This is a genomic window from Paraburkholderia caffeinitolerans, from assembly GCF_902859945.1.
Classification (GTDB): domain Bacteria; phylum Pseudomonadota; class Gammaproteobacteria; order Burkholderiales; family Burkholderiaceae; genus Paraburkholderia; species Paraburkholderia caffeinitolerans.
Genome location: NZ_CADIKL010000016.1, coordinates 1 through 114,325, shown reverse-complemented (window position 1 = coordinate 114,325; position 114,325 = coordinate 1). Strand labels below are relative to the sequence as shown.

Genomic DNA, 114,325 nt, shown 5'->3' with positions numbered 1-114,325 from the left:
GAGACCACGAGCTGCAGGCCGTTGGTCTGGCCCGCCACTACTTCGAGCGCGCCCGGCGTGGACGGACCATAGGTCGTAGTCCATGCGTTGTCGCTCATCGCGAACTTCTGTGCGTAGTTCCACAGCGCCGTGACCGTGTTGCCGTCGAAGTAGCCCATCACCTGGCCCTTCGTGCCGAACGCGCCCGCGCCGCCGCTCGTGGCGTGACCGGTGTACTTCGGGAACAGGTCGAGTGCGCCGTTGTTGCCGGCTTGCTGCTCGGCCGTGTAGGCGTGGTTCTGGTCGGCGGTGGCCGCCTGGGTGCGGTCGAGGCGGAACGGATTCGCGGCGTCCGCGCCGTTGGCGGTGTTCGTGAAGTTGGGGTTCGCCGTGAGCAGCGCGCCCGTGAGGCCATTGACGACCGGCGTGCCTGCGGCAGCCGTGAAGGCCGGCTCGCCCGCAGGGTTCGTGGCGCCCGGATAGGTCGCGAAATAATGGTCGAACGAAACGTTCTCGCCGTAGATCACCACGAGGTGCTTGATCGGCGTGGCGGTCGCGAGCGCGTCCTGAGCGGAGACGGCCGGGGGGTTCGACGAATTGCTGCTGCCGCAGGCGAACAAGGTGGCGGCAAGTCCGGCGCACGGCACGGCGAGTAAGGCCCGGCGGTACATGCGATCCATGTTGTGGGGCTCCATCGATTCTTAGAGTGGGTTTGGAATGCTGTCGACGCGTCCATTAGCGTGTGCGCTTGCTGCCGCGCCATTCGAGTCACGCGCCGGATAGCTGGGCGTGCGCATTACACCACCTCAACATGACCCCAAAACGACCATCTCATTTCCTTAAGCTTTCGCTTCATTTCAGCGCCGAAAGCCACCCCGTTGCCGTTGCACTCTCTCGCGCGCGACCTATAACAGGAAGTGCAGCGCGGACGTTCTCTGCGCGCCCGCCACCTCCTCCTTGTTGCGCCGCGCCACGCTGCGCCGCCTCCCGAGTCCGCGGAGGCTTGCCTGCCGTGTAAGGCAGTCGGGACCTGCTCTCGTCGATGACAGGTTCGATAACACGTTCGGCAGCCCGGCCCCAGCGCCGGCATCCCGGCTTGCGCTCGAGCGCGCATGGCGCAGCGCCATGCGCGCGCCGGGCCGTCCTGGCCCCGCGTTCAGGAAGGAGTGTGAATATGAAGATCCGTTTGGCGTTGATCACCGCCTGCTTGACGGCCCTTGCGGCCCTCGCGGCTGGCGCGCCTGCTACGGCTCAGACGAACGACGAGCCCGTCTCGCAGCAGCGCGCGCATCAAATGATGACCCGTGACGCGGATGCGTCGGCTCAGGCCGCCACCGATATGTCGTACGGCGGCACGGCCGACACGCACAGCGCCGCCGGCCATCGCACCGGCAAGATGTGCTGGCCTCGTTCGGAGTGCGATATATTTACGGGCCATTGAGCCGCGCTGATGCGCGGCCGGCGCACGCGCCTCCCGGCGGCTGCGCCATCGAATATCGACTCGCGATACCGCTGTTGGGGCGCCGGCTTTTCAGGCCCGCGCCCGAACGGCGCGCCTCACTGCACCGTGGCCCGCAGCAGTTCCGCCACGCGCTGCAACGGCACGAGCAAATCGGGCGCGATGCCGTAGAGCGGCCCGAGTGTTTGCGCGACGTCGCGATAGTCGACCTGCACGCGCCCTTCCTCGTCCTCCCATACCACGAGCCGCAGCGGCAATTCGAGCGCCGCGTGCGGATTGGCCGCCATGACCGGCGTGCCCGCCTTCGGGTTGCCGAACATGAGGAGCCGCGTGCGCCGCAACTCGAGACCCGCGAGCGCCGCGGCGTCGCGCTGATCGACATCGGCGAACACCACGGCGCCCGCGCGCTCGAGCACCGCCTTCAGCCGCGCGATCGTGGTGTCGAAATCGTGCGTGCTCGTGTAGGTCAGAACAGATGGGGGATGCTGCGGGTGTTCGGTCATGGAAAGGCTCCGGGGGACGAAACCGCCTGTTAGCCTGGACTCGGCTTGAACTCAGCTTGAATTCGCACTGTAGCCCATAAAATGCCCGCCCCGAGCCCAACATGGACGCGGCCCGCAAGGGCCGCGCCGGGGCGCTCACAGCATCGGCGTGAGCTGCTGGACCTGCTGCGCGAAGTGCGCCATGTCTTCGCCGTTCAAGGCCGTGCGAGTCGGCAGATCGACCGTGAGCGGGTCTTGCGGCACGTTATCGACGTGGACCTCGTAGTGCAGATGCGGCCCGGTCGCCCAGCCCGTCCGGCCCACGTACCCGATCACCTGGCCCTGGCGAATCTCGCTGCCCACGCGCAGCGCTTTCGCAAAGCGCGAGAGATGCGCGAAGGTCGTCGAAAAGTCGCCGAAATTCTTGATCTGGATAACGCGGCCATAGCCGGTCTGCCAGCCCACGAACGTCACTGTGCCCTGCGCGGTCGCGTGCACGGGCGTGCCCACGGGCGCGGCGAAATCGACGCCTTCGTGCGGCGCCCAGCGGTGCGTAATAGGGTCGAGCCGCTCCGGCGCAAAGTCCGACGAGATACGCGTGTACTCGACGGGATAGCGCAGGAAGGTCGGCGACGCCGGCTGGCCATCGGCGCTGTAGTAGAACGCCTTGCCATCGAGCTTGCGGTAGAGGAACACATCGTGCGCGTCGTGGCCCGTGGAAATGCGTACCGCAACGGGCGGCTCGTCCTGCGCGGCAGCGTCGGCCGCCACGCCCGGGATCGCGGGGCTGGAGGCCGGTGCGGTTCCGGCGGCCGGCGTTCCGGTGAATATGCGAGCGGCGTTCGCCACGCCGTTGCGGAACACAAGGCGCATCTCGCTGCCCGGCTTCAGATCGTGCTCGACATCGAGCTGCCCCGAGAGCGCGCGTGCGAGCCGCGCGGCCGTGGCGGCGCCGACGCCCAACTGGTCCGCGGTCGCCGCAAAATTCTGCGTGACCTCGGCGGACGCGACACGGAAAGCAGGAACCGGCGGGCCAACGAAAACCGGCGCGGCGGCGAGCGGGGCCGGATCGCGCGCATCGCGATCGGGGATTTCGTCGGAAGCGTGCAACGACATCTCGGCGTCCGGCCGGGGCATCTGATGCGACAGCCACGCCGTGCACGCGGTGCTGAGCGCGGCAATGAGAATCGCTTTGCCCGCGACTCCCTGCGGCGTCGTCGATACGAATTTGGACATCTACGGAAACAAACTGGGTACAGATGGCTGGCGGAAAGCCGCGCGCAGCACGCCGCTTTCTCAACGACACCAACGCCATTGCGGCACTGATGGGCGGAATGGGCGAGCGTATGACAGATTTCTTAAGCGAATCTTAAAAATGGTAAATGACGTTAATTCCCTATTTTTACCGGATCGTTCAAAGCAGTTCGGTAGTAATTACGCGCCGTAGCCGACGCCTGCCTTTGCAGCGGCAATGAACCAGGTCTATATTTAAAAGTACGGGGTGGCCTTTCCATTTTGACGGGGTAACACACCTGAAGGAGAGCGCAGCTCAGGGCATTAGAACAATGCGAACGGTCAGGGGTGACTGCGAACAAGGAGGACGGCATGAGCACACCCTCAAGCCTGACCCTCGAAGGCAAACTCCGGCGCGACGCCGGAATCGTAGGGCTACTGTTTGCCAGCACGACCAGCATGATCGGCTCGGGCTGGCTGTTCGGCGCCTATCACGCCTCGCGCATCGCGGGGCCGTACAGCATTGGCAGCTGGGTACTGGGCGCCATCATCATCATGTTGATTGCGCTGTGCTTCGCCGAGCTGGCCGCGCTCTTTCCACGCAGCGGCGCGCTGGTCCACATGAGCCACGCCAGCCACGGCGAAGGGCTCGGCCGCATCTGGTGCTGGCTGCTCTTTCTCGCCTATGTGCCGGTGCCGGCAGTCGAAGCGGAGGCGATCGTCACCTACGCGAACAACTATCTGCCGTGGTTCCTGCGCCCAGGCAGCTCCGGGCTGCTGACGCTGCCCGGGTTCGTCGCCTGTGCCGTGCTGCTCGGCGTCATGGCGCTGCTGAATCTGATGGTGGTGCGCTGGTTGCTCAACGTGAACTCCACCATCACATGGTGGAAGATCCTCGTGCCGCTCGCCACCATCGCCGGGCTGATCGCGGCGAGCACCCATTGGGACGTCCTGCAGGCGGCGCCCGGCACGTACAAGCTTTCCGGCATGTTCACGGCGCTGCCGGCCGCCGGCATCGTCTTCAGCTATCTCGGCTTCCGCACGGCCATCGACCTCGGCGGCGAGACCGCCAATCCGCACCGCGACATTCCTCTTGCCGTGATAGGCGCCGTGGTGCTGGCCGCGATCATCTACATCCTGCTTCAGGTCGCGTTCATCATGGCGCTCGCGCCCGGCGACCTCGCGCACGGCTGGGCGAATCTGAGCTTCAAGGGCGAAATGGGGCCGTTCGCCGGACTCGCGGCCACGCTCGGGCTCGGCTGGATGGCGACGCTGCTCTATATCGACGCCTATGTCTCGCCTGGCGGCACCGGCCTCATGTACATGACGGGCGGCTCGCGCATCTTGTTCGCCAGCGGTGAAATGCAGGCCGGCCCGCGCGCGCTCACGCGCCTGAACGGCAACAAGATTCCGTGGTTCGGCGTGCTCGTGATGTGGGTCGTGGGCGTGCTGTTCCTGCTGCCCTTCCCCGCGTGGCAGCAGATGGTCAATTACATCACGTCCGTTACCGTGCTGACCTATGGGCTCGGCCCCGTCGCACTCATGGTGCTGCGGCGCAATCTGCCGGATCTCCAGCGGCCGTTCCGCATGAGCGGCGCTGGGATCGTCGCCCCGCTCGCCTTTATTTGCAGCAACCTCATCATCTACTGGACGGGCTTCAAGACCAATAACTTCCTGTTTTCGCTGGTGGCGATCGGCTTCGTGCTTTACGCGCTGCACTATCACTTCATCGCGCGGCGCAACGTGCATGACTTCGGCTGGCGCCACATCGCCTGGCTGCTGCCGTGGTTCGGCGGCCTGTGGGCGCTGTCGTGGCTCGGCGGGATCGGCGGCGGGCGCGGGGTGATCGGCTTCGGCTGGGACATTTTGATCGTCACGCTGTGGAGCATCGTGGTGCTCGTGCTCGCGCTGCGCAGTTCGCTCGATGCGAGCGAGACTTCGCGGATGATGGCCAACATGAACAAAACCAGTTAGGGATGCTTGACAGATGATCCGCGTGGCGGCCAACGATGCCGCGTGCCGCCACCCGGACGCACGAGATCGAGCGCCGTTGAGCGTGCCGGGTTGATCGCATGGCGCGAGCGCTCGATCCGGCCGCCCCGCCTTCGCTGCGCCGGAACCCCGGTCAAGGTAGGATGAGGGCCATGAACAAGCATGCCCAATTTCCAGCGGACAACCGGCGGACGCGACCGTGGCGAATAGTCGTGATGACGGTGGTGTTCTGCTTCATGTGCCAGAGCGCCTTCGCCCAGGCGGACGGACGGGCCGCGAGCCTGCGCGGCAAATATCAGAGTCTGACGCAACAACTCGCACACAACCCGTTCCAGCGGCCGTTGTACCTCGAATCCAAAGAGTTGCCGTCAGCACTCAACGGCGAGATTTACGGCGTGGTCGATTACCCTTTCGCGACGGTCGACGGTACGCTCAACGACCCGGCTCAAGGCCCCGCCAACTGGTGCGACGTATTGATCCTGCACTTGAACACCAAGTACTGCCACGCTTCGACCGGCGCCGGCAGTACGGTTCTCGCCGTGAATATCGGCAAGAAAACCGAGGAATCGCTTGCCTCGTCCTACCGGGTGCAATTCGACTACCGCCCAGCAGTAAGCATGCCTGATTATTTTCGCGTGGAACTCACCGCCGCCGCGGGGCCATTTGGCACGAAAGACTACCGGATCGTGCTCGAGGCGATACCCGTGGACAATCGCCGTACCTTTATCCATCTGACCTACGCCTACGGTTACGGCACGGCAGGACGGCTCGCGATGAAAACCTATCTGGCGACAATCGGGAGCGACAAGGTTGGCTTCTCCTCCACCAGCGATCCATCGACGAACGAGCCTCGATACATCGGGGGTATGCGCGGTCTGGTGGAGCGCAACACCATGCGCTATTACCTCGCCATCGAGGCTTATCTTGGCGCGCTCTCCAGTCCCGCCAATGCCCGGCTCGACAAACGGCTCGCTGACTGGTTCGATGCGACGGAGCAATATCCGCGGCAATTGCATGAAGTCAGCCGCGCCGACTACATGCAAATGAAGCACGACGAGTACCAGCGTCAGCAAACCGCTCAGTAGTCCGCCAGTCGATCCGCCCGACGGACGGCGTCATGGGCCCATGCCGGTTCCCCTTCGCGAGCCAGACGCCGGCGAGGCTCAGACAAATTGCGCCGACCCCAGCATCCGGTAGTTGGGGTTCGTGCTGGTAGTCGGGTTTCGGTGACCATGTCCGAACCAGCCTTTGGGAGCGTAGACGGGGCGGTCATATTCGCAGCCGCCGTAGGTCGCCCAGAAAAACTCCCAGTTTGCCCCGTTCACGTGGCCGAACACGATCGTGCCGCCGGTGAACTCCACGTTCGTGCGCGCCTGTCCGATCTTGCGGTTCACTTCGGCCCGGGCGCCCGCATTGTAGGCTGGCTTGTCCACGTTGCCCGCCTGTATCAAGTTCAGGTTGTACGGGGCCGCCATGAGGTTGGCCTGCGCAAGGTTGTATAGCCGGGCCAACTCGTTGGTGCAGGCTGGCAGTTGCAGCGCCGGCTGCTGGCCGCTAAGGCGTCCGCCCGGCGCGTTGGCCTGGCTGTTGGCGTGGTAGACGACGACGGATCCGGGCACGCCTTGCACGCGGTCGACATAGACCATGCAGCCAGAAAGATTCGTGGTCAGGAACGACTGCTGCACGCCGGCCCCACCCGGCGCCGGCAGCACGATGGACGTGATCTCGTCGGTCGAGAAAGGAAGGAAGTAAGTGTCGCCACCGGGATTCGCCTGCGGGTCCAGACTCGTGACGCCGGCGATGCCGACGCCATGATTCATCACTGGATTCAGAGCGACGAGACAGTTCGCCGCCGTGTAGTGGCGGTGCGAGCCCATCACCCTCGGGATGAAATTCGTGCCGTTGAAATTGCCGAGCGACACCGTGGTGGGTTGGGCGCGACAGTTCTGGACATTGATGGGCATGGCGGAGGCTCCCTCACTCGTTGTGGCGGGTACGCTGCCCGACGAAGATACCGGCAACTTCTTTCCGCAGTCAAGAATGTTCTGACGAATTGTCAGCCCCCCCCTTCCGTACCGGTTTCCGTGCAGTCATCTGTACCGGTACTGTACCGACCAGCTTGGCTAAACTGGCTGCCAGTCATTCGCCACGACCGTAAACGGTCGCCGCCCTATCCCTGGAGCCATCGCACCATGCTGCCCGAAATGCTCAGCGCCTTGCCCGCCGGCATGCTCTTCGTGGTGGTCACGACCATCACGCCCGGCCCCAACAACACGATGCTGCTCGCCTCCGGCGTCAACTTCGGCTTCAAACGCACGGTGCCGCACATTCTCGGCATTAGCGCGGGCGTTGTCGTGCTCATGCTCTCGGTGGGATTCGGCCTCGGCGAGCTTTTCCGTCACCTGCCGTGGCTCTACACGGCGCTCGAAGCCGCGAGCGTCGCCTATCTGCTGTGGCTCGCGTGGAAGATCGGCACCTCGGGCATGCTCAAGGAAAAGGGCGGCGAGCGCCGCCCCATGCGCTTTCTCGAAGCCATCGCGTTCCAGTGGATCAATCCGAAGGCGTGGATGATGGTGCTCACCGCGGCCACCACGATCCGCCTCTCGGCGGACTTCGGCATCAACACCGTCGTGATGGCCGCGCTGTTCTACGTGATCGGCCTGCCCTGCATTTGCGTGTGGGCCGCGTTCGGCACCGGCATGCGCCGCTTTCTCGGCGACCCGCGCCGCCTGCGCCTGTTCAATATCGCCATGGCGCTGGCGCTCGTCGCTTCGATGTATCCGCTGTTCGCGCATCTGCTGCAGCGCTGAGGCGGCCTGCGCCGAGACGGTGTGCCGAACACGCCCGGGTTCAGCCGTTGCCGCCCACCGTGCGCAGGCTCTTCCACTGCCCCTGCTGGACTTCGAACAGCGTATAGGGCGGCTTGATCAGATCGCCGTGCGGATCGAACGCAATATTCCCGGTCACGCCCGTCACCGTGACCTTGGGGAAGCTCGCGACGATCTTTGCGCGATCGAGCGAGTCGGCGTCCTTGATCGCCTTGATCATCGCAAGCGCGGCGTCATAGGCAAACGGCGCATACAGTTCGACATCCTGATTGAAGCGCGCCTTGTAGCGCTTCGCGAACGCCTGCGCGGAAGGCAGCTTGTCGAGCGCGGGGCCCGGCTCGAGATCTTGCGCGCCCTCGCCCGCCGGACCGGCAATCTGCAGGAAGGCGTTGCTCTTGAGCGCGCCCGCGCCGAACAGGTGCGCTTGCATGCCGAGCGAGCGCATCTGCTTGATGAGCATCGCGCCCTGCTCGTCCAGCCCGCCAAAGAAAATCATGTCGACGTTCTTCTGCTTGAGCGTCGTGAGAATCGCGCGGAAATCCACCGCCTTGTCGTTGGTGAACTCGCGGTCGACGATATTGCCGTTGGCCTCCTTCGCGCCTTTTTCGAATGCATCGGCAAGCCCCTGGCCGAACGCGGTGCGGTCGTCGATGATGCCGATGCGCTTCGCCTTGAGCTGCTCCACCGCGAAGCGCCCGGCAATCACTCCGCCGATGCCGTCATTGCCCATGGTGCGAAACACGTTCGCAAAGCCCTGCTGGGTAAGCGCCGGATTGGTCGAACCGGGCGTGATCATCGCCACGTTCGCCTTGTGATAGACCGCCGAAGCCGGAATGCTGCATCCGGAGTTGTAATGGCCGATCACGCCGACCACGCCGTCGTCCACGAGCTTTTGCGCGACCTGGATCGCGGTGCGCGGGTCGGCCTGATCGTCCTGCACGTCGAGTTCGAACTTGACTGGCTTGCCGCCGATGGTGGGGTGTTTAGCGTTTTCTTCATCTAGCGCGAGCTGCGCACCGTACTGCAAATCCTTGCCGACGCGCGCGACCGGACCGGTGAGCGGTCCCGCAAAGCCGATCTTGACGACTTCCGGATCGGCTGCGTACGACGAGGCGTGCGCACACATCAGCCCAAGGGCCATCGTGATGATCAAAGTGCGACGGTTCATGATGCTCATCCTCTTCTGAAGACTGTAGCGGTGGTTGAAGAAAATCGTTAGACAAACTGACTAAAAGCGCCGCGGACTATAGGGCGTGAGATCGAGCGGACTCTCTCGGCCCGCAACGAGGTCGGCGACCACGCTGCCGGTGACGCCGCCGAGCGTCACGCCCAAGTGCTGGTGGCCGAACGCATAGATCACGTTGGGCGTTCGACTCGATGGCCCCACGACCGGCAAGCCGTCCGGCAGGCTCGGACGAAAGCCGAGCCAGTCGCTGTCCGGTTCGGGCAAGCCCGGCAGCGCCGCCTGCGCCGACTTCGTGAGCAGCCTGAGCAGATCGGCGTTCTTGCCCGCTTCGTGGCGAGCCAGCTCGACCGTGCCCGCCGCGCGAATGCCGCCCTCCATCGGCGTCATGTAAAAGCCGCGCTCGGCCCAGCCGCACGGCCGCGAAATCAAGTCCGACGTGCCCGGGAAACGCACGTGATAGCCGCGCTCGGTGCCGAGCGGCACGGCGTCGCCGCATTGACGAGCGAAGCGCCCCGAGCGCGAGCCCGCGCAAACAATCGCGCGCTCGACGTCGTGCGCGGCCCCTGCCGTATCCATCAGCCTGACTGCACGCGCTTCGGTAGCAACCGACTCGATTTCCACCTGCCGGTATTCCATGCCGCGCTCGAGCAGCGAGGCATGCAGCATCCGCAGAAAGCCGCGCGGATCGCTCAAGAACCAGCTTCCGCCGAATAGCGTGCCGCGCTCGAAGAGCGGCGCGAGACGCGGTTCGAGCTGGCCGATCCCGTCGCGTTCCAGCGTGTCGAACTGCACGCCGAGCGAGCGGCGCAGCGCGAGCGACGGCTGAGCGGCTTCGAAAGAGGCCGTGCTCGAGTACAGATACAGACATTCGCGTTCGCGCACGAATGCGCCCAGCCCGTTTGCCGAGAGCATCTCGCGATAGCCCTCGAACGCGCGCGAGAGCATGTGCGCGAGCGCCCTCGCGCTCAATTCGTAGCGGCGCGACGTGGCGGCGAGCAAGAAGCGCGCGAGCCAGGGGGCAAGCATCGGCGTATCGCGCCAGCGAATCCGCAGCGGGCTTGTCGAGGAGAACAAAAAGCGCGGCAGATTACGGAACACGTCCGGGTTGTTGACCGGAATGCACGCATAGTTCGCAAACGTGCCTGCATTACCGTACGACGCGCCTTCCCCCGGCCCCTGCGCGTCGAACAGCGTAACGCGGTGCCCATCGCGCATGAGCCACCAGGCGCAGGAGAGTCCCACGAATCCGGCGCCGATGACAGCCACTCGAGCCATGGTTATTTCTTCCAGTTCGTTGCAGGCTCACCAAAGCCGTGCGCGTGAGCGTGGCGCATCTGTGCGCGGCGCTTGCTGCGCGCCACCATGTATGCGAGCGACACCACCGCGAGACTCGCGAGGCTCGCCATCAATTGGCTGGAGAGCGCGTGGTCGAAACCCATCGCAATCAGCACGCCCGCAATCGCGGCAGCCACAGCCCACGACAACCACGGGAACAGCCACATCTTGAGCGTGAGGCGCTCCGGCGCCTGCGCTTCCAGACGGCGGCGCAGCACGATCTGCGAGATCGCGATCGAGAGATAGACGAACAGCATCACCGCACCCGACGCATTCACGAGATAGAGAAATACACCTTGCGGCGAGACGATGGCCGCAACGATGGCCACATAACCCACCACGCTGCTCGCGAGCACCGCGAGGCGCGGCACACGGGTGGGCGAAAGCTTGAGCATCGCGCGCGGGGCATCGCCGCGCTCGGCGAGACGGAACACGATGCGCGAGGACACGTAGAGCCCGGAATTGAGCGCCGAGAGCACGGCGACCAGCACGATCGCGTTCATCATGTCGGCGGCGCCGGGGATATGCATCGTTTCGAGCGCGGCCACGAACGGCGAATAGCCGACCTTGATCTGCGCCCACGGCACGATGCAGGCAATCACGAACAGAGAACCCACATAGAAGGTGATGACGCGCAGGATGACCGAGCGCGTCATCGAGGCCACGTTGCGGCTGGGATCGTCCGACTCGGACGCCGCGATCGTCGCGATTTCCGCGCCGCCCACTGCGAAGATCACTGTGGGCACGCCCGCGAAAATCGACATGGCGCCGAACGGCATGAAGCCGCGGTCGCCGGAAAGATGCACCGCCGTCTGGTGCCACGAGCTGAAGCCGAACAGATAGCTCGCGCCCACCACGATGAAGACGATGATGGCCGCGACCTTGATCGACGCGAACCAGTACTCGAATTCACCATACGATTTGACGGACAGCAGGTTCACCGCCGTCATCACCGAAAGCAGCACGAGCCCGATCACCCAGACCGGCGCTGGAATCCAGCGCTGCAGGATGCCGGCACCCGCCACCGCTTCCACGGCAACCACGATCACCCAGAAGTACCAGTAGAGCCAGCCGTTTGTGAAGCCGGCCCAATCGCCCAGACCCAGCCGCGTGAACTCGGTGAACGAGCCCACGCCCGGATGCGCGAGCGCCATTTCACCGAGCATGCGCATCACGAACAGCACGACGATGCCCGCGAGCAGATAGCTCAGGCATGCCGCCGGCCCCATGGCGCTGATGGTCGCGCTACTGCCGACGAACAGCCCCGCGCCGATGATGCCGCCGAGCGAAATCATGGTCACGTGCCGCTTGCGCAGCGAATGGCCGAGCTGGGTGGATTGTTCGCCGGACGGCGACGTGGATTGCAGAATTGCCACGAGCATCTCCTCATGTACTACAGTGCGTGTTGCACCGCATCCGTGTCCAAACAAAAATGTGAACTCATACTCACACAATAACTTTTTGTGTGCAAATGAAATGTCTTTGTGTGGAGATCGGGAATTTCCCTGGCGCGAATCCGGCTCACCGATCAAGAATCACAAAAATCCTTTTCCACACAGACGGATATTAGATTTAAGATGCAGCAAGGTCGTCGTGGGACGAGCATCGGCAAACAGCTTGCAGTGGCAGGAGGCCGAGTTTTGTATGGAGTTATTACTTGAATGAAAGTGGACGAAAACCAGACAAAATCTGAGAGTGACATCCATACAAAAGGGCGCCAGGCCACTTATCTCGAGGTGTCGCGCAATCTGGAGGAGCAGGTCCGCAGCGGGCACTACCCGCCCGGCAGCCGGCTGCCGCCGCAACGCGATCTGGCGATCGAGCTGGGCATCAACGTATCGACCGTTTCGCGCGCCTACAAGGAGCTCCAGGCGCGCGGCCTGATCGTTGCGAGCAAGCGGCGCGGCTCGATCGTCACGGGCGGGGCGATGCCGGCCGTACCGGCGAGCGCGCAGCGCAATGCGCAAGCCCCGGGCGAAGGCACGAACGGCGTGATCGACCTGACGGTCAACCGCCCTGCGACCGGCGAATTTCTCACGCAACTCGCGCGCACCATGGCCGTCATTGCGCGCGACCCGCGTTTTGCCGAAACCCAGGAATACCAGCCGCCGCAAGGTCCCGAATGGGCGCGCGCGGCCGGCGCCAAGTGGATCGCCGCGCCCGGCTTCACGCCTTCGGCCGAGAATCTCGTGGTCACGAGCGGCGCGCAGCACGGACTCTACGCAGTCCTGAGCAGTCTGATGGGCCACGACGGCGTGATTCTCTCGGACCAGCTCACCTACTACGGTCTGAAAGCGCTTGCGCCGGCGTTCCAGTTCGAACTCGTCGGCATTCCGAGCGACGCCGACGGGCTGCTGCCCGAGCATCTGGAGGACGCGTGCAAGCGCATGCGCGTCAAGGCCATCTTCACCGTGCCGAATCTGCAGAACCCGAGCGTCGTCACGATGAGTCTCGAACGCAGGCTCGCGCTCGCGGAGATCGCGCGGCGGCATCACGTGGCCATCATCGAAGACGACGTCTACGGGCCGCTCCTGCGCAAGCGCCTGCCGACCATCGCGAGCCTGTGCCCCGAGCTGACCTTCCATATCGCGTCCACCTCGAAGATCCTGGCGCCCGGGCTGCGCATCGGCTATCTGCTGACGCCGCCGCACGGCGCCGCGCTGGCCGCCGAGGCCGTGCGCACGACAGCATGGATGCCCGCGCCGCTCTCGACGCTCATCACCACGCGCTGGATCGAGGACGGCACCGCGCAGGTCATTCTGGAGGCACAACGTGTGGAGCTTCAGGCGCGCCAGGCGCTCGCGCGAGAATTGCTGCCGCCTGAACTGCTCAATAGCGACCCCGCGTGCATGTTTGTCTGGCTGCGCGTGCCCGAGCCGTGGCGCTCCGACGATTTCGCCGCCAACGCGCAGGCGCGCGGCGTAAGCACGATGCCTGCATCGGCGTTTGCCGTCGATCGCTCGACCACCGAGCACGGCGTGCGGATCAACCTCGCCTGCGCGAGTTCGCGCGAGCAGTTGGCCCGCGCCTTGCAGATACTCGCGCGCACGTTGCGCGATCGGCCACGCGCGTTATTCGGGACGATCTAGGGTCGGGTGACCGATCTGGCGCGCGACGGGCGTGCTTCATGTCCCCGAACAAATAAGTTTGTACCCAGAATGCCGAAAGTGACCCTGTTCCACAAAACCGTTCCGCTTAAAACTGGAAATTTCCAGCTGAAACCGGGACGGAATTTGGGCTAGCCTTACACACCAGCGGGCAACCAAGGCGATCACGCAGAACGTCGAAATCTCTTTTGAGCGTCGCGCGCGACACCTCGAGCTCGCGCATCAATTCTTCAAGAGTGACTGCTCCTCGCTTACGGATGCGCTGGACAATCTTGTGAATTCGCTCGGTGTTCTCTTTTGACACACGCCAGCTCCCAAAAATTGGCGAGATATATACGTTCGCGTCGACCGGTGAACTCGGCCGTCATGGGCTTGCTACAGAAACACTACGCCGCAGTACGACTCTATGTTGGCTCACGGACGTGTCCACAGTCGCAGCAACATTCATCGTGGCGATTAGGCCTATGCGTCTTTCAGGCCTATTTTGAGGACGCAAACTCATGTTTCTTGGCTAATATTTTGATTGACAGCCTACTGCCCCCGTGGCTGCTGCGTTTGCCTGAAGTAAAAGCCTCCATGCGGTCTCAGCTTCGCCTTACTTGCAAACGCTACGACCACGTTCCTCCTGCGCAGAGGCTCAGACGGCGTTTGCGGCACAGTTAGGGTAGCTAACACAACCTGGACATGAAGCGATGAAACCCAAATCCTGGCGTCATGTCCAGGTTATGTTAGCTGCTCTTAATATTAAAAACCTCTTCTTTTAAGTTTAAAAGTTTCAGTTTCTCAAGAAGTTCACAATATATTAGTTATCGCGTTTGGCGGGAGAACGGTTATTTATGCCGTCCGCCGTCTGTGGGACGGCGGCAGTATGCCTACAGCATAGACTCCCAGCGAGCGCACTCTGGTTCAAGACGCATCCAAAGCCCGACACACGGCGTCAGACAACGCCGATTCACAAGACACTCGACCTGTCCTGCCGGCGACGAATCTCTCACCGCGCCGACACCGCGAGCCACCTCTGAAAGTACGACCGCCAGCCAAGGATAGAGCAGGCAACGATATTTAATGACCGGGTTTGAACTTTGGCTGAACCTTCGTGCCGATTTGCCCTGCCGAAAGTGATCAAACCCATTCAAATCGCATAATTACCACTTTGGCTTATGGTAACGTTTTGCTTTCTGCCCACGCGATTGCCGCAGCCATGTCCGCCTACGTAAAGCCCCGCTGGTTACGGGATTTGTTGCGATTTCTCCCTTTAAAGAGCCAGTTCGTTCTCTCGGGAAATGTCCGAGACCTGCAAGCGTGCGAAATCGCGCCGAACGTGGTGACAGCACAACCGCTTGTGAGCATGTTGAACTTAAACCTGCGCGCAGAGGGGTATCAGCAGATAGTTGTGTGGAACCCTGTCGCCGGCTTTACTGTCCCTGACAGCCATGTGCCGCCCACTGAGTCGGCAGAAGATACCCTGCGACTCCTAGGTCTCACGGCAGTCGAAGGCGCAGCGCCCGGTGGTCTGGATGCATTGACGACTTGTCTTGAGCGCCTCGCCACGCTCTCCGGCGAACCTGTAGCGCTTGTTGTGGATTTTGCCTCGCGATTGGCGGTTCGGACGGAATCGCTGACTGCCGCCGAGCACAACCTTTTCACGCGGGCGCTCGTAATGGCGCACACGGTCGCTCCCCGCCCCGCCGGCCAGCACCGGCGGCCGTTCTTCAACACGGTAGTTTGGGTGGTCGACAAAGAGGGAGACCTTCCCGACTGGATGCTCATCGATAATCCGCGCGTCCGTCACATCCCGGTTGCGAAACCCGATGGCATCGCCCGACGCTCCCTGTCTTCCGCGCTCCTGCGCGGCGTTCCGGGTACGCCGCAAGCATCGCCGGAGATGCTCGCGGATGCCAACAAGGCTTTCGTTGATGGCAGCGAAGGCCTTCTCCTCGCAGACATGAACGCCATTGCGACACTCGCACGGGTCGAAGGTGTCACAGTGGATAAAATCGCCGATGCAGTCCGGCGATACAAGGTTGGCGTAACCGAAGACCCCTGGCTGCAAATTGATCGCGACAAGATACGCAACGCTGAAGTGACTGTCCGCCAGCGCGTCAAAGGCCAGTCGCACGCGGTCACGCACATGCTGGATCTCGTGAAGCGCGCAATGACGGGAGTAGGCTCGCAGCGCAAGGGCAACAGGCCGCGTGGCGTTGCCTTCCTCGCGGGTCCCACCGGGGTTGGCAAAACCGAACTGGCGAAAACGATTACGAGCTTGCTGTTTGGCGACGAAAGCGCATACATCCGCTTTGACATGTCGGAATTCAGCGCCGAGCACGCTGACCAGCGCCTCATTGGCGCGCCGCCTGGTTACGTCGGCTACGACGTCGGCGGCGAACTCACCAACGCCATCCGCGAGCGGCCCTTCAGTGTCGTGCTGTTCGACGAAATCGAGAAGGCGCATCCGCGCATTCTCGACAAGTTCCTCCAGATTCTGGACGACGGCGTGCTGACATCGGGGCGCGGAGACCGCGTTTACTTCTCCGAAGCGCTTATCATCTTCACGTCCAACCTCGGCATCTATCGTCAGGATGAGTTCGGTGCTCGAGTGCCGAACGTGCTGCCCGGCGAGGATTTCAATGAGGTCCAGGAGAAGGTCCTCAGCGAAATCCAGCGGCACTTCAAACTCGTGCTGAACCGCCCGGAAATACTGAACCGCATCGGCGAGAACGTCATCGTCTTCGATTTCATCCGCGAAGACATTGCGCACGAAATCTTCGAGCAGATGGTACGTGCCGTCCTCGATGACATTCACACCCAGGAGGTGGCTGTCGAGTTGAGAAGCGAATCGCTGGACGCTCTGCGACGTCAATGCCTGGCCGATTTGTCCAACGGCGGGCGCGGGATCCGAAACCAGATTGAGGCTCGACTCATCAATCCGCTGGCGCGCGGCCTTTTCGACCACGATGCGAAGCCGGGCGACCGCTTTGCTATCACCGGAATTGATACTGGCTCGTTCCATCTGGAAAAGCTGTAACCCATGAATATCCAGATTTCGCGTCTGCATTTCCCAGTCACGACCCTCGGGCCGGGTAAGCGAATCGGGATCTGGTTCCAGGGTTGCAGCATTCGCTGCCCCGGTTGTATATCTGCGGACACCTGGGCGAACACAGGCGGCGAAACTACCGTCCAGGCGGTAATGGAACAGCTAGAGAGCTGGCTGCCTCATGCCGAGGGCGTCACTATTTCCGGCGGCGAGCCGTTCGAGCAACCGGATGCGCTATCTGCCCTGCTTTCGGCGCTAAGAAGCCGATGGCACGGAGATGTTCTCGTATATAGCGGACACCCGTTTGAAGCGCTGACGGACACGCTCGCTGGAATTGACGGATTGGTCGATGCACTCATCACCGATCCGTTTGAGATACAGACACCGCATACGCGACCACTGCGCGGAAGCGACAACCAGCGCCTTCACCTTCTGACAGAAGCTGGGCGAACTCGATTTGGCGTCTACGAGCGGGGGCTTGTCGAGAGTGACAAGTCGCTGGACGTCATGTTTGACGAAGACGGAAGCGCCTGGTTCGCGGGGATACCGAACCGGAATGACTTTCAGCGGTTGAGAGACCTATTGATTGATCAGGGCCATGAAGTCCGGATCAGCGCCGACAAGGCGAAAATCAGATAAGACAGGAAATGTCAGCAATGATGCGTTTTTGCCCAAACTGCAAGACTGAGCGCTCCGTTCAGGAATTCTATTGTGAAGGCACCGTGTGCGGAGCCCAGTGCAACTGGGACTTGTCCAGCCAGCCGATTCGGGAAAATGGCTGGAGGCCACAAGAAGTCTTGACTGCCGAGTCGGCTACCAGCCTGAACGAAGCGGCAGCCGGGCAGGCGCAGCCTCCACATAGTCAGATCCAGTGCACAAACGGCCACCCTATGAACGATGGGGATCTGATGTGCCTTGAGTGCGGCGCAGACCCCGCACCTCGTTCGACCGCCGTCCAGGATGAGGGATCGGCAGGGAATACCGCCACGCAAGTCGGCGAGCGGACGCCGCCAGCCACTGAGACGCAAATCGAAGGGTGGCGTTTGCTGCGTCAGATTTCCAGCACCGACGGCGTGCGAGAGCGCTACATCGCCCAGCATTGCGATACCAATCGCCAAGCCGTCTTGACGCTCTACCGCCAAGGCGCTGAGCCCGACCCGTCTGTCTACGACGTGGTCAAACGCCTACCGCGCGAGCACGTGCCGGAAATCATTGCCACGGGCCGCTGGGATGGACGCGCGTACGAAGTCGCCGAAGAGCTCAGCGGCGGTACGCTCGCTGACGTGGGCATCGCCGTACGCGACCCAGCGACGATTCGCCATGTGGTCGACGAACTAGGGCAGGCTCTGCATTCGTTCTCGGAGGCAGGCCTGCGCCATCGAGACTTGCGTCCCGGCACCCTGCTCGTTCGCAGCCGCGAACCGCTCGACCTTGTGATCAGCGGATTCGGCTCGGCCCGCTTGTCCGAGTTTGATCTAGACATTGTCTCGCCGCTGGAAACCACGCGATACATGGCTCCCGAAGCCATCGCTGGAGGCGTTGCAGCCGCCTCCGATTGGTGGAGTCTCGGGATGATTCTGCTCGAGCAGTTGACTGAAGGTCGCTGCTTTGAAGGCATCAACCCACATGCGTTCCTGATTCATGTCCTGTCCAACGGCGTCAGCCTGCCGGACGACATCGACCCGTCACTGCATCTGCTGTTACGTGGCCTGTTGGCGCGCGATCGTCACCAGCGCTGGCAATGGGCGCAGGTCAAAGCATGGCTCAACGGAGAACCGGTTGATGCTCCTTCAGCGGCTACGTTGGAATCCGACACGCCTGAAGGCGCGAGCATCGCACTCGGCGCGAAGCAATACCATAAGCCGACTGTCTTTGCTCTCGCCGCCGCCGAACGAGAAAATTGGGAAGAAGCACGTGAGCATCTGAGCCGTGGCGCACTCGTCACCTGGGCCGAACAAGCCGGCGTCAGTGCCAAAACGCTCGCTGGGCTCCGGCAGGCAACGCGACTCGAAGAGGCGGACGAAGACTGCCGTCTTATGATTGCGTTGAAGCTGCTCAATTCCGAGATGCCGCTGATCATCCGGGGCGAAATCGTCACGCCAGGTTGGTTGTTGCAGAACCCACTCGAAGGCTACGACCTGATTACCGGTTCGGTACCGACTTTCCTTGACCGGCTTGAGACGGAGACCTGGCTATCCCGTCTGCGTGCTCGTGCCGAGGAAGTCCGACAGCGTGCCCACAATCACAGCATCGAACTCGACGAAGACACAGCCCGTGTCAGCATGCTGTCGACGTCCCGCGCACGTCTGGCGGCTCAATGGGAGGAAAAGCGCCTGCTCTTCCCGGATTCGACTCATCCGGGGCTGCTTTCGCTGTCGGAAAGGCGCGTGATCAGCGAAGAAGACCTTATCGTTCTTCTCAGCGCCGCCATCAGTCAATTCCGTTCGGTCGAAGAGATTCTCGACCAGGCGTCGAATCTCGCACAACGTGAACAGATTCTTGCCTTTGACCACGAAGCAGCCCGAGCCGAGTTGGCGCTGTCGCGCATCGAGCTTTTCCGCAAGATTGACGAGCGTATCGAAGGCTTCTCGCGCACCGGGAATCAAACGATTGACGAATGGGCCGAACAGTTCCGGCTGGAACGGCGACTGGCGCTGCACGAGGCCATCGTCCTACTGTCGGTGCCGGCGGAACAATGGCTTGAGCCTCAGAAACAGCAGTATGTTTCCCAGATTCTCGACTTCTTCGAGAAGAAGGTGGCAACCGCCGTCATGCGCGGCCCGCTCGTGCGCATGACGATCGGCAAGACGACCGGTCGCGTTGACGTACATGAGCTGCATGGCGAACGCCATTCGAGCACGGCACTCATAGAGCACCTGGTACAGCGCAATGTGCAGGCGGTGTCCATCGACCCGGCAATCTTCGGCGCCAACGTAACGCTCGAAGGCAGGCTCAACGCGCTTTACCGTCAGACCTCCCTCTACAAACGAGATACGGGTATCGACGGCCTCTATCTCGGCTTCCCGTTTCTCGTCTACAAGGACACGCGGAGCAACACGCGACCGCGCATTGCTCCGGTGTTGCTGTGGCCTGTCAAACTGCTGATGGAGCTTGGGACGCGCGGCCAGGTAGCGCTCGCCTTCGATGGGGAGCGGGAAGAAGTCCGCCTGAACCCCGCCCTCGAAGGACTGCTGGGACGCGACGCAATCAAGGCCTGGCGTGCGGTAGCCGATGATGTACTGGGCCGCTCCGCACTCAAGGCCGCTGACGTCATGGACGCGTTCGGCATGCTTGCCAACGCGGAGCGTCGGCAGGTAAGCACCCTGCCTTCGCCTGGTGTGGAGGTGCCTGTGGGTGAGATGCGTCTCGCCTGCTCGGGTGTGCTTTTCCACGTCACGTTCATCGGACAGGCTATTGGCGAGGATTTGCGCCAGCTCAAGGTGTTGTCGCCATCGGGGACCGCTCTTGAGTCGATGCTCCGTCTGAAAGACAAATCGGCCTACGAGCAATCCGAAGTGGCAGGCACGGAACTCGAGCGCTTCCTGACGGTTGCGAGCGACCCCTCGCAGGAATCTGCCGTGCTGCAGGCACGACAGGGACCCGGTCTGCTGGTCGAAGGGCCGCCCGGAACCGGCAAGTCACAGACCATTGTCAACATGGTCTCGGATGCGATTGGACGTGGAAAAAGCCTGCTGATCGTCTGCCAGAAACATGCGGCGCTGGAGGTCGTGCATAAGCGTCTTGTCGCCGAAGGACTGGGCGACCGCATCGTCATGGTCAACGACGTCAACAAGGACCGCGAACCGACAATCCGCGCCGTGCGCGAGCAACTCGACGCAATTTTCCGTGGCTCGAATTTCGACAACGGCTGGGTGCGTCAACGCGAGCGTATGGCGGCGCGGATCGAGACGCTGGAGGGCGAACTGGACCGCCAGCACGAGGCCATCCATCGGGTCGATGAATCGACAGGGCTGAGCTATCGCGTCCTGCTGGGCGAACTGATCAAGCTGGAGGCCGGAGAGCCGCCGGTCAGCGTGCCTCAGTTGCGCACAAAGCTCTCCGCACTCGATATCTCCGCGCTCACCACGCTTGAAGAGCAATGCGCGCCACTCGCCCGCTACTGGCTCCCAGCAAAATTTGAGGGCAGCGCGCTCGCGCAGTTGAAGTCGTTCGCAACCGATCGGGCGACAATCGAAGAATTCAACACCATCTTCGTCGCGCTCTGTGAAGCGGAGCGCCTGCGCATCGAAACGCTGGCAGCACATCCGGCCCGTTTCGACGTCTATGACCCTGCGCCGTATCGCGCGTGGCTCGACGCGAATGCCAGTCGCCTTGTCGCCCTCGACGACACGCAACGCAAACGCCTGGCTAAATGGCTGCCGCTTTTCCGTCCGGCGGACAGTGCCGACGCAGAAGGTCATCGTCATTACACCGGCCTGAAAGAGCTGCATCGCGCGCTACTTGCGGTTGACGGGACAGCCTTCGATAGTCAGCTTTCACCGGCCCTCGCCCGCGCACCGGAAGCCGAACTGCGTGAAATCGAATCGCGCGCCACACTGGCCACGAAAGCACCAACCTTTTTCAGTCGCCTGAACCCTGCCACCTATGTCCGTCGCGGCAAGCTGATGAAGTTCGCGGCTAGTTGCGGCGCACCGGCCACAGACGAAACATTGGTCAAGCTGCTTGCCGCTGCCCGCCTTGAACTCAACTGGCGACCAAAACGCCTGGCGCTGGATGCCATCAGCCGCGCCCTGCACCTGGACACGGTCGATCCGACGTGCGGCCCTGCGCTGTCCGACGAGTGCTTGACGCGCCTTCGCCAACTCGAAGAAGTTCGGGAGCTTGCGCAACACCTCGCCATCGCCCCGCGCGGCGACGAGTTCGATTCGGCGGTACTTACTGGTGATCGCGCACCGGTGGAGCAGTTGCTCGACGGCTTTGAAACGGCGTTCGTGCGCCACCACGCGCGCCAGCACAGCCTTCAAGCGCTCCAGTTACTTGATGAATGGATTTCGGGCGAACTCGCCGATGCCTGCCGGCGCGCCATCGCGGAGAACATCAGCTACCAGGCACCGCTCAATCGCATCCTCGATGCGTTGCCGACGCTAGCTGCCTATCAGCAGTTCAGGACGCGCTCGAAGCACGTCACGCTTGAAGCACTCGAAGTCTTTGCCTTAATGCGCACTCACGAGGCGATGCTCGCCGGCGTTCCGCCTGAGGATCTCGACTGGGAAGTCCGCCGGATGATCAATCGCGAAGCGCGCCTGGGCTGGAAGCGGCGGATGGAGCAGGAAACGCCGGAACTGCTGCTGGACCAGACGGAAATTTCGACCAAGATTACTGCGCTCGCGGCCGCCGATGAAGAGATGCGCCGGCTCAATCGCGAAGTCCTTCGCAATGGCATCGAGCGCAACCGGCTCGGCTCGCATAGAGACTGGGACGACGTGACGCGCCTGACTGGCCGGCGCTCGCGGCGCTTGCGGGAATTCATCGAGATGGGCGCCGGGCTCGGTCTGATGGCTTTACGCCCGGTGTGGCTGATGAATCCCGATGTCGCGAGCCGCGTGCTCCCGCTGAAGTCCAACCTGTTCGATTCCGTTGTCTACGACGAGGCGTCGCAGATGCCCGTCGAGTACGCAATTCCGACGTTGTTCCGAGGCACCCTGTCCGTTGTCAGCGGCGACGAAAAGCAGATGCCGCCCACAGCGTTTTTCTCGGGAAGAACGGACAGCGATGAGGCGGAGGTCTACGACGGCGATCAGCCCGACGAAGACGCAACCGAAGAAGAGCGCGAACTCTTCGAAGACACGTGGAATCGCCGCGAAATCAAAGACTGCCCTGACCTTCTGCAACTGGCGCGCACGGCGTTGCCGGCCTCGACGCTGCAAATCCACTATCGCTCGGCCTATCGCGAGCTCATCGGCTACTCGAATTCCGCGTTCTATGAGAACAATCTCAGCGTGCCTGTTCGTCACCCGGATGCGACCGTGCGCGAGGTCAAGCCGATTGAACTCATTCAGGTCAATGGACTTTACGAGCAGCAAACGAACCCGGATGAAGCAGACCGCGTCGTCGATTACCTCGCCGAAATTTGGCAACTACCGTATGCAGAGCGCCCGTCCATCGGCGTCGTGACATTCAACCGCAAGCAGGCCGACCTTATTGAGGAGCGACTCGAGTTGCGCGCCGAGACTGACGAGACATTCCGCACCGCATACCGTGAGGAAAGCGACCGTTTGGATAGCGGCGAGGACATGTCTGTCTTCGTCAAGAACGTCGAGAATGTCCAAGGTGACGAGCGCGACGTCATTGTGTTCTCGACCACGTTCGGTCGAAATGGACAAGGTGCATTCCGTCGCGCCTTTGGCGTACTCGGGCAGAAAGGCGGTGAACGCCGCCTGAACGTGGCCGTGACTCGAGCACGCAAGAAGGTGGTCCTCGTGACCTCGATGCCGATTCGCGACATCTCCGACATGCTGAACACCCAGCGTAAGCCGGCGATTCCGCGTGACTATCTTCAAGGCTATATGGAATATGCGCGCGCCATGTCGAATGGCGAACTACAGACCGGGCGTGCGTTGCTCGGGCGCATGACGAGCGAGCGGGCGCACGCCAAAATCCAACAGGATGGCGCACCCGACGGGTTCGCGAGCGATGTGCTGGCGTTTCTCCGCAGCCTTGGCCTCTCCCCGGTGCCGGCTCAGGAAGGTGACGCCTTCGGACTGGACTTCGCCATTGCGAATCCGGAAACCGGGCTGTACGCCATCGGCATCGAATGTGATGCGCCGCGCCACCCACTGCTGCGCCATGCCCGAGCTCGGGAAATCTGGCGCCCATCGGTTCTTAGCCGCGCGATTCCCACGCTTCATCGCGTGTCGTCGCAATCCTGGTATCACGACCCGGAAGTCGAACGAGCCCGCCTCAAGGCGGCAGTGGAATCTGCACTGGCCATGGAGGTCACAGCATGAGCGGCCCGAAAGTCGTGCGAATCGTGACTCGCGAGGAAATTCTCGCGATATGCGAAGGCCATCTGCAGCGCCTTGATCAGGCAATTTCGGCGTGGACCAGAGCCGGCAAGCGCATCGGAGAACTTGCGCAATCCGAAATCGATGCGACGCATGCGCGTCGGCAAGCGCTCGCGGCACTGATCGCGACCGAAGCGTATCTCGACCTGCAAAAGCGTGTACCTGAGGAAATCGCGTTCCTTCACGCCGACCTTGAGCGTCGGCGAATGCTCGCGGTCGACAAAGCTGAGCAGGCCCAGAAGCGTCGACGGCAAGGCCGGGACAGTGCGAGCACGCTTCTTCACTCGCTGAAGTCAAAAAATGTGGACGTCCCTGCGGACCTGGAGTCGCAGCTGACGCAAATCGCAAACGGCGGAGAGTTTGCCAATGCAGATGCCCTCCTCACGCGCGCATTCGCCCTGATCCCCACCGGCGGACCTCGTGAAGTCAGTGAAGCACAGCGACAACTCGCAAGCCGCTTACTCGGCGACCAAAAGGTACAAAGCGTTGAGAGCTGGAAAGCCGCGCAGACCGCCATTCCGCCTCAATTGGCTCGCGTCGACAGGCAGATCGCGGAAGCGTATGTATTCCTCGCTGCTGAGGAAACTGCGGCGTTCAGATCGCGTCTGGGCGTCATCGAGGCCGAACCCGTCGAGGCCCGGCGCAATATCCTGCTGGATAGCTTGATTCTGGACCTGTCCGATGCGGTCTCGCGCTCACGCAAACGCCTCGCTGTGCTCGAGGAACTTCAAGAACTGGCTGCGGAGCTCCGCACGCACGATAGCGATGAAGCGAAGGCGGTCCTCGCGAGAATCCAGCATTGTGACGATCTACCGTCTGTCGAGGCAGTCGCCGCGCTACTAGAAGACTGCAAGAATGCAATCGTCGCTGAGCAACAACGTGAAGCCGCACAGGCGCGTCGGGCGGCCATTCTTCAAGGCCTGTCGCGGCTGGGCTATGAAGTCCACGAAGGCATGTCAACCGCTTGGGCCAATGAGGGGCGCGTTGTCGTCAAGAAGCCCTCGCTGCCCGACTACGGAGTCGAAGTCGGCGGACAGGCGCAAGCAAGCAGGCTACAGGTCCGCGCAGTTGCCCTGACTGCGAACCGCGACGCGACTCGCGACAAGGATGTCGAGACTATCTGGTGTGGTGACTTCGGCAAACTTCAAGCCCTCCTCGCAGAACACGGCGACAATCTGCTGATTGAACGCGCAATGGGTGTCGGACAGGTACCGCTGAAGATAGCTGACGATAGCGCGCACGAACAGGCCGATTTGAATCAACGAAATACACGTCAGGGCCTTTAGCCACGGAACTGACGACTTGGCGACCACTCGAACGGCTGGCACCCCACCGATGATAGCCAAGGTAAACGCATGGATAACGTCTCGCGCATTTGCTGCCGAAACGCTGAATTGAGTTGTAAATTCAGCGTTTCGAAGAATTACGACACTGCCTCAACTCATGCTAATTGCATATATAAATATCCATGCATGAGCGAGGACGGAGCCCCGTCCCTTAACGAAAGCTATTTAATTAATAGTTAGCATCGCGAAGTCACTACACAAAACCCACCATCGCGAACACGCACGCGACGATATGCAATTACCATTTAATCTTATCTATGCCGCCGGATGAAGCTGCGGCAAACTGCTAGCGGCAACTCTGTGATGCTGCTGAGTTGCCGAATCAGCTTGAATGAGTCGGCCACCACGATATCCGTCGTGGTTCACTAAACCGTTGGCATCCCAAACTGAAAGGAAAGTGAAATATGACCACCATCAATCCCGGCCCGAAGCCCAAACGAGAGGACGGCAAAGATGATCGCAGGCACCACGTGAATCCTCCTAATAAGCCCAAGCACCCGACTCTGCCTACTCACGATCCCAAGAAAAAGTGAGTGCGTAGGCAGTCAACGTGAGGGCTGGCCGCTCTAGGCCTATCCACCCAGCCACCTTTCGGTGGCTGCTTGATTCAGGTCAAGATAGGCTGGATGCCAGCCAACCGAAGAAGCAGGTCGGTAATGCAGTATCTGCAGAACTGTCAGAGAAAGCCGGACGGTGCCTCTCTACTTCTTTGGACAGTCCATGAAATTGGCGTTGAGGCGCCGTGACAGATCCATTTTCGGGTGCTCAAGTCATCAACCGCACCGAGCCGGAAATTTCCCGCTGAAACCGGGACGGAATTTGGGCTAGCCTCAATTGCCCACCCGCTCGATGAACCGCCACAGCGCGTCGTTGAGCGAATACGGCGCGTTGAAGCGGAACCAGGCGCTGGCCGCGTCATCGGCGCGGAAATAGGAGCCGGGCGCGAGCCAGATGCCGTCGGCCAGCGCCGCCGTGGCGATCGCACCGGCGCGCGCGGCCTCCACCGGCAGGCGCACCCACACGAACAGCCCCGCACGCGGGCGACAGAACGGCTCCAGACCCAGCGCGTCGAGCCGGTCTTCCAGCGTCGCATGCGCGACCTTCAGGCGCTCGTTCACGAGCTCGACGTGATGCGCGTAACGCCCTTCGACCAGCACCTTGTCGACGATGCGCTCGATCGTTTCCGACGACGTGAGCCCCACCGCCATCTTCGCGCGCGCGAGCTCGCGCAGCACATCGCGCTCGGCGACCACGTAGCCGCAGCGCAGCGAAGGCGTCACCGTTTTCGAGAAACCGCCCACGTAGACCACGCGCCGCAGCCCTTCCATCGCGGCCAGCAGCGGCGCGCCGGGTGGCGCGAGTTCGCGGCTCACGTCGTCTTCGACCACCCACATGCGCTCGCGCTCGGCAATCTGCAGCAAGCGGAATGCATTCGCCATCGAGTATGTCGCACCGGTAGGATTTTGCAGCGTGGTGTTCACGAAAATGGCCTTGGGCCGATGCGCGGCCACCTGCTGCTCCAGCACCTCGAGGTCTATCCCGGCCGGCGTGCGCGGCACGCCATGCACCGTGAGCCCGGCAAGCTTGAGGATCTGCAGTAAATTGCAGTAGCCCGGATCCTCCACCAGCACCGTGTCGCCCGCGCGCAGCAAAGTGCGCACGATCAGATCGAGCCCCTGGGTCGCGCCCTGCGTGAGCAGCACGTTGCCGACCTCCACCGGCAGGCCCTGGCGGTCCAGTTGCACAGCAATGCGCTCGCGCAGCGGCGCAAAGCCGTAGGGGTGCCCGTAATCGCCCAGCCGCACTGCGGGCACGCGGCTCGTCGCGCGCAGAGCGTGGTGCAGCCCCGTCTCGTTGATCCACTCGCTCGGCATCCAGCCGCAGCCCGCCTTGATCGGCACGGAATGATCGGCGAACACATCGGAGAGCAGCCAGTTGGCGGTGAGCATGGGCGGCTGCCAGACCGCCGCGCTTGCGCGCGGAACGGCCTCGCGCGGCGCCACGCGATAGCCCGAGCCGCGCCGCGCCACCACGAGCCCCATCGAGACGAGCCGGTTGTACGCCTCGGTCACCGTATAGGTGGACAGCGCATGCGACTGCGCCAATTGCCGAACCGAAGGCAGCAACGCGCCCGAGCGCAGTGCATTCGTTTCGATCGCGCTGGAAAAGCCGTGCACGATCTGCTCGACGAGCGTGGTGGGAGCGGCGCGGCCGCGTTGCAGTTCAAGTTCGATCATCGGAAAAGTGGGTCGCGCGTTGAGTGGCACGCGCCGACCAATACAGTTGCGGCAAATTGTCCAGCACGGTTATCAGCGCAGTATAGAGACTGTATCTGCCGTCGTCCAAATCCGGGGGCTAGAGTTTGTGCAATCACAACCGCAACCCTGTTGCATGGAACCGGAGCATGCGCACACGCGCCAACACCGGTCGACCCTGGAGGAAACAATGACTTCGCGCCCCGTCATCGACGACCTGTCGTCGTTCTGGATGCCGTTCACCGCCAACCGCCAGTACAAGGCCGCGCCGCGCCTGCTCGAATCGGCCAAGGGCATGTACTACCGCACCAGCGACGGCCGCGAGGTGCTCGACGGCAGCGCGGGCCTGTGGTGCGTGAACGCCGGCCATGCGCGCGAGGAAATCGTCGCCGCCATCGCACAGCAAGCCGGCACGCTCGACTACGCGCCCACCTTCCAGATGGGTCACCCGCTCGCCTTCGAAGCCGCGAGCCGGATCGCCGACATCATGCCCGCCGGGCTCGACCGCATCTTCTTCACGAACTCGGGTTCGGAGTCCGTCGACACGGCGCTCAAGATCGCCCTCGCCTACCACCGCTCGCGCGGCGAAGGCCAGCGCACGAAGCTCATCGGCCGCGAGCGCGGCTATCACGGCGTGGGCTTCGGCGGCATTTCGGTGGGCGGCATCGGCGGCAACCGCAAGACCTGGTCGGGCCAGTTGCTGCCCGCCATCGACCACCTGCCGCATACCCACGACCTCGAGCACAACGCGTTCTCGAAGGGCCAGCCCGCATGGGGCGCCCATCTCGCCGACGACCTCGAGCGCATCGTCGCCCTGCACGACGCCTCGACCATCGCGGCCGTCATCGTGGAGCCGCTGGCCGGCTCTACCGGCGTGCTGATCCCGCCGCAAGGCTATCTGCAGCGTCTGCGCGAAATCTGCACGAAGCACGGCATCGTGCTGATCTTCGACGAAGTCATCACGGCATTCGGCCGCCTCGGCAAGGCCACGGCGAGCGAATATTTCGCCGTGACGCCCGACATCATCACGATGGCCAAGGCGATCAACAACGCAGCCGTGCCGATGGGTGGCGTGGCCGTGAGCCGCACGATCCACGACACCGTGGTGAACAGCGGCGCCCCGGGTGCGATCGAGCTGTTCCATGGCTACACGTATTCGGCGCACCCGCTCGCCGCCGCCTCCCTGATCGCGACGCAGGACCTGTATCGCCGCGACGGGCTCTTCGAACGTGCGTACAGCCTCGCGCCGAAGTTCGAAGCGGCAGCCCACGCGCTGCGCGATGCGAAGCATGTGAAGGACATCCGCAACCTCGGCCTCGTTGCGGGCATCGAGCTCGATTCGCGCGACGGCGCGCCGGGCGCGCGTGCCTATGAGGTGTTCGTCAAGTGCTTCGAGGCGGGTGTGCTGATCCGCTACACGGGCGACATTCTCGCGTTCTCGCCGCCGCTCATCATCACCGAGGAAGAGATCGAGCGTCTCTTCGGCACGGTGCGCGAGGTGCTGGCGAAGGTCCAGTAACGAAGGCAACTCGCGCACGCAAACCGTGCGTGCAATACGGCGGCCCGGAGCACGACGCTCGCGGGCCGTTTTTTTCGCCCGACTCTTTCAATTTGCTTTTTACGCACATGCGCACGCGCACGGCGCGCGGCATCGGCGTATCGTTTGCGTATCGACACTGCGATGCTGCTCGCGGGCGGCAGCCGGAGGAAGGGCAATGAAGACACCGATTCGTATGGGCGAGCATATCGAGGGCGTTCACTGGGTGGCGGAATATCTCGCGTCGACGCATGAAATCCGTGTGTTCCGCGATGGCCGCGAAGTCGACACGTTTGCGGCGCCGGCCGCACTGCTGGGCGAAGAGGATGATGCGGGATCGGCGAGCGACGAAGCCAGCCGCGCCGAAGACGCCGCCGTGCTCGCGGTCTTGCGGCGCTATGTGGCCGAGCTCAATGCCGAGGAATGAGTGTGGAGAGCATGGCGCGCGTGCTGCGCGCCACGTGATGCGGGATCAGCCCTGCGCTCCGCCAGAGGGCGCGCCGTCTTCCTCGCGGAAGATGCGATCGGCGAGATGGAAGGCCGAATTGGCGGCAGGCACGCCGCAGTAGATGGCCGTCTGCAACAAGACCTCCTTGATCTCGTCGCGCGTCACGCCATTGTTCTTCGCGGCGCGCAGATGCAGCGCAAGCTCCTCGCTGCGGTTGAGGGCCACCATCATGGCGATCGTGAGCAGACTGCGCGTATGGCGCGGCAAGCCCTCGCGCGTCCAGATCTCGCCCCATGCGTAGCGCGTGATGAGCTTCTGGAACTCCTCGGTCACTTCATTGCGGTTGGCGATGGAACGATCGACGTGCGCGTCGCCCAGCACCGCGCGACGCACCTTCATCCCCGCTTCGTAGCGCTCGTCTTCGTTCATTTCGACTCCAGCAGAAAGCCCAGCACAGTCTGGTTGAACTCGTCCGCCAGTTCGACGTTCGAAATGTGCGACGCATTCAGTTCGACGTAACGCGCACCCGGCACGGACTCCGCGAGTTCGCGGCCTTGCGCGGGCGTGGCGGCCATATCGTGGGTGCCCGAGATCACGAGCGTCGGCGCCTTGATCGACGCGGCCTCGCCGCGCAGATCGGTGGCATTGATCGCTTCGCAGTTCGAAGCATAGCCATCCGGATCGGTATGCACGAACACGTCGCGCGCCTGATCGATCACAAGCGGATTCCGCTCCATGAATTCGGCCGTGTACCAGCGCGGCAACACGGCATCGGCGAGCGCGCGCATACCTTCGTTGCGGGCCTTCGCCGCGCGCGGCACCCACACTTCGGGCGTGCCGATCTTCGCCGCCGTGTTGCACAGCGCGAGGCGATCGATGCGGTTGCCAAAGCGCGCGCCAAGACCCACTCCCGTCAGGCCGCCCATCGAGACGCCGGCGAAATGCGCGCGTTCGATACCGAGGTGATCGAGCAGGCCGATCACGTCGCCGGTCAGTTGCTCGATGGTGTAGGGGCCTGCCGGCGCCGCCGAATGGCCGTGGCCGCGCGTGTCATAGCGCAGCACGCGGAAATGCTTCGAGAATGCAGCAAGCTGGGGCGTCCACATCGACACGTCGCTGCCGAGCGAATTCGACAAAACGAGCCACGGCGCGGTGGTGTTCCACGCACCGTCGATACGGTAGAACAACTGGGTGTCGTTGACGGCTGCATGAGGCATGCGGCTACTCCTGATGGATCTGCGATGGTGAACGGGGAGCGCGCTGCGCGTACGACGCGAGCACCGCGTCGACAAAGGCATGCGCCTGCCCCACATAATTGGCGGGATCGAGCAGCGCCCTCAGGCGCGCTTCGTCCAGATGTCTGGTGACGGCGGGGTCGGCCGCGAGCACATCGTAAAGCGTACGCCCCGTTTGCACCGCCGTTTTCGATGCGTGCTCAACGAGATGATGCGCATCCAGGCGGCCAATGTGGTCGCCGAGCGCGAGCATCACCGCCTCGCCAAGAATCAGTCCGTGCGTGACGCTCAGGTTGGCGGCGAGATGCTCGGGCCGAACTTCCAGGCCGCCTGCGATCTGCTCGATCTGCGCGAGCGCACCGCCCGCAAGACGCGCAAGATCCGGCAGCGCATCCCATTCGGCCTGCCAGCCGCCGAGCGCACGTTCGTGCTCCTGCACCATGCCCGCGAACACCGTGGCGACAAGGCCCGGCGCGCGCACGGCAGCTGTCAGGACTGCTGCACAACCCACCGGATTGCGCTTGTGCGGCATCGTCGAAGAACCGCCCTTGCCCGCCGCCGCGGGCTCGCCCAGTTCACCGACCTCGGTTTGCATCTGCAGCGAGATGTCGCGCGCGATTTTGCCGAGCGTGCCGATCAGCATGCCGAAGAAAGAAGCGGCCTCGGCAATGCGGTCGCGTTGCGTATGCCAGGGCAGCGCGGGCGCGGCAAGCCCGAGCGCTCTCGCGAGTTCCCCGCTCACCTGCGGCGCCGCTTCGCGCAGGCTCGCGAGCGTGCCCGCCGCGCCGCCGAATTGCAGCACGAGCGCGCGTTCGCGCAACGCCGCAAGGCGCTCGCGGTGACGCAGCATCGCATCGAGCCATTGCGCGAACTTCAGGCCGAGCGTGATCGGCAGCGCTTGCTGAAGCCAGGTGCGCCCCACCGCGGGCGTCGCGCGATGCATGCGCGCGAGATCGGCGAGCTTCGCACAGGTCGCGTCGATGCCGGTTTCGATCAGCGCGAGTGCGTCGCGCAATTGCAGCACGGTCGCCGTATCGATGATGTCCTGACTCGTCGCGCCCCAATGCACGTATTTCGCGGCTTCGGGGTCGGCGGCCTTCACGCGGGCGGTCAGTTGCTTGACGAGCGGAATCGCCAGATTGCCGCCCAACGCGGCGTCGCGCGCCAGCGCATCGGCATCGAGCTGGTTCGCCTCGCAAGCCCCGGCGATCGCCGCCACGGCCGTGTGCGGAATCACGCCGTGCGCGGCCGACGCCCGCGCCAGCGCCGCCTCCACGTCGAGCATGCGCTGCAGCGTGGCATCGGGCGACCACACGGCATTCATCGGCTCGGTGCCGCAAATCAGGCTCGTCAGGCGTTCAATCATGGATCGGAATGAATCGATTAAGGATGTGCGCAAACACAGATGGCGCGACGCCCGACGACTATGCAGCCAGACACCGCGCCACGCGGGGCTTCATGCAATAAACTGCGTTGCAGCAGTTTAAGCCGCGCGGCGGTTCTGCGTCGCGTCGATCAACGGCACGCCAGCAAGCTTTTGCAGCGCATCGAAGTCGATGTCCGAATAGATCTCACGTACCGCGAGGCCTTCGGGCGTAACGTCGAACGCGGCGAGATCCGTATAGATGCGGCCCACACAGCCCACGCCCGTCACCGGATACGAGCATTCGCTCACGAGCTTGCTTTCGCCCTGCTTGGTGAGCAGTTCCATCATGACGAACACTTGCTTCGCGCCGAGCGCGAGGTCCATCGCGCCACCGACGGCAGGAATGGCATCGGGAGCACCGGTATGCCAGTTCGCGAGATCGCCCTTCACCGACACCTGGAACGCACCGAGCACGCAGTAGTCGAGATGACCGCCGCGCATCATCGCGAACGAATCCGCGTGATGGAAAAACGCGCCGCCGGTAAGCAGCGTGACGTGCTGCTTGCCCGCGTTGATGAGTTCGTCGTCTTCCTGGCCGGGGACCGGCGCCGGGCCCATGCCGAGCAAACCGTTCTCGCTGTGCAGGAAAATTTCCTTGCTCGGGTCGAGGTGGTTGGCCACCAGCGTCGGCACGCCAATGCCGAGATTCACATAAGCGCCCTCAGGAATGTCCTGAGCCACGCGTTGAGCCATTTCGTCGCGATTCAACCGTTTCATTTCTTGACTCCTCACTCAGGCGGCCTGGCCGGCTTGCAGCGATTGATGCGCCGTCTGCGGCACTTCTACGACGCGCTGCACGAAAATGCCGGGCGTCACGATGTTTTCCGGATCAAGCGCGCCGAGTTCGACGACCTCCGAAACCTGCGCGATGGCGACCTTGGCCGCGCTCGCCATGATCGGGCCGAAGTTGCGCGCGGTCTTGCGATAGACCAGGTTGCCCCAGCGATCGCCCTTATAGGCCTTGATGAGCGCGAAGTCGGCGTGCAGCGGCGACTCCAGCACGTATTGACGGCCGTCGATCAGGCGCGTTTCCTTGCCTTCGGCCAGTTTCGTGCCATAGCCCGTGGGCGTGAAGAAGCCGCCGATGCCCGCGCCCGCCGCGCGGATGCGCTCGGCCAGATTGCCCTGCGGCACGAGTTCGAGCTCGATTTCGCCAGCGCGATAAAGCGCGTCGAACACATACGAGTCGGTCTGGCGCGGGAACGAGCAGATGATCTTGCGCACCCGCTTGGCCTTGAGCAGCGCGGCAAGGCCGGTATCGCCATTGCCCGCATTGTTGTTCACGATCGTGAGCTCGCGCGCACCCTGCGCGATCAGCGCGTCGATCAGTTCCGCGGGCATGCCGGCCGTGCCGAAGCCGCCGATCATCACCGTGGCGCCGTCGTGCACGTCGGCGACGGCGGCTTGAAGCGAATCAAAAATCTTGTTGATCATGCCTGTTCCTGAAAGCGATGCGCACCGCGGAAAACCCACGCCACTTGATCGCGAAAAAGTTCTATATACGAACACTGATTCGTTTAGCGAACGTCCAGCGCATTATCGGAGCCGAAAGATGGACTTGTCAAGGCGGGTCTACCCAAACCGGCAGCCGGGTGCATGTCAGGCGGCCCGAGTATCGCGCAGTCGAATTCATGCACTACTGTTTATGCTGTTTCGATATAGTGCATCTGATTGCCCACGTCCGCCCTCCCCATGAAAGAGCTCGACCTCAATCTGATCCCCTACCTTGTGGCGATGGACGAAACCCGCAACGTGAGCCGCGCCGCCGAGCGGATGGGCGTGAGCCAGCCACGCGTGAGCACGGCCCTCGGCAAGCTGCGTGAATATTTCGGCGACCCGCTATTCGTGCGCACCGCGCACGGCATGGAGCCCACGCCGCGCGCGCTCGGCCTCATCCCGGCCGCGCGCGATGCGCTCATCCGCATCGAGAAAGGCATGCTCGAAGCTCAGGACTTCGACCCGGCCACCAGCACGCATACGTTTTCGATCGCGCTCTCGGACGTGGGCGAGATCGTGTTTCTGCCGCGCCTGCTTCAGATGTTCGCCGAACGGGCGCCCAACGCGAATCTGCGCTCGGTTTCGCTGCCGCACAACCAGGTGGAGCGCGGCCTCGAATCGGGCGACATCGACCTGGCCGTCGGCTACTTCCCCGACCTCGCGGGCAACAACTTTTTCCAGCAGCGTCTTTTCACGCATCGGTTCATCTGCCTGATGCGCAGCAGCCATCCGCTTGCCGGCAAGCCCCTGACGCTAAAGCAGTTTCTTGCACTCGGTCATGCCGTCGTGCGCGCCGAGGGCCGCAGCCAGGAAGTGCTCGAACGTTTTCTTGAGAGGAAGCGCCTGCACCGGCGCGCTGTGCTCGAAACGCCTCACTTCATGAGCCTGCCGTTCATTCTCACGCGCACCGACCTGATCGCCACCGTTCCGCATGCAATCGGCTTCGCCTATGCCTCGGAGCATGCCTCGATCGCGCTGGTGGAGCCGCCGCTGCCCTTGCCCCGCTTCGACCTCAAGCAGCACTGGCATCGCAAGTATCACAACGCGCCGCGCGGCGAATGGCTGCGCCGCGTGGTGACCGAGCTGTTCAATGACGCAATGGACGAATGGCCAAAATGAAGTGCGCGGCAGCGGACGCCGCCATGCACGAGTGCAGGCGAATCATGAAACAATGGTCGTTAGTGGTACGCGTCGCCGCGGCGTGGCCCACATGACAGGAGCCGATGGATGAGCGACGCAAAGAACGCAGAAAAAAACACCCGGAAAAAACCGAAGACCGGCGCGGGCCGGCCATCGCGCGAGCAGGCGGAAGATGCCGTGCGCGTGCTGCTGCGCTGGGCCGGCGACGACCCTGCGCGCGAAGGCCTGATCGATACGCCGGCGCGCGTCGTGCGCGCCTACGAGGAGTTCTTCGCGGGCTACGACCACGATCCGCGCGAGATCCTGTCGCGCACCTTCTCTGAAGTGGACGGCTACGACGAAATGATCGTGCTGAAGGACATCCGCTTCGAGAGCTACTGCGAACACCACATGGTGCCGATCATCGGCCGCGCGCACGTGGCGTATCTGCCCGAGCATCGCGTGGTGGGCATTTCAAAGCTTGCGCGGCTAGTCGACGCCTTCGCCAAGCGCCTGCAGATTCAGGAGAAGATGACCGCGCAGATCGCCGACACGCTCAACGAAGTGCTCCAGCCCAAGGGCGTAGGCGTGATTCTCGAAGCGGCACATCAATGCATGTCGACGCGCGGCGTGCACAAGGCGGGCGTGACGATGGTGACGTCACGCATGCTCGGCACGTTCCGCAGCGACCCGTCCACGCGCCGGGAATTTCTGGCCATCGTCGGCAATCCCGGCGTGATGAGCGTGCCCAATACCTGAAGACGCACGGGCCACGCTCCGGCCGACACCGGCAGTCGTTCAGCGGCGCTTAAGACGCGTCGCTGTCACTGGCGATTTCGCGGATCTTGCCCTGGCGCACGCTGCTGCCCGGCGGCACGCTGTGCGTGAGCCACACATTGCCGCCGATCACCGAGCCTCGCCCGATCGTCACACGGCCCAGAATGGTCGCACCGGCGTAGATCACCACGTCGTCCTCGACGATCGGATGGCGCGCATTGCCCTTCACTAGCGTGCCATCGAAATCGGCCGCGAAACTCTTCGCTCCCAGCGTCACCGCCTGGTACACACGCACGCGCTCGCCGATGATCGCCGTCTCGCCAATCACGACGCCCGTGCCGTGGTCGATGAAGAAGCTCGAACCGATCTGCGCGCCCGGGTGAATGTCGATGCCGGTGGCCGAGTGCGCGATTTCGTTGATGAAGCGCGCAAGCAGCGGCACGCCGAGCCGGTGCAAGGCATGCGCAAGCCGATGATGCGTCATGGCCCAGACACCGGGATAGCAGAGCAGGATTTCGGTGATGTGCTGCGCCGCAGGGTCGCCCGTAAACGCGGCTTGAATGTCGCTCACGAGCAGCGCGCGAATGCCGGGCAGCTGGTGACCAAATTCACGGGCAATTTCGAAAGCTCGCTTGCGCAACACCTCGTCGCCTGCTCCAGCGTTCTCGGGCAGGAAGCGCAGCGCGCGGCGAATCTGCTCGGCAAGCAGGCGCAGCGTGCTTTCGAGCGTATGGCCGACGTAATAGTCGACGCTTTCGTCCGTCAGGTCGGGCGCACCATAGTGCGTGGGGAACAGCGCAGCACGCAGGCCGGCGACAATGTTGATCACGCCATCGCGCGACGGCAGCTCGCGAATGCCGAGCGGGTGGCGGGTGCGATGAAGCTCTTCGCGCGAAGCGCGCAGATCGCTGACGATCTGTTCGAGGCCCCAGTCGGGGTAAGCGGCATTGGACATGATGAAGCTGCGGGACGGCGCCGCCAGGAAGTGTATCGACCCCAGAGATTACCGCTTTTCGCGACAATCCGCCGGGCGTCCCGAGCACCGCCTCAGAAGCCGCCTCAGAGCGTGACGCTGCTCGCGTCGATCCAGCGCACCGCCCAGTCGCGCGCATGGGCAATGGCGGCGGCTTCGTCGGAAAAGCGCATGTCGGCTGGGAAAAAGCGATTGGCAACGAGTTCGCCGTCGCTCGAACGCGAAATCACTACATAAGGCTGATATGTGCCATCGCCGGCGCGCGCCGGCGCACAATTGAGCAAATAACCGCGATGCGTGAATGCAGCGTCGAAGTGCATGTGTCTCGTCCGCCCCTGACTGCCTTGTCCGTTTTTGTGAGCGCATACAGGATCGTGCGGCAAAGCCACAGCCCGGCCATCGCTTCAGCCGTTAATTCTTATGCGCGCCAACTCGTTGAAAGAGGATCATACTCCCAGTAAATACGCCGATCCAACGAAAAAAATCCTGGATCGCTGGAGGCGTTCTCCTGGCGCACAGACTTGCAATTCCGCCGGATTCCGGGTTTGCGCCCGGTGTTTTTGGAGCACCTCGTGATGCAGTTTGGTGCATCCCGTTCTTCATTGGCTTTCCCACGGAGGACACACCATGAACGACTCCGCCCGCAGCAACCACCCCGACGAGGTCACCACCAGCAACGCGTCGCTCGATAACAGCGTGCCGGAGACGCCCGACGGCTTCGCGGGCTTCGACAGCCGCAGCCTAGCGCATCGCATGCCGCTCGCACCCGAGACAGGCTTCGAGGCTGTGGACCTGGGCATGGCCGCGCCCCCGGCATACGACCTCGACCGGCAGTTCGACGACTCGCGCGAGCCGGGCCAGCGCCGCAGCCCGGGGCGCATCCACTTCGCCATCAATCATCTGCGCCCGACGCGCATTGTGGAGCTGCATCGTAAGAACTGACCCACGCGGCACATGCACTAAAACGCCTGGCGGACATGCCTCGCCAGGCAAGCCGCAATGCGCTTACGAGTTCGCCAAATAATGCAATTGGCATACCTCTAATACCGTGCGACGAGACGTGCACCGGCTCAATATTCGCACGCGCAAAAATGTGTTCATACGGATTAACAATCTTTCAAGTTCGCGTGAAGCCTATTGCCTGGCGTATTACTCATTCAGTTCGAGTAATTCATCGAACAAGCAATAAATGCCAAAACCTATTTCACGCCATCTGTGCGCAGGAACTTTATGCCGAAAAATCGGCATTTTTGTTCTGCACTTGTAGAATAAGCACTCTGCCGCACGCGATGTCGAGGTGGAAATTCCTGACACAAGACCTTTGTCGCGGGGAGAAAAAGACGAACTTCGCAGAATTTAGTGATAAATTGTTACATCACAAGAAGCAAGGCGGCAGCCTGCCCCATGCGCCGCTTGCGGTCTGGCCCGCCGCTGATGGAGAGTGTTGACGTGCCTCTACATTACATTGAGCAGATGTCATCCGTGCTCGACGCGCCCGAAGATTCGGCGTGGTTCGAGGCGGTGTCTCGGCTCGCCGCTTCATGGGGTTTCGGCCAGGTGATGCTGGCCATCCTGCCGCGCCCGGGCATGCGGCTCGAAGACGCGTTCATCCGGACCAACTATTCCAACGTCTGGCGACAGGCCTATAACGACCACGGTATGGCGTATTTCGACCCGGTGGTCGCGCATTGCACAACGCGTTCGGCACCGCTTATCTGGTCACCTGAACTATTTGCCACCGAACAGCAGCAATCGATGTATGAGGAGGCCCGCTCGCACGGGCTGCGTGCCGGCATTACGCTGCCGATCCATGGCCCGCGCCAGGAGGCGGGCATGCTGTGCTTCGTCAACGACGCCAATCCATCTGACTCGTTCTGGCAGGACGTGGACCGTGCGTTGCCGAATCTCGTGCTGCTTCGGGATCTCGTGCTCGACACGAGCCAGCGGCATCTGAACGATCACGCCCAGTCGCTGATTCCCAAGCTCACGCCGCGCGAAAAGGAATGCCTCAAGTGGACTGCGCTGGGCAAGTCCACTTGGGAAATTTCGCACATCCTGAATTGCTCCGAAGCCGTGGTGAACTTCCACATGAAGAACATTCGCGGGAAGTTCGGCGTAAATTCACGGCGTGCGGCAGCCGTGATTGCAACCCAGATGGGCCTTATTGACCCGGGCTAAGCGTGGGCGTATCCGTGCGACGAAGCACTCGCTCCGCACGGCCCAGATCGCCATCCGAAATCGTCTTGTTGAAGTACAGACCCAGCAGGATCGATACCGGCGGCGGAATCTCCGCACCCGACTCGAACCGGCTGCCGCGCGACTGCGTCACGCCAAACCGCGCCCAGAAGCGGCGCTGGCTCTCTTTCTTCTTCTTCCGATACGCGATGATCAGGACACGGTCGATTACCGACGACAGGTCCCCTCCAGTGTGAGAGGAGTTCGCGCCTGCCTGCCATTGATGATTGTCCAGAAGTTCCATTTTGACTCTCGCTGTGTCAGAGATATGCCTGATGAGTGACTGCCGCCCAGCCATTCTCCAGAACTGACCCTCCCTGCGCACCTACCTATCTTGATAGGTGTTTTTTTATATTCATAACGCATAGCTTCGATCCATACCGCTGCCTCCACACGTAAACGGGAGAGTTGTCATGCAAGCTGCGATTCGGATCGGACTACGCCAGGAATTCGACAACGAAGACATCAACGAGATGTATCGGCTGCGCGCGCGCGTGTTTCGCGACCGCATGGGCTGGGACATTCCCACCATCGCGGGAATGGAAATCGACGGGTACGACGCGCTCGGGCCCCACTATATGTTGATCCAGGACAATGGGGGCAAGGTGCGCGGCTGCTGGCGCCTGATGCCGACCGAAGGGCCGAACATGCTGCGCGACACCTTCCCGCAGTTGCTGCACGGCCAGGCGGCGCCGGCGGGCCGGCATATCTGGGAGCTCAGCCGTTTTGCCATCGAGTCGGGCAATGATCATGCGTTCGGCTTTGCCGACGTCACCATGCATGCGATCCACTCGCTAGTCTCGTTCGCCGACCGCATGGGCATTTCACGCTATGTGACTGTCACCACCACGCCAATCGAGCGCCTGCTGCGCCGCACCGGCATCGAAGTCTCGCGGCTCGGCGCGCCCGTGCGCATTGGCGTGGAGAATGCTGTCGCGCTGGAAATTGCCGTGGGCGCGCAAACTCGCAACGCCCTTTTCGGTCCGATGGCCGCCGCAGCCTGAGACCCGCAGCCGCCCCCGTCGACCCATTCTTTTGCACTACGGCTTGCAGCATCGCGTCAGGCAATTTTTCATTTTGTCAGACAAATAATACAAAAGGTGGCCTAACGTCACTGGCTGCAGTGAGCGAGCCACGCACGCAATTCCCGGGGTCCAGTCCAGCGACATTGTCACTCCACCGGAGCGGGCGCCGGCGTAGCAGCAACCGCGGCGGCGCGACTGAAACGAATATGCTCGATGCGGCGCACGCACAGCGCCGCCACGAGCGCCGCGAAACCCGTCAGGCCGATCCCTAGATGAATGGCGTCAACCAGCACGTGGCGCACGGCTTCGATGAGAGCCGCACCGTCGAGGCCGGCGTCCTTCATGTGGGTTGTCAGCGCACCGCGCAGTGCCGGGTCGATCAGCACGCGCGGATCCGCGAGTTGCGGCTGCCAGCGCGCGGCGCCGGGCGCCCCCAGTACCGCCAGCGCATCGCCAACGCCCGCCGCATAACGATGGTTCACGATCGTCGCCACGATGCTCGTACCGAGCATGCCGCCCACCATACGAGTGGATTGCAGCAACGCCGTCGTAATGCCAAAGCGCTCGCGCCCGGCAATCTCCTGCGCGAACACATTGAGATTGTTGAGGATGAAACCGAGCCCGATGCCCACCGCCGCCATCGCAAGCTCCAGCCACAGATGCGGTGTCGCGCGCGTGGCGAATGCGAGCCCCACTGATGCACTCACGAGCAGCCCAAAGCCGACTGTCAGAATGGCCGTCGGCTTCTTCAGGTGGATCACGATGCGCGTGTTGACGAGACTGCCGAGCGCGATGCACGCCGCGATCGGCGTTGCCAGCAGGCCGGCCTCCTGTGGCGAGAGGCCGAACCCACCCTGCAGCAACAGCGGCGCGAAGAAGATCAGCGAGAACATCACAAAACCCGAAAGCGTCGAGAGTGTAAACAGCGTGACTAGTTGCGGATCGCGGAAGAGATCGAGCGGAATGATCGGGTGCGTCGCGCGCCGCTCGCAAACCAGCAGGGCCACGGCCCCAACCGCCACGAAAGCGATCAGCGCGAGATTGGTGGGTGTAAGGCCGTCCTTCGGCACAGCCTCGATGACGGTCTGGAACGCGCCCAGCACGAGCGCGACCAACGCCGCGCCGCTCCAGTCGATGCGCACTTCGCCGGTCCGTACATGACGGTATGCGGGCAGATGCGCCCAGATAAAATAAAGTGCCAGTACACCGACCGGCAGGTTCACCAGGAAGGTCGAGCGCCAGCCGAAATGCTCCGAGAGCCAGCCGCCCAGTGAAGGCCCAGCCGCCGTGCCGATGCCGTAGGCCGCCGCCATCACCACCTGCCAGCGCACCCGCGCACGCGGGTCGGGAAAGAGATCGGGAATCGAGGCGAACGCGGTGCCCACCATCATCCCGCCGCCCACGCCTTGCAACGCGCGCGCCGCCGCCAAAAAACGCATGTCGGTAGCGAGCCCACACAGCGCCGAGGCGACAGTAAATACGATCACGGCAGCGATCACGAAACGCTTGCGCCCGAAGTAGTCGCCCAGACGCCCGAACACCGGCACGGTCACGACCGACGCCAGCAAGTAGGCGCTCGCGATCCACGCGTAATACTCGAAGCCGTGCAGTTCGGCGACAATCGACGGCAATGCGGTACTGACAACGGTTTGATCGAGCGCGACCAGCATATTGACGAGGCCGATGCCGAGCATGGCCAACAACGCGTCGCGAAACGGCAAGGGGGTGTGGGCGGAAGTCACTGATTGGAATGCTGCGGCGCGCAGGTGCGAAAGAGAGGCAACGATAGCGGGCCGGCAGGACATGCGCAACCGGGCGGATGGCAGAGCACGCCGCTATCTACTGACAGCGCTGAAGCGATCCAGGACGGACAATACGCCACACTCCGACGCAAATTTTTTGATATTCCTTCTAACGCATTCCATTTTTCATACTGCGGCACTGCAATTTTCTGAGCAATCATTTAAGCTTTTTAGAGTTGACTAAACGCAGCACAAGACCACGGGCGGGCATTACCCCGAATCCAGGCAATTCCACTCTAGCGGAGGCTCCATGTATCAACGCATTCTAGTCGCGGTCGACGGCAGCGAAACGTCGCGCCGCGCATTCGACGCTGCGCTCGAACTGGCGAAGGCAATGGGTTCGACGCTGCAACCGTTCTACGTGATCGAGAACACGCCGATGTATTTCGACGCGCCGGGCTACGATCCGTCCATCCTGCGCAATCAGATGATCGCTCAGGGCAAGGAACTCGCGGACCACATGAACAAGGTGCTGCGCGAGCGCGGCGTGCAAGGCGAGATGCTGACCGGCGAAGCATCCTCGCTCGACGACGTGCCCACCCTCGTACTCAACGCGGCAAAGGCGAACGGCGCCGACTTGATCGTGATGGGCACGCATGGGCGGCGCGGTTTTCAGCGGCTGATTCTCGGCAGCGTGGCCGAACGCTGCGTGCGCCAATCGCCCCTGCCGGTCCTGTTGATTCCCTCTGCCGCAGGTGTATCCGCAACGGATACCGAATAGCCGCGAATTAAAAGATAACGCTCGAATTCCCAACTTTTTGAATCCGCTTGAGCCCGATCACTTGCCGCGAAACCGGCTTCTGACAAGGCGCAAGCGGATCCATCTCATATGCGCGGCGTTTTGCCGCCATTTTAAGATTTAAACGCGGTGTGACAATGCTCCAAAAATCGATTACAGGAGCAAGCCCATGCTGACCCCTACCGTCGTATCGCACACCACTGTGCGCCGTGCCAGCCGTAACTCCCCAACGAGCCCGCGCACTTCCGCGCGTTGTTCAAGTTGCGCCATGCGTCATCTGTGCATGCCCCAAGGGCTTGCACCCGATGATCTGCCGAAGCTCGAAGCGCTGATCTGTAATGCGCGCAGCGTGCGGCGCGGCGAAGCGCTCTATCGCGCCGGCGATCCGTTCGACACACTCTATGCGGTTCGCTCCGGATCGCTGAAAACCGTCATGGCGCACCGCGACGGCCGCGAGCAGGTCACGGGCCTGCGCCTCGCCGGCGACCCGCTGGGCATCGACGGCATCAGCACCGATTTCCATACTTGCAGCGCCGTGGCGCTCGAAGACAGCTCGGTGTGCATCATCCCCTATTCGGCGCTCAAGCACTTGTGCCGCGAAACCGGCGCCATGCAGGACCGCCTGCACCGGCTCATGAGTGAGCAACTCATCCGCGAATCGTCGCAGATGATGGTGCTGGGCTCGCTTTCCGCCGACGAACGCGTGGCGGCCTTCCTGCTCGACGTCTCCGAGCGCAACGGCCAGCGCGGCTACTCGCACGCGGAATTCAATCTGCGCATGACGCGTGAAGACATGGGCAGCTATCTGGGCATGACGCTCGAAACGGTCAGCCGGACCCTGTCAAGATTTCAAAAGCGCGGCCTGATCGACACGCAGGGCAAGCTCATCCGCATCATCGACATCGAAGGCCTGCGGCACCTGTAAGCGAAGTGCTTTAACGCGCGCCGCCGCTGTTGGCGGCGCGCGGCCGTTTACCCCCTCAAACCGTCTATTTACGCGGCCCTGCCCGACGGCGCGTAATAGCGTTGGCACGGCTCCTGCGCAGCGGTAAAGTTCGTTCACCGCCCCAGTCAGGAGACTCGCCGCAATGCAGCTCCCGTCCCCGCCCACGCTCGCCGCACGGCTCGCCCAGGCACGTGCTGCCAGCGACGCGCTGTTTGCCGTCGTCAAGCCCGAATTCCTCTACGAACGCCCGATTCGCGAGCGCCACCGCATCGTGTTTTATATCGGTCACCTCGAGGCGTTCGACCGTAATCTGTTCGACAAACGCCTGTTCGACCTGCCATCCGCCGATCCGCGTCTGGACCAGTTGTTCGCGTTCGGCATCGACCCCGTCGATGGCGCGCTGCCCACCGACACGCCCGCCGATTGGCCCAGCCTTGCCGAAGTGCGCGACTATGCTCGCGACGCCCGCGCGCGCATCGATGCGCAGCTCGCCACGCTCGACTTGCCGCCAGGTGTCTCTCAGCACGATACCGGCGCTCAGTTGCTGAACGTGGCCATCGAGCATCGCCTGATGCACGTCGAAACGCTTGCCTACATGCTTCACCAATTGCCGTTCGCGCAGAAGCTCGCCCCCGCCTCGGCGCGCAAAATCGCAGATCACCTCTACGTTGCGACGCCTTCGATGGTGAGCGTACCGGCCGGCCGCACCGAGCTCGGCATGACGCACGAACGCGGCGTCTTCGGCTGGGACAACGAGTTCGGCGAAGAGCAGGTGGAAGTGGCCGCATTCGAGATCGACCGCTACATGGTGACCAACCGCACCTGGCTCAAATTCATCGCCGATGGCGGCTATCGGCGCAAGGCGTTGTGGGACGACGCCGATTGGGCATGGAAGGAAACCGAACGCATCGAACACCCGGTCTTCTGGATACGCGCCGACGACGGCTGGCGTCTGCGCACGATGTTCGACGATGTTGCGCTGCCGCTCGCATGGCCGGTCTATGTGAGCCACGCGGAAGCCAGCGCCTTCGCGCGCTGGCGCGGCGCACGGCTGCCGACCGAAGCCGAATGGCAGCGCGCGGCGCACGGCGCACTACCGGGCTCCACGGACAACTTCGACTTCCGGAGCTGGAACCCCGTCGCCGTGGACGCGACGCCGGACAGCGCGAGCACGTGGGGCGTGGAAGGGTTATACGGCAACGGCTGGGAATGGACTTCGACGCCATTCGGCCCGCTGCCCGGATTCGAGCCGTTTCCGTTCTACGAAGGCTATTCGGCGAACTTTTTCGACGGCCAGCATTATTCGATGAAAGGCGGTTCCGCGCGCACTGCGGGCTGCATGATGCGTCCTACGTTCCGCAACTGGTTTCAACCGCGTTATCAATACGTTTATGCGGGGTTTCGTTGCGTGCGCAACGTGTAAGCATAAAAAGCACGGGCTGACGCGAAACGCGCACTTCGCGCCCATGCGGGATTGAAGTGCGCGCGGGTAAGCCGTATCCGCATCGCCGGTCAAACCGATACAAGTGCTTTGTCAGCGGGCTTCCAGTGCTCCGCAACGGCCTTGTCCGGTATGCGCACCGTGGCAAGCAGCGGCACGTAGCCGTGCAGCCTGGCCTCGCTCACCGCAAGTCTCTCTGAACGAAGCAGTTCCCCCGAGAGCTTCGTCCCATCCTGGGTTTCAATGCGGTATCCATCAATGGGGCCCCACTGCCCCTTCGGCACGGGTTCTATATAGACATGCAACATCTCGTCTCTCCACAGGTTTAGAAAATTCCGGAACGCGCGAACGTTCGCCATGGATAGAGAGTATCGGGACAAATTTTGCCCGCGGCCTTAAATCGTCAGAAAATAAGAATAAGAAAATTCATAAATTTCAACGACATAGGCGAATCGTTTTGCGATATGAAACGCCATTCGCCGATACGCAATGCGCTTATGTTGCATTGCCGCAGATTTTTCTGGCATACGCGATATCTTTTCGCAATATGAAAAAATAACAATGCCACTGCGCACGAGACGTTTCCTCCCATAATTTAATTCCAAAGCTAATTATTCGATATCCTTATTATCTGCCGAGCCAGATCGCATAAAAAAATTCGTGTGCTTGTAAAGACATCATGCGCTGTCTATGTTCATAGCTGCGTCACCCTATGGAGCGCATCAGCCATGCTCGAAAGAACACGCATTCATGCTGCGCTCTTCGCCGCTGCCATCGCGGTCGTCGCGCCTTCCGTTCAAGCGCAAAACGCCACCGACTGGATCGCCAACACCTATGGCACCCTCGCCGCACACGTGGGCAACACCGCGCGCTCCATGTGGGTCTCGCCCGAAGGCGTCATCTATACGTCGTCCATGTGGGACGAGTACGAGGGCGGCGTCGCGATCTATCAAAACGGCAAGAGCCTCGGCTCGATCGGCTCGCACGGCGAATTTCAGGGCAGCGCGATCACGGGCAATACCACGTCGATCTTCGCGGCGCTGCAATACAGCACGTCGTACGGAAGCGGCGCGGTCGGACGATACAACCGCGCCACCAAGGCTCGCGACCTGCTCATTCAAGTCAGCGCGGCGAACAACCAGCCTCGGGTCGATGTGGTCACCGGGCTCGCCACGGCGGGCTCGCTCCTCTATGCAAGCGACTTCTATGGCAATCGCGTACGGGTCTTCACCACCAACGGGGTCTGGCAGCGGGACATCGGGGTCCAAAGCCCGGGCGCGCTCGCGCTCGATCGCGCCGGCAATGTCTGGGTCGCACAAAAGAGCGAGGGCGCGGTCGTCGGCTTCAGCCCGGCCGGCGCGCTGCTGAACACCATCCGGCTGCCTGGAGGCTCGCGACCGTCGGCGCTCTATTTCGACGCATCGTCGGGGCAGCTCATGGTCGGGGACGAAGGTCCCGACATGAACATCAAGCGCTACACCCTTTCGCGCACGCCCACGCTGGCCGGCACATTTGGCGTGCGGGGCGGCTATCTCGACACCACCAAGGGCATCAAAGGCCAAGTCGGCGCGCAGCGCTTCACCCGCGTCGCGGGCATCGGCAAGGACACCGCGGGCAACCTCTACGTGCTCAATAACCCGTGGGGCGGCAGCTGGGACCTGGGCCGCGACGGCGGCACCGACGTTCAAGCGTACGACCCTGCCGGCGCCCTGCGCTGGACGCTTCAATCCCTGAACTTCGAGGGCGTCGCGGCCCCGGACCCGGCCACCGACGGCACGCTGTTCTATGGCGGCACCAACATTTACTCGGGCAGCGCGGGAGGCACCTTCGTCGCGAACACGGTCGATCCGTTTGCGTACCCATCGGACCCGCGCATCAACATCAACGACACTCAGCGCGACGAGCATTTCGGGCAACTTGTCGCCGTCGGCGCGAACCGGATTCTCGTGGCGTCCGGCCAGAATCCGCCGATCTTCTACTTTTTCCACTTCAACGCGGCAAACGGCTATATCGCCATTCCGGATGCATCGATTCCCGGCCCCGCGTTCCAGACCAGCCTGCGGGTCACGCACGGTTTCAGCATCGACAGCAAAGGAGGCGTGTGGGCAGGCCTGGACAAGACCGGCAATATCTACCACTACCCCTTGACCGGCTTCGACGCCAGCGGCAAGCCCAGTTGGGAAGCCGGCGTCCCCATCCGCATTCCCGCCAGCATCGAGCCGCTGACGCGCATCGTCTACCTCGCCGATAGCGACACCATGCTCCTCGCCCAGGGCATCGCCGGGAGCACGGACTGGACGGCGATCGGCACGCGCATCGAGGTGTATCACGGCTGGCTCGCGGGCAACACCACCGTGCCCAATCCCGTGATCGAGCTGCCCAGCACCGGCGCCAAGGCGATCGATGCGGCCGGCAACTACCTGTTCGTCGGCTACTGGTTCAGCGGCATCAGCGGGCCGGCCAGGCCGAATATCGACGCCTTCAGCCTCACGACCGGCAAGCTCGACGCCACGCTGGTCAACACCCGTCCCGCCACCGTGGACGCCAGCAGCGCCATCGATTCGATGTACGGCATCCGGGCCTATCTTCGCTCGACCGGCGAGTACGTCGTCACGAAGAACAACGTCAAGGGCAACAGCATCACGGTGTATCGCTGGACGCCCTGATGTGTCTATCTATGTAGGAAAACGCTGACAGACATGCTGTTGCGACTACATCAAGTTCGCTGGCCGCTGATTTCATTTACCCCCCGCCAAAGCAATACTTCCGTCACCCGAGCGACACACGATCGCGCCATCGCCAGCCGGATGCCGGGACATATCGAAGTGGCCCTTGAGCGGGAAACATCATGAACAGCGCCGAAACTCTGCAATCCATTCAGGAACTCAATCTGTCCTACCTCGCGCTTGCGCAGCGCCTGCTGCGCGACGACCGCGCAGCGGGCATGTTTCGGCTCGGCCTGTCCGAGCGGGTGGCCGACCTGCTGGCCGGCCTGACGCTGGCCCAAATCGTCAAGCTCGCGGCCTGCAATCAGTTGCTGTGCTTCTTCCGGATCAACGACCATCAGATGCTGTCGGTGCTGGCGACGCCCGCGAAGCACATCGATGTCGCGCGCACGCATGCGGCCGTGCTGCTCGCGGGCCAGCCCGCCGAACAGTTCGCGTGACAGGACCGGAGCGAGCCATGGCCAAAATCAGCATCATTGAAGATGCACGGGAAGTGGTGCGCGCCAGTGCACTGATCGAACTCGGCGCACGGATGCAGGTGCTCGAAAGCGAACTGGCACTGCCGCGCGACCGCCTGATCCGGCTCTACCACGAGATCAAGGGGGAATCGCCGCCGAAGGGGATGTTGCCGTCGTCCGCCGACTGGTACATGACGTGGCAGGCCAACATCCACGCCTCGCTGTTCTACAACACCTATGTGTTTCTCAAGGACTCGGCGGGCTGCTCGCATCTCGACGCGCTCACCAAGGGATTTCGCCTGTATCGGGAACACTGCGCGCACAACGATCTCGAGATGCAGCTCGATCTGACGCGCGCCTGGACGCTGGTGCGCTTCTTCAAGGGCGGGATCCTGCAGTTGACTTCATGCCGCCGCTGCGCGGGCAAGTTCGTGATCCACAAATACGATGCGCCGGCGGGCAAGGTCTGTGCGATTTGCCAGCCGCCTTCACGCGCGGGCAAGCCCGCGAAGGCCAAACCGCCCCGCCCTACGTTGCTTCCTCGCGATTCAGTGCACTCACCGGTAAGCTGACCGACAAGCGAAATCCTTCGCCCGGCGCCGTATCGACCGACACCGCGCCGTTCAATTGCCGGACCCGCTCGCGAATGCCGAGCAAACCGAACGACTGCTCCTTGTGCATCGCGCTGACTGCCGTGCCGCGCCCGTTGTCGGCCACCCCGACCCGGCACGCATCGCCATCCAGCACGACCTCGACCTGCACTTCGGTGGCCTCCGAGTGTTTCGCAATGTTCGTGAGCGCCTCCTGGACGATCCGGTACACGGCGGTGGCAGCAGCCGAATCGAAATTCAGATCGTCGATGTCGATAAGCAGATCCACCACGATCCCATTGCGGCTTTCGAAATCGCCGGCGAGCCACTCTAGCGCCGGCACAAGCCCGAGGTCGTCGAGCACGGTCGGGCGCAGCCCCGCCGCGATATGGCGCACCGACCTCACGGTTTCGTCGATCAGCGTCATCATCGAGCGCGCCCGCCCGCGCAGCACCGGCGCCATCACGCGGTCGTCGAGATCGCTTTCGAGCATCGTCAGGTCGATCTTCAACGCGGTCAGCCTCTGCCCGAGATCGTCATGCAACTCGCGCGCGATGCGCTTTTGCTCCTCCTCGCGCGCCGCCTGAATGCCCGCCGAGAGATGTCCCAGATGCTCGAGTTCTTTCACTCGCATACGCTCGCGCATATCCCTGCGCATATCGCGGCGCGTGAGCGCGACAAGCCGCGCATAGAGCGTGCCGCTCTCGACCAGCAGTACGATCAGCACAAAGCTCGCCGCCAGCAGTCCGTATATCCGCCCTGCATAGAACCCGAGATCGAAGCGCCCATGGTTGAGCATCGCAGCGAGCGCGATGTCGATCATCCACGCCACCATCACGACCATCAGCCACATGTCGAGCGCGGTGCGCTTGCCGTGCCGCCACAGCATGGCGAGCGCGAGCGGGCTCGCCAGCCATACCGCGCCGATCACCCAGCGGTACGCCGAGGTAAAGTGCCCGCTCACGAGGAGATCGGGCAGCAGAGCCTTGCCCACTGTGGCGAAGGCGGTCAGGACGCAGACGAGCGCCGTCACGGCCAGCACGCACCCTGCGATCGATGCGCGCGCGGAACGCCCCGGCATGGCGCGGCGCTCACCGTGAGCGGTCTTGCCGAGCAGCACATATGCCGTGACGAAGCACGGGAAACCCGCGTGCCAGAACATATAGATCCACGCGGTGCTCTGCGGGCCGGCGCCTAGCAGCCCGGCGGGTGCGAACAGGCCCGGGAACGTGAGGCCATGCGCAATGGTCATGCCAGCGGTGAAGAGATAGCCGCTGCCGAGTGCGAGCAGCGCGCGCGAGCGCAACGAATTGAACTGGCCGAACAGCAGCATGGCCGTAATCAGGTCGTTCATCACCAGCGCCGATTCGTAGATCGGGATGAACGCCCCCACCACGGGCAGCGGACGCTGCGCAAACGGCGCAAGCACCGCGAACAGCCCACAGCTCACGAGGATCACCGTGAGCGCGAGCCGCCGCTCGCTGCGCCCTGCGGGCAAGGTCGAAAGAAACATCTGGTTGCCGTCGTCTCGATCGCGACCCATGCGCCTGCCTGGAAAAGAATCGGGAGAATGCATTTGAGCAGAGGATGCACGTCCAAGGCAACTATTGCATACTGCCCCCTGGCAACAGGATTACCAGCAGCGGCCTTTACCCACAACGACTCGCCACAGCCATCGCATGACTTTCCCGCAACCAGCGGCACAGCTGGAGGACATCCACTCATGACCCAAGTTTTGATCGCCGACGACCACGCGCTCGTGCGTGACGGTCTACGCCATATCCTGCAGAACGCCAGCGGATTCGACGTGGCCGGCGAGGCGCGCGACGGCGTGAGCACGATCGCGCTGATCCGCTCGACTCCGGCACAAGTGCTGCTGCTCGATCTGTCGATGCCGGGACGCAACGGCGTCGAGTTGATCAAGCAGATCAAGGAGGAAAAGCCCGAACTGCGCATTCTCGTGCTGACCATGCACGCCGAGCAGCAGTACGCGGTGCGGGCGTTCAAGGCCGGCGCGTCCGGCTATCTGACCAAGGAAAGCGCCGGCGCGGAACTGGTTTCAGCCGTCACCAAGGTAGCAGCGGGCGGCGTGTACGTGAGCCTCGCGATGGCCGAGCAGTTCGCCCAGAGCCTGAACGAGCCGGCCGACGCGCTGCCACACCAGCGTCTCTCCGACCGCGAATTCGACGTGTTCCGCCGCCTGGCCGCCGGCGAGACCATTACGGAAATCGCCCAGGCGCTCTGCGTGAGCGCGAAAACGGTCAGCACTTACAAGACGCGCATCCTCGAAAAAATGCGCGTGCCGCACGAGGCGGCGCTCGTGCGCTATGCGATGCGCCACAAGCTGTTCGACGATAACGACGAGGTCTAGCGCGACCCGGTCTAGCGTGACCCGGTCTGACGCGACCCGGTCTGCGCGCGGATGCCTGCTTCTATGCTGATCGGGTAGGAATCCACCTACACGACTTCCGTTTCACCTACCCGAAGTTCAACCGCCGCCGATTTCATTGCACGACGGCGGAAACGATACTTCGGCACATGAACGCGAACGCCTCACCGAAAGAACTGACCGTCTTCCTCGTCGAAGACTCGGCATCGTTGCGCCGCCGGATCGCGGCGCTGCTCCATACGATCGACGGGGTCCGCGTGGTCGGCGAAGCAGAGGACATCCAGACTGCACTAAGGTGCATCGCGGCGTGCCGCCCCGCTGTCGTGATTACCGACTTGCGCTTGCCGGGCGCAAGCGGGCTCGAGTTGATATCGTCTCTCGCCCGCCGCGGGCCGCCGGTCGTCACCCTGGTGCTGACCAATCAATCGGGCCAACCCTTTCGCGAAGCCTGCCAGGCTGCGGGTGCACATTATTTCTTCGACAAGACCCAAGAGATCGACAAGGCTTGCAGGGCCATCGAGCGCCTGGCCGAAGCGCACCGCCGGCGTGCGGTGCTATAGCCTTGCGCGGCGCATCACTTAGACCAGCAGCGTCGCACCAGCCCACACGATCAGCACCACGCCCAGCGCGTGACCGATGCGTTCGCCGCCGACAAACAGCAGCGCCATCAGTAGCCAGCAGCAGCCGACGCAGTACATCCCGTGGCGCACGCCGAGCAGGAAACCACCCGCAACGCCAGAGCGCCCATACCCGATCAGGAAATTGACCGGCGAGCGGCACTGCTCGAGACAAGCGCGCTTGAACGGCGTGAATTGATAAATTCCGGCCGCCGCGAGAATGATCGCGGAAAGAACGGCACTCTTCGACCAAAGCATCATCGCCGAAATGAGACCGCGCGGTTGCAGGATCATCTGCAGCCACGACGCGCCAATCGAAAACGCGAGCCACGCGCAGAGATAGCCGGCCAGAAGATACAACGAGAGAACGGCGGCATGCGATTCCGGTGAGCCTCGATGCCGGATAACACGCCGATACAGCAGGATCAGCGGCAAAGCGCTGGGCGTCATCATCGCGATCATCATGATCCACCACATGACGATTACCGCGGGCAGTGACATTGCCATGCTGCCGGCGCTCGCGAGCCGATGCGGGAACAGCGTCGCCGCGGTCATGGCCAGCGCCGACATGCCGGTTCCTGCCCCGGTCCACACGTAGTACCACGACGCCGCCACCCCCCCGGCGATGCCGACGACGCCAGCAATGCCGGGCGCCGTCACCACACGGCCACGCCAGCTAACGACGGGGTTCATACGGCGGCGCGATGCCGGATCGGCCCCTGGTTGTTCAGGTGCAGGTGCGCGAACTGGGCATACGTGCCGTCCAGTTGCAGCGCGATATTGCCTTGCGAGCGGCCCGAGCCAGAACCGTTTTCAGCAATTTCGTATTCGAAACCGTGCGGCAAGTCGATGCGCACGCGATGCTCGGCGCCGGTCACCGGATTACGAATCGGCTCGCCGACGATGTCGAAGACCCCTTCGACATGAACCCGGCCACGCCTCGCATCGACATCGGCTTCGAAATCGATCTTCGTGAAGATCGGCTCGAACGCCTGCTCGATCGTCGACGAGTAGACCGCAAACATCGTGGCGAATGGTTCGGTATCCTGACCGGTCATGATCTTCAGGATGGCGTCACGTTGTTCGGGGCTGGTCCGTTCGTCGACGATCGGCTGGCACTTTCCCCGGCCCTCGTGAACGGCGCCCGGCCATTGAAATACCACTGCGATATTGACGCCGTCGAGCCGCACGTCGCCGTAGAAGCCCTGGGCGATCGACATCGCCCCCAAGGCCTCGCACGAGGCAAAGTCAAAGCCGTGGCGCGCGCTTATTTCCCACGCGCCGCACTGTGCTTGTGGTGTGCCTGTTGGTGTGTTTATGGCACGACCCAGCCGCCCTGCCACGCACCGCTGCAGCGGGAAAACTGTGCACGTTTGTGACCGTCTGGAGACAGGTCCAGGTAGTCGATTTTTTGCACGTCCACCGTGATAACGCAAAAATTCTCGAAGCCGGCCATTGAATCACCTGGACTGGCAGAGGCGATATACGCCTCCTGCGGCAAGGCAATGGGCGTCCCGGGTGTGCGAGCGGCGCGATAGACGATCAAGCTGTGAGGTCGGCTGACATTCCAGAGCGCCAGCCGCTCCTCCAGGCTGGCCGCCAGCCGCGCAACGCCCTCCAGCCGGATCTGGATGCCGGCGTTCAGGTCGCAGCCGACCAGGGAGATTCGACTGTCTTTTCTGAGTTCCGCGACCTTCTCCGAGCGCACGTCGGTGTAAAAGGTCAAGGTGCCGCCCTCCATGCTTGCGCCACGCAGCACGATGGTACGCACCTTGGGCGCGCCGTCCAGTCCCACCGTTGCCGCCTGCAGCATGGTGAACGGCGAGCGCGCTGCGCCCCCATGCGCGCCCGCGTTCGCCCCCGAATCCAGCATGAACCAGACGCGATCGACGATTTCACTCATCGCAGACTCAGACCGATTTGGTCACGCCGCCGTCGACGCGAATATTCTGGCCAGTAATGTAGGCCGCGCCATCCGAGGCCAGAAAGGCGATGGTGGCCGCGATTTCTTCGCTCGTTCCATAACGTTGCAGCGGGACGCTTTCGCGACGCTCTTCCAGCGCGGGCAAGCTATCGATCCAGCCGGGCAACACGTTGTTCATGCGAATGTTGTGCTTGGCCTGACTGTCCGCGAAAAGCTTGGTGTACGAGGCGAGACCCGCGCGGAACACGGTCGAGGTGGGGAACATCTCGCTCGGCTCGAAAGCCCACGCGGTGGAGATATTGATCACGACGCCGCTGCGCTGCTTCTGCATGATGGGCGCGACAAGACGAGTCGGGCGAATCACGTTCATCAGGTAGGTGTCCATGCCGCGATGCCAGTCTTCGTCGGAGATATCGAGAAGCGGGCCGCGCGGGCCGTGGCCAGCGCTGTTCACCAGCACGTCGATGCGGCCCCAGCGCGACACGGTCAGATCGACGAGTTTGCGCAGGTCGTCGGTCGATTGATTCGAGCCCGTCACCCCCACGCCGCCGAGTTCCGCCGCTAGCGCCTCGCCTTTGCCCGACGACGAAAGAATGGCAATTTTGAAGCCATCGGCGGCCAGGCGTCGCGCGGCGGCGGCCCCCATGCCACTGCCGCCTGCGGTAATCACTGCCACTTTTTCTACTGTCATGGTGTTAATCTCCGGATATTGGGAAACGCTCTTGAAACGCCACAAAGTACGCCATTTACTGAAAATAGCTTAGCATCGTCGGAGCATCCCGATGCCGTAGTTTCTACCCCATATTGCAGTAGAAAAACTATTGTATGAAAGACCCGAACGAAACGCTGCCGTCGCTCAACGCGCTGCGCGCCTTCGAGGCCGCGAGCCGTCACCTGAGTTTTCGCCGGGCCGCGGAGGAGCTGGGCGTCACGGAAGGCGCCGTTGGTCAGCATATACGCGGGCTCGAAACAGCGCTGGCACTCAAGCTCTTCGAGCGCAAGCCGCGTGCGCTAGCGCTCACCGAGAACGGGCAGAGCTACGCGGTGAGCGTGCGCCGCGCATTCGACCTGCTGGTCGAGGCCACGCAAGCCTTGCGGCCCCAGCCGCTGAAGCTCGCGATGACCGTCACCCCGACGTTTGCCGCCAAGTGGCTGATCCCGCGGCTGCCCGACTTCACCGCGGCGCACCCGGAGATCGACTTGCGCATCGTCGCGACGGAGCGGCTGTCACATTTCCAGACCGATGGCGTCGATCTTGCGGTGCGCTACGGCAGTCCGCCGTTCGGTGCGGGGCTCAATGCCGAGCTCCTGTTCGACGATATCCTGATTGCCGTGGCCGCGCCACGCGCGCTTGCGGGCGCTCGAAAGGCCAACGGCATCGTCGCCCGGCATGCGTTGCTGCACGACGCGCACAATCTGTGGCCGCAATTTCTGGCGCAGATCCATCAGCCCCTGCCGTCGGCCGCCAAAAAGCATATCCGCTTCAATCAGACTTCCCTTGCGATCGATGCGGCGCTGGAGGGGCAAGGCATTGCATTGGCGCATTGGGCGTTCGTCGCGCGAGACGTGGCTGCCGGCCGCCTCACCCGCGTTTTCGAGGACGAGTTGCGCACGGACGCCGGTTTCTATCTCGTGTTTCCGCGCAAGCTTCAACACCCCGAGCCGGTGGCGAAACTGCGCGAATGGCTACATCAGCAAGCGTCAGCACAGTCGCAAGCCGCATCGGCTTGAGCGTCGGGCCGCGCCGCCCACTTCCAGCGAAGCGCCCTTCACAACGCGCTTTCGATCTCCGCAATCAGCGCCTTCAGCACGCCTTCGATCGGCCGTGAAAGCCGCCGTTCGCGCATGGTCATCACGCAGAGGTTGCGCTGGTTGAGCAGCGGTTCGTCGAAGCGCTTCGCGACCAATGAAAGATCGCTTCCGAGTCCCGCCAGCGAAAGCTTGCTGCCCAGTGTGATCGCACCGGCCTGCGAAGCGAACGCATGCAGCGCGCTCGAACTGTTGCTCGTGAGAATAGGTTCGAGCGTAATGCCATGGCGCGCGCAGCATTCGTCGAACAACTGGCGAGCGGTGTTGCCGCGCGCGAGCAACGCGATGGGATAGCCGCGCAGATCTGGGAGTGTGATCGACGCTTGACGCGCCAGCGGATGCCCGGGCGCGACCAGCGCGCAAACCGGCGACTCGGCGCTGTACTCCACCTGGACCTTCGCGGGATCTCCGCTCGAAAACGACAGCCCCAGATCGACCTCGCCGGTGGCCACCCACTGCTCGACCTGCGAAGGCGTGCCCGAACGTAGATTGAAATGCACTTGCGGCGCAACGGCATGATGCTCGGCCAGCACATGCGGCAGAAACGAGCGCGTGAACCCCTCCGTGCAGCCGATACGCACAATGCCGCTCCCGAGCGCTTGCGCCGTGGCGATCTCGGCGAGCACCGCGTCGCCTTCGAGCAGCGCGCGCCGCGCGTGCCCAGCCAGCCGCTCGCCCGACTCGGTCAGCACCATCCCGCGCGGCATGCGCTCGAACAGCGCCGTGCCTACATCCTGCTCCAGCTTGCTGATTTGCCGGCTGATGGCCGAGACGGCCACGTGCAGGTTCTCCGAGGCCGCCGCCAGCGACCCGGTGCGCGCGACCTCGACGAAATAGCGCAAGGCAATTCCATGAAGCATGGGCGTATCCGTTCAGTGCGCATCGAGCGCGTTGCCATTTTGGCAATGCTAACTGCAAATATTGAAATTGTTGCGAATTTTTGATCTTCCTAGACTGGCTTCATTGTCTGCAATTTATTGCAGTTTCCCGCGCGAAAGCCAGAGAGGAGCCCCCTTGACCGAATCCCGACAATCCGCCATCGACCGCGCGCTGCACACCTATGACAGCGGTGCGTTTCTCGCCGACCTCCAGCGCCGCGTCGGCTTTCGCACGGAAAGCCAGAATCCCGCGCAGGCCGACGCCGTGCGCGCCTATCTCACCGACGAAGTCGCGCCCGCACTCGCCCCGCTCGGCTTCACGAGCCGCATCGTCGAGAATCCGGCGGCCGCGCGCGCGCCGATGCTGATCGCGGAACGCATCGAGGACCCGGCCTTGCCGAGCGTGCTGACCTACGGCCACGGCGACGTCGTGCGCGGCTACGACGAACAGTGGCGCGAGGGCCTCGCGCCCTGGACCATCACCGTGGAAGGCGACCGCTGGTACGGACGCGGCACCGCCGACAACAAGGGCCAGCACTCCGTGAACTTCGCCGCGCTTGCCGCCGTGCTCGACGCGCGTGGCGGCAAGCTCGGCTACAACGTGAAGCTGATCTTCGAAACCGGCGAGGAAATCGGCTCGCCGGGCCTCGACGCAGTCTGCGCCGCGCATCAGGACACCCTCGCGGCAGACGTGTTCATCGCCTCGGACGGCCCGCGCGTGCTGGCCGAGCGGCCCACGCTGTTCCTCGGCTCGCGCGGCGGCGTGACTTTCGAGCTGCTCGTCGACCTGCGCAAGGGCGCCCATCACTCGGGCAACTGGGGCGGCGCGCTGCGCAATCCGGCCATCGTGCTCTCGCACGCAATCGCGAGCCTTGTCGACGCACGCGGCGCCATCGCCGTGGACGGCCTGCGCCCGCCGCCGATTCCGCAGAGCGTGCGCGAAGCGCTCGCCGACATCGTGCTCGGCGGCGACGAGGAAGCCCCCGCGATCGACCCGGACTGGGGCGAGCCCGGCCTCACGCCCACCGAGCGCGTGATTGCCTGGAACACGCTCGAAGTGCTCGCGTTCAAGTCCGGCAATCCCGACGCGCCCGTCAACGCAATTCCGCCCACGGCCAAGGCGACCTGCCAGTTGCGCTTTGTGGTGGGTACGGACGCCGAACGCGCGGGCGAGCATCTCGAAGCGCATTTCGCGCGACTCGGCCTCAACGACGTGCAAGTGCGCGTCACGCAGATTTCGGCGGCCACGCGCCTGGACCCCGACGACGCCTGGGTGCAATGGACGCTCGAATCGCTGCGCGCATCCACCGGCAAGAAGCCCGCGCTGCTGCCAAACCTGGGCGGCACCGTGCCCAACGACGTGTTCGCGTACACGCTCGGCCTGCCGACGCTCTGGATCCCGCACTCGTATCCCGCCTGCGCGCAGCACGCGCCGAACGAGCATCTGCTCGGCTCGGTTGCGCGCGAGGCGCTCGCCGTGATGGCCGGACTCTGGTGGGACCTCGGCGACGACGCCGCGCGCCTCGCCGCGGGTATAGCCGAAACAAGCCCGCAAGCAAAAACGAAATCGCAGGCACCGCAATCCTCCGACGCTCTGCTCTGAAAAAAAGGCCGCCACCATGTCCGCCAAACAACCCGTGAGCCTTGTGAGGCTCGTTATCGCCACCTCCGCCGGCAACGCGCTCGAATGGTTCGACATCGCCATTTACGGGTTCTTCGCGGTGTATATCGGCAAGCACTTCTTTCCGGCCATCAACGAAACTGTTTCGATGCTACTCACGTTCGGCACCTTCGGCGCCTCGTATCTCGTGCGGCCGATCGGCGGCGCGGTGCTGGGCGCCTACGCCGACCGGCGCGGACGCAAGGCGGCGATGATGCTCTCGGTGGCCCTCATGATGGTGGGCACGGCGATCATCGCGCTGATTCCCGACTACGCGGCGATCGGCGTGGCCGCGCCGCTCGCGGTGTTCGCCGCGCGGCTCATCCAGGGCTTTTCGGCGGGTGGCGAATTCGGTGCGTCCACCGCCATGCTGATTGAGCACGCCCCGCACCGGCGCGGCTTCTTCGCAAGCTGGCAGTTCGCCACGCAAGGCCTCGCGACGCTGCTCGCGGCCTCATTCGGCTTTGGGCTCGCGCGCCTCCTGACGCCCGCCGATCTCGCGGCATGGGGCTGGCGCCTGCCGTTTTTCTTCGGATTACTGATTGGTCCGGTGGGCCTCTATCTGCGCAGCTACATCGACGACGCCGAGGACTTCAAGCGCGCCGAGCGCACCGAGACACCCGTGCGCGACGTGCTGGCCCGCCAAAAGCGCCTCGTGCTCACGGCTATCGGCCTGCTGACCGTCTCCACCGCGGTCAACTACCTGCTCCAGTACATTCCGACCTTCGCGATCCGCCAGCTCCATCTGCCCGCGGCGACAGGATTCGCGGCGACCATGGTGGGCGGCGTGATTCTCACGGTCGTCACGCCGTTCGCGGGTCATTTGTCCGACCGCATCGGCCGGCGCACGCAAATGACCTGTGTGGCGGCGCTGTTTCTCATCAGCGCCTATCCTGGCTTTTCGTGGGCGACGAGCCATTCGAGCGCGCTGCCGCTGTTCGTGCTGATCGCATGGCTTGCGCTTTTGAAATCGATCTATTTCGGCGCGCTGCCCGCGCTCATGGCCGAGATCTTCCCGGCCGCGACGCGCGCGACAGGCATGTCGATCGGCTACAACATCGGCGTTACCGTATTCGGCGGCTTCACGCCAGCCATCGTCACGTGGATGCTGGCCGCGACCGGCGACAAGAGCGCGCCAGGCTACTGGCTGATCGTGACCGCCATGATCAGCCTCTCCGCGCTGGCCTATGTTAGCCGCGTGAAAGTAACGGGCCCGGTTTCGCAGCAGGCGGCAGCTTAAAGGCGCTTAAGAGCGCTTACTATGCCGGCCCCGCGGGGCCGCGATCGCCCGAACTGCGATAATTGCGGGAAACCCCAGCGCCAGAGCGCCGAATATTCGCCGAACCCCGCGATATCTGGTAGAACATCGGCCTGGGCTTTTTCGATCAATAACCGCGAGAGACGACGCAAATGAACACCCCCCGTCCCCTTGAAATCGCCGTGGAACGGCACCCGAATCCCACGCCGGCCGATGAAATCGCCGCACGGCTGACCAATCCGGTGTTCGGACGCGTTTTCACGGATCACATGGTCACGATCCGCTGGACGGAAGGCACCGGCTGGCATGACGCCAAGGTGGAAGCGCGCCGCCCGTTCCAGATCGACCCGGCCTGCGCCGTGCTGCACTACGCGCAGGAAATTTTCGAGGGCATGAAGGCGTATCGCAGCGAAAACGACCAGATTTCGCTGTTCCGCCCGCAGGAAAACGCCAAGCGCTTCCGCAACTCGGCCGCCCGCATGTCGATGGCGGACCTTCCGGAAGAACTGTTCCTGCGCGCCGTCGAGGCGCTCGTCGACATCGACCGCGCCTGGGTGCCGGGCGGCGACGGCAGCCTCTACCTGCGCCCGTTCATGTTCGCCAACGAGAGCTTCCTCGGCGTGCGCGCCGCGAGCGAATACATCTTCTGCGTGATCGCCTGCCCGGTCGGTCCCTATTTCAAATCGGGCAAGTCGGCGGTCACGGTCTGGGTGTCGGACCAGTACACGCGCGCGGCGCCGGGCGGCACGGGCGCGGCCAAGTGCGGCGGCAACTACGCGGCCAGCCTGATCGCGCAGACCGAGGCGTCGGCGCATGGCTGCGACCAGGTGGTCTTCCTGGACGCCGCGCAGCACCGCTGGATCGAGGAACTCGGCGGCATGAACGTGTTCTTCGCGCTCGACGACGGCTCGCTCGTCACGCCGCCGCTTTCCGGCACGATCCTGCCGGGCATCACGCGCGCGTCGATCATCGAACTCGCGCGCAAGGAAGGTTTGACCGTCAACGAGACGCCCATTTCGTTCGATGACTGGCGCGACGGCGCCGCGTCGGGCCGCATCAAGGAAACGTTCGCGTGCGGCACGGCGGCGGTTGTTACGGCGATCGGCATCGTGCGCCATGCGGGCGGCGAGTTCTCGATCGGTGACGGCGGTGAGGGGGAAGTTACGCGCCGTCTGCGCACGCTGCTTACGGGTATCCAGCGCGGCAAGGTCGCGGATCCGGCAGGTTGGGTTTGGAATGTGAAGGGGTAATACCGCTTCACCTGTAGCGCAGCAAATTTTTCGCCCCGGCACCGATAAGGTGCCGGGGCTTTTTCATGGTTCTTCGCCAAAGACATCAGCTCGACAATCTCCCTGGCGCATGTTCGCAGGCGCACCGACGACCCACCGACGACCATCGTATTTTTGGAGCACAAATTAATTCCGAAGGCTCCGATACGTCGCCTGCACTCCGTTACGTGCCCGGCGAATCAGGCGGCCTATACAAGAATTCATGCTTGAACATGGGGGAAGCAAAATGTCGATGCTCTGCAAGCAACGGGGTGTTTGCTCGACAAGCCTCAAGGGCCGAGTGAATTTGAAGAAGCAAAAAGGCGCGGCGGCCGTCGAGTTCGCGATCGTGATGCCGGTACTGCTGATGATTCTCTTCGGCATCGTGGAACTTGGCATTGCGCTCTATGACAAGGCCGTGATTACCAATGCCGCTCGCGAGGGCGCGCGTGCCGGCATTGTGTTGAAGAATCCGAAGCCGTCCACGACCGATATCACCGCCGTCGTAACGACATACACGTCCAATTACCTGCTGACGTTCGGTAAGCAAGCGCCGCCGACAGTCAACGTCAACCAAAGTACACCGAGTACTTTCGGCACCCCGCTTTCCGTGACGGTCTCGTATCAATACACCGGTTTGGGATTGGGTCACGCCTTGTCGGCCTTGACTGGCCCGATCACGTTGTCCGCGACCACCGTCATGAACAACGAGTAAGGGGGACGCCATGCGCACGAGTAGCAGAAAGAAGCAAAAGGGAACCGTGGCGGTGACCGTCGCGCTCGCCATGGCGTTCCTTCTAGGGATTGGCGCAATGGCCATCGACCTTGGCAATCTGCTGGTCGCACGAAGCGAACTTCAGAATGCCGCGGACGCTGCCGCTCTCGCAGGCGCGGGCTGCTTGTATAGGCGTACTGAATGCAGTAATACCACCGCGCCAGAACCCGACTGGACTGACGCGCAGGCGAAGGCATCCAGTTTTGCGACTTCGCCGGCGCCAGCACCGACAAATCTGGTGCAGCACGCTGTTTTAAAGGTCGTCGCAACGGCATCGGGCTTCTGGAATGTCACTGGCTCGCCGGCCGGCCTGCAAACACCCGGGACGTTCACGCCTGGCACCAACGACATGCCTGCAGTCCAGGTGACCGTCGTTAAGGATAAAGCGAATGCAAATGGCGGAGTCCCGGTATTTTTGGCCGGCATTTTCGGCACCACGTTTCTGAAGGCAGGCGCAGTTGCCACGGCTGTCATTTCCAGGCCCGGCTATGTCGGTGCAGGCGGGCTGTTCCCACTCGCGATTCCTCAGTGCATGTACACCAGTTACTGGAATACGAGCACCAACTCACCGGTGACTTACCAGGGCACGCCTATCCCGGGACAGACCGAGCCGCAGACGACAGGGCAACCGATTGTGTTCGACATGGCGTCAACTTACCACGCGGGCACGTGTAATCAAACGGCCCAGTGGACGTCGTTTAATCTGCAAGGCTCCCAAAGTGCCAATGTGACTAAAGGTTTGATCACCAATGGCAATCCCGCGCCGGTCGCCATCGGAAGTCCGACTTTTATCCAAAGCGGCACTGAAGATGTGTTGTTCCAGATGACCCAGGCATGTAGCGCCAAGCCTAACGGCAACGGGAGTTGCGAGTGGGTGACGGTGGCGGTAGTGGATTCAGTCGCCAATCCGGGTCAAAACCAGACCATCCAGGCGTTTGCCTGCCTGCACATCCTGAACGAAGTTGGCAACGGCAAAAACGCCCACGTCATCGCTCAGATGAGCGCGGATCAAAGCAAGTGCGAAACGGCTAATTCCGGCGGGAACGGGCCGAACTACGGCGCGCTCACGCCGCCACGACTCGTGCAGTAACAAGGAATTTTGATCAGGAATGCTACGGTTGTGTGGGTACCCACCCGCACAACCGCGGCCTCACCCAAACCGCACGCAATAAACCGGCGGCAAATGCGCAGAAACGAGGCGCCAATGCTCTCCCCCATCGTCGGAGGTCCAGAGCGCGCCCGTGGTCGACCCCATCGCAAGACGCGAACCCGTTTCGTCGACGGCGAGCCCGTGCCGGTACACGAGGTCATACGCGGGCGCGGGAGGCAATCCGCTCGAGAAACGCTCGAACGTGTGGCCGCCGTCGCGCGTGCGCGTGACCACGAACCGCCCGTCCACAGGAATCCTGCACGCGTCCTTCACGGCCGGCACGAACCATGCGGTGTCGGGCTCGCGCGGATGCACGGCCACCGCGAAGCCAAAGCTCGACGGCTGCGCTTCGATGCGCCGCCAGCGCGCTGCGCCGTCGGTCGAGCGAAAGATCGCGCAGTGGTGCTGGGTCCATAGCGCATCAGGGGCCGCCGGGCACTGCACGACGCGGTGCGGGTCCTGCACGTTGGCGTCGCCGCGCCGCTCGGGCGGCATGTAGTCGGCCTCCATGCCCTCCGAACTCAGGCGCCACGTTGCTCCGCTATCGAAGGTCTGCCAGACGCCGCCGCACGATATGCCTATCGTCACGTGCCGGCGGTCACGCGGATCGACCATCACCGAATGGATGCCGGGCGCGTCATAGCCGCCGCCGAACCATTGACGGCGCTCCGGCCGGTCCCATAGCGCGCGGTTGAGCGTCCAGGTGCCACCGCCGTCGTCGGAGCGAAACAAGCCGCCCGGGATCGTGCCGGCCCACAACACGCCGGGCTCGTCGGGGCCGCCTGCTTCGAGCGACCAGATCTGCTGCAGCGTCCACGGCGGAGACGGCGGAGCGGGTTCGGCGGCGCTTGCTTCATCCGCTCCGTTTTGTGCGCCCGGGCTCGCCGCGTCGGCAGTGCGCGCCTCATCGGGAGGCTGCGGCGGATAAACGGGGACCGCGCACTCCTCCCAATCGTCCCTGCCCGCGCGCTGCCGATGCAGCTTCACGCCAAAATGGCCGAGATTGAGCGCGACGTAGAGCGTCCCGTCTCGCGGATCGGGCAGCACCATGCTCACCGGCTCGCCCACGAAATGCGGCGCGCCATGCGTCCAGCCACCCGCACCATCGCTTTGCAGGACGAACAGTCCCTTGCGCGTTGCAACAAGCAATCGATCGCTCATGTCGAGTGTCTCCGTTCCCGTGCCAGGCTCGAACGCCTGATACTCCGCTCTTGCGCCCGCTTATCCGCCCGATAGCGCCTGAACGACGTAAACGCGGCTTGCCTTGCCGATCGCGTCGGACAGATGCCGCCGGTCGCGCACCGGCTGGCCGTCGATAAAAACGGAAAGATGCCTGCGCAGCGCGCCTTGATCGTCGAGGATGTACCCGCGCAGACGCGGCAGTTCAGCGAAGACAGCGTCAAGCGCTTCGCCAAGCGTGCGCGCTTCGATCTCGCGCTCGGGTGTCGGGACATGCCGCTGAATCGAAGCTGCGAAAAAAATGTGGGCCATGGCGGGACGGCGGCGCGGAAACGATCCGTCGCCGCCGGTTCTGTAGTGTAGGCGATTTGTCCGGCGATGCCCGCACAACGTCCCGTGCCCAATAAGAAACCGCTACCCGTGCCTGCGGCAGCGGCTCGGTGCGTTCCCCCTCCCCTCAGTGGCCAGCGAGGGCCGGCGAGAGCGAACGGAAGATGTTGATGAACGCAGGGCCCATCAGAACCGTCAGCAGCGTGGGAAAGATGCAGAACATCAAGGGAAACAGCAGCTTCATGGCGATCTTCGCGGCCCGTTCCTCGGCGCGCATGCGCCGGCGCGTGCGCAGCGTGTCGGACAGCACGCGCAGCGACGCGCCAATGCTCGTGCCGAAGCGGTCGGCCTGGATCAGCATCGTGGCGAATCCGTCGATGTCCTCCACGCCCGTGCGCATCGCGAAGTTGCGCAACGCCTGCTCCTTCGAAAAGCCCGAGCGCATTTCGAGCAGCATCAATTCAAGCTCGGTAGCAATCACGGGACTGCGCAGGCGGATTTCCTCGGCGACCTTCATTATTGCCGCATCGAGCCCAAGCCCAGCTTCGACGCAAACCGTCATCAGGTCGATGGCGTCCGGGAAGTCTTCGAAAATAATCTGCTTACGCCGCGCAATGCAGCGCTGGAGCACGAACCCGGGCAGGTAATAGCCGAGGCCCGCGAGTCCGACGAGCATCATCGGCAGCGTCGCGGTATTCACGCGCAGCGCGGCTCCGGTGAACCAGACAGCCGCAGCGAGCGGCAATGCAAGCGCCAGTACAGTGCGCGTGCCAAGAAAGAGTGCCACGGCGCCCGGCGCTCGCCAGCCCGCGTTCATGAGCAGCACGCGCAGCGCCGAGACGTCGCCCCCTTCCTTGGGCGCTGAGAGCTTCGAGAGCGGCGCCGATACCTCAGCCAGTTTCTCGACCCACGCCGGCGTTTCCGGTACCGGCAACGTCGGCGCCGCGTTCGCGCCGCCCGCCTGCTCCACCCGACGCCGCATGCTGCGCGGCATGAACGCGTACATCGCGCCGAAGGTCAGCGCGACCACGCCGCCGAACAGGCAAATCAGCACCAGCCACTGTTTCATGTCGAGCACTTGCATGATGTTTCCCCGTTGCCATGCCGCGTTGATGTTCCACTTCGATCGCGGAGCGCCGTTACGCCTTGATTTTGACGATACGTTGAGTCCAGATAATGCCGAACACCAGCGAGACGACCCCGAAATAGAAAAGCTGTATGCCCACCGGATCCGTCCAGAAAACCGAAAGAAAAGTCGGATTGGTGATGCTGATGAAGCCCGCTGAAACGATCGGCAGCAGCCCGAGCACCCACGCCGAAAGTCTGCCTTCCGCCGAGAGTACGCGGACCTTGTCGAAGAGCTTGAGACGCTCGCGGATGAGCCATGAAGTGCTGTCGAGCAACTCGGCCAGATTGCCGCCGGTTTCGCGCTGGATCAGCACCGCGATCACGAGATAGCGCAGATCGCGCACGGGCATGCGGACCGCGAGCGCGCACAGCGCATCGTTGAGCGACACGCCGTAGGTGATCTCGTCGAATGTGATGCGGAATTCGCCGCCCGCGGGCTCCGCAAACTCGGTGCCGACCATGTCGATCGCGCTCGAGAACGCATGCCCCGCACGCAACGCACGCCCCAGCATGTCGCAAATCTCGGGGAGCTGGCGTTCGAACTGCACCAATCGCTTGGCGCGGCGTCTGTAAATGTACAAAACCGGGAGCATCGCACAGAGCAACGCAGCCGCGAGCCCGCCGACAAGCGGCAAATGAACTAGCGTTGTGCCAGCAAATGCGGCCAACGCGAACGCCGCGCACATCGCGAGCAGCCGCCCCACTGACCACGCCAGACCCGATTGCATCAGCCACACATCGAGCGAGCGCACGCCGGGCGTCGCGAGCAATATCCGCCCGGTCGCCGATGCGTCGCTCAGGCGTTGCGACTTGAGGATCGACATCACCTCCGCGCGCGCCTCACTCCCCTTGGCCAGCGCTTCAAAGCGCGCCTTGAGCCGGCGCGCCGCCGCACCATGACGGCTGCTCCACCATTCGTAGGCCCCCTGGCAGGCCAGCGCCACGGCAACGAACAGGAGCACGCCTGCGGTAATCAATGTCGAATTCATGCTACCTCCCCCGATGCATCATGGCCTGCTCAAGCCGCTTCGAAACGGCGGCCCGGATCGTAGATCGCTTCCGGCAGGTTCACGCCGAACGCCGCGAGCCGGTCGCCGAATTTCGGGCGCACGCCGGTCGCGCAGAAATGGCCCTGCACATTGCCGTTCCCATCCATGCCCGTGCGCCGGAACGTGAAGATCTCCTGCATGTTCACCACCTCGCCCTCCATGCCGGTGATCTCGGAGATGCTGACCATCTTGCGGCGGCCGTCGGTGAGCCGCGCCACCTGCACGACCACCGAAATCGCCGAGGCGATCTGCTGACGCATGTTCCGAGGCGGCAGCGAAAGCCCGCCGAGACTGATCATGTTCTCGAGCCGTGTGAGCGCGTCGCGCGGCGTGTTGGCGTGGATCGTCGCGAGCGAGCCCTCGTGGCCGGTGTTCATCGCGTTGAGCATGTCGAGCGCCTCGGCGCCGCGCACTTCGCCCAGAATGATGCGATCGGGACGCATCCGCAGCGCGTTGCGCACCAGCGAGCGCTGCGTGATCTCGCCACGGCCCTCGATGTTGGGCGGGCGCGTTTCGAGGCGCAACACGTGCGGCTGGCGCAATTGCAGCTCGGCGGCATCCTCGATGGTGACGATGCGCTCGTCGTCGGGAATGAAACCCGAGAGCACGTTCAGCAGTGTGGTTTTGCCGCTGCCCGTGCCGCCCGAGACGAGAATGTTCACCTTCGCGCGCGCCAGCCCGTCGAGCACCTCGGCCATCGGCGGCGTGAGCGTATGCAGGTTCACCAGATCGGAGATCTGCAGCGGCTTCACAGCAAAGCGCCGGATCGAGACGAGCGGGCCGTCCACGGCGAGCGGCGGAATGATCGCGTTGACGCGCGAGCCGTCGGGCAGACGCGCGTCGACCATCGGGCTCGACTCGTCGATGCGGCGGCCCACGCGCGAAACGATCTTCTCGATCACCTTCATCAAATGCGCGTCGTCGTAAAAGGTGACGTCGGTAAGTTCGAGCCGGCCCTTGCGCTCGACGTAGGTCTGGTGCGCGGTGTTCACGAGAATGTCAGACACGCCCGGATCACGCAGCAGCACTTCGAGCGGGCCGAAACCAAACATTTCGTCGTACACATCGATTGCGAGCTGCTTGCGTTCGAGATCGTTCGCGGGCGCCTTCTGCTCTTCGAGCACACGGCCGATCAAGGAGCCGATCTCCAGACGGATCTGCTCTTGTGGCATGCGCGAAAGCCGTTCGAGTTCGACGCGCTCGAGAACCGCCTGATGCATCTCGTACTTGAGCTTCTTGTATGCGTCCGACTTGACCCGCGCCTGCGTGGCCGTCGTTCCCGGCTGCGCGGGCTCCGCCATGGCAGGCTCGAGGCGCTGGGAAAAAATCTGTTCGCGAAGCGACATGATGGGTCTCCCTAGAGGGTGCCGAGCTTGGGCGCCGGTTGCCGGCCAACCAGGCGCGCGAACAGCGATTCGCCTTTCGCGCGCGGCGCAGCGCTGGCGCGCGCGGGTGCCACAATGCCTGCCGCGAGCGTCTGCAAGCTGCGCGTTACCGTACTGCCGCGCGCCGCCTCCGCGACCGGCAAGCCCTGGTTGACGGCATCCGATACGGCGCGCGCGTCGTCGGCGATGACCTGATGCGGCTTCATGCCCAGCACGCTCTGTGCGGCGTCGCGCGCAGCGTCGCCGTGGCGCGTATGGCGGTTCAGCACGAGACGCACGCTTTCGTTCGCATAGCCGAGCGCCTGCAGGATGTCGAGCAGGCGCCGCCCCGCGCGCAGGTGCGGCATGCTCGCCTGCAAGATGACGTGAATTTCGCTGCTGCGGTCGAGCGCGAGCATCGAGACCGGATTGATGGTCGGCCCGAGATCAAGAACCACGAAGTCGTAGCGAGGGGCTGCGAGGCTCAAGATCCACTCGAGGCCGTCCGCGCGAATTTCACCCGCTTTGACCGGGTCGCCGGCGCCCGCCAGGATGTCAAAGTGGCTGCTGACATGCATGACGCTCGCGTCGAAGAACGACGCGTCCATGCGATCGACTTGCGCGCTAAGCTGCTCTAGCGTCGAAGGCGGCTTCTCGCCGGTCACGAGAAACGCAGCGTCGCCGTAGAGCTGGTTCAGGTCGATCAGCAAGACACGCTGCTGATGCGCGCTCGCGATCAGATGCGCGACATTCGCTGCGATGAAGCTCGTGCCAACGCCGCCCTTGCAAGAGGCGAAAGAGATCACCCGAGCAGCACGCGCGCCCGCCGCGCTGCGCTGCTCGCCTGCGCGCAACAGCGCCTCGCCAATGGCGCGGCGCTCCGGCACGCCGGTGAGGACGTCGCGAAAGCCCGCACGCATCGCGGCAATGAGCGCATCGGGCGACGCCTCCGGAATCAGCAGGATGCAGGTGAGCCGCTCGTGCCGGCGCGAGAGCTCAGCGACGGCGGAGAGATCCGCTTCGTGGAGCGTCATCGCGTCGACGATCAGCACGTCGAAGGCATCGAGCGTATCGGCGCGGCCCGTGAGCTGCGACGGACGCGCCGTCGCCCGCGTCGTACGATATGCGCCGCATTCGGCGATCAGCCGGACGAGCCCACCGAGGCGCGCTTCGTCCGCCGAAGTGATGAGGATGTCGATCATGATCGTGTAGCTCCTCTAAGTACTGGTCGAACTGACCGGGGCCTCAATGGCTGGTGCCGCCGCTTATGCCAAGCGTGTAGGCATCGTTGGCTGACGGCGGCTTCTCAAACGAATGGGTGTAATTCGTCATGGCGGCAGCGGCGGCGCTGCCATCGATGCCAGGCGTCGACGCCGTATGCTGCGCGGCGTCCGGATCGATGATCTGCGCATGGATCGCGGTGTGTACGGCCTCGCCGAAATGCGCGTCCCAGATCGGCGTGCTGGTCATGCAACCGCCCAGCGCCGCGACGAGCGGCACGATGGCCAGTGCCCGGCGGATGACTGCAATAAGGTCTTTCATGGCGTTCCCCTGAGTCCGGATCAATGTGAGCGGGCGGCGGTGTCGGCGTTGGCCGATGCGATGCGTGCCGCTTCCTGCTCGATGCGCGCTGCGTTGGCCGCCGACGTGTCGCCCGGTCGAGTGTCCGGGGACGCGAGCGGCGCAGCGGAAACCGGCGGGGCCGCGATGGCTTGCGCCACCACCGTATCCGGCGGCACGCCGTTCGGCTCGTGCTCGCCAACCGTGACGGCACGCGCGGCGGGCGCGGCCGGAACGATGGCTGCCGGTGCGGCTGGCGTGGTCGGCGTGGTCGGCGTGGTCGGCACGGGCTGCGGCGAGCCAGCGGGTTGCGGCAGCGCTGCGGGTTGCCCCGGCTGCGCGACGGGTGCCGGTGCAAAGCGGCCTTGATTGCGCGCGCCACGGCCTTCCATGACGCCGGTTGCATACACATCGGCCTCGTTGACCTGCGTGAAGCTGTCGGTCGGCAACGGCAACTGGGCGAGCGACTTCACCGGCTGCACGAGATGCGGCGTGACGATGAAGATGAGTTCGGTACGGTCCTGCTGGAACGACGTGCTGCGCAGCAGCGCCCCGAGCACCGGAATTTCGCCGAGGCCCGGCACCGCCTTGAGCGAGCCGGTAATGTTATTGCTGATCAGTCCGCCAATCGCGAAGGACTCGCCGTCGGCCATCTGGATGGTCGTCGAGGCGCGCCGCGTCGTGATGAGAGGCAGGATGGTCTGGCCGCTGACGTTCGCCGCAGTCAGCGTCACACCGGTGGGTGAGAGCTCCGACACCTCCGGCGCGACGCGCAAATTGATGTGCCCGTTGCCGAGCACCGTGGGCGTAAACCTGAGCCCCACGCCGAATTCCTCTTCCTGCAGCGTAATCGTCGTGCTGCCATTGCCGCTGCTCTGCGGCACCGGAATGAACACCTTGCCGCCGGCGAGGAAGGTGGCTTCCTGGCCGCTGATCGTCACGAGGTTCGGCTCGGCGAGAATCTTCACGAGCTGGTCCGTCTTTTGCGCGTCGACCGCGAACTTCAGCGGATTATTGTTCGCCTTCGAAAAACCGATCGCGCTGGACACGCCTGCGAGCAGATTGCTCACCAGCGCGCCCGTCCACGAGCCGAATCCGCCCTGGATATTGACGGCCGAGCCGAGCTGATCGATCAGCGTCTTGTTGACTTCGGCAACCTTGACTTCGAGCATCACCTGCTGCGGCGAATCGACGGTCAACATATTGATGACGCCGCCGTTTTTCGCGCCGTTGGCGCCCGGGTTGCTCACGCCGAACACCTTGGCGATCTCCGTTGCCTGTTGCGCCGCCTGGGCGTTCGACACATGGCCCGCGAGCACAAGGTTGTCAGCCGCCGTGGAAACGCGGATGCCGCGCTCCTCGGGCATGAGCTGCGCGAGCGCAGCCTGCAGCCCGCCCGCATCCGCGCTCACGATCACGTCGATCACCTGGCAAGCGCCACTTCTGCCTTGCACGATCATGTTGGTCGTGCCCACGGACTGGCCGACGAGATAGAGCGTCTGCGGCGAGACCATGGTGGCCTGCGCGATCTCAGGATTGCCGAGCGTGCGGTTGCGCACCGGCTCGTCCACGGGCACGAGAATCGACTTGCCGAGCGGCACGACCACGTTGCGCTCGCCGCGAATCTCGCCCACGCAGCTGGGTCCGCGCAGCGGACCCGCCACAGCCTTGGGCGCGCCGGCGTTCGCCTGCGTCGGGCCCATGCTGATGGTCATCTGCATCGGCCCCTTGCCCATCTGCATGGGGGCGGTCGCGGCGCCTTTGGTGAGCGCGGCGCTCTCGGCGAGTTCCTGCGCGCCCCCCGGCGCCGTGACGATCAGCGCCGTGAAGGCCACGCAAGCGGCGGCGATCATCGGATAGTGGTTTCGCCGGTCCAGCGAAAACCCCTTCTTTTTTTGCGTATTCATGGCATCACACCCCGTATCGAATCTCGCAGATTGCCGCCCGTCTGGTCCTCGGGTCACGCGCCTGCTTCAATTGACTGACTTGCGTTCGACCGCAATGTTTTAATTCAGAAGCATTCCTGACTACCTGAGACACCGGACAGCACGCCGATGCAGTCGCGCTTCACTTCCTTGTGCGCTGCGTACTTGACGCGCACCGGCTTCGGCGCCTCGACCACCGGAGCCGACGCCGCAACCGGCTGGTCCAGCAAGGTCTGCTTGGTCGCGCCGCCCGTGCGCAGGATGTCGTGGTCCACCTGATTGCGCAGTACGAGCGACAAGGTGCCGACGCTGCGCGCGAGATCCAGCTTCTCGGCCTGCTCGGGCGTCACCTCCAGCGTCACCGCGTTGACCACCTTCGGCGCCGTGTCGTCGCGGTTCACCTGTTGCGCGACCGCGAGCACGAGAATCTTTTCGAGCACGATCTTCGAAATGCTCTGCTGGTTATCCGTGCGATTCCCGCCTTCCTGGGTGTTGACGATCACGTCGACGTAGTTGCCCGGCAATGCAAAACCGGCCACGCCAACCACATCGTTTACGCGCACCGTGATGGCACGGCGGCCTTCGCCGATCACGGCGGAGAGGCCCCCTTTGGTTCCGATCGGCGCGAGCTTCGACTCGAGCACGGGCTCGCCGTGCGCGAGGTTCGCGCGCACGACCCGTCCGTCGAGCGCCTTGAGGTTGTCGAATGTGCCCGGAGGCACGCTGTCTCTCGGCCAATTGACGGTTCGCACCATCGCTTCGTTCAGCGGCTGACCCAGGTTGATGTCGTCAGCAGCAACGGCAACCGGCACCGTTGCGCCCGACGACGCCTGTACCAGCCAGCGCGACGCGAACACCACGGCGGCAAACCCGGCCAGTATGGCGATCGCCAGCATGGCAAAAGCTCGGCTGTTTCTCATGTCTTCCTCCTCGTCAATGCGCGTCGTCCGGCAAGCGGCCTCGCGGCGCCTCGCTTTTCAGTCCGTCCGGAATGGCTGGACTAAATCGAATTGCACAGCACCACCAGCGTTCCGGCGGCGATCGGAACCGCGTAGGGGATTGTTCCCACCGAACCGCCCGGAATATGTTCAGGTTTGCCTGGCGTGTGCTCGCCGTGCATGAGCGTGTTCAGCAGATACGCCACGCTCTTCCACATGCTGACAAAGCGTCCTCGCACCAAAGCGAGCGCCAATCCCCAGCATCCGCCGAACAGAAACGTCATGAGCGCGACGTACAAGGTGGCATCGGGCCCGATCCAGGCGCCTACCAGCATCAGGAGCTTGACGTCGCCGGCTGCGGTGCCACCCAGTAGATAAACAGGAAACAGAAGCGCAAAGCCTGTCAATGCGCCCTCGATCCACTGAACGAAGCCCGCAAATGGGCCGCTCAGCCAGATTTGCGCCGCGAGCGAGGCAACCAGCCCGCAGGCGATCAGAAGATTCGGTACGCGTCGTGCCGTGAGGTCCGTGCTGGCCGCCACCACGACCGACAAGATCACGCCGAGCGGCATGGGCTGCGGCGGAAGATGCGCGATGATCATGGACTACCCCGTTTCGGTCTTTTTCGTTTAATCGATATCGGCTGCGTGCTCGCGCTACCTGGTCCGTCACGCGAGCACGCTTTTCGCCGTATCGTCCGGCTTGCCGATCGCCGGATTATTCATTCGTAGTTCGAATCAAAGTGAACACCTAGCGGCATTCGCCTCCCTGGTTCGATCTCAGGGTGCGTAGCCAGCGGTGGTGAACGCCGTCACCATGGCTTGGAACGCCTCCTTGACTTGTGTGCCGAGCTGCGAGACGAGGGTCACGATGATTGCCGCGATCAGCGCGATCATCATGCCGTACTCGACTGCGGTAGCGCCGTTTTCGTCGTTGATGAAGCCCTTAGCCGTAGCGATAAGCTTTTGCATGTCTAACTCCATTGAGTTGATTGTGTAACCCCCGGACTGCCTGAGGTCTCCCCGGAGAGGTGGCAAGAATTGCCGGCACTTCGTGTTCAGGCGATTCCTTTTTACGTCGTCCGCAACGCCCTCTGTGTGTGATTGCCCACGTTAAATCGCATTGACACCCCGAATCGGTAATTTTTTCTTCTCCTTGGTTGCGGTACCTCACATAAAACGGCCTTTGAAGACTTTTATGCTCCTGCATAACAATAAAATTAGCTTTCTGGACAATTATTTTTTACTTTCGAAATCATTCGATCTGACATTTTTTGAAGAATTCGACACCGGTGAATCCCCTACTCAAGCAATCATGACAGTTGCCGTTAACCGTTCCCCAGCGCCGATCAACACCGTAGATCGCCCTACAGTACTGGGGTTTATATGTACATACAAATACGAATCACAGACTCACTTATTACCGAACGATCGTAGTAATTAACGGATATTTAAATAGGTTACACACCCATAATTTCGATGAAAATTGTGATACTTTTTTAAAAAAATTTTCGATCATGAATTTGAAACGCGGTAATTTCATAATTTGCATCGTTTAACGTTGCACGTAAGCAGATTCGCACTTTCATTAGGATTCGAGCACAAAATATATATTTAGATCGCGAAATCGGAAATTATTTCCGGAAATAATTACCGAGTCTTGATGTGACACGTGGAGGACGATAAATGCCGTTCCAGTGCACCGCCGATCCGGGCACAATCACGTGCAAAGGACCGACGCGCGAACGGCGCGTCGGTGCAAATTCAAAAACTCCGGAACCACCCCAACCCCAGGACCCTCATGGCCCCACTGGTCGCCACAGTCGCCCTATTAATCGTCGTCTTTGTCCACACGAGCCTTCCTCGCGTTACGCCGCGAGGGCCGAAGCGGCTCATCGCGCACGCGTCGCTGCTGCTCGTGGGTTTGGGGTTCGGTGTGGTCAGCGCGATGCTGACCGGCCCGGCTGCGCCGCCGTGGGCCGTGATCGCGTGCGGCATGGGCATCGTTCACGTGCCGGCGCTATGCCTGCTCGTAATCAGGCGTATGAAGCGATGAAGCAAAGCTGACGGCGAGCGCCGTCAAGCGAGTATCAATCCTGGCTGAAGCCCACGACTTCCTCGGGCTCGCGGGACACCTCCGGCTTCACGCCCTCGTCCCGCGCCGCAGGCGCACTGGCGCGCGCCCGATTAAGCACCGCCAGCACCTCACTCGCCGTATTTTCCGAATGCTCACGCAAAATCCGCGGTAAATCGGTGTGCGCAGGATCTTCGAGCGCAGCCAAAATCGCATCATGCTCATCCATCGATTCCGACCAGCGCAATATGTCGGTATTCGCCGCGCCACGCGCGCGATGCACTTTCGACATCAGCGTCGCGTAGATATTCGAAAGCACCGGATTCCCGGCCGCATCCACAATCATCTGATGGACCTGCTGATTAAGCTGGAAATACTCTAGCCGCTTGCCCGAGTTGTGGCACTCCACCATGCGCCGGTGTTTCGCCCCGATGGCCGCCACCTGCGTGACGCTCACGCGCTGCTGAAGCAACTCCCCCGCCATGGCTTCCAGCCCGTGCAGCATCTCGAAGGTGCTGGCGAGGTCGCCGAGGTCGATCGCCGCCACGCGGTAGCCAATGTATTGCCGGTGCGTCACGCGCCCTTCCGACACCAGCACCTTGAGCGCCTCGCGCAAGGGCGTCTTCGACACGTCGAACGCCATGCACATTTCTTTTTCGTCGATGCGCGCGCCCGGCGGCATCTCGCCTTCATCGATCATGACGCGCAAGCGCGCGGCGACCTCCGCGGCCATGCCGCGGGTGCGCAACAACAGAGGAGGGTTATTAGACTGACTAATCATGGCAAGAGCTTAACACGACCCTGGGACATACCCTATATTTCTTAATGATTTTATATAAATCAAATACTTAGTGCATTTGTAATTATAGATTCTTAATCCTATACTCTGCCAGACGTTGCACAACACCATGAAAACATCCGCATTTCCCAGGAGCTGTTCATGTCAACAACATCCGGTGTGGCCGCCATGGCGGTACAGAAGTCCAGCGTGCGCTGGAAGATTTTTCTGGTCATGCTGAGCCTCATTTCGATCAACTACATCGACCGTGCGTCGTTGTCGGTCGCCATGCCGCTCATCTCGAAGGAGTTCGATGTCGGTCCGGCCATGGAAGGGCTCATCCTCAGCTCGTTCTTCTGGACCTACGCGTTCATGCAGATTCCGGGCGGCATGCTGGCCGACCGTTTCAAGCCGCGCATCGTGATCGCCTGCGCCACGGTCTTCTGGGGCTTTTTCCAGGCCATCGCCGCGCTGTGCACGAACGCTCCGGCCCTGCTGCTCACGCGTTTGGGTCTCGGCGCATCCGAGGCGCCGATCATGCCCGCGGGCGGCAAGCTCAACGCCATCTGGATGACGCAGACCGAACGCGGCCGCGGCGCCACCCTGCTCGACGGCGGCGCGCCGCTTGGCGCGGCGCTCGGCGCGATCCTCATCACCGGGCTCATCGCCATGCTCGGCTCGTGGCGTCTCGCCTTCGCGGTCGCGGGCATCGGCACCGTGCTCGCCGGCATTCTCGCGTGGTACTACGTGCGCAATACGCCGCGCGAGCATCCAGGCGTGAACGAACTGGAAGCCGCCTATATCGAGGAATCGCACGCGCAAGACGCGGCGCTCGAACCGGCTTCGCTCTCGGGCCGCACCAGCGACTTCTTCAAGTACCGCTCGGTGTGGGGCATGTTCTTCGGCTGGATGTGCTTCAACACGGTTTTCTACGGACTCCTGACCTGGATGCCGAACTACCTGCACATGGTGCACGGCTTCGACATCAAGGAGATGGGCGGTTCGAGCTTCATCATCTTTTTCAGCGGCTTCATTGGCGAGTTGATCGGTGGCTGGATCGCCGACAAGTGGAAGGCCGCAGGCGGCCGCCCGAATGTCGTGATGCGCACGCTGTTCGGCATTGCAGCGGTTTTCGCCACCGTGTCGATCTTCTCGGTCGCCTACGTGACCAATGCGGTCGCCGTGGTTGCGCTGCTCTCGACCACGCTGTTTTTCCTGCGCTGGTGCGGTCTTTACTGGTGCATCCCGTCGTCGCTCGGCTCGCGCAGCAAGATCGGCTTCCTCGGCGGCTTCATGAATCTTGGCGGCAATATCGGCGGAATCTCGGTGCCGATTATCGTCGGCGCGATCGTGCAGTTCACGCACTCGTACTTCCTCGCGCTGATGTTCTTCGCGGCGGCCGGCGTCGGCCTGCTGGTGTGCTCGAGCCTGATCGACTACGAAAAGAAGATTCCGGTTTGAATCTCTATTAGCGCGATCCACTGCATTCCGCTTCATTTATTCAGTAATTCATCTTTAGATATCGACATGAACAAGCGCACTCTTCTCGGCATGCTCACGCCGTCGTCCAACACCGCGCTCGAGCCACTCACGAGCGCGATGGTCGCGGGCCTGCCCGATGTCTCCGCGCACTTCGCACGCTTTCCCGTGACGGAGATTTCGCTTTCGGACCAGGCGCTCGGCCAGTTCGACGACACGAAGATCCTGCAAGCCGCCGAGTTGCTCGCCGACGCCAAGGTCGATGTAATCGGATGGAACGGCACGTCCTCGGGCTGGCTCGGTTTCGAAGCCGACGAGCGTCTGTGCCGCCGCATCACCGAGGCCACCGGCATTCCCGCCACGACCTCCGTGCTCGCGCTCAATGAGATCCTCCGCAAGACCGGCGCCGAAGATTTCGGCCTCGTCACGCCCTATCTCGAAGAGGTGCAGGAAAAGATCGTCGCCAACTACCGCAGCGAAGGCCTGAACTGCATCGCCGAGCGTCATCTGGGCCTGAAGGTCAATTTTTCGTTCTCCGAAGTCACGGCCGACCAGATCCGCGAGATGGTGCTTGCCGTGGCCGCCGCCAAGCCGCGTGCGATCACGACCTTCTGCACCAACCTGAAGGCCGCGCATCTCGTGCGGGCGCTCGAGGAAGAGACCGGCATTCCCGTCTACGACACGATCTCCACGGTGGTCTGGAAGTCGCTCCAACTCGCCGGCTACGACACCCGCAGCGTCAAGGGCTGGGGGCGTCTGTTCAGCGAAGTCGCTTAAGCAAGCGGTGCGGTCGAACGATCTCGCGCAGTCAGCAAGACGAGTCAGCAAAACGAACAAGGAGCAATCGATGAGAGTGCCTCAAACGTTGTGCGCAATGGCGGCGGCAGCGATCGTCGCCAGCTCGGCGGCGCACGCCGCCGGCGCGGCATCGCAGGACATGCCCACCGTCGTGCCCGAATCAGTCGGCGTCGATTCGGCGCCGCTCGTGCGCCTGTCGCAATGGCTGCGTAACGACAAGATGGACGTGCGCAGCCTCGTGGTCGTGAAGGACGGCAAGATCGTGTTCGAGCGCTATAGCGACGGCCTCACGCGCGACAACAACTACGAGCTGTACTCGGTCACGAAGACGATTACCGCACTGCTCACCGGCATTCTGGTGGGCGAAGGCAAGCTCAGTCCGTCGACGAAGGTCGCGCCCATGATCGCGCAGGCGCGGCCCGACCTCGCGAGCGAACTCGCCGACAAGCAGAACATCGAACTGCGCCACCTGATGTCGATGTCGAGCGGCCTTAGCTATCAGACGCGCGAAGGCACGGATCCGCTCTACTACGAAGCGCCCGACCGACTGCGCGTCGCGGTCACGAGCCGCGCCACCGGAACGGCGCCCGGCACGCACTTCGACTATATCGACGTGAATCCCGTGCTCACGGGCACCGCTGTCTCGATCGCCGCGCAAGAGCCCGAGGACCAGTTCGCGCGCGAGAAGCTGTTCGGGCCGCTCGGCATGTCGCATTACCGCTGGAGCGGCACGGACAAAACCGGCGCGGTTTCGGGCGGCTGGGGACTGCGCCTGCGCGCCGTGGACATGGCCAAGATCGGCATGCTGCTGCTCGACGGCGGACGCTGGCACGGCAAGCAGGTCGTGCCAGCCGCATGGATCAAGCAGATGGCGACGCCCTCGCCCGCCGCCGCCGACTACGGCTATTACTGCTGGATCCAGCACGTGGTCGAGAAAGGCCAGCCCGAGTACGGCGCGATGGGCTTCAAGGGGCAATTCATCACGGTGCTGCCCGCGCAGCACGCCGTGGTCGTGATGACGAGCCTGCTGCCCACCGAAGGCGGGCTGCGCGACGCGACCTACCTCCAGCAGTATCGGCGCATGGTCAACGACTACATTCTTCCCGCGCTCTCGCCCGCGAGCAAACCGGCGCAGACCGCCGCGAAGACCCAGGCGCTGCACGAGGAACTCGAAAAGAGCCGCCAGGCGCAGGGGATTCCTGGCACGGCCACCGCATTCAACGACGCCCCTGAAACCTGAAGGAAACCGCGACGATGACAACTCAGACGGTCCCGCCGCTCCCCGTGTTTTCGCCGTCCCGTTCGCGGCGCGCATCGCCGGTCGTGCGCGCGCTGCTTGCGCGCGTGGCGCCGCTCGTGTTCGGCGCTAGCGCGCTAGTGCCGTTCGCGGCTTGCGCACAGCAAGCGAGCGCCGCGCCCGCCCCGCTCCACGAAACCGGCATCGAAGCCGGCATCGAATCCACTACGCCCGAGGACGTCGGCGTCGATTCGAGCGAGCTTGTGCGGCTCTCGCAATGGATCCGCGACCAGAAACTCGACGTCTACAGCCTGCTCGTGGTGAAAGACGGCAAGCTGATTTTCGAGCGCTACGGCGCGGGCGCATCGCGCAACGCCAACTACGAGCTGTACTCAGTGACCAAGTCGGTGACGTCGATGGTCGCGGGCATCCTGATCGACCAGGGCAAGATCGGCCTGAACGATTCGGTGGGCGACACGCTGAGCGCATGGCGTCCCGACTTGCGCGCGGACTTCGCCGACAAGCGCAACATCGAACTGCGCCACGTGCTGTCGATGTCGAGCGGCCTGCACTACGACTTCCGGCCCAAGGACGATCCTATCTACTACACGGCGCCCGACCGCCTGAAGCTTGCGGCCGCAACCAAACCGAAGGTCGCGCCCGGCACGGAGTTCGAATACACGGACATCAATCCGATCCTGACTGCGGCCATGTTGCGCGCTGCGGCGCACGAGCCCGTCGAGCGGTATGCGCAGACGCATTTGTTCGAGCCGCTCGGCATGCAGCACGCGGTCTGGGAGCGCGCCGATCAACAGGGTCTGGTCTCGGCGGGCTGGGGCTTGCGGCTGCGCGCGGTGGACATGGCGAAGATCGGCATGCTCGTGCTCGATCATGGCCGCTGGCAGGGCCGCCAGGTGGTGCCGCAGCAGTGGATCGCGCAGATGACCACACCGGCGGTGTCGCCTTACTTCGGCTACTACTGGTGGGTCAACAACATCGTGCAGAACGAACCCGAGTATGACGCGATGGGTTTCAAGGGGCAGTTCATCACGGTGCTACCCAAGCGCAACACGGTGATCGTGATGACGAGCATGCTGCCGATCGAAGGCGGCCTGCGCGACGCGAAGAACGTGCGGGTGTTCCGGCAGATGGTGGGCGGCTATATCGTTCCGGCGCTCAATAATGCGCAGCACGCGAAGCCCAGTGACGCGCGCCGCAAAGCGCTCGCGCAAGAGCTTGAGGTGAGCGCGCGCACGCAAGGCATTCCGGGCACGTCGATGGACCCAACCGACAAGCCGAAGCTATAAGTGGCTGGCGCACCGCCGCGCGAAACGCTCGCGCGGCGACGCCGGAACCCGCGCTCGAGCCCGCGCAAAAGCTGACGCTAAAACCAGCGCCAGATGCCAGCGGCCATGCCGGTAAGCGGCCCATGCGCCCAGGTGGCGACGAGCCAGACGACGAGACCGCCCGCCAGCGCATGCATGCCGAAGCCGCCGAGCCGCGCACGGCCCGCCGCGATGGCCGCGAACGGCAGGTAGCTCGTTTTCGCCTCCCACGCGGGCCATTGCTCCGGCTGCAGGCGTTCCTTCTTGCGGTCCTGCAAGACGGAACCGACGAGCGCGAGCACGATCATCGCCACCGCAACCACGATGTTCTTCCCGACCGGATACACCGCGATATGACACAGCCCCCAGAAGGCAAACGCCCACATCATCGGATGCCGCGTGACCGCGTACACGCCGAGCGCCGCTTCGGGAAACGCGCTGGGCCGGCCGCCCGTGGGCAGCGCGGGATTGCGGATCAGCGAGCCCATCAGCAGGATCGCGGCGATCAGCATCACCACCGTCACCACGGCCCAGAGGCCGTTGCCGACCGCCCAGAGCGGCTCGGTCAGCGGCGCGCGCCGGTAGGCCACGATCATCCAGCCGAGCGTCGCGAACGAGACCAGCGAATAGATGCCCTGGAACGCGACCTCGCCAATCATGCTCACCAGCGGCTTGCGCAATGGATGGGACAAGATGAAGTGACTGCCTACGAAGGCGGCGGCGGCCGCCACGACTGCGGTGATGCTTCCATCAGGGCTTGGCATGAGCGTGGCTCCTCAGGTCATATCGTGAGCAATTCGTCAGGGATGGATGCGCGCGAACGCGAGCGCGTGCGCAGACCCGGCAAGATTAACGCCCTCGCGTGGCGTATCGAAGACTACTCTCAACTTTCGAGGACAACATGAAAAAGATCATCATGAATGCTGGCCCGTACCGTTTCGTCGGCCGGCTGGAAGAAGAGCGCGCACCGCGCACCTGCGAGCGCTTCCTCCAAATGCTGCCGCTCAAGAACAAGGGCATCCATTCGCGCTGGAGCGGCGAAGCCGTGTGGATCCCGTTGGGCGACTTCGACACGGGCCTCACGTTCGAGAACCACACCAGCCACGCGTCGCGCGGCGATATTCTGCTGTACCCCGGCGGCTTCAGCGAAACCGAATTCCTGTTCGTCTATGGCAGCTCGAGCTTTGCGAGCAAGATGGGACAGCTTGCCGGCAACCACTTCTTTACGCTGCTCGAAGGCCACGAGCATCTGGAGGCGTTCGGCAAACTCGTGCTGTGGGAAGGCGCGCAGGACATCGAGTTTACGCTTGCCGACGATTAACGACTCACGACTAGCGTGTCCGGCCTGCCTCGCCCGCGGGCTGCAGCACTTTCATGACTTCCGCGGCCGTGTGCTCGGAATGCTCGCGCAGCAGCTTCGCGAGGCTCGCGCCGTCGCGCTTGCCCAGCGCGTCGAGGATTGCACCGTGTTCGCCGAGCGATTCGGCCCAGCGGAACACATCGGCATTGGCCGCGCCGCGCGCGCGGTGAATCTTGCTCATCAGCGAAGCGTACAAATCGGATAGCACAGGATTGCTCGCGACATCGACGATCTGCTGGTGCACTTTCTGATTGGCTCGGTAGTAAGCCGTGCGCTTGCCGTCGCGGTGAAACGCTTCCATCGCGTGATGGCGCTCCAGCAGCACCTTCATCTGCTTGTCGTCGATGCGCTGCGCGGCGAGTCGTCCGGCAATTTCCTCCAGCCCGTGCAGCACTTCGAAGATCGCAGCGATCTCGTCCTTGTTGATCGGCGCGACCTGAAAGCCCATGTGCTGCCGGTGCGTCACATGTCCCTCGGTCACCAGCGTCTTGAGCGCTTCGCGCAACGGCGTTCTGGAGATGTCGAACTGCTCGCACAGCGCCTTCTCGTCGATATGTTCGCCGGGCGGCAACTCCCCTTCCAGAATCATCTCGCGCAATCGCTCCGCGATTGCCGCGTACATCCCCGTGCCGCGCAGGCTGATGCGCTTGCGCGTGTCCGCCGATAGTGACTTCGTGTCCATGTCGTTTGCTTCCTGCTTGCTTTCGTTCGTATCTTCCGTCTTCGCTTAATTTTCCTACACTCCCCACCGACTAGCCACATAAATTAAAACTCAATAAAATCATAAACTTACACAGCTTGTAATTTATAATTAGAAATCATATACTGCGTTGGCGCAGGCAGCGCACCGGGTCGGAAGCGGCCCGGCCACATACATGGAATCCGAAGGCCGTGACCAGGCGTACGGAGGAGACATCGATGCGAACCGCAAATCCGGCTGTGCAGGCCGAGGCCAAGACCGGCGTACGCTGGCGAATCTTTCTGATCATGTTGATGCTTATTTCGATCAACTATGTGGACCGGGCCTCGCTGTCCGTCGCCATGCCGCTGATCGCCAAGGAATTCAACATCGCCCCTGGCGTGCAGGGGCTGATTCTCAGCTCGTTCTTCTGGACCTATGCGTTGATGCAGATTCCGGGCGGCATGCTCGCTGACCGTTTCAAACCGCGCATCGTGATCGCGTTCGCCACGCTGTTCTGGGGCTTTTTCCAGGGCATCGCCGCGATCTGCACGACGGCCCCCGCGCTGATCCTCACCCGCCTGGGCCTGGGCGCGGCGGAAGCGCCGATCTACCCGGCCGGCGGCAAGCTCAACACCATGTGGATGACGCGGCACGAACGCGGCCGCGGCGCTACGCTGCTCGACGGCGGCGCCCCGCTGGGCGCGGCGCTTGGCGCGGTGATCATTTCCGGCTTGATCAGCGAGTTCGGCTCGTGGCGCACCTCGTTCGTGGTGGCCGGCGTGGGCACCATGCTTGCCGGCCTGTTTGCGTGGTACTACATCCGCAACAACCCGCGCGAGCATCCGGCCGTGAATCAGGCCGAAGCCGACTATCTCGAAGCCGCGCTGCAGGAAGAGCATGCGCAAGAGCCGATCAATGCGAGCGGCCGCAGCCTCGACTTCTTCAAGTACCGCTCGGTGTGGGGCATGTTCTTCGGCTGGATGTGCTTCAATTCGCTGTTCTACGGCTTGCTCACGTGGATGCCGAACTATCTGAACAAGTCGTACGGCTTCAATATCCAGCAGATGGGTGGCGCGAGCTTCGCCATCTTCTTCAGCGGTTTCGTGGGTGAACTCGTGGGCGGATGGATCGCCGACAAGTGGAAAGCGGCGGGCGGTTCGCCCAATCGCGTGATGCGCACGCTGTTCGGCATCGCCGCCGTGTTGGCCACCGCGTCGATCTTCTCGGTCGCCTATGTCCGCGATCCGGTGACGGTGGTGGTGCTGCTCGCCTCCACGCTGTTTTTCCTGCGCTGGTGCGGCCTGTACTGGTGCCTGCCTTCGATTCTCGGCACACGCAACAAGGTCGGCTTTCTGGGCGGCTTCATGAATCTCGGCGGCAATATCGGCGGCGTGCTCGTGCCGATCATCGTCGGCCTGATCGTGCAGATTACCGGCTCCTACTTCTTGGCCCTGATGTTCTTCGCCGCTGCGGGCGCTGGCCTGTTCGTCTGCTCGACTCTCATCGACTACGAACGCAAGCTGCCTGTTTGAGCTTTCCCTAATTGAGTAACTGACTGATTGCAGACTTCATCATGAGCAAACGCGTCCTGCTCGGCATGCTGACCCCGTCGTCCAACACCGCGCTCGAACCCATCACGAGCGCGATGGTGGCCCAACTTCCCGGCGTCAGCGCCCATTTCTCGCGCTTCACTGTGACCGAGATTTCGCTGTCCGAGCAGGCGCTCGGTCAGTTCGACACCACCAACATCATTCAGGCCGCGCGCCTGCTGGCCGACGCCAAGGTCGACGTGATCGCATGGAACGGCACCTCGTCGGGCTGGCTCGGCTTCGAGAGCGACCGCCGCCTGTGCCGCGAAATCGAAGAAGCGACCGGCATTCCCGCGACCACTTCGATTCTGGCGCTCAACGAAATTCTGGTGAAGACCGGCGTGAATAAATTCGGTCTGGTCAGCCCGTACATCGAGGAAGTCCAGAAGAAGATCGTGGCCAATTACCGCGAGAACGGCATCGACTGCTCGTCCGAAAGCCACTTGGGCTTGAAGGTGAATTTCCAGTTCTCCGAAGTAACCGAAGAAACCCTGCTCGCGCAGATTCGCGAAGTCGCGGCCGAGGGCCCCGATGCAATCGTCACCTACTGCACCAACCTGCACGCCGCGCATCTGGCCGACGAAGTGGAACGCCAGCACGGCATCCCGCTCTATGACACGATCTCCACCGTGGTGTGGAAATCGCTGAAGCTCGCGGGCTACGATACGACCCGGCTCGAGGGCTGGGGCCGCCTGTTTACCGAAGTTGCGTGAGGGACTCAACATGACAACCGCCATGACCACCGAATACGACCTCGTCATCCGTAATGCCGACGTGGTGACCGCGTCCGAGCGTTTTAACTGCGATATCGGCGTGAAGAACGGCGTCGTCGTGGCGCTGGCCCGCGAGCTAGGTGCAGGCGCGCGCGAGATCGACGCGACCGGCCTGCTGGCGCTGCCCGGCGGCATCGACGCGCATTGCCATCTCGACCAGCCCATGCCCGAAGGGCTGAAGATGGCCGACGACTTCCTGAGCGGCACGCGCGCCGCTGTGTGCGGCGGCACCACCACGGTGATCCCGTTCGCCGCGCAGGAAAAGGGCCAATCGTTGAAGGCGGCGGTAGCCGACTACCATCGCCGCGCCGATGGCCGCGCGGTCACCGACTACGCGTTCCACCTGATCGTCTCCGATCCCACGCCCGAAGTGCTGGAGCGCGAACTGCCGGAACTGATCAAGGCCGGCTATACGTCGTTCAAGATCTACATGACCTACGACGATCTCAAGCTCAGCGACCGCGAGATCCTCGAAGTGATGGACGTGGCGCGTCGCAACCAGGCACTGGTCATGGTGCACGCCGAGAACTCCGACTGCATCGCGTGGCTGACCGACAAGCTCACCGAGGAAGGCAAGCACGCGCCGAAGTATCACGCGCTCTCGCGCCCCGCCGCCGTCGAACGCGAAGCCACGCATCGCGCGATTGCCTTCTCCGAACTCGTCGACGTGCCGATCCTGATCGTTCACGTGTCGGGCCAGGATGCGATCGAGCAGATCGAATGGGCGCAGCGGCGCGGCCTCCACATCTACGCCGAGACCTGCCCGCAGTATCTGTATCTGACTGCGGAAGACCTCGGCCATGACGACGGCTATCACGGCGCAAAATGCGTTTGCAGCCCGCCGCCGCGCGACTCGTCGAGCCAGAAGGCCGTGTGGGGCGCGCTGAAGCGCGGCACGTTCAGCGTGTTCTCGTCCGACCACGCACCGTTCTCGTTCGACGATCCGCAGGGCAAGAAGCCCGGCGGCGAAGAAGTCTCGTTCGAGCACATCCCGAACGGCATCCCCGGCATCGAGACCCGTCTCGCGCTGCTGTTCGACGGCGTGAGCCACGGCAAGCTGTCGCTGCACAAGTTCGTCGAGCTGACCTCGCTGAATCCCGCGAAGCTGTACGGCCTGTATCCGCGCAAGGGCACCATCGCGGTGGGCGCCGACGCCGACATCGTGCTGTGGGACCCGGCGAAGCAAGTCGCCATCGCGAACGACGCCCTGCATCACAACGTCGACTACACGCCGTACGAGGGCCGCACGGTCCACGGTTGGCCGAAGCACTGTCTGTCGCGCGGCGAACTGCTGGTCGAGGATGGCCGCTATCTCGAGCCTGAAGCGGGCCGCGGCCAGTTTCTCCCGGCCGGCAAGCCGCAGTATCTCGACCTCTGAAATTGGAGCGCACCATGAAGATCCTCGTGATCAACCCCAATATTTCCGAGAGCGTCTCGCAGCTGATCGAAGCCGAAGCGAAGCGCAGCGCCTCGCCCGGCACCGAGATCGAAGTGGCGACCGCGCCGTTCGGCGTGGCGTACATCGAGACGCGCTTCGAGTCGCTGGTGGGCGCGTACGCGACCTCGTGTGTGGCAGCCGAGCGCGCGGGTACTTACGATGGTGTCGTGGTTGCGGCATTCGGCGACCCGGGCCTGCAGGGCATCAAGGAGCTGCTCGACGTGCCGGTGGTCGGGCTGACCGAAGCGTCGCTGATGACCGCCGCCACGCTGGGTCAGCGCTTCTCGATCATCGCGATTTCGCCGCGCATCAAGGCGTGGTATCGCGAGACGGTTGAACGCAGCCATCTGGGAAGCCGGCTCGCGAGCATCCGCGCGCTCGAGGAACCGCTGCGCGACATCGGCAGCGTGCAGCAGGATTACGCGGAACGACTGAAGGCGCTGTGCACCGAAGTGGTCGAGAACGACGGCGCCGATGTCATCATCATCGCGGGCGCGCCGCTCGCAGGGCTCGCGCGCGAGATCCGACACGAACTGCCGGTGCCGGTGGTCGATGGCGTGTCGAGCTCGATTACCCAGCTCGAAGGCCTGATCCGCCTGAACCCGAAAAAGGCGACCAAGGGCAGTTTCGCCCAGCCGCCGGTCAAGCCGAACCGTGGCCTGCCTGAACCGCTGGAGCGGTTGTTGAGCAGCAGGAAGACGGACTAAACGCGCGGACTAACGCGCACAAAAAAGCGGGCCTCGAAAATTTCGAGGCCCGCTTTCTTTTTTTGGCTGGCGCGTACGGCGCCCAAGACATCGTTTAGTGCGCCGGCTCGCGCAGCGCCTTCACATCGGCCGCTGCCACATTGGCGCTCTGCCCGCCCCACGTCGCGCGCAGGTAGTTCGCCAGTTGCGAGAGCTCGTCGTCGCTCAGCGTCGACGCGAACGCCGGCATCGCCTGCATGCTTTCCAGACCCGCGAAGTGCTGCGTATCGATGCCGTCGAGCATCGCCACGAGCAGATTGTGCGGATCGGCCTGGCGCACCGTCGAGTTGCCGTTCATCGGCACGGCCACATGCGGCTTGCCCTCGCCCCCCAGCCCGTGACAGCCCGCGCACACGGCCACGTAGACCGAGCGGCCCGCCGCAAGCTGCGCGGCGTCGGCGGCCACGGCCTTCACCGGCACCGGCTGCGGCGCGGGCGGCGTATCGCCGAGCAGATAGACGGACAGCGCGCGCACGTCGTCCTTGTTCAGGTACTGCGTGCTCAGGTGCACGACCGGATACATCTCGCCGAATGCCGAGCCTTGCGGCGCGATGCCGACGCTAAAGAACGTCTGCAGATCGGCGCCGTTCCAGCCACAGCCCGCGAGGCCCGCGGGCGTGATGTCCGGCGCGACCACGCGGCCCAGTGCTGCGCCCGAGAGCGGCTTCGTATCCACGAGCCGACCAAACACGTCGCGCGGCGTATGGCATTCGGCGCAGTGGCCAAGCGCGTTGGCGAGATAGCGGCCACGCTGCCAGTCCGCCGATTGCCCCGCCGAGGCGTCGGGCAACGTGTCCTTCAGGAACAGCATGTCCCACACCGCCATGCCGAAGCGCACGCTGTACGGGAACTTCAGATCGTTCGCCGGCGCGTCGACCGCAACCGGCTTCACGGTCATCAGCCAGGCGTACATCGCGTCGGCGTCGGCGCGCGACAACTGCCGGTAGGACGTGTACGGCATCGACGGATAGAGCCGCTTGCCGCGGGCGTTGCCGTCGTGCAGCGCGGCGTAGAAGTCGTCGGCGCTCCACTTGCCGATGCCGTGGTCCTTGTCGGGCGTGATGTTCGAGCCGTAGAAGGTGCCGTACGGCGAGGCCAGCGCCGCGCCGCCTGCGAACGGCGCGCCGTCCTTGGCGGTGTGGCATGCGGCGCAGTCGGCGGCCTTCACGAGGTAGCGGCCGCGCGCGACCTGCTCGGGCGTGGGCGTGAACGCCGCGCCCGAAGTGGACGATTCTTCGCGGCCGCAGGCCGCGAGCGTGAGCGCACAGGCGGCGAGCAACACGCCGTGCGCGAGGCGGTTGAGGAGCGCGCGCTTCATGCCGCGTCCTTCACGAGACCGGGCGTGCTCATCACCACGTCCTTGACCGCTTCGTAGTAGCGCACGTAGCCCGTACAGCGGCAAATGTGGCCGTCGAGCGCGGCCATGATCGTGCTCTCCACATCGGCCTTCTTGATGGGCTCGCGCTTGAGGCGCTCGAGCAGCACCGTGGCCGCGTTGACGAAGCCCGGCGTGCAGTAGCCGCACTGGAAGCTGAAGTGATCGAGAAACTTCTGCTGGATGGGCGAGAGCTCGACCACCTCGCCGGCCTCGTTGCGCTTTGCGTGGCCTTCGACCGTGCGGATCGTGCGGCCATTGAAGAAGTGCGCGCCGGTGATGCAGGTGCGCATTTCCTCACTCGAGCCATCGGGCTTGTCGAGGATCACCACGCACGCGTGGCACACGCCCTGCCCGCAGCCGAGGCGCGAGCCGGTCAGGCCCGCGTACTCGTGCAGGAACTCGATCATCATGATGCCCTCGGGCACCTGCATCGGACCGACGGCCTTGCCGTTGATGGTGAGCGAGAGCGCTTTCGGCTTGTACTGCACGAGCGGGCGCTCGACGGGCGCGGGCTGCGAGGCCGGCTGTGCAGCCGGTTGCGAAGCGGGCTGTGAAGCTGGCTGTGAAGCGGACTGTGAAGCAGCCACGGCGGCGCTGGCGCTGACCGCGGATGCAGCGGATTGGGCGAGCGTCATGCGAGCACCTCCAGGATTTTTTGCGGGGTCACCGGCAAGTCGGTGAAGCGATGGCCGATGGCATGCGCGACGCCGTTCACGACCGCGCCCACCACGGGAATCATCACCACTTCGGCGATGCCCTTGGGCGGATCGGTTTCCGAGAGCGCCGGCAGCACTTCGCCGGTCTGCGTCCAGACGGCGACGTCCGAGGCGCGCGGCAAGTGGTAACGGTTGAAGTTCCACGTGCCGTTGCCGGGGCCGTCCTCGTAGAGCGGCAGGTACTCGTGCAGCGCATGGCCGATGCCCATCGCAAGGCCGCCCTGCAACTGGCCCGAGACGAGCTGCGGCGAAATCTGGTTGCCGCACTCCATGATCGAGTGGTGCGTGAGCAGTTCCACCTTGCCCGTGGCTTCATGCACGGCCAGTTCGACCAGCGTGCCGATCGCGCTGTAATAGGTCACCGCCGCGTTGTTGCGGCTCATCGGCGGGATGAACGCGCGCTTGCGGTCCAGCACGCGATAACCGTTCGCGGTGGACGGCAGCGCGGCATGCGCCGCAGGGGTGGCAACCGCAGTGGGCTTGCCGCCCTCGCCCGCGCTAGCTTTCGCATAGCGCAGCGAGAGACCGTCGATCGGCAGACGCTCGACCGTCCCGCCCACATCGAATTCAGCTTCGGCCCATTGCCAGCGATTGAACACGTGCACGACCGCGCCGGTCGCGAGGCCCATCGCATGCGCCTGCTTCGCGAGCCGTTCTAACGGCAGCGCCTCAAGGCCCGCCGCGGTCAGCTTGCCGTCCACCCAGCGCGCGTCTTCGATGCGCACCACGAGCGGCGCAGCCTGCCCGCCGCCCAGACCCTGCGTCCAGATCGACATGGCCGCTGGCCACAGGCCGTAGCGGAACACCGCGCGCGCGGCTTCGCGCGTGCTGTGCGTGAAGTAGAACGCCGAGTTCGTGGCGCTCGACGGCGAGGCGATATTGGGCGTCCAGCGCGGATTGGCGCTGAACTTGTCCTGATCGGCCTGGCTCATGAGGTAGGGGTCGCCGCTCGTGACCATCGGCAGATCGGGCCAGTCGGTCACCGCCACGCGGATATCCGCCGCCGGCTTGCCGAGCCACTTCGCGACGGCCACGGCCTGCGAGGTGGACATGCCCGTGCCGATCTCCGCGCCCGTGTGGTGGAGCGTGATGACACCGTTCTCGTCGATTTCGACCTTCGCGAGCGATGCTTCGGAGCCCGTACCAAAGTCCTTCTGCACGCAGGCGAAGCCCACGCCGTAGCGCTTGCCCGGGTTAGCGGCTTCGTATTCGGCCTTGCGCTTCGCGCGCTGCGTCCACAGCGGATGGACCTTCGCGCGCTCCAGCACCTCGTCCACGCGGATCGCGCCGGCGGGAATCGCGCCCTGGGTATTCTTCATGCCCGAGCGCAGCGCATTCTTCAGACGGAAGTCGATCGGATCGACGCCGAGCTGCGCGGCGATTTCGTCGACGGCCATCTCGGTCGCCGCCATGCTCTGCAGCGTGCCGTAGCCGCGCGCCGAGCCCGCGTCGATCGCGCGCGAGGCGATCGCCACCGAGGCCAGGTCGTTCTTCGGGAAGTAGTAGATCGATTGCGCGGCCGTCGCGCCCACCATCGCCACCGAAGGCGAGAAGTTGCAGCGCCCGCCGCCGTTCGCCTCGAAGTCGCCCTTGAACGATTGCAGCAGCCCCGTCTTGCGGTCGACCGCAATGCGGTAATGCATCTTGAACGCGTGGCGCTTCAGCGAGGTCTGGAACTGCTCGTAGCGGTCGTTCGCGAAGCGCACCGGGCGGCCGTCGCCATAGAGCGCGGCTACGAGCCCGTAGTACGGCACGTTGAAGTGATCCTTCGAGCCATAGCCCACCGTGTAGCACGGGTGCAGGAACAGCTGCTTGACCGGGTAGCGGCCCTTCGAGGCCATTTCCGCGACGGACTGCGCGACTTCGAGCGGCGACTGCGTCGGCACCACGAGGTGCAACGACTGCGTGGCGGCGTCGTACCAGCCGTTCGCGTTGTCGGGTTCGAGCGCGGCCGTGTCGATCGACTGCGTGTTGTACTCGCGGTCGAACACGAGCCAGTCGGCGGAGGCGTGATCGAGTTCACCGGCGATCTGGGCCGCGTAAGCCATGCCCTGCTCGTCGATCTTGCCGTGCGCATTGGCGTCCGGCCACACCGGCTGATGCTTGCGCATCGAGCTCGGGAAGATCGGCGCGTCCTTGAGGCTCGAATAGACGTCGTCGTCGTACGGCGTCTTGCCGCCCACGCGCACGTAGCGGAACGTGCCCCACGGATCGCGTTCGAGCGGCCCGGTCACCGCGCCATAGCGGATCACGTCGTCGCGGAACTTGAGCAGGTTCTTTGCGAAACGGAAGCGCGCGAAATCGTGATAGATGAGGATCGCGACCGCATGCCCCAGATAGGCAGGCGTCTTGCCCGCGGGCAGCAGCATGTCCTCGCCGTAGAAGGCCGGGAACGCGACGCCGTCGCGCGCGAGGTCCTCGGCGGTGACGATGCGATCGGGCTTGAGATCGTCGCCGAGCAGCGTCAGGTCGAAGCCTTCATAGAGGCGATCGGCCTGGGTCGCGCGCAGGATCAGCGCGTGCGCCTGCTGCTGCGGCCAGTGGGGCATGTCCGTCGCGCGAATATCGCGCGCGAAGATTTTCGAGCCCGTGACTTTGGCAATGCCGTCGATGCGGAACTTGGGCGTGCCGTTGGCGGCATCCCATTTGACCGGCGTGAGGAGTTTTTCTTCGAAAAGGGCAGCGAATGCGCGGCTGCCGAAAGGCGCCACATATACCGCCACGCCTGCCAGCATGCTGGCTTTGAGAAAACCTCGCCGTGACAGGCCGTGGTTTTTCATGAGGGGACCTCCAGGTGCGTGCGCGACTCGCGAAGACAACCATCCGTGCCTTGCGGAGCGGCCCGCATTCTGGCATCCGCACCCGCCCGAGCCCATAGCGATCTTCACATGTGGAACTTATTATTGCGCTTATAAGCCCTGAGTCATGGGGGTTTACGCCATGTTCGCCGGGTCCTGCGTGCTGCACCTGGCGCCCCATCCAGCTCAAGTACCCGCCGATTCTATCCGTCTGGGACAGCGGCTGCCCGGACCATGGTCGCCCCGCGCTTTTCTCCGAAATCGTCATCTTGCGATCACGCTGGCGTACCGCCCGTACGCCATATTGGACCCAGCTTCCAGCGAGGAAGCAAGCAGGTTCAACCCGACTTCCCTGTTGCGGAAGTCCAAAGAGAAGGAGATTCAGCATGAACGCGAAGTTTACGATTGCTCTCACCGCCATTGCCATCGCACTCGGCGCTACTTCGGCAGCGGCGCAAGCGCAATCGCAGGCACAGGGCAAAACGCGCGCCGAGGTTCAACAGGAATTGATTCAGGCCCGTCACGACGGCCTCACGCAATCGAGCCCGACGCGGTACCCGCCGAACGCGCAGCAAATCGCGCAAAACAAGGCGCGTCATCAGGCGGGAACGCATCGCGGCGAGCCTTCGGCTTCCGTCGACCAGCACGACCTGATGACGTCGCGCTAACGCTTGCCGATAGTTCAAGCTCAATCGTTCCAGCTCAATCGGCCGCGCCTTCACACCGCGCGGCCGCCAAATCTGGCCATGGCTGGCTAGCTCCGGCGCGCCGGAAAGTGCAGCCAGAACGTCGTGCGGATATTCGGCGCGCTCTCGACACCGCAGGTCCCGCCGTGGCTCTCCATGATGGACCTGACGATGGCGAGCCCCAACCCCGTTCCCGATGCGGAGTTGTTCCTCGACGGATCGACGCGGTAGAAGCGTTCGAAGATCTTCTCGCGGTGCGCGGCGTCGATGCCCGGACCCGTATCCGAAACGCTCACTAGCATTCCAGATCCCGATGATTCGCACTCGATAACAATCTTCGATCCGGTTGGCGCGTGCGCAAGCGCATTGGAAACCAGATTGCTCAGCGCCCGCTGGTAGAGCATGAGATCGGCCTGCACCCTGCCCTCGCCCCTCACCTCCAGATCGACCGAAGCGTCCTCGGCCATCGGCTCGTAATAGCCCGCCACCCGCTGCGCTTCCTGCGCGGCGTCGAGATCGCGCAACCCCGGGGGATGCTGCGCGCTCTCGGAGCGCGCGAGAAACAGCATGTCTTCGATCATGCGCGAGAGCCGCTGGTACTCATCGATGCTCGATTCGACGATGCTCCTGTATTCCTCGGCCGTTCTGGGCTGCGCGAGCGCCACCTGGGCGCCCGCCACGAGGTTCGTCAAGGGCGTGCGCATGTCGTGCGCGAGATTCGACGAAAACTGGCTCAGCCGGACAAACGACTCGTTCAGCCTCGCCAGCATTCCATTGAACGCGCGCCCCAGTTCGCGCAATTCGCCGGCCGTGTCGAGTTCCGGCATGGGCTGCGCGAGACGCGCCGTGGACATTTCCTCCGCGCGCTTCACGAGCTGCCGCAGCGGGCTCAAGCCAAGCATCGCGATGCCGTACGCGAGCGCCGCCGCGAGCAGCACCCCGAGCACCTCGATCGCGACGACCGTATAGGCGTATCCGCGCAGCAGCGCGTAGTCGCCCGATTCGTCCAGTTGAATCACGACACGCACCGTTTCATGGTCCTTGCCCCGCAGCGTCACGAGCGAAGCAACGTAGCGGCGTTTCGAATCCTTGTCGGCCTGCAAGATCATGTTGCCCGGCAGGGGTTCCGCGACGGCTGGCGCATAATCCACGAAGTCCTGCGTTTCGAGAATCCGCTTGCCCGCCCCATCGAACAAGGCGAGATCGAGCCGTTGATGGCCGTGAAGCTGGTCGATCCAGACCTCCGATTGCCGCATGATTTCATCGGTGTCCTGAACACGCGCGAGATGATCCTTCAGCGCGATCGAGGTGGTCACGAGTTCCTGGGTTGCGGTATTGTCGATGCGCGTCTTGAGCGCCTGATAGAGCGCGAATCCGCTGAGCGCGAGAATGGCCGAAGTCGAGATGACGATCAGTACGGTGAGGCGCGAGCGCAGCGTCGTGGGCAGCAAGTGCTTGATCATGAGTCGGCGGCGTCCCGCTCTTCGAGGACATAACCCATGCCCCTGACGGTGTGGATGAGCCGGGTCTCGTAGGGGTCGTCGATCTTCACCCTGAGCCGCCGGATGGCGGCATCGACCACGTTGGTATCGCTGTTGAAATTCATGTCCCAGACCTGCGATGCGATGGTCGCGCGCGGCAGGATTTCGCCGGCCCGGCGCATCAGCAGCCACAGCAGCGAGAACTCCTTCGAGGTCAGCAGAATGGTCTTGCCCTGCCGCGTGGCCTTGCGCCGCGTGAGGTCCAGATGGAGATCGGCCACGCTCAGGGTCGTGGCCTCGCGCGGCTGCCCGCGCCGCAAAATGGAGCGCACGCGGGCCAGCAACTCGACGAAGTCGAAAGGCTTGGCCATGTAATCGTCCGCGCCGAGCTCCAGCCCCTTGACGCGGTCGCCCACGTCGTCGCGCGCCGTAAGAAACAGCACGGGCGTAGAACGCTCCCGGCGCAGCGCCTCGATCACGCTCCAGCCGTCGCGCCCGGGAAGCATCACGTCGAGCACGATCAGATCGTAGTCCTCCGTGCTCGCCCGGTGGAGACCGCTCACGCCGTCTGCCACCCAGTCGACCACGTACCCTGCCTCGGAGAGGCCTTTTTGCAGGTATTTTCCGGTCTTCAGTTCGTCTTCGACGATCAATATGCGCATATGCGTTTTACCTGCGTTTTAACTTGAAGCTGCCCATTTTGAGGGATTCGAGCGCCAGCCCGCGTAACGAGCCCGCATGCGCGACCCGGTACAGCACGGGCAGCACTAGCAGCGTCAGCGCCGTCGAGGAAAGAATGCCGCCGATCACCACCGTGGCGAGCGGACGCTGCACCTCCGCGCCGGTGCCGGTGGCAAATGCCATGGGCAGGAAGCCGAGCGAGGCGACCAGCGCCGTCATCAAGACCGGGCGCAGCCGCGTGAGTGCGCCATCGCGCACGGCGCTGGACAAATCGGCTCCATCTTCGCGCAATTTTCGTATGAAGGAAATCATCACGAGGCCATTCAACACCGCCACCCCGGAAAGCGCGATGAACCCGACCGCCGCCGTGATGGATAGCGGAATCCCGCGCAGCCACAGCGACATCACGCCGCCGCTGAGCGCGAATGGAATGCCCGTGAACACGAGCAGGCCATCCTTGGCGTTATTGAACATGATGAAGAGCAGGACGAAGACCATCAGCAGCGCAACCGGCACGACGATTTTCAGGCGCTCGCTCGCGCTTTGCAATTGCTCGAATTGTCCGCCCCATGAAATCCAGTAGCCGGACGGCACCTGGACGTTCTGGCGGATCTCCTCCTGTGCATCCGCCACGAACGAGCCTACGTCGCGCTCGCGCACATTGGCCGTCACCACCACGCGACGCTTGCCATTTTCACGGCTGATCTGATTCGGCCCCGGGCCGATCTTCACCGTCGCGAGTTCGTCGAGCGGCACGTAGGGCGCGAACGTGGCGGACGCTGCCGTTGCGATTGTTGTGCTTGTTGCTGCGCTTGTTGTTGCGCTTGTTGTTGCACTAACCGGCAGCGCGATGGGCAAGCGCTTGATGGCCTCCACATCGGAGCGCAACTCATCCGGCAAACGCACCACGATATCGAAGCGCCGGTCGCCCTGAAACAGCGTGCCCGCCTTCTGGCCACCCACGGCGGCGGCCACAGTGTCCTGCACGTCCGCCACGCTCACGCCATAGCGCGCGAGCTTGTCGCGATCCAGTTCGATCGTGAGCACCGGCAAGCCGGTGGTCTGCTCGACCTTGACCTCCGTGGCACCAGCCACCTTCTGCAGCGCCGTGGCAATCTCGTTGGCCGTCGTGTTGAGCACGTTCATATCGTCGCCGAACACCTTGACGGCGACGTCGCTGCGCACGCCGGAAATCAGCTCGTTAAAGCGCAGTTGGATCGGTTGCGAGAACTCGTAGACGTTGCCGGGGAACTCGGCCAGCACGGCCTCGATTTCCGTCTTCAGGTCCTCACGCGACTTGCGCGGGTCGGGCCACTGGTCCTGCGGCTTGAGCATGATGTATCCGTCCGATGCGTTGGGCGGCATCGGATCCGCCGCGATCTCAGCGGTGCCCGTGCGCGCGAACACACGCTCGATCTCGGGGAACTTCTCCTTGAGCGCCATCTCGATCGACTTCTCCATCTCCACGGACTGCGTGAGGCTCGTGCCCGGAATGCGCTGCGCGGAAATGGCGAGATCGCCTTCGTTCAGGCTCGGAATGAACTCGCTGCCAAGACGTGTAGCTAGCAGCAAGGTAACGCCGACGATGGCCACGGCCGCGAACAGCACGCGCTTAGGACGCTCCATGAAGCGGTCTAGCACCGGCTCGTAAGCACGCCGTGCCCAGCCCATCACGCGATTTTCCTTCTCCTCCACCCGCGAGCCGATGAACAGCGCCACTGCCGCCGGAATGAACGTCACGGTGAGCACCATCGCGGCGGCCAGCGCCATCACCACGGTGATCGCCATCGGATGGAACATCTTTCCCTCCACGCCGGTCAGCGCGAAGATCGGCAGGTAGACCACCATAATGATAAGTTGTCCGAATATCAGCGCCCGTCGTGCCTCTCGCGATGCCTCCATCACCTCGGCGAAGCGTTGTTCACGCGTGAGCGGCCTGCCTGCGGCAGCCTGTGCGTGCGCGAGCCGCCGGATGCAGTTCTCGACAATGACCACCGCGCCATCGACGATGATGCCGAAATCGAGCGCGCCCAGGCTCATCAGGTTCGCGCTGACCTTTGCATTGACCATGCCCGTGAACGTCATCAGCATCGAAAGCGGAATGACAAGCGCCGTAATGAGCGCGGCCCGGATGTTGCCGAGGAAGATGAACAGCACAGCGATTACGAGCACCGCGCCTTCGAGCAGATTTTTCTTGACCGTCTGCACGGCCTTCTCGACCAGCACGGTGCGGTCATAAACGGGCACGGCCTTCACGCCCGGCGGCAACGTGCGGTTGACCTCGTCCATTTTCAGCGACACCGCTTTCGCCACGCTGCGGCTGTTTTCGCCCATCAGCATGAATACGGTGCCGAGCACGACCTCCTTGCCGTTCTCGGTTGCCGCGCCCGTGCGCAACTCGCGGCCGACACCCACTTGCCCGACGTCCTTCATGCGCACCGGCACGCCGCCCGCATTGGTCAGGACGATATTGGCGATGTCGTCGAGCCCGCGCGCTTGCCCCGGCACGCGCACGAGGTACTGCTCGCCTTCGCGCTCGATATACCCCGCGCCGACGTTCTCGTTGTTGCGCTCGAGCGCGCGCACGACGTCCGCGAGCGTGAGCCCGTACGACATCATCCTGGTGGGATTCGGCGCGACGCGGTACTCCTTCACGTATCCGCCGATCGAGTTGACATCGGTGACGCCGGGCACGTTGCGCAGTTGAGGCTTCACGACCCAGTCTTGCAGTTCGCGCAAATCGGCCTGCGTATAGGGCTTGCCATCCGGCTTCCTCGCCGTTTCCGAGGCTTCCACGGTCCAAAGGAAAATCTCGCCGAGGCCCGTGGACGTGGGGCCCATGGATGGCGTCGCGCCTGGCGGAAGCTTGTCTTTCGCCTCCTGAATGCGTTCGTTGACGAGCTGGCGCGCGAAATAGATGTCCGTGCCGTCGTTGAAAATGACAGTCACCTGGGACAGGCCATAGCGCGAAATCGAGCGCGTCTCCTGCAGATTCGGCAGGCCCGCCATGGCGGTCTCGATCGGCCAGGTAATGCGCTGCTCAGCTTCCAGCGGGGAGTAGCCCGGCGCGGAGGTATTGATCTGAACCTGCACGTTCGTGATGTCGGGCACCGCGTCGATCGGCAACTGCCGGTAACTACCGATGCCGAGCGCCGCCACCGCGAGGGTGGCCAACATCACGAGCCAGCGATGCGCGATGGCAAAGCCAATTAACCGCTCAAACATTTTCGATCACTCCTCCACGCTGTCCTTCGCCAGCTCCGCCTTGAGCACGAAGCTGTTCACTGCTGCATAGCGCTGGCCGCTTTTCAGCCCGCCCAGCACTTCCACGTTCTGCTCGTCGCGCCGTCCGAGTTCGACAGGCTGCGCCACGAACCCCTTCGGCGACTGCACGAACACCGAAGCCGCGCCATTGACGTCCTGAATGGCGCTGGCCTGGATGGCGAGCGGCACGCTCTGCTCGCCCGCCCCCACCGACACGTTCACGAACAGGCCGGGCCGCCACGCGCCCTCGGGATTCGCGAGCACCACGCGCGCCGGCGCGGTGCGCGTCTGCTCGCCCAGCAACGCGCCCACGTACGCAACCGAGCCGGTGGCGCGCGATTCGAACGCCGATGCGCTCACCGTGGCCTCGCGCCCGACCCGGACGTCGTTCAGACGCTGCGCCGGCACAGCCATCTCCGCCCAGACCGAAGACAGATCGGAAATCACGAATACATTGGCGTCCGCCGAAATGGATTCGCCAGTCGTCAAATGCTTTTCGACGATGGTTCCGGCGAACGGCGCGCGCAGTTCGTAGAGGCTAAGCGCGGATGCGGAGGTAGAAGCATTGAGCGCGGCAAGTTTCTGGCGGGCGTTCTGTGTTGCAATTTCGGCTTCGCGCAATTGCACCTGCGCCTGCTGATAGTCCTGCTCTGCCGAGATCTTTTCCTGCCATAGCGTCTTTTCGCGCGCGTATGCGGTGCGCGCCGCCGAGAGACGCCGCTCGGCCGTCAATAGCTCGCTTCTCCGGTCGGCGAGATCGGTGCTTGCGATGACGGCGAGCACCTCGCCCTTCTGCACGCGCTGCCCGATCGATACATTCACGCGTTCGACCACGCCCGCGACGCGCGGAACCACGTGCGCGGTCCGGTCCTCGTTGAACTTGATTTCGCCCGGCAACTGGAAGCTGCTGCGAATCTGCGCCGGTCCCACAGTGGCAAGCCCGATATTCGCCGCCTTGATCTGCGACGGACTCAGTGCAACCGCGCCGTCCGCGCGCGAAAAGTTGAGCGAACCGGAGCGCCCATCGACTCGAATACCGATAATCGCATCGAACACGTGCGGCGCAGCAATTCCTGTCGTACTGCCAAATTTCCCTTCCTTGCCCGTGAACTTCAGCAGTTCGCGCGACCCGTCGTAGCGCGTGATCGTGGCGCTGACCGTCGCGCGATCGGGAACGGGTTTGCCATCCACGAACGGATAGACGATCAGGCGTGCGTCTCCCGCCTTCTCAGCGAGCACGATCTCCGCGCTCAACGGTCCGTCGGCGACGATCTGGCCGCCGTGAGGCCCAAGGCTCTCGGTGCCGCGTGCGTCAGACGCGCCAGCACTCGCGCCTGTGTGTGCGGCCGGCTCCCGCGATAACGCATACGCGCCAATGGCGACGCAAAATAAAAGTGCAGTCGCCGCAACGGCGATCTTCTGTTTGGGCAGCATGTTCGATCCTTCAGTTCAAGCGGGTCGTACTGTCGCGATCCGCGACGAGCGGCGTGCCGACGAGTCGGCCGATTTCGGCATGAGCCTGATGCGCGGTGCTCAGCACCTTCACGTATTGGGACTGCCCCTGAAACAGCGTGCGCTGTGCGTCGAGCACGTCGAGGAAGCTGAATTTGCCCAACTCGAATCCGCGCTGCATGGCCTCCAGCGCCTGCTTCGCGGCGGGCAGCACCTCGCCCTTGAGCCGGCGCGCCTCCTGAGTGGCGTTCTCATAGCTCGACCAGGCCTGCGCGAGCTCCAGCCGCAAGCGCGCCTTTTCGCTGTCGAGGTCCGCGCTCGCCTTCTCGGCGTTGTGGGACGCTTCCAGAATCGCGCCCTTGTTGGTGTCGAAGATCGGCAGTGGAATGGACACCCCGACTACTGCCTGGTTGTCCGGAATACCTGAAGTCCAGACCCGCTTCATGCCAGCGCTAACGGTAATGTCGGGAATGCGCCGCGCTTTCTCTACGCTGACGCGCGCATTACTGCGCAGCAATTCGGCCTGCGCGACGCGCGACAAAGGCGCATCGTCGAGCCGCGACTGCAACGACGACAACGGCTCGATCTCGGGCAAAGCATCGAGATTGCCCGTCACGGTGCGGTTGTGCACTTCCGGGCTGCCCGTGACGTTCGCGAGCTTTTCGAGCGCGAGCGTGGCCTGCGTGCGCGCCGAAGCGAGCGCGATTTGCGCATCGGCGGCGGCGACGCGCGCCTTGGTCGACTCAACGGGCGAGATCTTGCCGGCGCGGGCGCGCTTGTCGGCCATATCCGCCGAGCGCAATGCGATATCGGCCGACTCCTGCGCCATCTGCATCTGGCGCTGCGCAGCGAGCATGTCGTAGAACGCGGTGATCACCGCTGCGCGCAGTTGCGCCGCCTGCCCGTCGAGCGACGCCAGCGCCGACTGGCGGCCATACGACGCCACGTCGAGCCGCGCCCGGCGTTTGCCGCCCAGCTCGATCGTCTGCTCGACCAGCGCCGTGCTCGTGCGGTCTTGCCCGCCAAGACCTTCCTGCAGCAAGGAGAGGTTCGGGTTCGGCCGCGCGCCGGCCTGCATGAAGACGCCGCTGGACGCGTTCGCACTAGCCACGGCGCTGCGCAACAAGGGATTACTCGCGGCGGCAATGCCAAGCGCGTCGTCGAGCGAAAGCGCCGGCGGAGTGTTCTGCACGGACGGGATGCGGTCCGCGAGCGACTGGCTATAGGAGGAATAACTCAGGACCAGGAGTGCGGCGGCGACGATGTAGCGCGGATGCATGGGCGGATTGCATTCAGAATGACTTGCCGCCGATGCTACGGTCCGGGTGCAATGCAAACATGATCCGAAAATGACATTTTCGTCATCTCACATACGTCACGGGTCCCGAGATAGCCGTCTCAACACAGGCAGCCTTTCTCGCCAGGAAAGCATGCTTGAGGTATGCGCAATTTTCGTACTGGCGAAAATCTCCCACACTTGTTTTCAGCGCCCAGTCCCTTTGGGATTCATGCGGCGCCCCTCACCCACCGCGCAGCGCTTTGGTCGGCCCTGCGTCGAGGACAAGACCCACCGCTAGCCGCGGCATACCTATAGCTGGAGACACGATGAACAGCCAACCTTTGGATCTGGGCGGCCCCGCAGCCCGCGCGAGCTCGCCCGCCGCGCACGCCACTGCTCAGCGCGCAGTGGATGAGCGCGCAACCATCACACTCGGCGGTTTCATGGACGAAATGCCCGTGGGCGCGCTGCATCGCTTCGTAGTGTGGGTCGTGGGCATCGGCCTGTTCTTCGACATGTACGAGATCTTTCTCGTCAGCTCGATCGGCTCAGCGCTGCAGAACGAATACGGCCTGGACAGCCACGGCACCGCTTTCAAGCTGCTGCTCGCGTCGGCGTTCATCGGCATGTTCTTCGGCTCGCTGTGCCTCGGCAGTCTCGCGGACCGCATTGGCCGGCGCCGCGCGTTTCTGCTCACACTCGTCTGGTACAGCGCGTTCTCGCTGCTCGGCGCATTCTCATTCAACGCCACCATGCTCGTGGCCTGCCGCTTCCTTACCGGCGTGGGCGTGGGGGCGATCTATCCGGTCGCCGACAGCTTCCTTTCCGAGATCCTGCCGAAAGATCGGCGCGGCCGCCTTGCGGCGTGGGCCTATACCACCTCGTATGTGGCCGTGCCGCTGGTGGGCTTTCTCGCCGTCTGGCTCAATCCGCTGCACGCCGGCGCGCTCACGGGCTGGCGCGTGATACTCGCGATCGGTGGTCTTGGCGCCGTGTTCGTGCTGGCCGTGAAGCACCGCCTGCCGGAAAGCCCGCGCTGGCTGCTCGCACAAGGGCGCGTGGAGGAAGCGCACGCCACACTGCGCCGCTTCGCTGAAAGCGCTGGCGTCGCCATACCCGCCGCCTTCGCGCAAGCTGGCGAGCGCAAGCACCCGCTGCTGCTGCGCGAGCGCATCGCCTTGCTGCGCCGCGCGCCGTATGGCAAGCGCTACCTGATGCTCACCATCTTCCACCTGTTCCAGGGCTTCGGCTATTACGGCTTCGGCACGCTCGCCGGCGTGGTGGTGAAGAGCCGCGGCTTCGACGTGACGGGCAGCACGCTCTTCGTCGCGCTCTCGTTCATAGGCTACCCCATCGGCTCGCTGCTCTCCGTGCCGCTGCTCAACTGGATCGAACGGCGCACGCTCGTGATCGTCTCGCTGGTGGCGATCGCCCTCTGCGGCCTGGGCTTTGCCTATTCCAACCATATCGGCCTGATCATCGGCTTTGGCGTCCTGACCACCTGTGCGTCGAATGTGTTCAGCAACGCCTACCACGTCTACCAGTCAGAGATCTTTCCCACCAGCGTGCGCTCGACGGCAATCGGCAGCACCTACTCGCTCTCGCGCTTCGTGAGCGGCGCTCTGCCGTTCATTCTGCTGCCCGTGCTCAACCAGCACGGCGCGCTCGCAATGTTCGGCGTGATCTCGGTGGCCCTTGCCATCGTCGCCATCACGCTGCGCACGCTCGGACCGCTCACCACGCGACGCAGCCAGGACGAAATCAATCCGGTCTGATGTCTGGTGCCGGATGCTGGCGCCAGGCCGCAATCGCATCATGGGCCGCGCGCCGCGCTTCGCGCGGCCGCGGCCTTCGTGTGCGTCAGGGGCTTCCGGCACGCTCCGACATGTAATCGAACAGACTCAAGATATCGGAGCTTGGCGCACTGCCCGCCTTCACCCCGACCCACAGTGTGCGCATCGCCCACGCGTCGCTGAGTTTCACTTTGGAAACACCGATCTTGCCGCGCTCGCCGCTCACCGAATCACGCGGCAAGACGCCAATGCCGAGCCCGGCCTCGATCATGCGGCACACGCCGTCGAAGTTCGAGGCCTGAATGCGCAGCTTGAGCGAGCGCTCCACGGCGAACGCCGCGTCGGTCATGCGCGCGAGCAGCGAGCTGCCGTCGCTCAGGCCCACATAGTCTTCGTCGAGCGTATCCGCGAAACGGATGATCTCCTGCTGCGCGAAACGATGCCCCTGCGGCACGAGCAACACCAGTTCGTCGCGCCGGTACAGGCGCCGCTCGATGCCCAGCGCCGGTACGTTGTCCGCGAACACGCCGATGTCGGCCTTGCCCGAGCCGAGCGCATCCACGATCTCGTGGCTCAAGCGCTCTTCGAGACTCACCTTGATGCCAGGATGTCCGTTGAGGAAACCCGCGAGATCGACGGGCAGGAACTGCACGATCGCCGACGTATTGGCCCACATCCGAACATGCCCGCGCACGCCGGCCGCGTAGTCGCCCATCTCGTTGGCCATGCGGTTGACCTGGTCGATGACGCGGCTCGCATGATCGAGCAATGCGAGCCCGGCCGGGGTCATCTCCACGCCGCGCGCGCGGCGGATGAAGAGCGCGCAGTCCGTGACGCTTTCGAGCTCCGCGATTCGTTTGCTGACTGCCGAAAGCGTGAGCTGACCATGCTCGGCCGCCTTGGTCAGACTGCCATGCTCCGCGACGAGCAGAAAGACCCGCAGCGACTGCAGATCGAAGTGAAGCGGATTGACCATGGTGTAAACGCTGGAAGAAAGCGGTTTGAAGAGGCCATTGTGCGGCATTCACGACACGCACGAAAGAAAAAGACGCGCACACGGCGCGTCTTTCTGCGAGCAAACGAAAAACGCAATTCCCCGATCGGAAACACCGCGTGGCGGATCGTCAGATCAGCTCCGAGATCTCGATGAGATTCAAATCGGGGTCGCGCACATAGACCGAGCGTATCTTCTGCGTCGCACCCGTGCGCTCGACGGGCCCCTCGACGATCGGCCAGTCGAACTTGCGCAGATGCGCGATCACGTCATCGAGCGGCACCGCTGCAATGAAGCACAGATCGAGCGCGCCCGGCGCCGGCACATGCGCCTTCGGCTCGAATTCGGCGCCGCGCACGTGCAGATTGATCTTCTGGTTGCCGAAACGAAACGCGATCCGGCCCGCGCCGAAGGTCTCGAGTTGCATCTGCAACACCTCGGTGTAGAACTGCTTTGTGGCCTCGGGGTCCACGCAGGTCACCACCAGATGGTCGAGGTGATCGATCAGTGCCATGCTCCGCTCCTCAAGAAAATGTGCGCTGCGCCGGTATATCCTGCGTGCCCGGCACACCGGCGGGCAGCGGATGAAGATCCGAGCGGCGGCCGGCCTTGAGAATCTGGCTCGGCACGTCGTGTCCGATCAGCGCCGGAAGGCGCGCAGCGGCCTCCAGTACCGCAGCAAGATCCACGCCCGTATCGTAGCCATCGAGTTCGAGCATGTGGACGAGTTCTTCGGTACAGACATTGCCGGTCGCGCCCGGTGCGTAGGGGCATCCACCCAGGCCGCCAAGCGATGCGTCGAAGCGCACGATGCCCGCATCGAGCGCGGCAAGCGTGTTCGCCAGCGCCATGCCGCGCGTATTGTGGAAATGCAGCGTGAGATCCAGGGCGCCGAATGCTTCACTCGCGCGCGCGCACAGCGCGCGAACCTGGGCCGGATGCGCCATGCCCGTCGTGTCGCAGAGGGTGAAGCCGTTCACGCCCAACTCCGCGAAACGCTGCATCCATTCGAGCACGGTTGCGGTGGGCACGTCGCCCTCCATCGGACACCCCATCGCCGTGGAAAGCGACACGTTGATGGCCACGCCGGTGCCGCGCACGGCACCGATCACATCGGCTAGTTGTGCGAACGATTGCTCGCGCGTCATGCGCAGATTCGAGCGATTGTGGCCCTCGCTCACCGACATCACGAGATTCACCTCGCCGACGTTGCACGAGAGCGCGCGCTCCGCGCCGCGCACGTTGGGCACCAGCACTGTGTACACGACGCCCGGTGCCCGCGCGATGCCATGCATCACCGCCTCGGCGTCGCGCAGCGCCGGTATCGCTCTCGGCGAAGTGAACGAGGTCACCTCGATCTTCGCGTAGCCGCATGCACTCAGTCTGTCGATAAGCGCGATCTTGTCGTCGGTGTCGATAAACGCAGCTTCGTTCTGGAAACCATCGCGCGTGGCGACTTCGTTGAGATACAGTCTTTTCGTCTGTTTCGTCATGACATTCGCCTCTGTTCAGATCACCCCGCGCGCGCGCCATGCGTCGCGCGTGGCTGCATCCACACCTATGGACTCGAGCACCGCGTCCGTGTGCGCGCCGAGCGTGGGCGCGCTGTGCTCGATGACGCCGGGCGTGGCGTTCAGTTTCGGCACGATGCCGGGGACGCTGACCGGCGTGCCGTCAGGCAGCGTATCCTCGACGATCATCTCGCGCGCATGGTAGTGCGGGTCGGCCGCGATGTCCGCCACGTCGTAGATGCGTCCAGCCGGAATGCGTGCTTCATTGAGCGCGGCCAGCACCTCGTCGAGCGTGTGGCGCGCGCACCAGTCGCCAATTGCGGCGTCGATGCGCTCGACCTGCGCAACGCGCCCGTCGTTCCGCGCGAGCGCCGGGTCGTTGCCGAGGTCCGGGCGCTCGATCAACTCCATCAGGCGACGGTAGATGCTGTCACCGTTGCCGGCAATCAGTGCGTACTTGCCGTCGCTGCAGCGATACGCGTTGCTCGGCGCAATGCCTGGCAGGCTGCTGCCGGCGGGCTGGCGCACCGTACCGAAGACCGAAAACTCGGGCAGCAGGCTCTCCATCATGTTGAACACGGACTCGTAGAGCGCCACGTCCACGACCTGCCCCTTGCCGCCTTGCTGCTCGCGATGGCGCAAGGCAAGCAGCACGCCAATCACGCCATGGAGCGCCGAAAGCGAATCGCCAATCGAAATGCCCACGCGCACCGGCGTACGCCCCGTCTCGCCGCTCAGGTGGCGCAGCCCGCCCATCGCCTCGGCCACCACGCCGAAGCCTGGCCGGTCGCGATAAGGGCCGGTCTGTCCGTAGCCGGACACGCGCAGCATGATCAGCCCCGGATTAATCGCGCTGAGCGCCTCCCAGCCGAGCCCCCAGCCTTCGAGCGTGCCGGGGCGGAAATTCTCGATCAGCACATCCGTTTCCGATACGAGACGACGGATCACATCCTGCCCTTCGGGCGAGCGCAGGTCGAGCGTGAGCGACTGTTTGTTGCGCGACTGCGCGGCCCACCAGACCGAAGTGCCCTCGTGCAGCAGGCGCCATTTGCGCAACGGGTCGCCCGTGCCCGGAGGCTCGACCTTGATAACGCTCGCGCCGAATTCGGCGAGCATTTTCCCCGCGAACGGGCCTGCAATGAGTTGCCCGAGTTCCAGAACGCGGATGCCGGTGAGCGGACGTGACATGACTGTCTCCAAAAGTTTCGACTCTGGAGGTCATGATGAAGCGGATCCTGCGCGTTGAAAATCGACGCTTGCTCAATCTGGCTTGATCAAATGGAAAGGGTGGGCAGCCTGCTAGCGTGGCGCATGGCGCGAGCCGTGGCGCATGGCGCGAGCCGTGGCGCTCACGCCATCGCCGGCTGCGCGGCGAACCATTCGTCGACGGATTGGCGCGCCTTGTGCTCCACCATGCTGACCACCATCAGCACGTCGATCTTGAGTTTGGGAAATGCAAGCTCCATGCAAGGCAAGGCGACGTCGCGCGCCTCACCTTCCACGCCCTTGATCTCCGCGCGGCACAGCCATTGCGTGTCCGTCGCATCCGCTTTCGTGTCGATATTGATTTGAAAGCCCCGATATTCGATCGTCATACCCTCTCCACTACCTGTCAAAACGTAAGCATTTTGTCGCCCGATTGCGACAAGGACCGCGAATATAGCACTGCTTCGCAGTCGTTTCAGCGATGTGGACAGTCGAGGTGCGAACAGAACTTCCGGGCTGCGTTCAACGAACGCGCGATGGCTGGCGAACTGCCAGCTCGCGTAATATTGTTCTATTGATTTGTTCTACTCAGCAATCCGGTCCGGCCGGATGCCAGCGTTCCATCACGGGCCGGCTGCGTTGCGCACGCAGCCGGCCCGGCGCTACCCTGCGATCAGAACCCCGCAGCCAGTCCGTCGCGGCGCGAATCGCTCGCCGCCACGTAGCCACGCTCGGGGTCGTTGCGATCGAGTTTCCAGATGAACTGGCCGGAGCCGAAGTCCATATACGGATCGTCGATGCTCTTGATCTCGTGACCACGCGCGGCGAGTTCCTTTGCAACCTGCGCGTCGAGCGTCGATTCGATATCGACCGAGAAATCGCGATTCACCTTCCAGCGCGGCGCATCGCATGCGGCCTGCGGCTGCTGGCCGTAGTCGAGCATGCGCACGACCGTCTGCAAATGGCCTTGCGGCTGCATGTCGCCACCCATCACGCCGAAGCTCATGACCGCCTCTTCGCGGCCCTCCACCTGCTGCGTGAGGAACCCCGGAATGATGGTGTGGAACGGCCGCTTGCCGCCTTCGACGACGTTGCACGAGACCGGGTCCATCGAGAACCCGCAGCCGCGATTCTGCAGCGCGATGCCCGTTCCCGGCACCACCACGCCCGAGCCAAAGCCCATGTAGTTCGACTGGATGAAGCTCACCATCATGCCGCGCTCGTCGACGGCGGACAGATAGATCGTGCCGCCCGCTCGCGGCATGCCGAAGTCGAATTGCGTAGCGCGCTTCGGGTCGATGAGTTTCGCGCGCGACTTGAGATACGCGTCGTCGAGCATCTGCTCGGGCGTGACATCCATCGAGCGCGGATCGGCCACATAGCGATAGACATCGGCGAACGCGAGCTTCATGGCCTCGATCTGCAGATGCTGCGATTCGATGCCGTCGCGCGGCAGCGACGCCACATCGAACTGCTCGAGTATGCCCAGCGCGATGAGCGCGGCGATGCCCTGGCCGTTGGGCGGAATCTCGTGCACGCGATAGCCGCGGTATCCCTTCGAAATCGGCGCCACCCAATCCGCGCGATAGTTGCGCAGGTCGTCGAGCGTGAGCGCCGCACCGCCCTCGCGCGCGGACGCGGCAATGCGCTCGGCGATTTCACCCTCGTAAAAGGCGCGCGGACCGAGTTCGGCGAGCCGCCGCAGCGTGGCCGCGTGGCCCGGAAGACGCACGCGCTCGCTTACCTCGGGCGCGCGGCCGCGCGGCATGAAGGTCTCGGCAAAACCGGGCTGATCGCGCAATTCGGGAATGGCCGCCTGCCACTTGTGCGCGACGATCGAAGCGAGCGCGTAACCGCGCTCGGCGATCTCGATCGCGGGCGCCATCAGATCGGCAAACGGCAGCGAGCCGAACTTCGCGTGCAGCGCTTCCCAGCCCGCAATCACGCCAGGCACCGTGACGGTGTCCCAGCCGCGTTTGGGCTGCATCGCCAGACCGTTTTCCTCGCCGTATTTGCGGCGGAAGTAATCGGGGTTCCAGGCGGCCGGGGCGGTGCCCGAGGCGTTCAGGCCGTGCAACTCCGCGCCGTCCCAGACGAGTGCGAAGGCGTCGCCGCCCAGGCCGCACGACACCGGCTCGACCACCGTGATGGCCGCCGCCGCCGCGATCGCGGCGTCCACGGCGTTGCCGCCCTTCCAGAGCATGCGCAGACCCGCCTGCGCGGCGAGCGGATGCGAGGTCGAGACGATGTTGCGGGCGAACACCGGCAGGCGCGGCGTCGGATAAGGGTTCTGCCAGTCAAAGCGTGTCATGGCGGTATCGATCGGAAAGATTGAAAGGGTTGGAATGCCGATGTATCGATTATCTTGAAGGCTCGCACAAAAAAATATTAATATTTTGTTTTCGATACTTAAATTTTTCTTCCATGCTCTCCCTGCGCATGTTGCGTACCTTGCACGCCGTGGCCCGTAGCGGCTCGTTCGCCCTCGCGGCGGAACGGACCGCGCTCACGCAGGCGGCCGTGAGCCTGCAGATGCGCGGGCTCGAAGAGGCGCTGGGTCGGCAGATCTTTGACCGCCGCGCGCGCCAGGTCGCGTTGACGCGCGAGGGCCGGGAAATCTGCGCGAAGGTCGAGCGCATTCTCGAACTGATCGACGAGTTGCCGGCCCGCCCCGAGGACACGATCCACGGCTCGGTCATCGTCGGCGCCGTGGTGTCGGTGATCGGCGCGCTCTCGCTCGCCGTCGCGCATCTAAAGACCGAACATCCCGAACTCGAAGTGCGGCTCACCTCGGCGCGCTCCACGGAACTCGCGCGCATGGTGGAAGAAGGCGACGTCGATCTCGCCGTCGTGGTCGGCAATGCGGACGGCGCGCTGCACGAATCGCTCGCATGGACGCCGCTTTATGAAGAGCCGCTCATGCTGGTAACGAGCCGCGCCATGGCGGGCAGCGAGGTGCTCAACGGCGAGCGCGGCGAGGTGCGCCGCATTCTGCGCGAACGCAGCTTCCTGCGCTTCGATCGCCGCGTGCCGACAGGCGCCGTGATCGACGAAGCCTTGCGCACGCTCGGCATCAAACCGCAGGAATATCTCGAACTCAATTCCATCGAAACCATCGTCTCGCTGGTGCGCAACGACGTGGGCGTGAGCGTGCTGCCCGTGCTCCACAACGGCCACTGGCACGACGATCCCAACCTGCGGCTGATTCCGCTGTGCAATCCGCCGTTCATGCGCACCGTGGGCATGATTCACCGTAAGTCGAACAAGCGCACGCTGCTGTTCAACACGCTGGCGGAAATGCTGCGCTGACCCCATCACCAGCGCTGTTTCCACGAATCGAAACAGGGGACGGCGCGCACGGGTAATCCCCAATTTTCCGAAAGTTGTCTATACAAGATGATCGGATAATCTCATCGTCCGCCCACGTTGGCGCGATGCCTCGTTATCGCTATCGGAGCCAATCCTTGGGCACTCCCGAATCCACCGCCAAGCTCGGGCCGGAAGGCCGCAAATTGCTGGAAACGCGCTCGATCGACTACATTCCCGACGCGGAACGGCACGGCAGCCTGTTCAGCCAGTTCACGCTGTGGCTGTCGGCCAATCTGCAGGTCACTGCGATTATCACGGGCGCGCTGGCCGTGGTGCTCGGCGGCGACGTGTTCTGGTCGCTCATCGCGCTGTTGATCGGGCAACTCGTGGGCGGCACGGTCATGGCGCTGCACGGCGCGCAGGGCCCGCAACTCGGCCTGCCCCAGATGATTTCCAGCCGCGTGCAGTTCGGCGTGTACGGCGCAGCCATTCCCATCGTGCTCGTGTGCATCATGTACGTGGGCTTTTCGGCAAGCGGCACGGTCCTCGCGGGCCAGGCGACCGCCCAGTTGCTCAATGTTTCCGATACGACCGGAATTTGCCTGTTCGCGGCGTTGATCGTCGTGCTGACGATTCTCGGCTATCGTTCGATTCACTTCGTGGGCCGCATTGCGAGCGTGATCGGCGTGCTGGCGTTTGTCTACATGTTCGCGCAGCTTTTCACGCATCATGACGTCGGCGCCCTGCTCGCCAACCGCCATTTCTCGATGGCGAGCTTCCTGCTTTCCATGTCGCTATCCGCTTCGTGGCAAATCGCTTTCGGCCCTTATGTCGCGGACTATTCGCGCTATCTGCCGCGCTCGACTTCGCCTGCGAAAACGTTTCTGGCAGTGGGCCTCGGTTCGGTGATCGGCGCGCAGGCCGCCATGGTGTTCGGCGTATTCGCAGCGGCGCTCGCCGGACATGCATTCGCGCATCACGAAGTGGCGTACATCGTTGGCCTCGGGGCGAGCGGCGCGGTCGCGGCGATGCTGTACTTCAGCATCGCGTTCGGCAAGCTCACCGTCACCACCCTCAACGCCTACGGCAGTTTCATGTCGATGGCGACGGTCGTGAGCGCGTTTCGCGCGAAGCGCGCGATTTCCACGCGCCATCGCTTCGTCTATATCGTCGGCATGGTGGGCATCTCGACGCTGGTCGCACTCGCCGGGCGCCATTCGTTCCTCAAGGAATTCACGGCGTTCATCCTGTTCCTGCTGGCCTTTTTCACGCCCTGGAGCGCGATCAATCTCGTCGATTTTTATTGCTTCACGCAATCGCGCTACGACGTGCCCGCACTCTCCAACCCTAACGGGCGTTATGGCCGCTGGAACGTGAAGGCCATTGCCATCTACGCGCTCGGTATCGTCGTGCAATTGCCCTTCATGTCCACGAGCCTCTATACGGGCCCGTTCGTGGATGCGCTGGGCGGCACCGATATTTCGTGGATCCTCGGGCTCATCGTGCCGGGCGTGGTCTACTACATCGCCATGCGGCGCGCACCGCCGGCCATTCCCGATCGCTTGATCCTGCCGGTCGAGCGCGGCTGAAGCGCAACTGAGTATTGAGTTTCCGAAAAGAAAAAACCGGCTCTGGATCCATGACCCAGAGCCGGTTTTCGTTGCGTGCGCGTTTCGTCTGTTTCGTCTTCAGGCCGTCGCGGCGTTCAGCGCCTTCACCGCGTCGAGCGCGCCCCCCACCATCTCGCGCAACGCCGGCTCGACCTTGTCGGCCAGCGCCGGCGCGTAGTCGAACGGAGCGTGCTCGTTCATATAGGTGGACTGGCACATTTCGAGTTGAACCGCATGCACGCCGTCGACCGGCGCGCCGAAATGGCGCGTGATATAGCCGCCCTTGAAGCGCCCGTTCCCCACCCACGTGTATCCGCTGCCTGCTGCCGCCTGCTCGACGCGCGCCTGCACTGATGCATGCGCGGTGCGGCCTTCCTGCGTGCCGATATTCAGGTCGGGCAGCTTGTCTTCGAACAGTCTCGGCAACACGCTCGCAATCGAGTGCGCTTCCCAGAGCAGCACGTTCGCATGCTGCCCGCGCAGGCGCTGCAATTCGGCGTGCAGCGCATCGTGATACGGCTGCCAGTACGCGGCCACGCGGCGCTGACGCTCGGCAGCGTCGGGCGCGCAACCGTCACGGTAGAGCGGCTCGCCACGGAACGTTTCGGTCGGGCACAGCGACGTGGTGGTTTGGCCCGGATACAGGCTCTCGTCATTCGGCGGGCGGTTCAGGTCAATCACATAGCGCGAGACGCGCGCGCCCAGAATCGTCGCGCCCAGCGACTTCGCGAAAGCGTAGAGGCGATCGAGATGCCAGTCGGTATCGGCGAGGCTCAGGGCAACATCCGTATATTGGCCGCGCAGCGACTCGGGGATGGACGTGCCCAGGTGCGGGATCGAAACGAGCAGTGGCGCGTCGCCGCGCTCGAGGGTGTAGAGATCGGTCATGAGTCGGTCCGTTCAATGGATTACGGCGCACGTTGCCGTGCGCCCTGCGTTCATGCGTCGGCCAGCAGGCGCGCAAGCGTCTTACGATAGTCCGCGTAAAGGCGCTCTTCCGCGCGATGACGCCGGCCTTCGACCACTTTCTCGCCCGCCGTGTAGACATCGAGCACGGGCGTTTCGCCGTGTTCGCAGAACACGACCGAAGAGAGCCACGTTTGCGGCGTCTTTTCCGCGAGATCGGGATGCTGCGGATCGAGCACGATCCAGTCGGCGCGTGCGCCCACTTCGAGCGCGCCCACCGCGCGGCCTGCCGCACGCGCGCCGCCCGCGAGCGCGGCGGCAAACAGCCGGTCCGCCACATTCGCCGTTTGCGGAGCAGCCAGTACGTTGCGCTCGCGCCGCACGAGACGCTGCCCGTATTCAAGCAAACGCAATTCCGCGCGCCAATCCACGCCGATATGGCTGTCCGAGCCGACGCCGAACACGCCCTGCGCGTCGAGATAATCGTGCGCCGGGAAAATGCCGTCGCCGAGATTCGCCTCGGTGGTCAGGCACAGCCCCGCCACCGCGCCGCTCTTCGCGAGCGCCTGGGTCTCCTGCGCGTCCACATGCGTGGCGTGCACGAGGCACCAGCGCGCATTCACGTCGAAACGGTCGAGCAGCCATTGCACCGGGCGCGCGCCTTCGGTCTCGACGCATGCGTCGACTTCGGCGGTTTGCTCGGCAATATGGATATGCACGGGCGCGCCCGGCAGCGCTGCATCGAGACCCTCGAGCAGCGTGCGCAGCGACGCCTGCGAAACCGCGCGCAACGAATGCGGCGCCACGCCGTAGCGCAATGCGCCATGCTCGGGCCGTTCGCCGCGCACGGCCTCGATGATCGAGAGCAGTTGCTCAGGCGTATTAATGAAGCGGCGCTGATCGTCGCGCGGCGCGCGCGAGCCAAAACCGCTGTACTGATAGAGCACGGGCAGCATGGTCATGCCCACACCGGTTTCACTCGCGGCGTCGACCACGCGTTGCGCAAGCTCGGCCGGGTTGGCGTAGCGTTGCCCGTCATGCGCGTGATGCACGTAGTGGAATTCGCAGACCGACGTATAGCCGGACTTGAGCATTTCCACATAGAGCCAGCGCGCAATCGCGCCGAGATCGTCCGGCGTGATGCGCGCAGCGAAGCGGTACATCAGATCGCGCCAGCTCCAGAAGCTATCGGTGGGGTTCGCACGATATTCGGTAAGGCCGGCCATCGCACGCTGGAACGCGTGCGAATGAAGATTAGGCATGCCTGGCATAACCGGGCCTGCCGCCAGCGCCACGCCCGCGGGCGCGGCGGGCAGATCGGCCTGGACGCGTTGGAGGTTGCCCGCCGCATCCCATTCGAGCAGCACGTTGCGGCGCCACCCTTGCGGCAGCCAGGCATGCGCCGCGAACAGCGCGCGTGAGTTGGAATTCATGTTCGATGCCTGCTTCAAGCGTTCAATTCATGCGTTCAATGCGTATTCGAGCGACGCTCGAATACGGTCTTGCCGCCGCGCACGACGCGCGCGCAAAGCGGCCGGCCGATCCAGTAAGCGAGTTCCGCGAGCGATTGCACGTCCCACACCGCGAAGTCCGCCGGACGGCCTTCGGCGATCGCGCCGTGGCGTTCGGCGTCGCCGAGCGCACGCGCCGCGTGTTGCGTCACGCCCTGCAGCACCTCGGGCACGGTCATGCGGAACAGCGTGGTCGCCATGTTCATCATGAGCAGCAGCGAAGTCGTGGGCGACGTGCCCGGATTGCTGTCCGTCGAAATCGCGATCGGCACCTCGTAGCGGCGCAGCAATTCGAGCGGCGGCAATTGCGTTTCGCGAATGAAATAGTACGCGCCCGGCAGCAGCACGGCGACGCTGCCCGCGGCTTTCATCGCCGCCACGCCGGCTTCGTCGAGAAACTCCAGATGGTCCGACGACAACGCGCCATAGCGCGCGGCCAGCGCCGCGCCGCCGCTGTTCGACAATTGCTCGGCGTGCATCTTGACCGGCAGATTGCGGCGCGCGGCGGCTTCGAACACGCGCTCGCTCTGCGCGATCGAGAAGCCGATGCGTTCGCAGAAAACGTCCACGGCATCCACGAGGCCTTCGTCGGCCAGCGCGGGCAGCATGCGCTCGCACACTTCGTCGATATAGTCGTCGGCGCGGCCGGCGAATTCGGGCGGCAACGCATGCGCGCCGAGGAAGGTCGTGCGCACCGTGACCGGATAGCGCTCGCCGAGCTGGCGCGCGACGCGCAGCATCTTGCGCTCGGCGGCAAGTTCAAGGCCATAGCCCGATTTGATCTCGACGGCCGTGACGCCTTCGGAGAGCAGCGGCTCGAGGCGCGCGGCCGATTGCGCGTAGAGCTCGGCTTCGCTCGCGGCGCGCGTCGCGCGCACCGTCGAGACGATGCCGCCGCCGTTGCGCGCGATCTCTTCGTAGCTCACGCCCGCAAGGCGCTGCGCGAATTCATCGGCGCGCGTGCCGCCGTACACGAGGTGCGTGTGGCAATCCACGAGGCCCGGGGTCACCCACGCGCCCTTGAGGTCTTCGCGCGGCCACTGCGCGAATTGCGCCGGCAACGACGCTGCCGCGCCCTGCCACGCGATCTTGCCGTTCTCGACGGCGATGGCCGCGTCTTCGATGGTGTGCCGCGGGTCGCCCTGCGGGCACAGCTTCAGGTGATGCCAGACAGTCTGGTTCATGGAGATTGCGCGGCGCTGCGAAGCGCCGCGTCGCTATCAGGTTCTCGAAGGTTCTCGATCCGCGTGCGCGTTCACGATGTCCAGTGCGATGGCGAGCAATGCGCCCTCACCTTGCGTTTCGATGCGAGCCGCGCGCGCGGTGGCATTCGCGGCACCGGCCAGGTCGATGCGCAGCGTGTCGCCGGCCACGAGCGTCGTGGCTTCGCCGCCATTCACGCGCACCAACGCTACGCCCTGTGCGCAATAGAGCAGCACGGTGTCGGCCTCGATGCGGCGCGCCACATTCTCGCGCCACACTTCGAACGACGCGCGCGCCACGTCGCGGCGCACCATCAGGTTGAAGTCGCGCGTGGGTCCGTCGACGAGGCGCGCATCGATCGGCGCTTCGCCGTCGAAACGCGCGACGTCGAGCGCTTGCGTCAGCGTATGCGTGCGCACGAGCGCGCCGCCAGAGGGCGACATCTCGTCGAGCACCATGCCGGCGCCTTCTAGCAGCACCAGCGTGCGCGCCACGCCGTCGAAACGCGAAAACGGGCCGGCCTGGGCGACGTCCGCGACGCTCACGCGCCATGCGAACCCGTCCGCGGCCTGACCCGGCAACGCACCTGGCAAATGCCCGAGCGCGATCTCGCGCGTGACGCCGCCGCCGTTCTTCCACGGCGACGCCACGAGATCCACGCCGCGCAGCAGCGTAAGCTGCGCGGCGCCCGCTTCGTCTACTTCGCGGGCGATACTCATCGACCCAGCATCGGCAGCTTGAGCCCGGCTTCACGCGCCGTCTGCTGCGCAAGCTCGTAGCCCGCATCCGCATGACGCATCACGCCCGTCGCCGGATCGTTCAGCAGCACACGG

General features: G+C 63.6%; 103 protein-coding genes (1 of these 103 cut by a window edge). 45 read left to right on the top strand and 58 right to left on the bottom strand.

Annotation, left to right across the window (positions count from 1 at the left end):
• Nucleotides 1-650, bottom strand: partial view of a phospholipase C gene (locus HV773_RS17695; protein WP_175196086.1) — the start only. The gene continues 1,024 nt to the left of window position 1, outside the view; only the first 650 of its 1,674 coding nucleotides appear in the window; its start codon is at nt 648-650; its stop codon lies off the left edge, out of view.
• A gap of 503 nt (nt 651-1,153) precedes the next feature.
• Here HV773_RS17695 and HV773_RS17690 point away from each other — a divergent pair.
• On the top strand, nt 1,154-1,420 hold the full coding sequence (locus tag HV773_RS17690) for a hypothetical protein (RefSeq protein WP_175195993.1): 267 nt from the start codon (nt 1,154-1,156) through the stop codon (nt 1,418-1,420).
• A gap of 116 nt (nt 1,421-1,536) precedes the next feature.
• Here the strand turns inward: HV773_RS17690 and HV773_RS17685 are convergent, their stop codons facing one another.
• Nucleotides 1,537-1,941, bottom strand: a complete 405-nt coding sequence (locus HV773_RS17685; RefSeq protein ID WP_175195992.1) for a DUF302 domain-containing protein — start codon at nt 1,939-1,941, stop codon at nt 1,537-1,539.
• 135 nt (nt 1,942-2,076) lie between these two features.
• Entirely contained in the window at nt 2,077-3,156 is a 1,080-nt protein-coding gene (locus HV773_RS17680) for a M23 family metallopeptidase (RefSeq protein WP_246282319.1), read from the bottom strand.
• Between the two features lie 369 nt (nt 3,157-3,525).
• Between HV773_RS17680 and HV773_RS17675 the strand changes: the two genes are divergently transcribed.
• Both HV773_RS17675 and HV773_RS17670 read left to right on the top strand, forming a co-directional pair.
• Nucleotides 3,526-5,127, top strand: coding sequence for an APC family permease (locus HV773_RS17675; protein ID WP_175195991.1), 1,602 nt, complete (start codon nt 3,526-3,528; stop codon nt 5,125-5,127).
• A gap of 170 nt (nt 5,128-5,297) precedes the next feature.
• Nucleotides 5,298-6,230, top strand: coding sequence for a hypothetical protein (locus HV773_RS17670; RefSeq protein WP_175195990.1), 933 nt, complete (start codon nt 5,298-5,300; stop codon nt 6,228-6,230).
• Nucleotides 6,231-6,308: 78 nt separating this feature from the next.
• On the opposite strand, the gene HV773_RS17665 is transcribed toward HV773_RS17670, so the two are convergent.
• Nucleotides 6,309-7,109 (bottom strand): hypothetical protein, encoded by an 801-nt coding sequence (locus HV773_RS17665; protein ID WP_175195988.1) that lies wholly within the window; start codon nt 7,107-7,109, stop codon nt 6,309-6,311.
• 228 nt (nt 7,110-7,337) lie between these two features.
• Between HV773_RS17665 and HV773_RS17660 the strand changes: the two genes are divergently transcribed.
• Nucleotides 7,338-7,955: a LysE family translocator gene (locus HV773_RS17660; protein WP_175195986.1), complete on the top strand. Its 618-nt coding sequence runs from the start codon at nt 7,338-7,340 to the stop codon at nt 7,953-7,955.
• A gap of 40 nt (nt 7,956-7,995) precedes the next feature.
• Here HV773_RS17660 and HV773_RS17655 read toward each other — a convergent pair whose 3' ends face one another.
• From HV773_RS17655 to HV773_RS17645, 3 genes are read right to left on the bottom strand one after another with little or no spacing between them, the layout of a single operon-like run.
• Nucleotides 7,996-9,141, bottom strand: coding sequence for a branched-chain amino acid ABC transporter substrate-binding protein (locus HV773_RS17655; protein WP_175195984.1), 1,146 nt, complete (start codon nt 9,139-9,141; stop codon nt 7,996-7,998).
• Between the two features lie 60 nt (nt 9,142-9,201).
• Nucleotides 9,202-10,434 (bottom strand): NAD(P)/FAD-dependent oxidoreductase, encoded by a 1,233-nt coding sequence (locus tag HV773_RS17650; protein ID WP_175195982.1) that lies wholly within the window; start codon nt 10,432-10,434, stop codon nt 9,202-9,204.
• A 2-nt stretch (nt 10,435-10,436) separates the two neighbouring features.
• On the bottom strand, nt 10,437-11,789 hold the full coding sequence (locus HV773_RS17645) for an amino acid permease (RefSeq protein WP_246282325.1): 1,353 nt from the start codon (nt 11,787-11,789) through the stop codon (nt 10,437-10,439).
• A gap of 366 nt (nt 11,790-12,155) precedes the next feature.
• Here HV773_RS17645 and HV773_RS17640 point away from each other — a divergent pair, with 366 nt between their 5' ends.
• Nucleotides 12,156-13,583, top strand: coding sequence for an aminotransferase-like domain-containing protein (locus tag HV773_RS17640; RefSeq protein ID WP_175195978.1), 1,428 nt, complete (start codon nt 12,156-12,158; stop codon nt 13,581-13,583).
• A 106-nt stretch (nt 13,584-13,689) separates the two neighbouring features.
• On the opposite strand, the gene HV773_RS17635 is transcribed toward HV773_RS17640, so the two are convergent.
• Nucleotides 13,690-13,905, bottom strand: coding sequence for an HTH domain-containing protein (locus HV773_RS17635; RefSeq protein ID WP_246282318.1), 216 nt, complete (start codon nt 13,903-13,905; stop codon nt 13,690-13,692).
• An 897-nt stretch (nt 13,906-14,802) separates the two neighbouring features.
• Between HV773_RS17635 and HV773_RS17630 the strand changes: the two genes are divergently transcribed.
• The 5 genes from HV773_RS17630 to HV773_RS37270 all read left to right on the top strand — a co-directional run bounded on the left by HV773_RS17630 (nt 14,803) and on the right by HV773_RS37270 (nt 25,539).
• Entirely contained in the window at nt 14,803-16,626 is a 1,824-nt protein-coding gene (locus HV773_RS17630; RefSeq protein ID WP_175195976.1) for an AAA family ATPase, read from the top strand.
• 3 nt (nt 16,627-16,629) lie between these two features.
• Nucleotides 16,630-17,274, top strand: coding sequence for a 4Fe-4S single cluster domain-containing protein (locus tag HV773_RS17625; protein WP_175195974.1), 645 nt, complete (start codon nt 16,630-16,632; stop codon nt 17,272-17,274).
• Between the two features lie 17 nt (nt 17,275-17,291).
• Complete coding sequence (locus HV773_RS17620; RefSeq protein WP_175195972.1) at nt 17,292-23,603, top strand: AAA domain-containing protein; 6,312 nt, start codon at nt 17,292-17,294, stop codon at nt 23,601-23,603.
• Entirely contained in the window at nt 23,600-24,946 is a 1,347-nt protein-coding gene (locus HV773_RS17615; RefSeq protein ID WP_246282317.1) for a hypothetical protein, read from the top strand. The genes HV773_RS17620 and HV773_RS17615 overlap by 4 nt, the downstream gene beginning before the upstream one ends.
• 464 nt (nt 24,947-25,410) lie before the next feature.
• Nucleotides 25,411-25,539: a hypothetical protein gene (locus HV773_RS37270; RefSeq protein ID WP_281365283.1), complete on the top strand. Its 129-nt coding sequence runs from the start codon at nt 25,411-25,413 to the stop codon at nt 25,537-25,539.
• 297 nt (nt 25,540-25,836) lie between these two features.
• On the opposite strand, the gene HV773_RS17610 is transcribed toward HV773_RS37270, so the two are convergent.
• A complete protein-coding gene (locus HV773_RS17610) occupies nt 25,837-27,243 on the bottom strand; it encodes an aminotransferase-like domain-containing protein (RefSeq protein WP_175195970.1) in 1,407 nt (468 codons plus the stop codon).
• Between the two features lie 208 nt (nt 27,244-27,451).
• Here HV773_RS17610 and aptA point away from each other — a divergent pair, with 208 nt between their 5' ends.
• Nucleotides 27,452-28,780: an omega-aminotransferase AptA gene (gene aptA / locus HV773_RS17605; RefSeq protein WP_175195968.1), complete on the top strand. Its 1,329-nt coding sequence runs from the start codon at nt 27,452-27,454 to the stop codon at nt 28,778-28,780.
• Nucleotides 28,781-28,976: 196 nt separating this feature from the next.
• On the top strand, nt 28,977-29,225 hold the full coding sequence (locus tag HV773_RS17600; protein ID WP_175195966.1) for a hypothetical protein: 249 nt from the start codon (nt 28,977-28,979) through the stop codon (nt 29,223-29,225).
• Nucleotides 29,226-29,270: 45 nt separating this feature from the next.
• Here HV773_RS17600 and pcaC read toward each other — a convergent pair whose 3' ends face one another.
• The 5 genes from pcaC to HV773_RS17575 form a co-directional block, all read right to left on the bottom strand.
• The gene (pcaC, locus tag HV773_RS17595; RefSeq protein ID WP_175195964.1) at nt 29,271-29,675 is read right to left on the bottom strand and encodes a 4-carboxymuconolactone decarboxylase; all 405 of its coding nucleotides are present in this window, start codon (nt 29,673-29,675) and stop codon (nt 29,271-29,273) included.
• On the bottom strand, nt 29,672-30,463 hold the full coding sequence (gene pcaD, locus HV773_RS17590) for a 3-oxoadipate enol-lactonase (protein WP_175195963.1): 792 nt from the start codon (nt 30,461-30,463) through the stop codon (nt 29,672-29,674). The genes pcaC and pcaD overlap by 4 nt, the downstream gene beginning before the upstream one ends.
• A 4-nt stretch (nt 30,464-30,467) precedes the next feature.
• Nucleotides 30,468-31,847 (bottom strand): 3-carboxy-cis,cis-muconate cycloisomerase, encoded by a 1,380-nt coding sequence (locus HV773_RS17585; RefSeq protein ID WP_175195961.1) that lies wholly within the window; start codon nt 31,845-31,847, stop codon nt 30,468-30,470.
• Between the two features lie 117 nt (nt 31,848-31,964).
• Nucleotides 31,965-32,624, bottom strand: a complete 660-nt coding sequence (locus HV773_RS17580) for a 3-oxoacid CoA-transferase subunit B (RefSeq protein WP_175195959.1) — start codon at nt 32,622-32,624, stop codon at nt 31,965-31,967.
• Between the two features lie 15 nt (nt 32,625-32,639).
• Nucleotides 32,640-33,341, bottom strand: coding sequence for a 3-oxoacid CoA-transferase subunit A (locus HV773_RS17575; protein ID WP_175195957.1), 702 nt, complete (start codon nt 33,339-33,341; stop codon nt 32,640-32,642).
• A gap of 258 nt (nt 33,342-33,599) precedes the next feature.
• Between HV773_RS17575 and HV773_RS17570 the strand changes: the two genes are divergently transcribed.
• Nucleotides 33,600-34,523 (top strand): LysR family transcriptional regulator, encoded by a 924-nt coding sequence (locus tag HV773_RS17570; RefSeq protein WP_175195955.1) that lies wholly within the window; start codon nt 33,600-33,602, stop codon nt 34,521-34,523.
• A gap of 108 nt (nt 34,524-34,631) precedes the next feature.
• The gene (gene folE, locus HV773_RS17565) at nt 34,632-35,282 is read left to right on the top strand and encodes a GTP cyclohydrolase I FolE (RefSeq protein ID WP_175195954.1); all 651 of its coding nucleotides are present in this window, start codon (nt 34,632-34,634) and stop codon (nt 35,280-35,282) included.
• Between the two features lie 49 nt (nt 35,283-35,331).
• Here folE and epsC read toward each other — a convergent pair whose 3' ends face one another.
• Both epsC and HV773_RS17555 read right to left on the bottom strand, forming a co-directional pair.
• Complete coding sequence (epsC, locus tag HV773_RS17560) at nt 35,332-36,255, bottom strand: serine O-acetyltransferase EpsC (protein WP_175195952.1); 924 nt, start codon at nt 36,253-36,255, stop codon at nt 35,332-35,334.
• A gap of 104 nt (nt 36,256-36,359) precedes the next feature.
• Nucleotides 36,360-36,593 carry a hypothetical protein gene (locus tag HV773_RS17555; protein ID WP_175195950.1) on the bottom strand — a complete coding sequence of 78 codons (234 nt, stop codon included), beginning with the start codon at nt 36,591-36,593 and terminating at the stop codon, nt 36,360-36,362.
• 307 nt (nt 36,594-36,900) lie between these two features.
• On the opposite strand from HV773_RS17555, the gene HV773_RS17550 reads away from it, so the two are divergent.
• A complete protein-coding gene (locus HV773_RS17550; protein ID WP_175195948.1) occupies nt 36,901-37,215 on the top strand; it encodes a DUF3005 domain-containing protein in 315 nt (104 codons plus the stop codon).
• A 531-nt stretch (nt 37,216-37,746) separates the two neighbouring features.
• Nucleotides 37,747-38,451 carry a helix-turn-helix transcriptional regulator gene (locus HV773_RS17545; RefSeq protein WP_175196082.1) on the top strand — a complete coding sequence of 235 codons (705 nt, stop codon included), beginning with the start codon at nt 37,747-37,749 and terminating at the stop codon, nt 38,449-38,451.
• Here HV773_RS17545 and HV773_RS17540 read toward each other — a convergent pair.
• Nucleotides 38,435-38,752, bottom strand: coding sequence for a helix-turn-helix domain-containing protein (locus HV773_RS17540; protein WP_175195946.1), 318 nt, complete (start codon nt 38,750-38,752; stop codon nt 38,435-38,437). The genes HV773_RS17545 and HV773_RS17540 overlap by 17 nt on opposite strands.
• Nucleotides 38,753-38,921: 169 nt before the next feature.
• On the opposite strand from HV773_RS17540, the gene HV773_RS17535 reads away from it, so the two are divergent.
• Entirely contained in the window at nt 38,922-39,512 is a 591-nt protein-coding gene (locus HV773_RS17535) for an acyl-homoserine-lactone synthase (RefSeq protein ID WP_175195944.1), read from the top strand.
• Between the two features lie 167 nt (nt 39,513-39,679).
• On the opposite strand, the gene HV773_RS17530 is transcribed toward HV773_RS17535, so the two are convergent.
• Nucleotides 39,680-41,227, bottom strand: a complete 1,548-nt coding sequence (locus HV773_RS17530) for an MFS transporter (protein ID WP_175196080.1) — start codon at nt 41,225-41,227, stop codon at nt 39,680-39,682.
• A 358-nt stretch (nt 41,228-41,585) separates the two neighbouring features.
• Here HV773_RS17530 and HV773_RS17525 point away from each other — a divergent pair, with 358 nt between their 5' ends.
• From HV773_RS17525 to HV773_RS17515, 3 genes are all read left to right on the top strand, one after another.
• Complete coding sequence (locus tag HV773_RS17525) at nt 41,586-42,056, top strand: universal stress protein (protein ID WP_175195942.1); 471 nt, start codon at nt 41,586-41,588, stop codon at nt 42,054-42,056.
• A gap of 187 nt (nt 42,057-42,243) precedes the next feature.
• Nucleotides 42,244-42,999 carry a helix-turn-helix domain-containing protein gene (locus HV773_RS17520; protein ID WP_175195940.1) on the top strand — a complete coding sequence of 252 codons (756 nt, stop codon included), beginning with the start codon at nt 42,244-42,246 and terminating at the stop codon, nt 42,997-42,999.
• A 163-nt stretch (nt 43,000-43,162) separates the two neighbouring features.
• Nucleotides 43,163-44,443, top strand: coding sequence for an SUMF1/EgtB/PvdO family nonheme iron enzyme (locus HV773_RS17515; protein WP_175195938.1), 1,281 nt, complete (start codon nt 43,163-43,165; stop codon nt 44,441-44,443).
• A gap of 89 nt (nt 44,444-44,532) precedes the next feature.
• On the opposite strand, the gene HV773_RS17510 is transcribed toward HV773_RS17515, so the two are convergent.
• The gene (locus HV773_RS17510) at nt 44,533-44,769 is read right to left on the bottom strand and encodes a hypothetical protein (protein WP_175195936.1); all 237 of its coding nucleotides are present in this window, start codon (nt 44,767-44,769) and stop codon (nt 44,533-44,535) included.
• A gap of 420 nt (nt 44,770-45,189) precedes the next feature.
• Here HV773_RS17510 and HV773_RS17505 point away from each other — a divergent pair, with 420 nt between their 5' ends.
• The 3 genes from HV773_RS17505 (at nt 45,190) to flhC (ending at nt 48,217) form a co-directional block, all read left to right on the top strand.
• Nucleotides 45,190-47,127, top strand: coding sequence for an SMP-30/gluconolactonase/LRE family protein (locus tag HV773_RS17505; protein WP_175195934.1), 1,938 nt, complete (start codon nt 45,190-45,192; stop codon nt 47,125-47,127).
• Nucleotides 47,128-47,306: 179 nt separating this feature from the next.
• Nucleotides 47,307-47,627 (top strand): flagellar transcriptional regulator FlhD, encoded by a 321-nt coding sequence (flhD, locus tag HV773_RS17500; RefSeq protein ID WP_175196078.1) that lies wholly within the window; start codon nt 47,307-47,309, stop codon nt 47,625-47,627.
• A 17-nt stretch (nt 47,628-47,644) separates the two neighbouring features.
• Nucleotides 47,645-48,217 (top strand): flagellar transcriptional regulator FlhC, encoded by a 573-nt coding sequence (flhC, locus tag HV773_RS17495; RefSeq protein ID WP_175195932.1) that lies wholly within the window; start codon nt 47,645-47,647, stop codon nt 48,215-48,217.
• Here the strand turns inward: flhC and HV773_RS17490 are convergent.
• Nucleotides 48,174-49,778, bottom strand: coding sequence for a sensor histidine kinase (locus HV773_RS17490; protein ID WP_175195930.1), 1,605 nt, complete (start codon nt 49,776-49,778; stop codon nt 48,174-48,176). The two genes, flhC and HV773_RS17490, sit on opposite strands and share 44 nt — an antisense overlap.
• Nucleotides 49,779-49,958: 180 nt before the next feature.
• Here HV773_RS17490 and HV773_RS17485 point away from each other — a divergent pair, with 180 nt between their 5' ends.
• Both HV773_RS17485 and HV773_RS17480 read left to right on the top strand, forming a co-directional pair.
• A complete protein-coding gene (locus HV773_RS17485) occupies nt 49,959-50,606 on the top strand; it encodes a response regulator (protein ID WP_175195929.1) in 648 nt (215 codons plus the stop codon).
• A 167-nt stretch (nt 50,607-50,773) separates the two neighbouring features.
• Nucleotides 50,774-51,184, top strand: coding sequence for a response regulator (locus HV773_RS17480; protein WP_175195928.1), 411 nt, complete (start codon nt 50,774-50,776; stop codon nt 51,182-51,184).
• Nucleotides 51,185-51,202: 18 nt separating this feature from the next.
• On the opposite strand, the gene HV773_RS17475 is transcribed toward HV773_RS17480, so the two are convergent.
• From HV773_RS17475 to HV773_RS17460, 4 genes are read right to left on the bottom strand one after another with little or no spacing between them, the layout of a single operon-like run.
• Complete coding sequence (locus HV773_RS17475) at nt 51,203-51,934, bottom strand: DUF2182 domain-containing protein (protein ID WP_175195927.1); 732 nt, start codon at nt 51,932-51,934, stop codon at nt 51,203-51,205.
• Nucleotides 51,931-52,584 carry a DUF1326 domain-containing protein gene (locus HV773_RS17470; RefSeq protein WP_377731107.1) on the bottom strand — a complete coding sequence of 218 codons (654 nt, stop codon included), beginning with the start codon at nt 52,582-52,584 and terminating at the stop codon, nt 51,931-51,933. The genes HV773_RS17475 and HV773_RS17470 overlap by 4 nt, the downstream gene beginning before the upstream one ends.
• Nucleotides 52,557-53,144 carry a pyridoxamine 5'-phosphate oxidase family protein gene (locus tag HV773_RS17465; protein ID WP_175195926.1) on the bottom strand — a complete coding sequence of 196 codons (588 nt, stop codon included), beginning with the start codon at nt 53,142-53,144 and terminating at the stop codon, nt 52,557-52,559. The genes HV773_RS17470 and HV773_RS17465 overlap by 28 nt, the downstream gene beginning before the upstream one ends.
• Before the next feature lie 7 nt (nt 53,145-53,151).
• Nucleotides 53,152-53,856, bottom strand: a complete 705-nt coding sequence (locus tag HV773_RS17460; protein WP_175195925.1) for an SDR family oxidoreductase — start codon at nt 53,854-53,856, stop codon at nt 53,152-53,154.
• A gap of 134 nt (nt 53,857-53,990) precedes the next feature.
• On the opposite strand from HV773_RS17460, the gene HV773_RS17455 reads away from it, so the two are divergent.
• Nucleotides 53,991-54,896 carry a LysR substrate-binding domain-containing protein gene (locus tag HV773_RS17455; RefSeq protein WP_175195924.1) on the top strand — a complete coding sequence of 302 codons (906 nt, stop codon included), beginning with the start codon at nt 53,991-53,993 and terminating at the stop codon, nt 54,894-54,896.
• Nucleotides 54,897-54,934: 38 nt separating this feature from the next.
• Here HV773_RS17455 and HV773_RS17450 read toward each other — a convergent pair whose 3' ends face one another.
• Nucleotides 54,935-55,834: a LysR family transcriptional regulator gene (locus tag HV773_RS17450; protein ID WP_175195923.1), complete on the bottom strand. Its 900-nt coding sequence runs from the start codon at nt 55,832-55,834 to the stop codon at nt 54,935-54,937.
• A gap of 154 nt (nt 55,835-55,988) precedes the next feature.
• Between HV773_RS17450 and HV773_RS17445 the strand changes: the two genes are divergently transcribed.
• The 5 genes from HV773_RS17445 (at nt 55,989) to HV773_RS17425 (ending at nt 61,903) form a co-directional block, all read left to right on the top strand.
• Entirely contained in the window at nt 55,989-57,455 is a 1,467-nt protein-coding gene (locus tag HV773_RS17445; protein WP_175195922.1) for a M20 family metallopeptidase, read from the top strand.
• A gap of 16 nt (nt 57,456-57,471) precedes the next feature.
• Complete coding sequence (locus tag HV773_RS17440) at nt 57,472-58,752, top strand: MFS transporter (RefSeq protein WP_175195921.1); 1,281 nt, start codon at nt 57,472-57,474, stop codon at nt 58,750-58,752.
• Between the two features lie 170 nt (nt 58,753-58,922).
• Entirely contained in the window at nt 58,923-60,020 is a 1,098-nt protein-coding gene (locus HV773_RS17435) for a branched-chain amino acid aminotransferase (RefSeq protein WP_175195919.1), read from the top strand.
• Nucleotides 60,021-60,261: 241 nt separating this feature from the next.
• A complete protein-coding gene (locus HV773_RS17430) occupies nt 60,262-60,753 on the top strand; it encodes a TadE/TadG family type IV pilus assembly protein (protein ID WP_343052369.1) in 492 nt (163 codons plus the stop codon).
• Between the two features lie 10 nt (nt 60,754-60,763).
• Nucleotides 60,764-61,903, top strand: a complete 1,140-nt coding sequence (locus HV773_RS17425) for a pilus assembly protein TadG-related protein (protein ID WP_175195917.1) — start codon at nt 60,764-60,766, stop codon at nt 61,901-61,903.
• Between the two features lie 60 nt (nt 61,904-61,963).
• Here the strand turns inward: HV773_RS17425 and HV773_RS17420 are convergent, their stop codons facing one another.
• The 11 genes from HV773_RS17420 to HV773_RS17370 all read right to left on the bottom strand — a co-directional run bounded on the left by HV773_RS17420 (nt 61,964) and on the right by HV773_RS17370 (nt 72,407).
• Complete coding sequence (locus HV773_RS17420) at nt 61,964-63,124, bottom strand: WD40/YVTN/BNR-like repeat-containing protein (protein ID WP_175195915.1); 1,161 nt, start codon at nt 63,122-63,124, stop codon at nt 61,964-61,966.
• 60 nt (nt 63,125-63,184) lie between these two features.
• The gene (locus HV773_RS17415; protein WP_175195913.1) at nt 63,185-63,454 is read right to left on the bottom strand and encodes a MoaD/ThiS family protein; all 270 of its coding nucleotides are present in this window, start codon (nt 63,452-63,454) and stop codon (nt 63,185-63,187) included.
• 145 nt (nt 63,455-63,599) lie between these two features.
• Nucleotides 63,600-64,556, bottom strand: a complete 957-nt coding sequence (locus HV773_RS17410; protein WP_175195911.1) for a type II secretion system F family protein — start codon at nt 64,554-64,556, stop codon at nt 63,600-63,602.
• Nucleotides 64,557-64,611: 55 nt separating this feature from the next.
• Nucleotides 64,612-65,589 (bottom strand): type II secretion system F family protein, encoded by a 978-nt coding sequence (locus tag HV773_RS17405; protein ID WP_175195909.1) that lies wholly within the window; start codon nt 65,587-65,589, stop codon nt 64,612-64,614.
• A gap of 29 nt (nt 65,590-65,618) precedes the next feature.
• On the bottom strand, nt 65,619-66,995 hold the full coding sequence (locus HV773_RS17400; protein ID WP_175195907.1) for a TadA family conjugal transfer-associated ATPase: 1,377 nt from the start codon (nt 66,993-66,995) through the stop codon (nt 65,619-65,621).
• 11 nt (nt 66,996-67,006) lie between these two features.
• Nucleotides 67,007-68,215, bottom strand: coding sequence for a CpaE/TadZ family protein (locus HV773_RS17395; protein ID WP_175195905.1), 1,209 nt, complete (start codon nt 68,213-68,215; stop codon nt 67,007-67,009).
• A 43-nt stretch (nt 68,216-68,258) separates the two neighbouring features.
• Entirely contained in the window at nt 68,259-68,555 is a 297-nt protein-coding gene (locus HV773_RS17390) for a hypothetical protein (RefSeq protein WP_175195903.1), read from the bottom strand.
• A gap of 20 nt (nt 68,556-68,575) precedes the next feature.
• On the bottom strand, nt 68,576-70,480 hold the full coding sequence (locus HV773_RS17385) for a type II and III secretion system protein family protein (RefSeq protein WP_175195901.1): 1,905 nt from the start codon (nt 70,478-70,480) through the stop codon (nt 68,576-68,578).
• Between the two features lie 104 nt (nt 70,481-70,584).
• Nucleotides 70,585-71,418 carry a Flp pilus assembly protein CpaB gene (gene cpaB, locus HV773_RS17380; protein WP_175195899.1) on the bottom strand — a complete coding sequence of 278 codons (834 nt, stop codon included), beginning with the start codon at nt 71,416-71,418 and terminating at the stop codon, nt 70,585-70,587.
• Nucleotides 71,419-71,498: 80 nt separating this feature from the next.
• Nucleotides 71,499-72,038 (bottom strand): A24 family peptidase, encoded by a 540-nt coding sequence (locus HV773_RS17375; RefSeq protein ID WP_175195897.1) that lies wholly within the window; start codon nt 72,036-72,038, stop codon nt 71,499-71,501.
• A gap of 177 nt (nt 72,039-72,215) precedes the next feature.
• Nucleotides 72,216-72,407: a Flp family type IVb pilin gene (locus HV773_RS17370; RefSeq protein WP_175195895.1), complete on the bottom strand. Its 192-nt coding sequence runs from the start codon at nt 72,405-72,407 to the stop codon at nt 72,216-72,218.
• Nucleotides 72,408-73,236: 829 nt separating this feature from the next.
• On the opposite strand from HV773_RS17370, the gene HV773_RS17365 reads away from it, so the two are divergent.
• On the top strand, nt 73,237-73,491 hold the full coding sequence (locus HV773_RS17365) for a hypothetical protein (RefSeq protein WP_175195893.1): 255 nt from the start codon (nt 73,237-73,239) through the stop codon (nt 73,489-73,491).
• Between the two features lie 34 nt (nt 73,492-73,525).
• Here HV773_RS17365 and HV773_RS17360 read toward each other — a convergent pair whose 3' ends face one another.
• Entirely contained in the window at nt 73,526-74,191 is a 666-nt protein-coding gene (locus HV773_RS17360) for a GntR family transcriptional regulator (protein ID WP_425496179.1), read from the bottom strand.
• Between the two features lie 258 nt (nt 74,192-74,449).
• Between HV773_RS17360 and HV773_RS17355 the strand changes: the two genes are divergently transcribed.
• The 4 genes from HV773_RS17355 to HV773_RS17340 all read left to right on the top strand — a co-directional run bounded on the left by HV773_RS17355 (nt 74,450) and on the right by HV773_RS17340 (nt 79,108).
• Entirely contained in the window at nt 74,450-75,748 is a 1,299-nt protein-coding gene (locus HV773_RS17355) for an MFS transporter (protein WP_175195889.1), read from the top strand.
• A gap of 66 nt (nt 75,749-75,814) precedes the next feature.
• On the top strand, nt 75,815-76,543 hold the full coding sequence (locus tag HV773_RS17350) for a maleate cis-trans isomerase family protein (protein ID WP_175195887.1): 729 nt from the start codon (nt 75,815-75,817) through the stop codon (nt 76,541-76,543).
• 70 nt (nt 76,544-76,613) lie between these two features.
• Complete coding sequence (locus HV773_RS17345; protein ID WP_246282315.1) at nt 76,614-77,804, top strand: serine hydrolase domain-containing protein; 1,191 nt, start codon at nt 76,614-76,616, stop codon at nt 77,802-77,804.
• A 14-nt stretch (nt 77,805-77,818) separates the two neighbouring features.
• Entirely contained in the window at nt 77,819-79,108 is a 1,290-nt protein-coding gene (locus HV773_RS17340; protein WP_175195885.1) for a serine hydrolase domain-containing protein, read from the top strand.
• A 77-nt stretch (nt 79,109-79,185) separates the two neighbouring features.
• Here the strand turns inward: HV773_RS17340 and HV773_RS17335 are convergent, their stop codons facing one another.
• Nucleotides 79,186-79,890, bottom strand: a complete 705-nt coding sequence (locus HV773_RS17335) for an NnrU family protein (RefSeq protein WP_175195884.1) — start codon at nt 79,888-79,890, stop codon at nt 79,186-79,188.
• Nucleotides 79,891-80,027: 137 nt separating this feature from the next.
• Here HV773_RS17335 and HV773_RS17330 point away from each other — a divergent pair, with 137 nt between their 5' ends.
• The gene (locus HV773_RS17330) at nt 80,028-80,447 is read left to right on the top strand and encodes a DUF3830 family protein (RefSeq protein ID WP_175195881.1); all 420 of its coding nucleotides are present in this window, start codon (nt 80,028-80,030) and stop codon (nt 80,445-80,447) included.
• Nucleotides 80,448-80,457: 10 nt separating this feature from the next.
• On the opposite strand, the gene HV773_RS17325 is transcribed toward HV773_RS17330, so the two are convergent.
• On the bottom strand, nt 80,458-81,168 hold the full coding sequence (locus tag HV773_RS17325) for a GntR family transcriptional regulator (protein ID WP_246282314.1): 711 nt from the start codon (nt 81,166-81,168) through the stop codon (nt 80,458-80,460).
• 236 nt (nt 81,169-81,404) lie between these two features.
• Between HV773_RS17325 and HV773_RS17320 the strand changes: the two genes are divergently transcribed.
• The 4 genes from HV773_RS17320 to HV773_RS17305 are packed head-to-tail and all read left to right on the top strand — an operon-like array spanning nt 81,405 to nt 85,675.
• Nucleotides 81,405-82,700, top strand: coding sequence for an MFS transporter (locus HV773_RS17320; RefSeq protein ID WP_175195879.1), 1,296 nt, complete (start codon nt 81,405-81,407; stop codon nt 82,698-82,700).
• Between the two features lie 41 nt (nt 82,701-82,741).
• A complete protein-coding gene (locus HV773_RS17315) occupies nt 82,742-83,470 on the top strand; it encodes a maleate cis-trans isomerase family protein (protein ID WP_175195877.1) in 729 nt (242 codons plus the stop codon).
• 22 nt (nt 83,471-83,492) lie between these two features.
• On the top strand, nt 83,493-84,908 hold the full coding sequence (gene hydA, locus HV773_RS17310; protein WP_175196067.1) for a dihydropyrimidinase: 1,416 nt from the start codon (nt 83,493-83,495) through the stop codon (nt 84,906-84,908).
• 14 nt (nt 84,909-84,922) lie between these two features.
• The gene (locus HV773_RS17305) at nt 84,923-85,675 is read left to right on the top strand and encodes an aspartate/glutamate racemase family protein (protein WP_175195875.1); all 753 of its coding nucleotides are present in this window, start codon (nt 84,923-84,925) and stop codon (nt 85,673-85,675) included.
• Between the two features lie 94 nt (nt 85,676-85,769).
• Here the strand turns inward: HV773_RS17305 and HV773_RS17300 are convergent, their stop codons facing one another.
• Genes HV773_RS17300 through HV773_RS17290 form a run of 3 tightly spaced genes read right to left on the bottom strand, consistent with a single transcriptional unit; the run spans nt 85,770 to nt 90,588 of the window.
• The gene (locus tag HV773_RS17300) at nt 85,770-87,032 is read right to left on the bottom strand and encodes a cytochrome c (RefSeq protein WP_175195873.1); all 1,263 of its coding nucleotides are present in this window, start codon (nt 87,030-87,032) and stop codon (nt 85,770-85,772) included.
• Nucleotides 87,029-87,727, bottom strand: coding sequence for a (2Fe-2S)-binding protein (locus tag HV773_RS17295; protein ID WP_175195871.1), 699 nt, complete (start codon nt 87,725-87,727; stop codon nt 87,029-87,031). The genes HV773_RS17300 and HV773_RS17295 overlap by 4 nt, the downstream gene beginning before the upstream one ends.
• Nucleotides 87,724-90,588, bottom strand: a complete 2,865-nt coding sequence (locus HV773_RS17290) for a xanthine dehydrogenase family protein molybdopterin-binding subunit (RefSeq protein WP_175195869.1) — start codon at nt 90,586-90,588, stop codon at nt 87,724-87,726. Before HV773_RS17290 ends, HV773_RS17295 begins: the two co-directional genes overlap by 4 nt.
• A gap of 404 nt (nt 90,589-90,992) precedes the next feature.
• On the opposite strand from HV773_RS17290, the gene HV773_RS17285 reads away from it, so the two are divergent.
• On the top strand, nt 90,993-91,274 hold the full coding sequence (locus HV773_RS17285) for a DUF4148 domain-containing protein (RefSeq protein ID WP_175195867.1): 282 nt from the start codon (nt 90,993-90,995) through the stop codon (nt 91,272-91,274).
• Nucleotides 91,275-91,360: 86 nt separating this feature from the next.
• Here HV773_RS17285 and HV773_RS17280 read toward each other — a convergent pair whose 3' ends face one another.
• From HV773_RS17280 to HV773_RS17260, 5 genes are read right to left on the bottom strand one after another with little or no spacing between them, the layout of a single operon-like run.
• The gene (locus HV773_RS17280) at nt 91,361-92,755 is read right to left on the bottom strand and encodes a heavy metal sensor histidine kinase (RefSeq protein WP_175195865.1); all 1,395 of its coding nucleotides are present in this window, start codon (nt 92,753-92,755) and stop codon (nt 91,361-91,363) included.
• Entirely contained in the window at nt 92,752-93,435 is a 684-nt protein-coding gene (irlR, locus tag HV773_RS17275) for a heavy metal response regulator transcription factor IrlR (protein ID WP_175195863.1), read from the bottom strand. Before irlR ends, HV773_RS17280 begins: the two co-directional genes overlap by 4 nt.
• Nucleotides 93,436-93,442: 7 nt before the next feature.
• Complete coding sequence (locus HV773_RS17270) at nt 93,443-96,679, bottom strand: efflux RND transporter permease subunit (RefSeq protein WP_175195861.1); 3,237 nt, start codon at nt 96,677-96,679, stop codon at nt 93,443-93,445.
• 6 nt (nt 96,680-96,685) lie between these two features.
• A complete protein-coding gene (locus HV773_RS17265; protein WP_377731132.1) occupies nt 96,686-98,149 on the bottom strand; it encodes an efflux RND transporter periplasmic adaptor subunit in 1,464 nt (487 codons plus the stop codon).
• 13 nt (nt 98,150-98,162) lie between these two features.
• Complete coding sequence (locus tag HV773_RS17260) at nt 98,163-99,449, bottom strand: TolC family protein (RefSeq protein ID WP_175195857.1); 1,287 nt, start codon at nt 99,447-99,449, stop codon at nt 98,163-98,165.
• 326 nt (nt 99,450-99,775) lie between these two features.
• On the opposite strand from HV773_RS17260, the gene HV773_RS17255 reads away from it, so the two are divergent.
• Nucleotides 99,776-101,224 (top strand): MFS transporter, encoded by a 1,449-nt coding sequence (locus HV773_RS17255; RefSeq protein ID WP_175195855.1) that lies wholly within the window; start codon nt 99,776-99,778, stop codon nt 101,222-101,224.
• Between the two features lie 85 nt (nt 101,225-101,309).
• On the opposite strand, the gene HV773_RS17250 is transcribed toward HV773_RS17255, so the two are convergent.
• From HV773_RS17250 to HV773_RS17225, 6 genes are all read right to left on the bottom strand, one after another.
• Nucleotides 101,310-102,218 (bottom strand): LysR family transcriptional regulator, encoded by a 909-nt coding sequence (locus tag HV773_RS17250; protein ID WP_175195852.1) that lies wholly within the window; start codon nt 102,216-102,218, stop codon nt 101,310-101,312.
• Nucleotides 102,219-102,366: 148 nt separating this feature from the next.
• Nucleotides 102,367-102,750: a VOC family protein gene (locus tag HV773_RS17245; RefSeq protein WP_175195850.1), complete on the bottom strand. Its 384-nt coding sequence runs from the start codon at nt 102,748-102,750 to the stop codon at nt 102,367-102,369.
• Nucleotides 102,751-102,760: 10 nt separating this feature from the next.
• Nucleotides 102,761-103,729 (bottom strand): hydroxymethylglutaryl-CoA lyase, encoded by a 969-nt coding sequence (locus HV773_RS17240; RefSeq protein WP_175195849.1) that lies wholly within the window; start codon nt 103,727-103,729, stop codon nt 102,761-102,763.
• A gap of 15 nt (nt 103,730-103,744) precedes the next feature.
• Nucleotides 103,745-104,935, bottom strand: a complete 1,191-nt coding sequence (locus HV773_RS17235) for a CaiB/BaiF CoA transferase family protein (RefSeq protein WP_175195847.1) — start codon at nt 104,933-104,935, stop codon at nt 103,745-103,747.
• Nucleotides 104,936-105,096: 161 nt separating this feature from the next.
• Nucleotides 105,097-105,342, bottom strand: a complete 246-nt coding sequence (locus HV773_RS17230; protein WP_175195845.1) for a hypothetical protein — start codon at nt 105,340-105,342, stop codon at nt 105,097-105,099.
• Between the two features lie 284 nt (nt 105,343-105,626).
• Nucleotides 105,627-107,264 carry a gamma-glutamyltransferase family protein gene (locus HV773_RS17225; protein ID WP_175195843.1) on the bottom strand — a complete coding sequence of 546 codons (1,638 nt, stop codon included), beginning with the start codon at nt 107,262-107,264 and terminating at the stop codon, nt 105,627-105,629.
• 113 nt (nt 107,265-107,377) lie between these two features.
• On the opposite strand from HV773_RS17225, the gene HV773_RS17220 reads away from it, so the two are divergent.
• Nucleotides 107,378-108,262 carry a LysR family transcriptional regulator gene (locus HV773_RS17220; protein ID WP_175195841.1) on the top strand — a complete coding sequence of 295 codons (885 nt, stop codon included), beginning with the start codon at nt 107,378-107,380 and terminating at the stop codon, nt 108,260-108,262.
• 203 nt (nt 108,263-108,465) lie between these two features.
• Nucleotides 108,466-109,851: a purine-cytosine permease family protein gene (locus tag HV773_RS17215; protein ID WP_246282322.1), complete on the top strand. Its 1,386-nt coding sequence runs from the start codon at nt 108,466-108,468 to the stop codon at nt 109,849-109,851.
• A gap of 99 nt (nt 109,852-109,950) precedes the next feature.
• On the opposite strand, the gene hutG is transcribed toward HV773_RS17215, so the two are convergent.
• From hutG to HV773_RS17190, 5 genes are all read right to left on the bottom strand, one after another.
• Nucleotides 109,951-110,760, bottom strand: coding sequence for an N-formylglutamate deformylase (gene hutG / locus HV773_RS17210; RefSeq protein ID WP_175195837.1), 810 nt, complete (start codon nt 110,758-110,760; stop codon nt 109,951-109,953).
• 50 nt (nt 110,761-110,810) lie between these two features.
• Complete coding sequence (locus HV773_RS17205) at nt 110,811-112,211, bottom strand: formimidoylglutamate deiminase (RefSeq protein WP_175195835.1); 1,401 nt, start codon at nt 112,209-112,211, stop codon at nt 110,811-110,813.
• A 35-nt stretch (nt 112,212-112,246) separates the two neighbouring features.
• Nucleotides 112,247-113,473 (bottom strand): imidazolonepropionase, encoded by a 1,227-nt coding sequence (gene hutI / locus HV773_RS17200; RefSeq protein WP_175195832.1) that lies wholly within the window; start codon nt 113,471-113,473, stop codon nt 112,247-112,249.
• Between the two features lie 36 nt (nt 113,474-113,509).
• Nucleotides 113,510-114,211 (bottom strand): HutD/Ves family protein, encoded by a 702-nt coding sequence (locus HV773_RS17195; RefSeq protein WP_175195830.1) that lies wholly within the window; start codon nt 114,209-114,211, stop codon nt 113,510-113,512.
• On the bottom strand, nt 114,208-114,325 hold a 118-nt coding region (locus tag HV773_RS17190), incomplete at its 5' end, for a hypothetical protein (RefSeq protein WP_175195828.1). The genes HV773_RS17195 and HV773_RS17190, both read right to left, overlap by 4 nt.

Bases quoted from the DNA above. Each gene is read 5' to 3' on its own strand.
- HV773_RS17690 (WP_175195993.1), top strand. From the start codon at position 1,154: ATGAAGATCCGTTTGGCGTTGATCACCGCCTGCTTGACGGCCCTTGCG.
- HV773_RS17685 (WP_175195992.1), bottom strand. From the start codon at position 1,941: ATGACCGAACACCCGCAGCATCCCCCATCTGTTCTGACCTACACGAGC.
- HV773_RS17680 (WP_246282319.1), bottom strand. From the start codon at position 3,156: ATGTCCAAATTCGTATCGACGACGCCGCAGGGAGTCGCGGGCAAAGCG.
- HV773_RS17675 (WP_175195991.1), top strand. From the start codon at position 3,526: ATGAGCACACCCTCAAGCCTGACCCTCGAAGGCAAACTCCGGCGCGAC.
- HV773_RS17670 (WP_175195990.1), top strand. From the start codon at position 5,298: ATGAACAAGCATGCCCAATTTCCAGCGGACAACCGGCGGACGCGACCG.
- HV773_RS17665 (WP_175195988.1), bottom strand. From the start codon at position 7,109: ATGCCCATCAATGTCCAGAACTGTCGCGCCCAACCCACCACGGTGTCG.
- HV773_RS17660 (WP_175195986.1), top strand. From the start codon at position 7,338: ATGCTGCCCGAAATGCTCAGCGCCTTGCCCGCCGGCATGCTCTTCGTG.
- HV773_RS17655 (WP_175195984.1), bottom strand. From the start codon at position 9,141: ATGAACCGTCGCACTTTGATCATCACGATGGCCCTTGGGCTGATGTGT.
- HV773_RS17650 (WP_175195982.1), bottom strand. From the start codon at position 10,434: ATGGCTCGAGTGGCTGTCATCGGCGCCGGATTCGTGGGACTCTCCTGC.
- HV773_RS17645 (WP_246282325.1), bottom strand. From the start codon at position 11,789: ATGATTTCGCTCGGCGGCATCATCGGCGCGGGGCTGTTCGTCGGCAGT.
- HV773_RS17640 (WP_175195978.1), top strand. From the start codon at position 12,156: ATGAAAGTGGACGAAAACCAGACAAAATCTGAGAGTGACATCCATACA.
- HV773_RS17630 (WP_175195976.1), top strand. From the start codon at position 14,803: ATGTCCGCCTACGTAAAGCCCCGCTGGTTACGGGATTTGTTGCGATTT.
- HV773_RS17625 (WP_175195974.1), top strand. From the start codon at position 16,630: ATGAATATCCAGATTTCGCGTCTGCATTTCCCAGTCACGACCCTCGGG.
- HV773_RS17620 (WP_175195972.1), top strand. From the start codon at position 17,292: ATGATGCGTTTTTGCCCAAACTGCAAGACTGAGCGCTCCGTTCAGGAA.
- HV773_RS17615 (WP_246282317.1), top strand. From the start codon at position 23,600: ATGAGCGGCCCGAAAGTCGTGCGAATCGTGACTCGCGAGGAAATTCTC.
- HV773_RS37270 (WP_281365283.1), top strand. From the start codon at position 25,411: ATGACCACCATCAATCCCGGCCCGAAGCCCAAACGAGAGGACGGCAAA.
- HV773_RS17610 (WP_175195970.1), bottom strand. From the start codon at position 27,243: ATGATCGAACTTGAACTGCAACGCGGCCGCGCCGCTCCCACCACGCTC.
- aptA (WP_175195968.1), top strand. From the start codon at position 27,452: ATGACTTCGCGCCCCGTCATCGACGACCTGTCGTCGTTCTGGATGCCG.
- HV773_RS17600 (WP_175195966.1), top strand. From the start codon at position 28,977: ATGAAGACACCGATTCGTATGGGCGAGCATATCGAGGGCGTTCACTGG.
- pcaC (WP_175195964.1), bottom strand. From the start codon at position 29,675: ATGAACGAAGACGAGCGCTACGAAGCGGGGATGAAGGTGCGTCGCGCG.
- pcaD (WP_175195963.1), bottom strand. From the start codon at position 30,463: ATGCCTCATGCAGCCGTCAACGACACCCAGTTGTTCTACCGTATCGAC.
- HV773_RS17585 (WP_175195961.1), bottom strand. From the start codon at position 31,847: ATGATTGAACGCCTGACGAGCCTGATTTGCGGCACCGAGCCGATGAAT.
- HV773_RS17580 (WP_175195959.1), bottom strand. From the start codon at position 32,624: ATGAAACGGTTGAATCGCGACGAAATGGCTCAACGCGTGGCTCAGGAC.
- HV773_RS17575 (WP_175195957.1), bottom strand. From the start codon at position 33,341: ATGATCAACAAGATTTTTGATTCGCTTCAAGCCGCCGTCGCCGACGTG.
- HV773_RS17570 (WP_175195955.1), top strand. From the start codon at position 33,600: ATGAAAGAGCTCGACCTCAATCTGATCCCCTACCTTGTGGCGATGGAC.
- folE (WP_175195954.1), top strand. From the start codon at position 34,632: ATGAGCGACGCAAAGAACGCAGAAAAAAACACCCGGAAAAAACCGAAG.
- epsC (WP_175195952.1), bottom strand. From the start codon at position 36,255: ATGTCCAATGCCGCTTACCCCGACTGGGGCCTCGAACAGATCGTCAGC.
- HV773_RS17555 (WP_175195950.1), bottom strand. From the start codon at position 36,593: ATGCACTTCGACGCTGCATTCACGCATCGCGGTTATTTGCTCAATTGT.
- HV773_RS17550 (WP_175195948.1), top strand. From the start codon at position 36,901: ATGAACGACTCCGCCCGCAGCAACCACCCCGACGAGGTCACCACCAGC.
- HV773_RS17545 (WP_175196082.1), top strand. From the start codon at position 37,747: ATGTCATCCGTGCTCGACGCGCCCGAAGATTCGGCGTGGTTCGAGGCG.
- HV773_RS17540 (WP_175195946.1), bottom strand. From the start codon at position 38,752: ATGGAACTTCTGGACAATCATCAATGGCAGGCAGGCGCGAACTCCTCT.
- HV773_RS17535 (WP_175195944.1), top strand. From the start codon at position 38,922: ATGCAAGCTGCGATTCGGATCGGACTACGCCAGGAATTCGACAACGAA.
- HV773_RS17530 (WP_175196080.1), bottom strand. From the start codon at position 41,227: ATGCTCGGCATCGGCCTCGTCAATATGCTGGTCGCGCTCGATCAAACC.
- HV773_RS17525 (WP_175195942.1), top strand. From the start codon at position 41,586: ATGTATCAACGCATTCTAGTCGCGGTCGACGGCAGCGAAACGTCGCGC.
- HV773_RS17520 (WP_175195940.1), top strand. From the start codon at position 42,244: ATGCTGACCCCTACCGTCGTATCGCACACCACTGTGCGCCGTGCCAGC.
- HV773_RS17515 (WP_175195938.1), top strand. From the start codon at position 43,163: ATGCAGCTCCCGTCCCCGCCCACGCTCGCCGCACGGCTCGCCCAGGCA.
- HV773_RS17510 (WP_175195936.1), bottom strand. From the start codon at position 44,769: ATGTTGCATGTCTATATAGAACCCGTGCCGAAGGGGCAGTGGGGCCCC.
- HV773_RS17505 (WP_175195934.1), top strand. From the start codon at position 45,190: ATGCTCGAAAGAACACGCATTCATGCTGCGCTCTTCGCCGCTGCCATC.
- flhC (WP_175195932.1), top strand. From the start codon at position 47,645: ATGGCCAAAATCAGCATCATTGAAGATGCACGGGAAGTGGTGCGCGCC.
- HV773_RS17490 (WP_175195930.1), bottom strand. From the start codon at position 49,778: ATGGGTCGCGATCGAGACGACGGCAACCAGATGTTTCTTTCGACCTTG.
- HV773_RS17485 (WP_175195929.1), top strand. From the start codon at position 49,959: ATGACCCAAGTTTTGATCGCCGACGACCACGCGCTCGTGCGTGACGGT.
- HV773_RS17480 (WP_175195928.1), top strand. From the start codon at position 50,774: ATGAACGCGAACGCCTCACCGAAAGAACTGACCGTCTTCCTCGTCGAA.
- HV773_RS17475 (WP_175195927.1), bottom strand. From the start codon at position 51,934: ATGAACCCCGTCGTTAGCTGGCGTGGCCGTGTGGTGACGGCGCCCGGC.
- HV773_RS17465 (WP_175195926.1), bottom strand. From the start codon at position 53,144: ATGAGTGAAATCGTCGATCGCGTCTGGTTCATGCTGGATTCGGGGGCG.
- HV773_RS17460 (WP_175195925.1), bottom strand. From the start codon at position 53,856: ATGACAGTAGAAAAAGTGGCAGTGATTACCGCAGGCGGCAGTGGCATG.
- HV773_RS17455 (WP_175195924.1), top strand. From the start codon at position 53,991: ATGAAAGACCCGAACGAAACGCTGCCGTCGCTCAACGCGCTGCGCGCC.
- HV773_RS17450 (WP_175195923.1), bottom strand. From the start codon at position 55,834: ATGCTTCATGGAATTGCCTTGCGCTATTTCGTCGAGGTCGCGCGCACC.
- HV773_RS17440 (WP_175195921.1), top strand. From the start codon at position 57,472: ATGTCCGCCAAACAACCCGTGAGCCTTGTGAGGCTCGTTATCGCCACC.
- HV773_RS17435 (WP_175195919.1), top strand. From the start codon at position 58,923: ATGAACACCCCCCGTCCCCTTGAAATCGCCGTGGAACGGCACCCGAAT.
- HV773_RS17430 (WP_343052369.1), top strand. From the start codon at position 60,262: ATGCTTGAACATGGGGGAAGCAAAATGTCGATGCTCTGCAAGCAACGG.
- HV773_RS17425 (WP_175195917.1), top strand. From the start codon at position 60,764: ATGCGCACGAGTAGCAGAAAGAAGCAAAAGGGAACCGTGGCGGTGACC.
- HV773_RS17420 (WP_175195915.1), bottom strand. From the start codon at position 63,124: ATGAGCGATCGATTGCTTGTTGCAACGCGCAAGGGACTGTTCGTCCTG.
- HV773_RS17415 (WP_175195913.1), bottom strand. From the start codon at position 63,454: ATGGCCCACATTTTTTTCGCAGCTTCGATTCAGCGGCATGTCCCGACA.
- HV773_RS17410 (WP_175195911.1), bottom strand. From the start codon at position 64,556: ATGCAAGTGCTCGACATGAAACAGTGGCTGGTGCTGATTTGCCTGTTC.
- HV773_RS17405 (WP_175195909.1), bottom strand. From the start codon at position 65,589: ATGAATTCGACATTGATTACCGCAGGCGTGCTCCTGTTCGTTGCCGTG.
- HV773_RS17400 (WP_175195907.1), bottom strand. From the start codon at position 66,995: ATGTCGCTTCGCGAACAGATTTTTTCCCAGCGCCTCGAGCCTGCCATG.
- HV773_RS17395 (WP_175195905.1), bottom strand. From the start codon at position 68,215: ATGATCGACATCCTCATCACTTCGGCGGACGAAGCGCGCCTCGGTGGG.
- HV773_RS17390 (WP_175195903.1), bottom strand. From the start codon at position 68,555: ATGAAAGACCTTATTGCAGTCATCCGCCGGGCACTGGCCATCGTGCCG.
- HV773_RS17385 (WP_175195901.1), bottom strand. From the start codon at position 70,480: ATGAATACGCAAAAAAAGAAGGGGTTTTCGCTGGACCGGCGAAACCAC.
- cpaB (WP_175195899.1), bottom strand. From the start codon at position 71,418: ATGAGAAACAGCCGAGCTTTTGCCATGCTGGCGATCGCCATACTGGCC.
- HV773_RS17375 (WP_175195897.1), bottom strand. From the start codon at position 72,038: ATGATCATCGCGCATCTTCCGCCGCAGCCCATGCCGCTCGGCGTGATC.
- HV773_RS17370 (WP_175195895.1), bottom strand. From the start codon at position 72,407: ATGCAAAAGCTTATCGCTACGGCTAAGGGCTTCATCAACGACGAAAAC.
- HV773_RS17365 (WP_175195893.1), top strand. From the start codon at position 73,237: ATGGCCCCACTGGTCGCCACAGTCGCCCTATTAATCGTCGTCTTTGTC.
- HV773_RS17360 (WP_425496179.1), bottom strand. From the start codon at position 74,191: ATGCCGCCGGGCGCGCGCATCGACGAAAAAGAAATGTGCATGGCGTTC.
- HV773_RS17355 (WP_175195889.1), top strand. From the start codon at position 74,450: ATGTCAACAACATCCGGTGTGGCCGCCATGGCGGTACAGAAGTCCAGC.
- HV773_RS17350 (WP_175195887.1), top strand. From the start codon at position 75,815: ATGAACAAGCGCACTCTTCTCGGCATGCTCACGCCGTCGTCCAACACC.
- HV773_RS17345 (WP_246282315.1), top strand. From the start codon at position 76,614: ATGAGAGTGCCTCAAACGTTGTGCGCAATGGCGGCGGCAGCGATCGTC.
- HV773_RS17340 (WP_175195885.1), top strand. From the start codon at position 77,819: ATGACAACTCAGACGGTCCCGCCGCTCCCCGTGTTTTCGCCGTCCCGT.
- HV773_RS17335 (WP_175195884.1), bottom strand. From the start codon at position 79,890: ATGCCAAGCCCTGATGGAAGCATCACCGCAGTCGTGGCGGCCGCCGCC.
- HV773_RS17330 (WP_175195881.1), top strand. From the start codon at position 80,028: ATGAAAAAGATCATCATGAATGCTGGCCCGTACCGTTTCGTCGGCCGG.
- HV773_RS17325 (WP_246282314.1), bottom strand. From the start codon at position 81,168: ATGGACACGAAGTCACTATCGGCGGACACGCGCAAGCGCATCAGCCTG.
- HV773_RS17320 (WP_175195879.1), top strand. From the start codon at position 81,405: ATGCGAACCGCAAATCCGGCTGTGCAGGCCGAGGCCAAGACCGGCGTA.
- HV773_RS17315 (WP_175195877.1), top strand. From the start codon at position 82,742: ATGAGCAAACGCGTCCTGCTCGGCATGCTGACCCCGTCGTCCAACACC.
- hydA (WP_175196067.1), top strand. From the start codon at position 83,493: ATGACCACCGAATACGACCTCGTCATCCGTAATGCCGACGTGGTGACC.
- HV773_RS17305 (WP_175195875.1), top strand. From the start codon at position 84,923: ATGAAGATCCTCGTGATCAACCCCAATATTTCCGAGAGCGTCTCGCAG.
- HV773_RS17300 (WP_175195873.1), bottom strand. From the start codon at position 87,032: ATGAAGCGCGCGCTCCTCAACCGCCTCGCGCACGGCGTGTTGCTCGCC.
- HV773_RS17295 (WP_175195871.1), bottom strand. From the start codon at position 87,727: ATGACGCTCGCCCAATCCGCTGCATCCGCGGTCAGCGCCAGCGCCGCC.
- HV773_RS17290 (WP_175195869.1), bottom strand. From the start codon at position 90,588: ATGAAAAACCACGGCCTGTCACGGCGAGGTTTTCTCAAAGCCAGCATG.
- HV773_RS17285 (WP_175195867.1), top strand. From the start codon at position 90,993: ATGAACGCGAAGTTTACGATTGCTCTCACCGCCATTGCCATCGCACTC.
- HV773_RS17280 (WP_175195865.1), bottom strand. From the start codon at position 92,755: ATGATCAAGCACTTGCTGCCCACGACGCTGCGCTCGCGCCTCACCGTA.
- irlR (WP_175195863.1), bottom strand. From the start codon at position 93,435: ATGCGCATATTGATCGTCGAAGACGAACTGAAGACCGGAAAATACCTG.
- HV773_RS17270 (WP_175195861.1), bottom strand. From the start codon at position 96,679: ATGTTTGAGCGGTTAATTGGCTTTGCCATCGCGCATCGCTGGCTCGTG.
- HV773_RS17260 (WP_175195857.1), bottom strand. From the start codon at position 99,449: ATGCATCCGCGCTACATCGTCGCCGCCGCACTCCTGGTCCTGAGTTAT.
- HV773_RS17255 (WP_175195855.1), top strand. From the start codon at position 99,776: ATGAACAGCCAACCTTTGGATCTGGGCGGCCCCGCAGCCCGCGCGAGC.
- HV773_RS17250 (WP_175195852.1), bottom strand. From the start codon at position 102,218: ATGGTCAATCCGCTTCACTTCGATCTGCAGTCGCTGCGGGTCTTTCTG.
- HV773_RS17245 (WP_175195850.1), bottom strand. From the start codon at position 102,750: ATGGCACTGATCGATCACCTCGACCATCTGGTGGTGACCTGCGTGGAC.
- HV773_RS17240 (WP_175195849.1), bottom strand. From the start codon at position 103,729: ATGACGAAACAGACGAAAAGACTGTATCTCAACGAAGTCGCCACGCGC.
- HV773_RS17235 (WP_175195847.1), bottom strand. From the start codon at position 104,935: ATGTCACGTCCGCTCACCGGCATCCGCGTTCTGGAACTCGGGCAACTC.
- HV773_RS17230 (WP_175195845.1), bottom strand. From the start codon at position 105,342: ATGACGATCGAATATCGGGGCTTTCAAATCAATATCGACACGAAAGCG.
- HV773_RS17225 (WP_175195843.1), bottom strand. From the start codon at position 107,264: ATGACACGCTTTGACTGGCAGAACCCTTATCCGACGCCGCGCCTGCCG.
- HV773_RS17220 (WP_175195841.1), top strand. From the start codon at position 107,378: ATGCTCTCCCTGCGCATGTTGCGTACCTTGCACGCCGTGGCCCGTAGC.
- hutG (WP_175195837.1), bottom strand. From the start codon at position 110,760: ATGACCGATCTCTACACCCTCGAGCGCGGCGACGCGCCACTGCTCGTT.
- HV773_RS17205 (WP_175195835.1), bottom strand. From the start codon at position 112,211: ATGAATTCCAACTCACGCGCGCTGTTCGCGGCGCATGCCTGGCTGCCG.
- hutI (WP_175195832.1), bottom strand. From the start codon at position 113,473: ATGAACCAGACTGTCTGGCATCACCTGAAGCTGTGCCCGCAGGGCGAC.
- HV773_RS17195 (WP_175195830.1), bottom strand. From the start codon at position 114,211: ATGAGTATCGCCCGCGAAGTAGACGAAGCGGGCGCCGCGCAGCTTACG.